This is a genomic window from Psychrobacillus soli, from assembly GCF_006861775.1.
GTDB lineage: Bacteria > Bacillota > Bacilli > Bacillales_A > Planococcaceae > Psychrobacillus > Psychrobacillus soli.
Genome location: NZ_VDGG01000012.1, coordinates 1 through 93,768 on the forward strand (window position 1 = coordinate 1; position 93,768 = coordinate 93,768).

The following is a 93,768-nucleotide window of genomic DNA, read 5'->3' on the forward strand; positions in this document are numbered from 1 at the left end:
AATACTAATCGATCGAGGACTTAACCAAATGTATTTATCTGTTGAAAATGTCTTTTATCCAGTTTTGAGTGAACAAGCACTCAATTAGTCTAGTGATGATGGCAAAGAGGTCACACCCGTTCCCATACCGAACACGGAAGTTAAGCTCTTTTGCGCCGATGGTAGTNGATGAGGTAGATAGGTTCGGGGTGGAAGCGTGGCGACACGTGCAGCTGACGAATACTAATCGATCGAGGACTTAACCAAATGTATTTATCTGTTGAAAATGTCGTTTATCCAGTTTTGAGTGAACAAGCACTCAATTAGTCTAGTGATGATGGCAAAGAGGTCACACCCGTTCCCATACCGAACACGGAAGTTAAGCTCTTTTGCGCCGATGGTAGTTGGGGGTTTCCCCCTGTGAGAGTAGGACGTCGCTGGGCACTAATAAAGAAGTCGTTATCGAGTAATCGGTAACGACTTCTTTTTTATTTGAAAAGACAATCTTCCTATTTATAAGTGAAATAAAAGTGAGGGAGTGACGAGTAAATGGAATAGAAGGCCAAATGCCTCTCCTCTTAAGTAATTAACAAATTAAAACCGACTTTAATAGGTGAAATTAGTCGATTTTATGGAGTAGCTTAGTAGTGATCTATTTCAAGTCTATAGCTAGTTTTCTAATCGGAATATCGACATCATGTAAAAGCTATAACACTTTGCTTATTTGATAACTTTCTAGTTAGAAAATAGTTCTCATAATGTTCTTCCGTTTTTCAAAGGTTAGTTATCTCATTCTGAAACTCAAACAATAACTAAAGTATGATTTAGCTAATAATCTTTTAAAAATATGTAGAAAAAGACTTGAAATATAAAAAAAAATTGTTATAATTATATTTGTACTTTAAATATATACATTGTTCCGAAGTAGCTCAGTGGTAGAGCAATCGGCTGTTAACCGATCGGTCGTAGGTTCGAGTCCTACCTTCGGAGCCATTTTTTTGTCTGTGCTTCCATAGCTCAGCAGGTAGAGTGCTTCCATGGTAAGGAAGAGGTCAGCGGTTCGAATCCGCTTGGAAGCTTACATTTTGAATATTAAATGTAAATAAACCTAAACAACTACTTGCCTAAGAGTAACAAATATGTTATTATAGTTCTTGTCCGATTCATACATAGTTACATGTTAATCGTGATATTTATAACCCAGGAGGATTAGCTCAGCTGGGAGAGCATCTGCCTTACAAGCAGAGGGTCGGCGGTTCGAGCCCGTCATCCTCCACCATTTATTTTTATACTTAGCTTTGGAGGGGTAGCGAAGTGGCTAAACGCGGCGGACTGTAAATCCGCTCCTTAGGGTTCGGCGGTTCGAATCCGTCCCCCTCCACCAGTTTATTGGGGTATAGCCAAGCGGTAAGGCAACGGATTTTGATTCCGTCATGCCCTGGTTCGAATCCAGGTACCCCAGCCACAAACTTTCAAAATTCAATTTTACGGGGCCTTAGCTCAGCTGGGAGAGCGCCTGCCTTGCACGCAGGAGGTCAGCGGTTCGATCCCGCTAGGCTCCATAAATCTTATATTTATAAAGTAAACCTTTCCATATTAATTGGAGAGGTTTTTTTGTGGTTTCCTAGAAAATAATGAAAATTTAGACATGTGAGTAACTTCCTACAAGAATTTCTATGTCCAGGCTCCAGCGCAGAGTTCGTCGTAAACAAAAGCGTTTGTAGTGGCTGGAGAGCTGATCTCCTAGACCTGTACAATGCGGGTCATGCAGCCATTGCGACACGATGTCGTGAACGAACTCAGATTGTTTTCCTCTAACACAGCACCTTGCGCTTTTGTTCATAAAAATAAAATTCCTCTTCTATCGTCAGGAGAATTTTGCTATTAATAATTTTCATAGTTTCTGAGATAAAAAACTTTCCAATGCACCCTTCTATCTATTATGATGAAATAAAAATAAAAAGTGAGGTGTTGAGTTTGGCTGAAACAATCGTTTATGGAGATGTGACATTACGACCGTTGAAAGAGTGTGATATTCCATTTTTGTGGGAGCTGTATAATCCGGTAATATTTGAATTTATGTTGAATAAAATAGAAAACAAAGAACAACTTAATAATTGGCTACAAACTGGCATTTATCAAATGGATACGGAAAAAACCGCACTTTCATTTGTAGTGGAGAATACCGAAACACATGAAATAATGGGCACGACCCGTATTTATGGGATGGATCAAACCAATCATGCTTGTGAAATCGGTTCCACTTTTTATGGTAAACAGTTTCAGCGAACACATGTGAATACAACATGTAAATACTTACTCTTAAAACACTGCTTTGAACAGTTAGGAATGATTCGTGTCCAGTTTAAGACAGATGAGTTGAATGTTACTTCGCAAAGGGCGATTGAACGAATAGGTGGTATAAAAGAAGGAGTTCTTCGTAATGAACGAATTCGCTCAAATGGAACGGTGAGAAATGCGGTTGTTTACTCGATCATTGAGAGTGAATGGCCGGAAGTGAAAAATCACCTCGTTCAGTTAATGAATAAATATTCATAAAAATGCTGAGTTGAGCCAACTCCCCTTTAGGATTTACAATAGATGTAAGAATAGAAGGGGGTATAGGATTATGAATAAGCTAAGCATTTCAATAATTGGTGTACCAATGGATCTTGGACAAAATAGACGTGGAGTCGATATGGGGCCAAGTGCTATCCGTTACGCTGGGGTTGTAGAACGTCTGCAGAATCTTGGTCATTCTGTAAAAGACGAGGGAGATATAGCCATTAGTCATACTCGTAAAGAACAATCTCCAAATACACATTTACGCAATTTGGAGGATGTGATAGAAGGAAATACAAATTTAGCGAACAAAGTGCATGAAGTACTATCTGAAGGAAAGTATCCCCTAGTACTTGGTGGTGATCATAGTATAGCAATCGGAACACTTGCGGGTCTTGCGGATCGCTATGAAAATTTAGGAGTTATTTGGTACGATGCGCATGCAGATTTAAATACAGCAGAAACTTCACCTTCTGGGAATATTCATGGAATGCCACTAGCAGCTAGTCTTGGCCTTGGCCATGAGGACTTAGTGAATATACGTTCTTACGCTCCAAAGATTAAACCTGAAAATGTGGTGATTATCGGTGCACGCTCTGTAGATCCAGGAGAACGCGAGTTAATTAAAGAAAAGGGTATTAAAGTTTTTTCCATGCATGAAATCGATAAGCACGGGATGACGGAAGTAATGAACCAAACAATTTCCTATTTCCATGAACGTAAAGTGGATGGCGTTCATTTATCGCTCGATTTAGATGGTTTAGATCCTCTTTATACGCCGGGTGTTGGTACACCGGTTCCTGGTGGGATCAGTTATCGTGAAAGCCATTTAGCGATGGAAATGCTGTATTCGTCCAATCTAATTACATCGGCTGAATTTGTAGAAGTAAATCCAATACTAGATGAAAAAAATAAGACAGCGGATGTTGCTGTTGGATTAATGGGCTCCCTATTTGGCGAAAGTCTAATATAATACGAATCGATTGGGAAGCAGGCGTATAGTCTGCTTTTCTTTTTTATTATCAACACAATGCATGGAATATTTGGTAAAATAAATATAATATAAAAAAATGAAACCTGTTTATACCTTAATCCGTATAGGTAAGACAGCCGCACGAGGCGGAGGGGAAAATCACGATGGATGCGTTAGTAAATAAACGAATAAAACAAGTGTTAAAAGGCGATAAAGACGCATTCGCGGAGATTGTCGACCTGTATCAGCATAGGCTATTTCAAGTGTGTTTTAGGATGCTAGGAAATCGCCATGAAGCGGAGGATATTGCACAAGAAGCATTTGTGCGAGCCTTTATCAACATACACACATTTGATCAAAAAAGAAAATTCTCTACTTGGCTATACCGTATTGCGACGAATTTATGTATCGATCGTATCAGGAAAAAGAAGCCGGATTATTATTTAGATGCAGAAGTAAAAGGTACAGAAGGACTTGATATGTACTCTCAAATCGCAGCAGAAGATGAACTACCGGAAGAAGAACTCATGAAGCTTGAGTTGCAAGATAGAATACAGTATGAGATTAGTCGTCTACCGGATAAATATCGATCGGCTATTGTATTAAAGTATATGGAAGAATTATCTTTACAAGAGATTAGTGAGATATTAGAATTACCACTTGGAACAGTTAAAACAAGAATTCACAGAGGCCGGGAAGCACTTAGAAAACAATTAAGTAGACAGCCTAACTTTTTATAGGAGGGAATCACGATGAATGCGTGTCCAGAGCGAATTGTTCACTATATGCATGAATATCTAGATGGTGAGATTAGCCGTGAACATGAGCTTGAACTAAAATCTCATTTGCAGTCATGCGTGGATTGTCAGGCGCATATGCATGAGTTAAGCGATGTTGTTGCTTTTGTAAAAGGGGCAGCTCATGTAGAGGCACCAACTAATTTTAGTAATGCCGTTATGGCGAGACTTCCAAAAGAAAAATCACATGCTGGTGTTAGTAGATGGTTGCGGCGTCATCCCATTCTCACTGCAGCAGCTTTATTCTTTTTATTTATGAGCAGTGCATTATTCACCAATTTCAACGAACAGCAACAGTTCTCTTTTACTAAGCAAGAAAATGTTGTAGTGGAAGGTGAAACGGTTATTATCCCCGAAGGACAAGTCGTAAAGGGGGATTTGGTTGTACGAAACGGTGATGTTCGAATTGATGGAGAGCTAGACGGCAATTTAACCGTCATTAACGGTTCGAAGTATATGGCTTCTACAGCGGTTATTACTGGTAAAACAGAAGAGATTAACGAGGTATTTGACTGGCTTTGGTTTCACATAAAAGATGGTGCAAAAGAAGTTGTGTCATTTTTTGGAAAAGAAGAAACAAAATAATGGGGAGTCTATCCAGCAAGTTGGATAGACTTTTTTGCTCGAAAATGTAGAGAATTGAGCAACTATGTTATACTTACATTGTATGGATTTGTGATGAAAAGTGGGGGATGCCACATGTCGTTTATGGAGCAATTTACAAATTTTATGCCAGTAAACGTTATTGTAAACATATTAGATGTTTTAGTTGTATGGTTTGTTATATATAAATTAATAACCTTGATAAAAGGAACGAAAGCAGTTCAATTATTAAAAGGAATATTCGTTATTATCATTGCTCGAGTAGTGACTGACTTTTTAGGTATGGATACGCTTGGTTGGTTGCTTGAAAATGTAATTAGTATTGGATTTTTTGCCATTATCGTTATATTCCAACCTGAAATAAGAAGAGCACTCGAACAAATTGGTAGGGGTAAGCTCTTTGCTAGAAGTTCATCGATGCAAGAAGAAGAAGAGAAGAATCGTTTAATAGAGGCTATGACCAAATCTGTAAGCTATATGGCGAAACGTCGAATTGGAGCATTGATCTCCATTGAAAGAGAAACGGGTTTAACGGAATACATTGAAACGGGAATTCAGTTAAATGCGCATCTTACTGCGGAGCTTATGATTAACATCTTTATACCAAATACACCTTTACATGATGGTGCGGTAATTGTACAAAAAAATAATATCGTATCCGCCGCTTGTTATTTGCCATTATCTGAAAGTCCTTTCATTTCCAAAGAGCTTGGAACACGGCACCGTGCAGCAATTGGTTTAAGTGAAGTAACGGATGCGATTACCATTGTTGTATCAGAAGAAACAGGTGCGGTAAGTTTAACGTCTAACGGAGATCTCCATCGAAATTTATCCATGGAAGAGTTTGAAAATCACTTGAAACGCCTTTGGTTTGGACCAACAGAGGAACAAGTAACTTCTTCTAAATGGTTGTGGAGGGGGAAACAGAATGGATAAAATGATGGGCAACCCATGGTTTTTACGAATAATTGCATTGGTACTCGCAATTTTACTATTCGTTTCAGTGAAGTCAGATTTGGAAAAAAATAATATGAATACAACAAGTACATCTGTGGAAGTTCTTAGAGATGTACCCGTCGAGGTATATTATGACGATGAGAATTCCGTTGTAACAGGGGTGCCAGAAACTGTTACGGTGAATATAGAAGGACCATCACAACAAGTTTTTTCCACGAAAGTGATGAAGGATTATAAAGTATTTATTGATTTGCGAGAGGTAACGTTTGGCAAACATACAGTAGAATTTTCTACTGAAAACTTTTCGGATAAATTAAAAGTGCGGATTGACCCTGTAAATGTAGATGTGGTGATTGAAGAACGGGTTTCCCAAGAATTTAGTGTGGATTTAGATATGAATGAAAGCTTGCTAGCAGAAAATTATATTGTCAAATCCTACGATATGGAACCGAAAAAAGTAATTGTCACAGGAGCAAAAAGCATTATAGATAGCATAGGCTATGTAAAAGCTACCATTGTCAGAGACGAAGGAATTAATAAATCGTTTGAACAAGAAGCAAGCATACGAGTGCTAGACGCAGATTTAAACAAATTAGATGTAACCGCTGAACCGAAAACCGTCCAAGTAAAAGTATATGTAGAAGAATATAGCAAGGAAGTTCCGGTCGTATTAGCTTCAAAAGGCGTACCTAAAGAAGGGGTAACGGTCAATGGACTTTCTACAGATGTCAAAAATATTAGACTATATGGCCCACGAACAGTAATAGATAAAATAGGGCAGTTACAAGTTGATGTAGACGTGAGTAAACTAGAAGTTACCAGTAGCTTTGATTTGAAGTTAGCAATTCCAGATGGTGTGACCAGATTGTCGCTCGATAAGATTAAAATAACAGCAGATGTCACACCAGCTCCAACACCTGATACAGAAGAAGGGCAAGAGGAAACTGTTTCAACGGTGGAAGAGAAATCATTTGAAAATGTTACGATTGCAGTGAAGGGGCTACCTTCACTGCTAGTCAGTAATTTTGAAACACCTACGGATGGCACCGTTTCTGTCGTAGCGAAGGGAACACCCGAGGCTTTGGAAAATGTTCAACTAAACAATGTTTCCGTTTACGTAGATGCCGAGAATGCAGAAATTGGGGAAGTAACGCTTCCTATTCAAGTTGACGGCCCATCTGATATAGAATGGGGAACGTCAGCATCCGAGGCAAAACTAACGATAAAAGAGGCTTAATACGTAGGACAACAGGTTTTTTAAGGAGAGAAGAAGAAATGGGAAAATATTTTGGTACAGATGGTGTTCGAGGAGTAGCAAATTCAGAATTAACACCAGAACTTGCTTTTAAATTAGGTCGTGTTGGAGGATATATTCTAACGAAAGAAGCAAAGGAACGAGCAAAGGTGTTAATCGGTCGCGATACTCGTATATCTGGTCATATGTTGGAAGGAGCACTTGTTGCTGGACTTCTTTCCGTTGGAGTGGAAGTAATGCGTTTAGGAGTCATTAGTACACCAGGTGTTGCTTTTTTAACTAGAGTAATGAGTGCGGACGCAGGGGTAATGATTTCTGCTTCCCATAATCCTGTGGCAGATAACGGGATTAAGTTTTTTGGACCAGATGGTTTCAAGCTTTCGGATGAACAGGAAGAGGAAATCGAGCAATTACTCGATGCAGAAGTGGATGAAATTCCACGTCCTACTGGAGCTGGCGTTGGATCCGTATCAGATTATTTTGAAGGCGGACAAAAATACATTCAATACTTGAAACAAACAATAGATGAAGAGTTTGTAGGTATTCACGTAGCATTAGATTGTGCAAACGGTGCAACTTCTTCCCTTGGAACACATGTATTTGCGGATTTAGATGCAGATTTGTCTACTATGGGGGTATCCCCAAATGGTTTGAATATCAATGAAGGTGTAGGTTCAACGCATCCAGAAGAATTAGCTAAGTTTGTTTTAGATAAAGGAGCGGACGTAGGTCTTGCATTTGATGGAGACGGAGACCGTTTAATCGCTGTTGATGAAAAAGGACAAATAGTTGACGGTGACCAAATCATGTATATATGTGCCAAATATTTAAATGCACATGGTCGTTTAAATAAAAGTACGGTCGTTTCCACTGTGATGAGTAATATGGGCTTCTATAAAGCATTAGAAACACATGGCATGACAAGTGTGAAAACAGCCGTTGGGGATCGCTATGTAGTAGAAGAAATGAAAAAGAACGGCTATAACCTTGGTGGGGAGCAGTCGGGACATATTGTATTCTTAGACTATAATACAACAGGTGACGGTCTATTAACTGGTTTACAACTAGTCAATATTATGAAAGTAACAGGGAAAAAACTTTCAGAACTTGCATCTGAGATGACAATCTTTCCTCAAAAACTGGTGAATGTACGCGTAACAGACAAGCATGCAGTGACAGAAAATGCGAAAGTAGCAGCAATCATTGAAACAGTAGAAGCAGAAATGGCTGGAAATGGCCGCGTTTTAGTAAGACCTTCCGGCACAGAGCCACTTGTACGTGTCATGGTAGAAGCAGCTACAGAAGCAGATTGCGAAAACTACGTAAACCGAATCGTGGAAATAGTAAAAGCAGAGATGGGCTTAGCAGAATAATTAATAACATAAAAATCCAGCCTTGTGCTGGATTTTTATGATTCAGAAACAAAAAGTTGGTTTTGGTTGCTCTTGCAGTTAATTTGATTGCTTAGACCATACTGTTAGTTGCTCTTAGACATTTTACACCAGATTTAATACATAGCTCCTACTTACTAAAAGTCGAGTAAAAAGTTCAATTTACCTTTTACATGTTTACTAAGTTAATTTAGTGGAATAGTAAGAGAGAACAAACAGATAAGGAGTGAGGATATGGCTAAAGTAGCAACAGTAATCACCAATATGTTTGAGGATGTAGAATACACAAGTCCAGCACAGGCATTAAATGATGCCGGACATGAGGTTTTTACGATTGAAAAAGAAGCAGGCAATGAAGTAACGGGTAAACAAGGCGAAACGAAAATTACAGTCGATTATGGTATTGATGATGTCAAACCGGAAGACTTTGATGCATTATTCATTCCTGGAGGATTTTCACCTGATATTTTACGAGCAGACGATCGATTCGTCGGTTTTGCGAAAGCTTTTATGGATGCAAAGAAACCAGTATTTGCAATATGTCACGGACCACAACTTCTAATTACAGCCAAAACATTAGAAGGGCGAGACGCTACCGGATATAAGTCCATTAAAGTCGATTTAGAAAATGCCGGAGCAACTTACCATGATGAAGAAGTATTCGTCTGTGCCAATCAACTGGTCACCAGTAGAACACCAGATGATTTGCCAGCGTTTAATAGAGAAATCGTCAAGTTATTAGAAAAATAACAGAAAATCACTGGAGCACCTTCAATAGAAGGTGTTCTTTTTCGTATTTAAAAGTTGATAAAGTATTTTTACAATTTTCTGTTATTCTATAAAGAGAATGAAATAATTACGATAGAGGGGAAATCGTCATGGATTACTTATACCACCCGTTTTCTGCTAAAAGACATACCGTGTTTGCAAAGAAAGGGATGGTTGCAACATCGCAGCCACTAGCAGCACAAGCTGGATTAGACATCTTAAAACAAGGGGGAAACGCTATTGATGCAGCAATTGCAACAGCTGCAGCCCTTACAGTTGTGGAACCCACTTCAAATGGTATAGGTGGAGATGCATTTGCTTTAGTTTGGACGAAAGATAAGTTGCACGGGTTGAATGCTTCAGGTCCTGCACCACAATCCATATCTGCACAAAAACTAAAAGAACAAGGATATGAAAAAATACCCATCTATGGGGTCGTACCCGTAACAGTTCCAGGGGTTCCTGCAGCATGGGCAGCCCTATCCGAACGCTTTGGCAAACTTTCGCTGAAAGAAGTGCTGCTACCTGCCATTAGTTATGCGGAAGAAGGCTACCCGTTAACACCAATCCTCGGGAAGTATTGGAAGCTAGCCTATGCAAAATTTAAAGATTCTTGTACAACGGAAGAATTTACTGCATGGTTTGAAACCTTTGCACCAAATGGAAAAGTACCTGAAATAGGGGAAATGTGGTCTTCCCCGGCTCATGCAAAAACACTTCTAGCAATTGGGGAAACGAAAGCTCGTGATTTTTATGAAGGAAAAATAGCAGGTCAAATCGATGCTTTTATGAAAAAACACGGAGGATATTTATCCAAAAGTGATTTATCTATATATAAGGCAGAATGGGTAGAGCCTATCTCTGTCAATTATCGAGGCTATGATGTCTGGGAAATCCCTCCGAATGGTCAAGGAATGGTAGCATTAATGGCACTAAATATATACAAAAATTTAAAGATGCCAATGTGGCAAAATGCAAATACATTCCATCAACAAATCGAATCGATGAAATTAGCATTTACAGATGGTAAAGCATTTATAACAGATCCAGGTACCATGTCTATTAGTGTAGAACACTTGTTATCAGAGGAATATGCTAAATTACGAGCTGCAGCTATTAAAGAAGAAGCAAGTAATCCACAACCGTATGATTTGCCAAAAGCGGGAACTGTCTATTTAGCGACAGCGGATGAAGAAGGCAATATGGTTTCGTACATTCAAAGCAACTACATGGGCTTTGGTTCTGGCATTGTCATTCCGAACACAGGCATTGCCTTACAAAATAGAGGACATGATTTTTCATTAGATGAAGCACATCCAAATGTGTTGCAACCTGGCAAAAGAACATTCCATACGATTATTCCAGGATTTTTAACGAAGGACGAAAAAGCAGTTGGACCATTTGGTGTGACGGGTGGGTATATGCAGCCGCAAGGACATCTCCAAGTTGTAACAAACACAGTAGATTATTTATTGAGTCCGCAAGCAACATTGGATATGCCGCGTTGGCAATGGATAAAAGGGAAAACTGTTCATGTCGAGCCTGAGTTCCCAAATTGTCTAGCACAAAGTTTAGAAAGAAAAGGACATCACATTCAAGTAACAGACTCAGGGAATTTTGGAAGGGGTCAAATTATTTGGAGAAACCCGGAGACAGGAGTTCTTCAGGGAGGTACGGAGTCACGTACAGATGGGACAATAGCAGTTTGGTAGAAGGGCCTCTTGAAGGGGCTCTTTTGTATGAATCTATTAACCTTTATCCTACTGAATTGACGTGCATATAATGAACGTATATAATGAAAAAGTTACTTTAAATGTAAATTTTGAAGTAACCGCGTAGAAATGGAGGGAAGTAAAACGCGTTAAAATGAGGAAAACAATTATAGCGCCAGAGCTGAAGAAATCGGACGAAATGTATCTTCAGCAGACGAGGTGGAGGTTATCGAAAATTCGGCGGATGCCTCCCGACCGTATTTGCCCGGTTGTTATTCTTTTTCAGAAACCATACGAGTGATTGTATGACAGAGGGGAAAAGAAGGCATTCTTAGCTTAATGAGCGACTGTGAAAAAACAGGACGTTTATTTTGACATGAATGTAAACGGAGGAATATGAATATGTGTGGAATTGTAGGATATATTGGAGAAGCAGATGTAAAGGAAATTTTGTTAAAAGGATTAGAAAAATTGGAGTACCGTGGATACGATTCAGCAGGAATAGCTGTACTCAATGACGAAGGCGTAGTCGTTTTCAAAGAAAAAGGTCGAATTGCGGATTTACGTGACGTAGTCGATGAAGACGTAGATGCAAGACTTGGCATTGGGCATACTCGCTGGGCAACGCATGGTGTACCAAACCAATTAAATGCGCACCCGCACCAAAGTACAACCAAACGTTTTACGCTTGTGCATAATGGTGTTATTGAAAACTATCACCTAATGAAAAAAGCGTATTTATCTAATGTAGAAATGGCTTCCGACACAGACACAGAAGTTATTGTACAGCTAATCGAAAAATTTTCACAAGACGGCTTATCGACAATAGATGCACTTAGAAAAACATTGCATCTAATCCACGGATCATATGCACTTGCACTTCTGGATAAAGAAGATGCAGAAACAATTTATGTAGCAAAAAACAAATCACCACTTCTTGTAGGGCTTGGAGACGGCTTTAATGTGGTTGCATCTGACGCGATGGCGATGCTACAAGTGACGGAGCAGTATGTAGAGCTTCATGACCAAGAAATTGTTATTGTGCATAAGGATTCAGTTGAAATTCAAAAACTAGATGGTTCGATTGTGGAGCGTCCTGCATATAAAGCGGAACTAGATATGAGCGATATCGAAAAAGGAACATATCCTCACTACATGCTGAAAGAAATGGATGAACAGCCAACTGTTATCCGTAAAATTATTCAAGCGTATCAAAATGAACAAGACGAGCTAACGATTGATCCAGCTATTTTAGAAGCACTTCATGATGCAGATCGTCTGTACATTATTGCTGCAGGAACGAGCTATCACGCTGGTCTTATTGGAAAACAATACTTTGAAAAAATTGCAGGTATTCCAGTAGAAGTGCATATTTCTAGTGAGTTCGGCTACAATATACCACTTCTTTCAGCGAAGCCATTGTTTTTATTCATCACACAATCAGGTGAAACAGCAGACAGCAGACAAGTACTTGTGAAAATTAAAGAAAAAGGGTATCCAACGATTACGATGACAAACGTACCAGGATCAACTCTTTCTCGTGAAGCAGATCATACACTTTTACTACATGCAGGCCCTGAAATCGCCGTAGCTTCTACGAAAGCATACGTTGCACAAGTTGCCGTGCTAATGGTGACAGCTGCTGTATATGCACAATCTCAAGAAAAGACATTAGATTTTGATGTTGTAAAAGAGTTAGGTATTGCTGCAAATGCCGTGCAAGCAATCGTCGATTCAAAAGATGAGATGGAAATAATTTCTAAAGAGTATTTAGAGTCGACAAGAAATGCATTCTTCATTGGGCGAAACATAGACTTCTACGTAAGTTTAGAAGGTGCTTTAAAACTAAAAGAAATTTCCTATATTCAAGCAGAAGGATTTGCAGGCGGGGAATTAAAACACGGCACAATTGCTCTAATCGAAGACGGAACACCAATTTTCGCTCTAGCAACCCAACAAGCAGTGAGCCTAAACATTCGTGGTAACGTAAAAGAAGTTGTAGCACGCGGTGCAAACCCATGCATTATTGCAATGGAAGGTTTTGAAGAAGAAGGAGACCGCTTTGTACTTCCAAAAGTACATGAGTTATTTTCACCTTTAGTATCGGTAGTACCTTTACAGTTGATTAGTTATTATGCTGCGTTGCATAGAGATTGTGATGTGGATAAACCGAGAAATTTAGCTAAGTCGGTTACGGTCGAGTAGTGGAATAGAAGCCGATTATTACTATTGTTCTCAAATAACTCAGTCGTGACTTGTATAACTTAGTCGTGACGTAAAAAACTGGTTAGATATCCTAACCAGTTTTTTATGTTGATATTAATAAAGAACGTAAACAATTCTTTATAACAATATTAGAATAACTACTTCCTCTCATAATTATTAACTGTTCAATTTATATTTTAAAGTTATTTGGTTAAAGAATAAATATCCAAGTAATTGCCAATGAATATTGTATATTGGAGGTAAAGATAATTATGATAATAAAAAGTGATGAAAAGATAATTTATTGTTACAACTGTCGAGCACTGACTCTATTTATACGCCGAGATATGCATAATAATAATAGTGGTGTAGAAAGTCATTGTAGTGAATGTTCAGATGTTTGGTTTGAATGGCAAAATCGGGCAGTGGAGAGAGAAAAAGAAAAGTGGATTGAGTATAACGAATTAACATTCTAATTGTAAATAACTTTAAAAAACGCTTAGAGAATATTTCTCTGAGCGTTTTTTCTTTCCATCTTAAAACTAAAGTTAGTAATAGGTAAACGTTTGAAGTTATCTCCAGCTTTTCCCCTACTCCGCACGGAACGTGACAGTTTCCCGTCATTCCGCGTTCCATCTAGCGATAGTATTATTAATTATAAGTTTCAAGTTCCTCTTATTGATTTGGGTTATTTGATTATTTCTAGCTCACATTTTTCTCGATATTTATTGATTTTTTTTAACATCGATTCAGTGATGCCCAAATTTTTTTGCTCGACAGGACAACTAGCAGCTATGATGTATACATAGGTATTTGACGTGACTTATTTGATCATCATTTCTTTTACCTCTGCCGAATTCAAAATACGTGCAGTAAAAGAGAATCTTATTGTTGAAGGTCCTTCTCATATCTTTACCGAGAATGATTTTTCATTTATAGTATTTTCTATTTGGTATTACGGTGGGATTTAAATCGCTTTTTTTATTCTCTAATAAGCAATCTGTAGTTTTTTAAAAAGACTTTACCATTCAAGTGAGACCGTTTTTTTCTTTTATTATAATTAACTTTTTGCGTTTGAATCCGTCAAAGGCTCAATATTAAGCTGATAATCAATCTTAATGTCCATCTTCTTGAATAGTTCAATCCATTTTTTTTCATCCATTGGTTTTGAAAATGGTTTTAATGTATGAATGCCTAGCTGTAATGGATCCACATTCAATTCTTGCATCTTTTTTACTAGTACTTGTGTTTGTTTTTCAAGATTGGATTGGATTTCTTTTTTCAAATCTTCTAAATCCTTTGGGTCAAATATTTGCTTTTCTCCCCGGTATTCTTCAATTCTTGAGTCTATATTCACTGTATAGGTCATTGTAGACAAGCTTTTATTGATATCCACTTTCGTTTTAGACCTAACATGACCTAGAACAACTTCTAATTCTGGGATCGGTAAAACTGATAAGTAGTGACCGTTGTTTAACAGCTGGAAGATGCGATCATCAAAAGTTGTTATTATTTCAACTAGTTTATCATTTTGAAACAGGGCTGTACCTTCATAGCTGATGGCGTCATTTTCTATTTTGAACACAGGTAAGAAAGGATCTGAATAAGGGGTATATAACAAATTTTTAAATTCATGCAGATTAACAATACTAATTTCGCCCTGATTCTTTTCCTCATAATGCTTCAGCATTCGGTAAAAAGAGTAATCAAGATTTTCTTGTTTGTCCAATTGATTTTCCAAGTATTCTTCAAAATTTCCTTTTACGATAATTAAATAGATTCTCAAAGAAATATCCGGATCATTCAATAACACATTAATAACGGACATAATCCCCTCTTTTCCGAGGTCTTCATTAATTATCAGCATTCGCATTTGCCCAGATTTCATTTCCTGGTAGAAGTTTAAATTAAAATCCATTAATCCCTCCTTTATTAAGCTTACTTCTTGCGTCATTACACTCTTTTTTTCTTTGCTTAGAGGAGGCAATATCGTACTGATTTTTATTTTACCTTCATCCCCTTTACTAAGTGATAAAAATGTGACTGGAGCAAGCTCTTCAATAATGTTATTTTCAGTAAAAGGGGCACATCCAGTTAACCATAATGCAATAAATATAATTGAAAATTTTTTAGCCATTTTCTTTCGGAGTCTCATGTTTATTAACCCCCTTTATCTTCATCGCTACGATCATAATAATTGGAACCACTAAATAACTTAAGCTTCCTGCTAAAATTTGAAGATTAAGTAATATAACCTGCTTTTCATCTGCCTTCCAAATCCATTCATTCACAAGAATCATTCCAATTAAAATAATGAATACACTGAATAAAAAGCCTACTCGACTGGGTGGTTTATCCACTTTCCCATTAGCTATTTTAGATGCTCCATAAAACAACAGAAGAAAAATTGAACCCGCAAAGACGATGTTAAATAACTCCAAAGAAAGCATGACCATATCAATACGTTCAATTACTGGATTTTGAAAATAACGGCCCATAGTGACAATTGGAAATGGACTTTTGCTTAAATAATTGGAACCGAAATAGAATAAGGACGCCATATATAAGGATACATATTCTATAACGGTTAGAGCATTCCCATAAGACAAATAACGAAATGTCTTATTATTTGTTTTAAACCACGGTCCCAAAAATACCAGAAATTCAGGCCCTGAAAAGGAAGATAAAATTAATAATATTCCTTTCCAGGAATCCCCACTTAATTCCATTGGAATAATCGGATACAAATCACTGAGTTGAGCTATTGGAGGAAAGAAGAAAAAAGCAAAGAATAAGAACATCCAAAATGTACAAAAAAATGAAATTACGACAAAACGAATAGTTTTTTCAACACCCTTCCATGCTACATACAAACAAGACAACAGTATAAAAAAGATAAGCCAATTTGAATCTGTAGCTGGAAACATAAATATTTGTACCATTTCCGAGAATCCTAACATAATCACGAAAAGTTTAAGCAGGATAAAGAACAACCCGATGAATGAGAGGAGACGCACAAGTTTTTTACCGAATAATTGGACAAATCCGTTGTAACCGTCGCTAGAAAACCGGGTTAAAAACCATTTGGATAAAAGAAGAATGTTTAGTTGAGACAATATGCCGACCGCTATAATCACCCAAATCATATATGAATGGATTAAAAACCTTGGCATAATCAAAAAGAAGTAAAGCATTTGGAGGCGATTCACCATCAACATGACATAGAACCCGTTATAGGTTTCATTCTTATTAAATAATTGAAGGGCTTCCATCAGTTCATCTCCTAGTTTGATATCTATTCTTCTTCAGTGGTTTAAGATGTTCTGGACGCTCCTTCATTTTGTCTAAAGGACCTCGAACGAATAGGTCAAGCCAATCTTTTCCGTAGAAAGGGGCAACAGGGGATAAATATGGCTGCTTGAGTGAAGACAAGCCATTAAGGTGGGCTAAAATGATAATCATTGCCAGAACAATCCCTACTATCCCAAGAAACGAAGAAAATACAAGAAGAATGAATTGAATCAATGAATTCGCCTTTGTCACAAGGTAATTAGGAACAAGAAAGGATCCGATAGTTGAAATCCCTATCATGACAATTAACACCTTACTTGCCAAACCAGCCTCAACTGCTGCTTGACCAATTACAATGCCCCCAATAACCCCAAGCGTTTGACCAGTCTTTGTTGGCATCCTTAAACTTGCTTCTTTTATAATTTCAATAAAAATCAACATGATAAACGCTTCCCAAAAAGGAGTGAACGGAAGCTTGCTCCTTGACTCCACCAAGACGAAAAGTGTTTGTAAAGGAATCATTTGATAGTGATGAGTTGTTAATGCCACGTAGAATGGGATCAATGTGATAGATAGAATAAAACTTACATATCGGATGATGCGCAAAAAACTGGCAACTACCCATCGATTAATATAATCCTCTGGTGATTGGAACAAATGAAAAATAGTAATTGGGGCAACTAGAGCAAAAGGTGTATTGTCTACCAGAATCGTAATTTTTCCTAATCCCAGAGAATAAGCAACAACATCAGGTCGGTCAGTTTGCTGAAACTGAGGAAAAATACTGTCTTGATTTTCCTCCATGAATGCCGCTACTTGAGAAGATTCAAAGAAGAGATCATAATTAATTTCCGTAATTTTCTTTTTGGCGGTTGAAACAAATTCTGGATTGGTCAGCCCTTCTATGTACAATAAGACCACATTTGTCTCACTTAAAGAACCAACGGTGAACTTCTCTGATTTCAGATCATGTGTTGGAAGACGTCTACGAATGAGCGTAATATTTTGTTCTAGCTGTTCACTGAAGCTGTCTTTTGCTCCTAAAAGGATGGTTTCAGTATCGGATGGTTCAATTGCACGTCCAAGTGGATTGTTTAAAGGGATGGCGAACCAAAGGTTTGATGAAGAGTCAAATAACAAGACTGATCCTTTAAACAGCTGCTTTTTTGCCTCATTAAAAGTGGAAATGGAGTTTATAGTTGACTGAACATTACATTCCTGAATGGATTGTTTGGAACAGTTAGATAAAGGTTTTACAATGCTTTCATTTAATCTTTCTTGGTCAATCAGGGTTCTTATGTAGATAAGATCAACATTTTGATTTTCAGAAATGTTGATCTCCACAAATTCCGCATCATCCATTTGAGCGAGGGCTTTTTTTAGAGTCTCTATTGATATTTCTGATTCTGTGTTTGATTGAGAAACAGGCTTATTTTCATTTGATTGTATTTTCCAAAACATGTACATCCCTCACCTCTATAAAAAAAGCATTTTTGGAAGAACGGTAAAATTACGTACTAATTCCATTGTTAGCTTTTTAAGTTTAAAATATACGAAACTAAATTAAAATGATGCAGAGGCACACCCTTACCTTCTTAACAGGAGGGATTATATGTTAAAAAGGATATTGATTATTAATGGAATAATTATAGTGGGAATAGCATCATTTATCCTTTAAATAAGCATTCAGAAGTTGATACTCCCGTTGCGAATAAGGATGAACCAGAACCCTTATTATCTACTAAAGAACGAGAATTACAATTTTCTACATTGAATACGGTAACTGAAAAAAATTATGAGAAATATGGGGATTTGGAATTTGCAGTAAGTTCGAACTCGGAGATAGAATTGAAGGTAAAAGTTAAAGAGAATAAAGAATATTTTAATTCAGTAAAAAAGGATATTGAGTCCATTGCAAAAAATGTAATTAAATCCGTTGTTGACATAGACATAAAGACGTATTTGGAAATATAAATACTGAGTATCAAAAATCCATTACCATTCAAACTTCAATAAAAGGTTCAGATAAAGATGCACATAGTTAGCAATGGAAATTGAAGAGACAGTGAATGAAATCCTACATTCTAAGGAACTAAATTCTGTATCTAATATTGACTCTTATGAAATTAAAGTATTGAATGCCAAAAGCAAATTAGTAAATTAGTCAATATATTGGCTAAACAATATTGGCACGCCTTGTAACAAAGCTTTTATACCGTCTATTTTATTTCCCTATAACGAAAGAATATTTTGATACTTGGTTATTTATTAATAGGGCAGAAAAAAACGGAATCAAAAGACTCCGTTTTTTTTCAATCTCATTATAAATCACCTCTGACATGTCTAATTTATTTAAATTGTCCCTTTTTATATGTCAATTCTTATATTACTATGTTGATTAACCGATATCCATAAGACTTAAAAATAATCAGAAAAATATAAGGGGGGATTCGATGCTAAATATTGCTGAGTTGAGCGCATTTATTCTGGTTGTCTTCGGATTATTTTTGATTCCAGGTCCTGCTGTCTTGTTAATGATCACTCGATCGGCACATGAGGGGACCAAAACAGGTATTATAACCGGTCTAGGCATTGCAACAGGTGATTTTATTCATGTGTTATTAGCAGCTGTTGGATTTTCAGCTATTCTTATGACTTCTACGGCTGCTTTTAATATTGTAAAAATCGTCGGAGCAGCGTATTTGTTATATATGGGTATTCGGGCATTATTGTCAAAAGCATCATCCATAAAAATGCCTGATGTTGTACAGGAGTCACTACTTAAAGTTTACAGGCAAGGAATATTGGTAGAAGCCTTGAATCCGAAAACAGCACTTTTCTTTTTAGCTTTATTTCCGCAATTTGTCAATGTAGAGAGCGGTACAATCGTAACGCAATTTTTAATTTTAGGTGTAATTTTTGTTGTATTAACTGTTATTTATACAACTATTTTAGCCGTCTTTACTGGAACAATTGGACAATTAATCAAGCGGGGGACTGGAATAAATAGGTGGGGGCAAAAAGTTTTAGGTCTGCTTTATATCGGTTTAGGCTTACAAGTATTATTCCTAGGTCCACAATCGTTTTTCTGAAGATTATAAGAACTTTTCCTAAAGGTTTCAGTAAATCATTTTAAAATAAAAAGGAGCACGCTATTATGTATATTCCAAAATATTTTCAAGTCACAAATATCAATGAAATTGTAGAATTTATTGAGGGTAACTCATTTGCTACAATAGTTACAACTAAAAAAGGGAAACCCATTGCTTCCCACCTTTGTACTTAAACTAACTCACCCTGTAGAACGTCAAGAATCAATTATTAAGCATCTAGAAAACACTTCTAATCAAGATAATCTACAAATTGCATCTCTAATGAAGAAAAACCTTGTAAGTAAAAGTATCTAACTTTGCTTTGTTTAGCTACCGGTGATAGAGATGGAAAATGATGTTTATCGGATAATTGCTGGTAAAGTCTAATCGGTTGTAGCATACAAGAAATGATTAATCAAAAAATTGAATAAAGCAGTAGTTCCCATTTTACGATCAAAAAGGAGAATAGCTATGGGGAGTGAAAAGGCAAAAAGTATATATATTATAACGGGTGTGCTTATTGCACTTGTAGCCATTTCTTTTGCAAGACTTTCTTACGGTGTGATTCTTCCTTTTATGAAGGATGGGCTCTCTATTTCTTACAAATCAGCAGGGGGTCTTGGCACGTTTACTTCATTAGGATATTTGATGACAATCATGATTGCAGGAAACTTAGCTACTAAATGGGGCGGAAAAAATACGATCCTTCTTGGATTATTTATAATATGTATAGGTTTTTTCAACTTATCAATAACAGTTACTTACTGGTACAGCTCTGTATTTATGTTTCTATTGGGGGTAGGGACTGCTTTTGTTTTTACTTCATTGATTGCAATATTGATTGAGTGGTTTCCACAAAAGAGGGGGTTTGTAATTGGATGTGTAAATAGTAGTGCGGGGATTGGGTTACTATTTGTCGGCATTCTTGTTCCGTTTCTTACGGATTTATATCCTGAAACCTCTTGGCGGCTTACTTGGAAACTATTTTGTATAATTGGTGTCTTTGTTTTCTTTTTAACTGTACTTTTTATAAAAAATCCGGCTATGAAGGAAACTTCTATTCAGCCAACTTCTACGGCAAATAAAATATATACAAATCGATGCGTAATCAAAGTAGGACTTATTTATGGAATTGTTGGAATGACATTTATTATTCAGTCCATTTTTATTATAAGTTTTATGTTGGATCCAGGGTTAGAACAGCAATTTGCAGGGCAAGTGATTTCTTTTAGCGGAATATTATCCATTTTTAGCTCACCGTTCTGAGGAGGAATTTCAGATCGAGTAGGCAGGCGGAATGCTTTAATTTTATTAATGGGTCTCAATTTTTTGTCTACCATTATTCCAGTCTTATTTCCAAATACAATTGGATTTACTGCAAATTTAGTGATTCAAGGGGCAGTTGCTGTAGGTCTAATGACTCTGGTTCAAGCACTAAGTACAGAACAGGTTTCATCTCAAGATATCCCCATTGCGTTTAGCTATGTTACTTTTTATTTTGCTACTGGACAATTTATTGGACCCACTCTAGCAGGGTGGATTATTGATTATGGTGGGTTTGAAAGTGCATTTTTTTTCTCAGCTATATGTATGTGTATTGGTTTTTATATAACTATGAAAATCTCAGCAGGAAGCACGTTACAACATTCAGAATCGCCTAAGGGATAAATAATAAATAATCTCTCTTTTATTCAGGGTTTTCCGTATAACCCGGGAATCACCCAGGAACAGTTAGTGGAGAGAATCAAAGTGGTCCGGTCCACGCAACTTGTGCCATCCAAAAATTAGAAAAAATGGCTTTATTGAGAAGAAAGAAGATCCGCACAACAAAAAAAGCAAAAAACTCTTTCCAACGGAGAAAGGTAAAAAGGTCTACCCTTTCTGAAAAAAGGCAGAAATCACGTTCAATCATCTGCAGCGAATCAGAAAAAATATCGAAAAAGACTGGGAGTTTGTAAAAAAGGAAACAAGAGAAACTACTAATCACCCTAAAGGAGCGGCCTAATTTTATGACGATAAAGAAATGTACCCTTGAAGATTCACTTGACCTCCAAGCAGTTAGTGTGGAAACATTTACCGAGACTTTTAAGGATCAGAATTCCGCTGAACATTTAAATGCCTATTTGGAAAGGGCATACAACTTGAACCAACTAGAAGAAGAATTGGCCAATCAGTCTTCGCAATTCTTTTTTGTTTATTTTAATCAGGAAGTCGCTGGATACCTGAAGATCAATACCGGTGATGCCCAATCGGAAGCAATGGGCGATGACTCACTTGAAGTTGAGCGAATTTATGTGAAGAAGAAATTCCAAAAACATGGTTTTGGGAAGCACCTGCTGAATAAAGCGGTGCAAATAGCGAAAGAACAGAAGAAAGAGAAAATCTGGCTAGGCGTATGGGAAGAAAATGAAAATGCGATTGCTTTCTATCAGAAAAAAGGGTTTTTCCAAACGGGCGCTCACTCTTTTTATATGGGCGATGATGAGCAAGTAGACTTGATCATGACCAAAACACTCAACTGAATTCGTTTGGAACGCTTGTCACAACAAAAAAAAGGCAGACCAATTGCGACTCATTTGCCGTTGCAGTTGCTGCAGGAAGAAGATGCATTCTATATAACGGGGCATATGGCTTATGGGAATCCCCAGTGGCGGACATTCGAAACCACCGAAGAAATATTGGTGATGTTTCAGGGACCACACACTTACATCTCTTCCTCCTGGTATGAACAGGAAAATGTCCCGACATGGAACTACCAAGCTGTCCATGTATAAAGGATCCCCGTATAGAAAACTCTCCTGTAAGGTCAGTACTGAGTAAGTAATTCTTCTCCAAGCTTTTAGAGGAAAGTTTGTTTGATCTACAGGCCCTGTCCTTTTTAGTGGATTTGGATAGGTTACTACCACCAAACCATTATAAAGGATTTTTTTATGGAGAAATTATATTGCGGAAAATTCAGATTTAAATCTAGTGTTGAATTATTTTAATGCGACGCTAGTGAGAAAATAAGTATTTAAAATAGTTCTTTCACCTCTCTAGTTTTTTGAAAGATGATTTTTTATTGAATGCTTATGTTAAAGTAACTATATATTGCGAAGGATTTCACTTAAACTAATAAACTTATTAATTGAGAATAGTTATCATTTATTGTATACTAGATATTAACAATACATATAACTGAGTAGGGAGAATATATAATGCAAATATATTGGACTAAAATAAATAAGATTATTGAAGAAACACCTGAGGTTAAAACGTACTTGCTCGACCGTCCGGAAGGCTTTACATGGGAAGAAGGCTCCCACACCCACTTCGCACTGAAAGGTTTTAATGCTGGAGATAAACCAAACCGCAGCCTGATTCGTCACATGTCGATTTCTACTCTACCGCAAGAAAATTCAATCGGAATCACAACACGCATCAGAGAGGTGTGCTCTGAGTTCAAAACGATTTTAAGAAATCTTGAAGTCGGCGATGAAGTTGCAATATTTAAAACTCATTCGAATGTGCCGCTAAAAAGGGAAGACAAAAATGTATACCTGTTGTCATCAGGTGTTGGCCTGGCTACTTTCAGGCCGCTTGTACTTGATTATTTCGAACGTGCTGACAACGTCAATCAAATTCATTCCTTGAACATTGATTCGTCAAAGGATTTTTTATTCACTCATATTTTTGAATCTGCACCTGACAAGAAGTTCACATCACAGTTCATCGATAATCGTAAAGACTATTATGAAGAAGTGAAAAACCTTGCTGCAGATAAGGATGGACTCTTCTATGTTGTCGGTAGCGACGAATTCCTCGTACAGAACATTGAAGTACTGCGTGAGCAGGGCATCAAGCCGGAGCAGATTATGCTCGATAAACATGAACAAAAACTGTCTGAGTTTTTATCATTTGAATTGTCCATTTAAACGAGGCAAAATAGCATGACCCCGTTTTGATCAATCTTTTTTCAAAACAGGGTCTTTTTATTTTACGTAAAATATTGGTTTTCGAGGTATTTTTAATCGAACTTTATTCCAACATAACATATATAGCTCATCACTAGTCTAAACGAAATAATCTTTTAACTGATGTAGTATTCTTCAAATAAAATAATTTATAAAGTATAATAGGTGTGTATGAATTAAAATAATTTCAAGGGGTTTAGATATGGTTTCAAACAAAGTGAATGCCCAACAATTGGCTTATGAATACATTCAAGAACGTATGCTGGATGGAACTTATCAAGGCGGAATGAAGCTCGTAGAAGAACGTCTTGCGGATGAGGTCGGTGTTAGTCGTACACCAATTCGTGAAGCGATTAAAAGACTAGAGCAAGAAGGTTTAATTAAAAATAAGCTTATCTATAGTCCCACTGCACAAGATTTGATATACCTATATGAGATGCGCATAGTTCTAGAAAGTTTTGCAGCAAAAAGAGCAGCGAAAAATATGACAACTGAAAAGATAATAGAACTTGAGAATACCATAAAGGAATCTCGTAATTTGCTTATGGAAGGACAATCCAAAAAAATATACAGTGCAAACCAACGCTTTCATGAATTAATTATAAATGAATGCCAAAATCCATTAATGGTTGAAAGATTAGAAAAAGCTCAGACAATTTTCTATTTGTTTAGTCTAAGGCTTGATATATATAATCGTCCACATTTAATAGATGAGCATGAAGAAATTTACAAAGCCATTAAGAATAAGAATGAAGAACTTGCGGGCGAACTAATGACCAAACATTTATATAAAGATATGAATTATACTCTGGAGACTATTGGTAGGAATGGACAGTATTAGAGTTTTAAGCGGTTTAAACTTTAAAAAACGTTTAAAAGTATGAATCACCGTAATAATAGCCAGATGTTATATGGAATTGCTATTTACGTTCAGAATAACCTTTTAAAATTCTATCCTTCCTAATGAATATTATAGTTTAATGTTTCGAGGTCTTTCCGAAATTTATCATTTGATACATCTAATGTATGCCCGTTACATTACTGTATCATTGTCCAGCCAAGTAATATTTGCAGTATTTTCTCGATAATTGCAATAAATAACTCACCACGAACAGCATAAGACGTTGTAGCACCTCCATCGCATATGCTTTTACGGCGTATTTTCCATCAGTCGATGTCTCTTCTGTGAAATATTCTTCTGTCAATAACCTTCTCATATCAAAGAATGCCCAATAAACTCCATACTCGACCAATGCAATAAATAACAAACTAAAATCCCTTTAACAATTTTCTGCAAAACCTCGTTTTTTTCTATTCACTTCTTTATATTCTAAAAGCAGTAGCCCCCTATAAGAAAGTTTTTTTAGTCATCTTCAAAACCACTTCCTAAATTCACTATAAATATCCAGTTTTCTTTAAATGTTTTGTTCAAGAAAATGGGATTTTCATGCAAAAAAGTACAGATCCATACTCTGGAAATGCGGCTTTTAATGGAATAACTAATTCTTGTTTCACAAATTTTAAAAACGTTTCTTATTACAACCAAGTTGATGAGGAAGAAACAGTGAATAATCATATATCCTCATCTACTTAATCTTTAATGTGTACAAATAACAAAAGAATGTAGTAAAATGAAGGATGTTGTTTTGCATACAGAAAAGATGATTTTGTATGCAGAATTATCTTTTTTAATAGTTCTAATTATTGCATAAGAAAGGAGAATAAGTATGACTCAGTACAATTTAGAAGAATTGAGGATGCTCAATCAGGTGCTACTTGCCCTTTTTATCGTAGCTGATTTTGCACTTTTACTCTTTTTTCATAATAGTCCATTCCCTTGGTTTGCCCTTTTAGGTTCTGGTATTGGTTTAGCCATCATTGTTCTTTGTTGGACAGGAAGAAAATACACCATTTTTATAGCTTCATTACTTGTTTTTTCAGCTCTTCATACGATTGTTTATAATTGGAGCTCTATTATGCATTAAAAGAAGAGTAATTTTTGCGCGTTTTTTATTTAATTAGCTAAATAGTAAATTATTAATATTATGGGAGGTTTTATTATGTCAGAACAAGAAAAGAAAAATTCCGTTTTAGACAAACGTTCGTCTAGACGTACATTTATCAAAAATTCTGGTTTGACAGTAGGTGGAGTTGTCTTAGGTGGAGCTTTAGGAAGTCTTCTAGTAAAAGATGATAAATCAACAACCACTACTGATACTCACAATCACGCAGCAACGCCTACCGCTAATCCAAATGTAGCTCTAATGTTCTTCACACCAAACCAATATCAAGTTACTCAAGCAGCGGTGGAACGTATTTTCCCAGAAGATGCAAATGGTCCTGGAGCCAAAGAACTGAACGCTGCTATATATATTGATCACCAATTGGCTAGTCCATGGGGTTCTAATGTAAAGGATTACCGTTTAGGTGCATTTTATAAAGCAGAAGAAAACCAAGGTCCACAAACGAAAATGCTTCGTAAAGATCTATTCCTAGCTGGTTTAGGTAGCTTAGACACTTATAGTAACGAACAGTTTGCAGCTAACTTTAAAGAGTTAGAAGCTACTCAACAAGATGAAGTTCTACAGGCTTTTAGTGAAGGTAAAGTTGCATTATATGGAAATGTTTCTTCTTCGCAATTTTTCGGTTTGCTACGTACATTAACTATTGAGGGTGTATATGCAGACCCAATGTATGGCGGTAACAATAAAATGCTTGGCTGGAGTATGCGTAAATATCCAGGTTCTCGTATACAATACGTGACTGAAATACAAGATGAGAAATTTATCGAACTGGAACCACAAAGTTTAAATTCTCATATGGGACATTAATAATAGAAGGGACTGACATATAAATGGTTACAAAATTACCTAAAGTACCTGTCGTAGTAGTAGGGATGGGATGGGCTGGTGGAATCGTCTCAGCTGAACTAACGAAAGCAGGAATAAATGTTGTTGGATTAGAACGGGGTAAAGACCGGACAACAGCTGATTATACAATGGGACATGATGAACTTCGTTACCAACATCGAACAGAGCTAATGCAAGACCTTTCGAAAGAAACGATTACATATCGTAATACAGTATCAGGTAAAGCTTTACCGATGCGTCACTATGGTACATTCATAGTAGGGGACGGAGTTGGTGGTGCAGGTAGTCACTGGAATGGACAAACTTATCGTTTCTTACCTTATGATTTCGAAATTCGTACGAAAACAATTGAGCGTTACGGAATCGAAAAAATTCCTGCTTGGATGGAAGGTCTTAACGACTGGGGTCTAACTTATGATGAAATGGAACCATATTACGATACATTCGAAAAAATGGCTGGTATTTCAGGTGAAACAGTAGAACTATGGGGGAAACGTACGAATCCATATCCAACGCCTCCATTAGTGAAAACACCATTAATGAAAGAATTTGAAAAAGCAGCAACAAGCTTGGGATACAAACCTTTCGTTATACCTGCAGCCAACCTTTCTGAAAGCTATACCAATCCAGATGGCATCTCTCGTGCGGCATGCCAATACTGTGCATATTGTGAAAACTTTGGATGTGAATATGGAGCTAAAGGGGACCCTGCTGTAACGGTAATTCCGGTTGCAAAACAAACAGGTAAGCTAGAGCTTCGTACACATTCTAATGTTGTAGAATTAACTAAAAATGGTGGTAAAGCAACCGGAGTTATTTATGTTGATATGTTAACCGGAGAAAAATTTGAGCAACCTGCAGATGTAGTTGTAGTTGCAAGTTATGTATTCAACAATGCTCGTTTACTTCTAAACTCTGGTATTGGTACTCCTTATGATCCAAAAACAGGTAAAGGGACAATCGGTAAAAACTACTGTTATCAAATAACTGCTGGAGGTTCTCAGCTATTCTTCGAGGACAGAGAGTTTAACCTATATGGTGGTGCAGGTGCATTAGGTATTGAGATTGCTGAATATATGGGGGACAACTTTGACCATTCTGAAGTAGACTTCATACATGGTGCTGGCGTTCGTTCAACACAATATGGTGACCGTCCAATTGCAGTAAACCGTGTACCTGCTGGAACACCAAGCTGGGGTGTAGAGTTTAAAGAAAAATCTATTAAATACGCTAACTCAAACTTCCCAGTTAAAACACAAGGTGCTTCTTTACCACATAAAGAAAATTACCTGGATCTTGACCCAGAATTTAAAGACGAATTTGGATATCCATTATTACGTATGACATATGAATATACAGATAATGACCGTGCGATGGGTAAATACATGTCAACTATCACGCGTAAAATTGCAGAAGAAATTGGTGCAGATATTATTGATACAAATGAAGAACAAGCTCCATTTAACGTAAACAAAGATTCCAACACACATAACACAGGTGGTGTTATTATGGGTGCTGACCCAGCAGCATCTGCTGTAAACACATACCTACAAATGTGGGAAGCTGAAAATGTATTTGTGGTAGGTGCATCTGCATTCCCACATAATAGTTGTTTCAATCCAACTGGCACACTTGGTGCACTTTCGTATCGTGCATCTGAAGGAATTCAAAAATACCTAAAAGAAGGCGGAATATTAGTTAAAGCATAATGACAACTAAGTATTCTATAAAAGAGCTCTTGACCCGCATTTAATTTGCGGTCAGGAGCTTTTCTAGCAAAATAACGTATAGGGCGAGGAGCTGCCTACTCTCAATTCCTCATTTGCCTGCTTTGACATTGAATTCAGAATTGTGCTACTACCTGCTTCCTAACACTTTGTTCAAGAATATGTAGATCGCAAATGACAGGCAAGCTGGATTTTTAAGGAGTCTTCGTTGTCGCTTAGATCCAGTTGCAGTAAATGCTCAATCTTCCGGAGGCGTTGGTACAGTGTATTGATGTGAATATGAAGTTTTTTGGCCGTTTTTGTAGCAGAGCGGTTTGTTTCGAAATAGGTGAGCAGGGTTTCTTCCAACTCTGTTTTCTGTTCGTTATCAGAAGTGAGAGGCAAAAAGACTTCATCGATAAATTGTGCGATTTCCTCAGGTTGTTGGTTTAAAAAGAGTCGGTTTAGCCCAATGTCTTCGTACCGAATGACATCTAATCGATTACGTGAAGCCAAGTAAGTAAGCATTTTGTTCGCCTCATCGTATAGTTTTTTAATCGATTGCAGGCTGTTATAAGTCGCACTGATGCCGGCACGAAAAGAAGGATTACCACTCACATCCCAATCATTCTTGATGGACTGAAACTTTTGCCGAATGGGCTCAGAATGATAGGGCTTTGCTAAGGGAGCAAGAAGGATGACCCGATTATGTAAGCCCTGGCATAGACTTTAATGCTTTCTCCAAGGCTTCTAGCAGCTCGGCTTGATGAATATTCGTACTCATAAAAATAAAAGATAATAAATCAAATCCAAGCTTTTCTTGATTTAAAATTGCAACATGATGATTAATATATCCTACATGTTCTAGATTTTGATTCGTGCGTGAGTAGCAGGCGGAGACAGATTAACACGTTTAGCAATTTCAGAATTGCTAATCTGTGCTCCATTTTGCAGAATATTTAAGATTTGTAGATCTAGATCATTAAGTATTTTATTAACGATAGTTTCCACTGATTTTCACTCCTTTATAGTTCTTCACATATTCTTAAGCTATAAATGTTGATTGATGTCCATAAAATCGTATAAAATAACCAAATAAAAGAGCTCCATGTGCAAATTAATGTTACAGTTAGTAAGAAAATTTTAAACATGAGTAGGAGAACAAACATGATTGAGGTAAAAACATCTACATTAAGTGATGGAGAATTCAATAGAGGAGTATTTGCTACATGTGACATTAAAAAAGGGCAACTTTTCCATGAAGCGCCTGTCATTGCATATCCAAATGACGAGCATCAATACATTGAGCAAACGCTACTCGGTGATTATGCTTTTGAATATGGAACAAATAAATCGGCTATCCTTCTTGGGTATGGAATGTTGTTTAATCATTCTTATGAACCCAATGCAAATTATGAGATCAACTTTAAAAATCACACATTTGATTTCTATGCATACACGGATATAAATGCAGGAGATGAAATTCTAATCAATTATAATGGCGAGGTTGATGACAAAGATCCACTGTGGTTTAATCAGGAATAAAAGGATTTTTAATAAAGTTGCACCGGTACACCCCGTTGGATATGATTATCTAACGGGGTTTTTTTATGTCTAAACGAATAAGAGCATTTAAGTTGATAAGTGGATTAATGAAGGTTGATATATAGGGATTAGCTCTCAATGACAATAAAGACGTTTAAGAGTTTATATTTTAGGGGTGAATGATATGGAAGATTTTGCAGCATATTTAGCGCGTATTGATGACCCGCAACACCGGGAGCGAACGGAAGAAGTTTTGGCATGGGTATCTGAGAAATTTCCAAGTTTAAATGAAGAAATTAAGTGGAATCAACCGATGTTTACCGATCATGGCACCTATATCATTGGCTTTAGCGTATCTAAAAATCATTTAGCGGTTGCCCCTGAACAAGCAGGGATGAATCATGTTGCTGAAGTTATTGTGAAGGCTGGTTATGATCATACTAAGGAGTTGGTACGTATTCCGTGGAATGGTTCAGTGGATTATTCATTACTTGAGAAAATGATTGAGTTTAATATTTTGGATAAGGCAGATTGTTCCACATTCTGGCGGTAATCAAGTATGTTTTGAATCCCTTCTATTGTTCATTTCCAGAAGGGGTTTTTTAGATTAAAATATACATCAACTAAAGGGTAGTTCGAGGATGAAAGAAACCCTACATATTAGTGCACAAAATGTCGGATGATTGAATTCACTTACTGGTATTCTATGGAGGATAAGGAGGTCATTGAGTTGGATTTGCTCCAAAATATGAATAGTGCCATTAACTTTATTGAGGAAAATCTTACGGATGATATAGACTTTACGGAAGTCGCTAGGCGTGCTTATTGTTCTGAATATCATTTTAAAAGGATGTTTTCCTTCCTTGCAGGAGCTACACTATCTGAGTATATCCGTCGAAGAAGGCTTACGCTTGCAGCATTTGAACTAAGAGATAACAACATTAGGGTCATTGATATAGCGATCAAGTACGGGTACAACTCACCAGATTCTTTTGCTAGAGCGTTTCAACAATTGCATGGTATCACACCATCAGAAGCTAGAAAGAATGGTCATTCATTAAAAGCTTATCCATCAATGTCCTTCCAATTATCTATAAAAGGAGGCAGTGAAATGAACTATCGAATGGAAGAAAAAGAAGCATTTCGCATTATAGGAATTAAAAAAAGGGTTCCCATTATTTTTAATGGCGTTAATCCAGAGATTGCTTCTATGTGGCAAAGCTTAGATATGAAAATGATTAATAAACTGAAAGAACTATCTAATATCGAGCCAGTAGGACTGTTGAGTGCATCTATAAATTTCTCTGAAGGCAGGATGGAGGAAAAGGGGGAACTTGACCATTACATTGGCGTAGCAACAACAAAAGAATGTCCAGATAATTTAACCATACTTGAAGTACCAGCTGCTACATGGGCCGTATTCGAAGCAGTTGGACCTTTTCCTGAAACACTACAAAATGTATGGGGGCGAATTTACTCAGAATGGTTTCCTTCCTCTCACTATGAACAAATAGAAGGTCCAGAAATCCTTTGGAATGAAAGTAAAGATGTAACTTCCCCAACATTTAAAAGTGAAATATGGATTCCCGTTTGGAAGAGATGAGTTATTAGTAATGATAGCTCTTATTTTTTTCTAAACTATAATATATACATGAACCTTTCCATTTTAATTGAAAAGGTTTTTTGTGTTTTCTTCTTCTTATTAATCAGTCTAAAGCCTTAGGTGAAAATCAAGTAATAGACTGATAAGTAAAATTTAGTTCAATTGTATAGTTACAAGAAAGAAGACTTAATAAATGAAAGGGAGGAGAATATTTTAGGGGAGTAGTAAGTTTTATAGTTTTTGTTTTACAAGTGTCTTATCTTGAAAACAGAGGTGACTTATGAATTTTAGAATAATCCGTAATGACATATTAAAAAGCAAAGCAATCAGCTTCACAACCATGGTATTTGTTGCTGTTTCGGCTATGCTTGTTTCGCTTGCAGCAATACTCGTCGTAAATCTTTCGGGTGCGATAGATACGCTTATGACACAAGCTAAAACTCCACATTTTATGCAGATGCATTCGGGAGAAATAGATACTGCACGGCTAACATCTTTTGCAGAGCAACATACAAATGTCGAAGAGTTTCAAGTGGTTGAATTTTTAGGCATAGACGGTGCGCAAATTATGTTAGGCGATCAATCACTTGCAAATAGTGTTCAGGACAATGGTCTTAGCGTACAAAGTGAAAAATTCGATTATCTACTTGATCTGAATGGGCATATCATCCATGTATCAGATGGTGAGATTTATGTGCCGGTAAGTTATAGGAAGAACAACGCGACAGAGGTCGGTGATAGGGCTGTCATAAGTGGGAAGGAATTTATCGTTGCGGGTTTTCTACGTGATTCAACGATGAATTCCACACTCTCCGCATCTAAGCGATTTCTTGTAAGCAGCAATGATTATGCGGACATGAAGAACCTAGGAAGTATGGAATATCTGATCGAGTTTAGATTAAAGGATTTCTCCGCGATCGGCGCATTTGAAACAGCTTATGCCACAGCAGGGCTTGAAGCGAACGGGCCGACAGTTACCTATACGCTTTTCAAATTGATGAATGCAATTTCCGATGGGATGATGATTGCGGTTATCCTTTTTGTAAGTGTACTTGTCGTTACTATCGCATTTATGTGCATACGTTTTACGCTACTTGCGAAAATCGAAGATGATTACCGTGAAATTGGTGTGATGAAAGCAATTGGGCTACGCCTTTCGGACATAAAGAAGATTTATCTTTCGAAATACATCACTATTGCCGCAACAGGCAGTATATTTGGGTATATTTTATCGCTTGTGTTCCAAGGCAGACTGCTAGAAAACATACGCCTATATATGGGGGAAAGTGAAAATGCTTCTTTTGCTTACTTTTTCGGCATAATCGGCATTCTCCTTGTATTTCTTGCAATTATTCTTTATGTTAACTTCATTTTGAGAAGCTTTCGGAAAATATCCACTGCAGAAGCAATACGCTTTGGTACTTCCCAGGAAAAGAGCGCTAGTGCAAAGTATTTTAGCTTGAGCAGAAATAGATTGTTTAACACGAATACTTTTCTAGGTGCCCAAGATGTTCTCGTAAGGAAAAAGCTTTATGCCACTAGCTTAATGGTGTTGGTTCTTTCGACATTTATCATTATTGTTCCGCAAAACTTATCCAACACGATTTCCTCCAATAGCTTTATCAGTTATATGGGAATCGGAAACTACGATATGCGCATGGACATTCAGCAGACTGACAATATCTCTGAAAAAGCGGATTATATTTTAAAGACGATGAACAGTGACAGTTCCGTTTCAAAGGCTGCTGTTTTTACAACGAAAACATTCAAAGCTAAGACAGAAGAAGGTACGGAGGAAAATATAAAAATTGAACTCGGCGATCATTCCATTTTCCCGATAAATTATTCTGAAGGTAGGGCACCGACTGAAGAAAATGAAATTGCACTTTCGACGTTGAATGCTGATGAGCTAAGCAAAAAAGTTGGCGATGTTATTACGTTAGTGATGGAAGGGAAGGAGAAAAATCTCTCAGTAAGCGGAATATATTCTGACATTACGAACGGTGGCAAAACCGCAAAGGCTGTTTTTAATGACCATACGGCAGATGTTATGTGGAGCATTATCTCCGTGGAGTTTTCAGATAAATCTATAGTAGAGGGAAAGGTCACGCAGTATGCGAACCTGTTTAATTTCGCGAAAGTTTCAGCTATTAATGAATTTGTGTCACAGACATTCGGTTCGACAATTAATTCCGTCGAAAAGGCATCCACTGCCTCAGTTGCCGTTGCGCTGATTATTACGGTACTGGTTACTCTATTGTTTATGAAAATGCTTGTTGTAAAGGATAGACATTCCATTGCAGTCATGAAATCGTTTGGTTTTACAAACGCGGATATTAGGGTGCAATATATTTCACGGTCCATAATCGTACTAATAGTAGGCATAGTTGTCGGTACGCTTTTGGCAAATACGCTTGGAGAAGTACTTGCTGGCGCGATGATCTCCTTGTTTGGAGCGTCGTCGTTTACATTTGTGGTCAATCCGCTTTCAGTATACCTGCTTAGTCCACTATTAATGGTTTGTGCAGTTCTTATTGCAACGATAATTGGTACATCAAATGCTGGAAAAATAAAAATATCCGAACATATAAAGGAGTAAAGTATGAACAAGATTATTATCGGTGATCATCTCGTAAAATCTTTCGGTGAGGGCGATGAAAAGCACAATGTTCTAAGCGAAGTGACGGTTGAAATAAAAGAGGGCGAGTTCGTTGCAGTTATGGGACCATCAGGCTCGGGAAAATCGACGCTAATGTTTGCGCTTAGTGGAATGGACAGTGTTGACGGTGGAAACGTCTTTTTCGATGGTAAGAATTTATCGGCGGTCGAAGAGAAGGAGCTTTCAGATATACGTAGAACCAAAATGGGATTTGTTTTTCAACAGCCGACGATGCTTAAAAACCTGAATATACTCGACAATATCATTTTTCCATCTATGCGTGACAACAGAAAAAACGTCGCGAATATTTTGGAAAAGGCAAGAGTGCTTATGAAAAGAGTAGGCATTGAGGAGCTTGAAAGTCGTGATATTACACAGGTTTCGGGAGGTCAGCTTCAGCGTGCAGGAATATGCCGCGCACTTATGAACAATCCTAAAATCATTTTCGGCGACGAGCCTACGGGGGCACTAAACTCAAAATCAGCACAGGAGATAATGGACATATTTTCCGAAATCAACGCAAGCGGTACTGCGATTATGCTTGTAACGCACGATGCGAAGGTTGCAGCACGGACGGAGCGAGTTATGTTTATGCGCGATGGAAAAATTGTGAGCGAGTTGAAGCTTCCGAAGTTTGTTGGGACGGATATTGACGCTAGGGTCGAAGAGGTTACGGCAAAAATGCGGGAAATAGGAATCTGAATGTTGGGTTTCCCAGAGCCAAAACGAGACATGTACTTTTGTATGTCGTCTCTTTTGATTACGGTATAATATCCATGAAGTGATTGAAAAGAAACGAACAACTTTGTCCTATAAAAAAATCAGGAGGAATAACTATGACCAAAATAGTCCAAAAAATCGTTCCACATTTATGGTATGACAAAGAGGCAAAAGAAGCAGCAGAATTTTACGCTTCTATTTTCCCGCATTCTCAAATTACAGATATCACAACACTGCGTGATACACCATCTGGTGACTGTGATCAAGTTTCTTTTGAAATTTGGGGACAAAAGTTCATGGCGATTGACGGTGGTCCATTTTTTAAGATCAATCCATCCATTTCCTTCATGGTTAATTTTGATCCGTCGAGAGAAAAAGATGCGGAAGAGAAAATAAGGGATGTTTGGGACAAGTTGTCCGAAGGTGGTTCAGTGTTAATGCCGTTTGGTCAATATCCATTTAGTGAAAAGTATGGTTGGATCCAAGACAAATATGGTCTGTCATGGCAGTTAATGCTGACTAACCCAGAAGGTGAAGAGCGACCTGCGATAGTGCCGTCCCTTTTGTTTGTCGGTGAAAAATGTGGTAAAACGGAAGAGGCGATTCATTTTTATACGTCCATTTTTAAGGACGCAAAGCAGGGCAGTCTCGTACGTTACCCTAAAGGCATGGAACCTGACAAAGAAGGGACTGTCATGTTTGCTGATATGATGCTGGAAAACGAGTGGTTTGTCGCAATGGACAGTGCGCATGAACATAAATTCAGTTTCAACGAAGCCATCTCATTTATGGTATACTGCGACACACAAGAAGAGATTGATTACTATTGGGAAAAGCTTTCTTTCGTTCCTAAATCGGAGCAATGTGGCTGGCTGAAAGATCCGTATGGCTTGTCTTGGCAAATCGTACCGAGCGTGATGGACGAAATGATGCAAAACGGTACAACGGAGCAGATTGACCATGTAATGCAAGTGCTTCTGAAAATGAAAAAACTAAATTTGGCCGAGTTACAGAAATCATACACGGAGAAATAAAATTTAGGTTACGACGAGAATGGCACTCGTTATAACAGTAGCAGTATGAACACGTACTGGATAAGGCAAATAGTGTGAGCTATTTGCGAATTTAGGTGGTAACACGAGTCTACTCGTCCTACTCGTTTTTACGATTAGGGCGTTTTTTGCCAAAAAAAGATAAGTAAAGCTTCATAGCCTCAAAAAACGAAAGAGCGTGTAGAAGATTTATCCTCATACACGCTCTTTTGATTATTGATGAGTCGGCTTTTTCATGAATAAAGACAACACAATATTAATCACAGCCAATACTAAACTGATAATAAAGACTAGTGATGACCCCGCAGCTGCCGCTTGTGGTAATTCATTTGCAGTTGTTGCTAAAAAGCTAGTCTGTTTTGCAGATAAAACAGATACCATTACCGCAATACCAATAGCTCCAGCTACTTGTTGAATAGTTTGCGTAATAGCAATCCCGTCAGGATAGTACCGTTTCGGAAGCGAATTTAATGTATTTGTTTGTACAGAAGCAAGTACTGCCCCGATACCTAACATCATAATAATATGAGTGACTACGATCAACCACGTAGCCGTATCTGTCTCAAATTGTGTATATAATACATAAGCAATGGCTACTAAAATAGTTCCTGGTGTAATAACTGCTTTTGGACCATATTTGTCAAATAAACGACCAATCGTTGGAGCTAATATACAGTTTAGTAAGCTTCCTGGTAGAAGGATAAGACCTGTTGTAAAAGCAGCCATTAATAAAGCCATTTGCATATACATTGGTAAAACGACAAGCATGGACAACATATTAAAGAACGTGATAAAACTCATAATGACGCCAAGTACGAAAAGTGGGGAATTGAATGCTCTTAAATTCAACATTGGATTCTCCATTTTCATTTGACGGATGGCAAAAATGATAATTGCTAACACTCCAATGATGATGGATCCAAGAACAGTTCCACTTGTCCAACCAGAAACACCACTTACACTAAATCCGTATACAATACCACCGAATCCAATTGTCGAAAGAATAACAGAAAGTGCATCAATCGAAACTTTACGGATTTCATTCACATTTCGTAAATATACAATACCGAAAAAAAGTGAAAACAGTAAGAAGGGGATTGTAGCCCAGAAAATCCAATGCCATGATAATGTATCTAAAATAAGTCCTGCAATTGTTGGACCTAGAGCTGGACCAGCTAACATAACTAAGCCCATAACCCCCATAGCAGCACCACGTTTATTAGGAGGGAAGATAGTAAAAATAACATTTTGCGTTAAAGGTAAATTAATTGCCAGTCCCGCTGCTTGAATGATACGTGCTACTAATAAAAGCTCAAAACCAGGTGCTAAAGCAGCTAAAATCGTACCGAAAATGGATAGCAATATAGAAGTCATAAACATTTGACGTGTGGTGAATTTTTGCATTAAAATACCTGTTACTGGAACTAAAATACCTAATGTTAAAAAGTATCCTGTCGCTAGCCACTGAATCGTTGTGGGATCGACACTGAATATATGACTTAATTCTGTAAAGGCAATATTTAATGCCGTTTCACTAAACAGTCCGACAAAGCCCGCCACTAAAAGAGCAGCCATAATCGGGCCAGTTTTGAGTTGTTGTTGATTGGGAATTGCATTGGTTTGTGTATTCACTTATTAAGACTCCTTCAATACATTTGGTAGTACATGCGAAATAACTTTCAGAGGTTCACTTGTGTTATCCGTTAAACAAAGCATTATCGCACCTTCGATAGAAGCCGTTATCATTAACGCAATGGAAGCAGCCGTATCTTTCGAAAAGCCATCTTCTACTAACTTTTTAATATAAATCTCTTGGATTTTTGCGTAAAGATTTGAACATGTATTACGAACTGGTTCACTTAGGGATGCCATTTCACTAACGATACTGCTAAATGTATAACCACTAATCGTACCTTCTCGTTCAAAGTTTGCTACTAATTTTTCAATCATTGCACATAGAGCTTCTTGCGTGGTTTGATATTGTTTGAAAATTACTTCGATGTCTGTAGTAATTGCTTGATCGATTGACTCAAGACAAGTGATGAGTAGTTCTTCTTTTCCATTTGGAAAGTGATGATAGAGCGCACCTTTTGTAATAGTGCATGCGTTTAAAATTTCACTTACTCCTACGCCCTTATATCCTTTCTGTTGAAAAAGATTTGTCGCGATGTAGATTATCTGCGATTTAGTGTCCATTTCCGTAGTACCACCTCTCCATACCAACCGGTCTGTTTTTAACTATAGCAAAAATAAATCATCTGATGTAAGTGTTATTTTTGCTCTCTAAAACACGAATTCACAACTTTGACACATTTAAAGTGAGATAAGATTCAAGATTCTGTCATAGTTAGCTATATAGGATAAAGAAGCTTAGGAGGGATTAGCTTTGATAGAATTTAAGACTACTGATTTATGCGACGACCATGCAGATTCTCTACAAATTTGCGATATGGAGTTCCGTTCTTTCGGGAACAAGACTAGTTTTTCGGGAAAAATAGAAACGGTAAATGTATTTGAGGATAACGTGCTAGTCGTTGAAGCACTGGAAAATGTACCGGAAGGCTCTGTCATTGTGGTGGATGGATGTGGTTCCAAAGGATGTGCACTACTTGGCGACCGTCTAGCGGGCATCGCCGAGTCAAGAAAGTTAGCAGGCATTATTATTAATGGCTATGTGAGAGATTCAGCTGAGCTTGCTAAAATGAATGTCGGCATTCTTGCATTAGGAACATATCCGCTAAAAAGTAAAAAAGCTGGTACTGGCGAACGTAATAGCGTCCTTCACTTCGGAGGAGTTGACTGGAAGCCAGGAGAATATGTGTATGCGGATGAGGACGGAGTAATTACTTCTAAACAGTCTCTGTTATAGGTTATATCATCTTGAATATTTAAAATGCGTTCCCCTTTTTCACACAGGGAACGCATTTTAGTATTCACATTTTAATAGCTACACGTTTAGTCAGTTGACGAATCATCCATAAAGTAATGACTATTAGAACGAAAATACCTATGCCAGACGCATATATGGGCAATTGCAACGATGCGAACATGTCATGGACTGGTAAGTCTAATACAATTCTTAAAAGGATATCCTGTGCATAGATAATTATAAAAGCGATGATAATACAGATTAAGCCAAATAGAACGCCAAATCGATAAAATCCAGAGCCGATCAACCAACCGACCAAATAATAGATAAAAATATTTAAAGCAAAGACGAAAATAGCTAATAGCCAATTACTTTGGAGATCTACAAAAGGCGTTAAAATAATGGATTGAATCATTTCTCCGATCAAACCATCTTCATTTACCGGAGCGTTCTTGCCGAGTGAGCTATCCTTTAGAATGGAAAGGTTTACTACATTGACTAAAAAGATTTGAATAACGGATACTAGACTAGCAATAATCGGAATGGTAATCGAGAGACCAACAGATGCTATAGCAGTACCTTTAAAATAATCTTTTCGTGTAACCCCATTACCCACATAGTAGGGGAGGAATCCGTAAGATGAAATAATGCCGATAACGAGCATGAAAATATTAGCTGCAATAAAAACTGCATCGAAATACTGGTTCATTTCAATTCCCTTAGTAATAGAAAGTATCGTTTTAATAATTTGAATAACGAGAAGGACACCTAAAAAACCAAGTGCCCAAAATAATTGAACCCAATATAGATCCGTGGCGACTTTTGGATAAATTGCTTTTTGTTTCATCTTAGTTTCCCTCCTCTGTTAAGTGGATAAATAAATCCTGTAGTGAAATAGGACCGACCTCAAGCCCGCTTTGTTGTGCATTTTTTCGTTCTCGCTCTGTCAGCTCCCCATAAATCATGACAGACTTTGTATTGCCTAGTTGTTGAACATTTAGTAGTTTCATGGAATGGACGAACTCATCGACTTCGCTTGCTGCCCCGGTAATGGACACTCCTTTTGATATAAGCGATTCATACTCTTCCTGCAAAACTAAACTTCCTTTATGCAAAATAAGCACTTCGTCAAAAAGATAATCCATTTCAGATACAAGATGTGTCGAGATAATCATTATTCTTGGATGATTTGCTTGATCTTCTAATAATTCTTGATAAAAAATTTCCCTTGTCGGTGCATCCATGCCTAAATATGCCTCATCGAATATCGTAATTGGTGCTCGACTAGCTAATCCGATAGTGACATTGAGAGCGGATTGCATTCCTTTTGAAAATTCTTTTACTTTTTTAGTTAGTGGCAGATTAAATTTTTGAATAAGATGCTGTGCATATTCCTTATCAAAATATGGACGGTATCTTTCCACCCCTTCGAGTATTTCTTTTACGTTATCTGACTCATCTTTATAATCCTTACTATATATAAAGGCTACTTGCTGCATTACATTTGGATTTTCAAATGGTGCTTCTTCATTAATCGTTAACGAACCGGACGTTTGCTCTCGAAACGAAGCTAGTATAGATAGAAGGGACGTTTTTCCCGCTCCATTTCTCCCTAAGAATCCATAAATTTTCTTGTCACTTAATCGAAACGATAATTTTTGTAATGCATGATGACCCCCATAGGTTAAACTTAAATCCGTTGCTTCTACAGTTAATGTCATGCTTGTTCACTTCCTTTTATTTTTTGGATGAACTCAACGATTTCGCGCTCAGAAATCCCTAATTTTTCGGCTTCGTGCACTAATCCAACAATATAATCATCTACAAATGCATCTTTCCGTTTTTGAATGAGCTTCTTTTTAGCCCCTTCTGCAACAAACATTCCAATCCCTCGCTTTTTAAAAAGAATTCCTTCCTCGACTAACTGATTGACACCTTTCGATACAGTGGCATGGTTGATCTTGTAGAAAGTTACTAGCTGATTCGTAGAAGGCGCCTGTTCTCCTTCTTTCAATTGATCGTTTACAATTTGATCTTCAATTTTTTCTCGAATTTGCATATAAATTGGTTTGTCATGATCAAGAAGTTTGCTCAATGGATTCACCACTTTTCTGTTTAGCTATTATACTCATATGGTTATATACTTATGTGTATAACCATAATACAATTTTATTTAGGTGTCAAGAAATGACTTTAAATATGAAACAGAACATACGTGTGGTATAATTTCACTATCATAAATAGTGCAAGGAGGAAATCACAAATGACTGAACGATGCGCATGGGTAGCTACAAAAGAGCCTTTGTATATGGAGTATCATGATAATGAATGGGGAGTACCTGTATATGATGATAGGCTTTTATTTGAAATGCTCTGTCTAGAAGGGGCACAAGCGGGCTTAAGTTGGTGGACGATTTTACAGAAAAGAGAAAATTACCGAAAAGCATTTGATCATTTTGAAGCAGAAAAAATTGTTCATTATACGGAAGAAAAGTTGCAGTCATTAAGAGAAGAAACTGGAATTGTGCGGAATAAGCTAAAAATTCAAAGCGTCGTAACGAATGCAAAGTCATTTTTGAGAATCCAAAAGGAATATGGTTCATTTTCAAATTATATATGGAGCTTTGTTGATAACAAACCGATCGTGAACCATTGGAAGACAGTAAAAGAAGTTCCTGTTTCAACTGAAATAAGTGATTACATGAGCAAACGATTGAAAAAAGATGGTTTTAAATTTGTAGGGGGTACTATTTGTTATTCGTATATGCAGGCGGTAGGGATGGTGAATGACCATACGTTGGAGTGTTTTTGTCACCCGTCTCATGTAAAAGTCAAAAAGTAAACAAAGTGCCAGAAACCACATAGGTTCCTGGCACTAAATTTCTAATCCCTGTTTCCAAAAAATAATTTTAATAATGGAGGTGTAACAAGTGTTGTAACAATAACTACAATAATCATCGCGGTGTAATATTCTGTAGGTAATAGACTACTCTCAAGCCCCATGGCAGCTAATATTAATGCCACTTCTCCTCTTGAAATCATCCCTGCGCCAATAAACAGAGCCCCACTAATATTTCTCTTTGTTGCAAACAAATTCATCAATAGCTATGATTGGAAGAGAAACTTATTATAAAACTGGAGTGGTATATATGTATCGTAAAGTAGAGGATTTTGTAGAAGATTGGACAGTATCAGCAGCAGGAACATTAAGTGTGTTTAAAGCGATCACAAATGATAAATTAGACCAAGCAATAGAAGAAGGGCATAGTACACTCGGTTGGCTTGCTTGGCATTTAGTAGGTGCAGCAGGAGCATTTGGTCATTTTGCAGGTTTACAGATTCCGGCACCTGGACGCGGTGAGCCAGTACCAACAGATGTATCTGAAATTGTACAAGCTTATGAGAAGGCGGCAGATGCATTTAAAGCTGAAGTAACAAAGTTTACGGATGATATGTTACTAGAAGAAGTGACTGGATTCGTTGGACCGACCGTGCGTGGTAAACTTTTACGTGGCTTAATCGACCATCAAACACATCACCGCGGGCAAATGACTGTATTACTACGTCAAGCTGGTTTAACTGTTCCTGGCATTATGGGACCGACAAAAGAGATGCAATAATAACCGAGGTATTCCTTGATAGTTGAAATCGCAGAAAAATTTATGGTAGAATTAAATTCACTATATGGAAATGGAGGTTTTCCTTTTGACAGCATCAATGAGACTAAGAATCCAGTTTTTGAATCGTTAAATTGAATACGTTCAAAAGCTCTGCTCGTGGGCAGGGTAAATGGGATTGGTCTGTCTATTTTAGGAAAACCTTTATTTTATGAATTAAAAAGAGGGGGACGAGTCTGCCCTCTTTTTTGCTGTCTTTAAACATAAAAATACGACAGTTATTTCCAGTTAAAATAGACCTACTCCATTTACTTTTAAGTAAAAACTATATATATAGAAAAGGTCGTGAATAAGATGAATTCAACTTATGATAATTGGAAAAGGAATATTATTATCTTTTTAAGTAGCCAGACAATATCGCTTTTTGGATCTTCCTTAGTCCAATATGCAATTATGTGGCATATTACGCTTACTACACAGTCGGGTATGATGATGACGCTGTTTATCCTTTGTGGTTTTATCCCCACTTTTATATTATCGCCAGTAGCTGGGGTATGGGCCGATCGTTATAATCGTAAGCTACTCATTATTGTATCGGATGGTTTGATTGCGACAGCAACACTTATTCTCGCTATTGTATTTTTGATGGGATATGACCCAATTTGGTTACTATTCGTTATGGCTGCAATTCGGGCAGTTGGAACGGGTATTCAAACACCTGCTGTTGGGGCTATTCTGCCTCAAATTGTTCCGGAAGACAAACTGACCAAAGTGAATGGAATAAATGGGAGTATCCAAGCAATCATTATGTTCGTGTCCCCAATGGTCAGTGCGGCGTTACTAACAATGGCTTCGCTTGAAGTGATTTTCTTTATCGATGTCGTCACTGCAGCAATAGCGATTATAACGTTATTGGCATTTTTGAAAATTGCGGTGCATGAAAAGGCATCTGAAAAACAAACAACGAGTTATTTCACTGATTTTAAAGAAGGGCTAGTATATATTAAACAGCATGCTTTTCTGAAGAAGTTCTTTCTATTTTTCGCTTTTTTCTTTGTATTGATGGCACCTGCTGCCTTTTTAACTCCACTCCAAGTGGCGCGTAGCTTCGGTGATGATGTATGGCGCTTAACGGCCATCGAGATTGCTTTTTCGATTGGAATGATGGTTGGTGGAGGGATTATTGCTTCCTGGGGAGGCTTTTCCAATAGGGTATACACGATGACATTCGCCAGTATATTAATGGGTATTTGTACGTTTGCTCTAGGGATTATTCCTGTATTTTGGATTTACTTAGCCTTTATGGGTATATTCGGAGTTGCGATGCCAATTTTCAATACACCAACGATGGTTTTAGTCCAAGAGAAAGTGGAAAGCAATTATCTTGGTAGGGTATTTGGCGTGTTTGGGATGATTTCTACATCCATGATGCCTATTGGAATGCTCATTTTTGGACCGATATCAGATGTTGTAAAAATCGAATGGTTACTCGTAGGAACTGGGATACTAATTTTAATAGTAGGTGTTTTCTTAGGTAGAAGTAAAGTGTTGCTAGAGGCGGGAAAACCGACAGTGAAGGAAGTTACTGAGTAGAATATCTATTGTGTTTGACCGCTTGATGCGTTAGCATTAGGCGGTCTCTTTTTTTATAACCAAGCTTTACTTAAAAGCTCTACACCATGCTCTATTTCATCATAAGAAAGATTACTAAAACCAAGTTTAATAATTGGTTCAGCAGTATTGTTGTTAATGAAGTAGAGCGAGGTAGGATACACTTTCACTCCGGATAAGGAAGCGCGCTCGATTAGCTCTTCTTCCGAATACTTCAAGTGTACTTTTACTAATATGTATAAACCAGATTGCTCGCCAATAATAGATACATGCTTTTCAAGTTGTTCTTTTAATGCTGATACTATGTGCCGCATTTTTCGTTTATACACAAGACGCATACGTTTAATATGGCGATTCCATTCTCCTTCTTCCATAAATTTAGCCATGGTGAGTTGGCTAAGAAGGGAAGAGGTACTCTCAAAGTGATGAAACTGCTGTTTATAACGTTTTAAAAGTGACGGTGGCAACACCATATAGCTTAATCGGATTCCTGGAAGAAAGGACTTAGAAAAGTTTCCTAGATAAATGACTCTTGTCGAATCAATGGAAGCGAGAGCTGGAAATGGTTGCTGTGTATAGCGAAACTCACTATCGTAATCGTCTTCGATAATATATCCATTTATCTTGTTCGCCCAATGGATAAGTATTTGTCGTTGTTGAATGGACATACTGACACCGATTGGACTGTGATGCGAAGGTGTTACATAGATGACTTGTGATTTCATCTGTTCTATTCTTGAAAAATCAGCTCCTGTTTCATAAACAGGTAAAGTTTCAAGTGTGAAGCGATGAAATTGAAAAGCTTCTCTAGCACCATCATAGCCAGGATCTTCGACGATAACGCTTGGGAAATCATCCTTTAGTATATGCCCAAGATGGATGAGCATTTGTTGAGTACTACTACCGATAATGATGGCATTTGCGTCCGTTTTCACCCCACGAGATTGGAGTAAGTATGTAGCAATTTGCTCACGTAGGCACACTTCACCAAAGGGGTCCCCATATAGAAAGCTTTCCTGTAACGTTAATGCTTGATTGGAGATTCTCCGCCAAATTTTTAAAGGGAAATTTGCCTTATCCACTGCCCCTGCTCGAAAGTCAATGTGGACAGGTGTTATTGACTCTGTTTGCTTTATATTAGGAGCGATTAGTGCTTCTTGGAATAAAATCGGCTCTATTTCATTTACAAAATAACCTCTTCTCCCTTCTCCGCGAATATAGCCTTCTGCTACAAGTAAATCATAAGCTGTTAATGTCGTATTGCGACTTACATGGAGGGATTCTGCAAGCTGTCTAATAGATGGTAATTGCTCATCAGGCAGTATGTCGCCTCGCTCGATAAGTATTTTAAGTTGCTCGTAGATTTGTTTATATTTGGTGGAGTCTTCGTTAAATGCAAAAATGATGTTCTTCATGAAAATCTCCTTTGACATGTTTGATTATTTATAATTGTACCTTTTTAAATGTCAGCTTGTATCATACTATTGACTTAGATTGTATAAGCTATTACAAATCAAGGGGGAGTCATTCATGTATATACCTAAGTATTATAAAATAACAGATTTTAATGAAATGAAAGAATTTGTTCAAAAAAACTCATTTGGAACGATTGTTACAACCAAAAAAGGTAAACCAATCGCTACTCATCTACCTCTGGGATTAAGTGAAAAAGATGGGGACAACTTTTTAACTGGGCATATGGCTTATGGCAACCCACAATGGAGAACATTCGAAACGAGTGAGGATGTTCTCGTTATGTTCCAAGGACCGCATGCTTACATTTCGTCTTCATGGTACGAGCATGAAAATGTTCCAACATGGAATTATCAGGCTGTTCATGTATATGGAACAGCTAGCATTTTGAATGAAGAAGAGTTAAAACAAGAACTAACAGCAATGCTACACAAATATGAAAAACATCGTGAAAATCCAGTATTATGGGAAAAACTTTCTCCGCAAGTTTTAGAAAAAGAACTAAAAGGCATCGTTGGTTTTAAAATTAAAATACAAGAAGTTCAAGCTGCCTATAAATTAAGTCAAAATCGTAATGAGAAGGACTATCTTAATATCGTTCATAAACTCCAGGAGGAAGAAGATGTAAGTTCTCAACAAATGGCAAAAGTGATGAAAGGGAGAGTGTAACGTCCTGTGTCGCAAAAAATTCAATACAGGATAGTATTAACCATTTTGCTATAGGAGTTTGTCTCCCTTGAATAGTTAACTTTCAATAGTCGAAATATTCAAATGTTTACCTCGTTTATATGGTAAAATGATTGAAGTAAATGATACGGGAAGTTAGTGAAAAAGGAGAGATGAAAATGGGATTTTTAGATGGTTTAATGGGAAATGCATCAGAGGTAGAACTGGATAAAGTCGAAAAAGAGTTAAAGGATTTACTAGTTTCTACTGAAAAAGTAGAACATGCGTATAAGCTTATTCGAGATTTATTTGTTTTCACAGATAAACGACTATTGCTCATCGACAAGCAAGGAATGACTGGTAAGAAAGTAGAATATCACTCCATTCCATACAAAAGTGTCGTCCATTTTTCGATTGAAACAGCGGGAACTTTAGACTTAGATGCTGAATTGAAAATTTGGTTATCTGGAAGTGCGATACCGATTCAAAAGAAATTCAACAAATCATTGAATATTTATAAAGTGCAAAGTGTATTAGCGGCATATGTTTTGAAATAAGTACGTAGGTAAAAAGACAAATAAGAAGGCTCGGCGTTCGCCCGTAAGAAGCGAACGCCAATGTACTAAATAGTAACGGTACAGTAAGCTTCAAACAAACACATGAATATCATGCTTCTCATACTTTTCAAGTACCGGCTGACTAATATTTGAGTCAGTAATGATGCCATCTACACTTTTCAAGTCTCCGATTTTAAGCATTGCCACAGAGTCAAATTTTGTATGATCTGCTACGACGAACACTTTTCTAGCATTCCGATACATTGCCATTTTTACCTCGTATTCGCCATCCCCATAATCAGTTAATCCTTTTTCTAAAGAAATTCCACTCACACTCATGAAAAAAGTATCGATATTAAACTTTTCGATATAAGAAACGCAAGAACCTCCTACGATACATAGCTCAGAATTCCTAATTTTCCCACTTGGTAAATACACATTAAAATTTGGATTTTCACATAAAATCGTTGCAATAATAATAGAGTTTGTAATGATCGACAAAGAGTGGAAGCTTTGTACAAGCTCCTTGGCGATTTCTGTATTCGTTGTACTGACATCTAATGCTACGAAGTTTCCTTCTTTTACAAATTGTACAGCGTGGCTAGCAATCAGTTTTTTCTCTTCGATATTGACAGCTTCTCGAATAGTGAAATTCGTTTCTTCTATAATAGTATGTTTTAAAATGGCACCCCCGTGGACTCGTTCGATTTCTCCTAACTGTTCTAAATGCTCCAAATCACGTCTAATTGTTTCCTGGGTCACATCTAGCAAACTACTTAAATACACTACTTTTACTGATTTCTTTTCATTTAAATAATTTAATATGTGTTGATAGCGCTCGTTTTTCAACATATAATCCCTCGATTCTTCTAAAGCAATTATCTATTACTATAAACAAATATCAAATAAATAAAAAGAATAAACAACAAATCAAATGATTATTTACACTATATTTACAATAAATCTTTAATTGTATTTACAATTGTTCTGTATTATTTGATTTGAGAGATGAAAACGAAGAAAAACAAAAGAATAAACAAATAAATTCAAAAGCAGGTGCGAGCAATTGTGAAGAAAATTTCATTGAAAAATATCACTAAGCAATATGATACCAATCAAGAAAAGATTCTAGAAAACTTTAATCTAGATATTTATGATAAGGAATTTATCGTCTTAGTTGGACCTTCAGGATGTGGGAAATCAACCACTTTACGAATGATTGCCGGATTAGAAAGCATCACTTCCGGAGAACTATCGATCAATGAGCAAGTGATGAATGATGTACCTTCTAAGGATCGCGGCATTGCAATGGTATTTCAAAACTACGCACTTTTCCCGCATTTAACGGTGTTTGATAATATTGCATTCGGTTTGAAAATTAGAAAAGAAGATAAAAAAGTCATAAAGGAAAGAGTAGAGGAGACGGCTGCGAAGCTAGGGCTCACAAATTATTTAAAACGAAAACCTAAAGATTTATCTGGAGGACAAAGACAGCGTGTTGCCTTAGGAAGAGCGATCGTGCGTAATACGAATATTTTCTTAATGGATGAGCCGCTATCAAATTTAGATGCAAAGCTTCGTATTCAAATGCGAGAGGAGATTATTCAACTACATAACCAATTAGGTACAACAACTGTTTACGTAACGCATGATCAAACGGAAGCAATGACGATGGCGTCTCGCATTGTTGTACTAAAAGATGGAGCAATTCAACAAGTTGGAACGCCACATGAAGTATATATGCATCCTGCCAATATGTTTGTAGCGAGTTTTATAGGTTCACCAACTATAAACTTTTTAACAGTTAAAGTAACTTCTCACGCATTAAAGATAGATGAGCAGAAAATTGTCGAAATGCCACTTGATAACAGTACGCCAAATGAAATTATTATTGGTGTTCGACCGGAGGATATCGAACTTGTGAGTGAACCAGATGCGATTAAATTGACTATTCATCGTGTAGAAATGATGGGAGCAGATAAATATGTGTACGGAGAAATAATGGGGCAAAAGTTGACAGTTCGTGTGCATAACGAATTGGATATTCAATCCAAGCAACATTTGCACATTAAACTAAACCCTCGAAAAGTACATCTGTTTGAAAAAGAAACAGGTAAGGCTATCGAAACGTTTGTTAAAGATACGGTGGTGGTATAACGGTGGACCGTTTAAAAGGTTATGGCAAAATACTTTTCTTTGTAGGGATTCCGTTAGTTCCATTACTTGCATTTTGGTTCATCCCGATGTTCGTATCTCTTTGGTTAAGTACAACTGACTGGGATTATATTAGCCCTGAGTTTAATCACGTTATGCTAGAAAACTATCAAACGATATTAACGAGCGGAAATTTCTATGCCGCATTAAAAAACACTGCATTCTTCAGTGTCATGACAGTGATCCCGACGATTATTTTCGGTCTTGTATTTGCAGCTTTACTGAAAAAAGTGATGAAAGGATCCACTCTATTTAAGTCATTGTTATTCTCGCCGTGGATTACACCAATGGTTGCGATGTCGATTGTGTGGACGTGGATTTTTCAGCCGGATGTTGGTTTATTGAACCAAATACTTGGTTGGTTTCATTTGCCTCAGCCCTCTTGGTTAACTGATTCGAATACGGCTATGTGGGCAATTATTATCGTCACTATTTGGAAGAATGCTGGATGGGCAATGCTTTTCTATGCAGATGCATTGTCTAAAATTCCGAATGAACTGTATGAAGTAGGGAAAATGGAAGGAACTTCATGGTGGCAAAATAGTAAGTATATAACCATTCCTTTAGTTTCGCCTACGACTTTATTTTTAGTTATTATTTCGCTTATTGACGCGATACAAGCTTACGATCAAATTCAAGTGATGACACAAGGTGGTCCAGCAGGTAGTACGAGAACGCTGTTGTACTTGTATTACCAAATGGCATTTGAGCAGTTTAATATGGGACAGGCTACAGCCTTATCCACCATTATCGTTATATTAACTGGTGTACTTGCTTTTTTACTGTTCTATACGTCGAAAAAATGGGTTCATTATTAAAGGGGGCGAAGGGTATGCAACAAACTTTTAATAGATCCAAATCGGTATTTCGGTATGCCTTCCTCATTGTTTTCAGCTTAATGATGGTATTTCCACTTATATGGATGATATTAAGTTCGTTAAAAACGACGGAAGAAATTTTTGCTGTACCTATTACGCTTTTCCCGGAAACGCTACAATGGGGTAATTTCTCTGGTGCATTAGAGATGGCACCTTTTTGGTTGTATATGTTCAATAGTGCGTTTACTTCGATTTGTATCGTTATTCTTCAAGTAGTTTTGTCTAGCATGATTGCTTATGCATTAACGCAGTTGAAGTTTAAAGGAAAGTCGTTATTATTCAACTCTATTCTCATCACATATATGCTGCCAGCAGCGGCTACGTATGTTCCGAGTTATATATTGCTCTCTAAAATGGGTTTACTAGATTCATTGACAGGAATTGTTGTTTCCAACGTCGCAAGTGTCTTTACGATTTTCTTACTGCGGCAAGCTTTTATGCAAGTGCCGAAAGAGATGATTGAGGCGGCTCGTTCAGAAGGTGCAAACGACTTTGCAGTTTTAACTAAAGTGATGATCCCAATGTGTAAATCAACTATTTTTATTGCTGGTTTAATAGGGTTTGTATCGATGTATAACAATTACTTATGGCCATCTTTAATCGTAAAAAGTGAGGATAAGTATTTAATCACTGTTGGGCTTAACCGATTTTTCACAAACGTAGGATCTTTCGCCGATACATGGCCTTTCATAATGGCAGCAAATGTTTTAACTGTCGTACCACTTTTACTATTATTTGTACTTCTAAACAAGTGGTTTATAAAAGGTATTAGTGATAGCGGCTTAAAAGGATAAAAAACAAAAAGGAGTGTTTCAAATGAAGAAGAATCTATTATTTGCTATTATCGTGTCGGCATTATTGATGATATTAGCAGCGTGTTCAAGTAAAAGCGAGGAAGGCAGTACAGGAACAGCAAGTGAATCATCTGGTCCAACTACCATTGAGTTTTGGTATGGTCTTGGTAGTGAAGCAGATCTAAAAATGAAAGAAATTATCGATGGGTTTAATAAATCCCAAGATGAAGTAATCGTGAAAGCAGTGCCTCAAGCAAGCTATTCGGAAACATATCAAAAGCTACAAGCAGCAATTGCAGCGAAGGATGCACCGGGTTTATTCATCACAGGGTCTAGTTCACTTGTAGATTTAGCGAGTAAATCAGCATTAGCACCGTTAAATAAGTATGCAAGTGAAGATAGCATTTACGATAAAGAAGATTTCTTAGATGTATTTATCGATGCTGCTTATATTGGTGACGAGTTATATGCATTACCAGCTTATGGGTCAACACAAGTGATGTATTTTAGAAAAGATATTTATGAACAAGCAGGGATGGATCCAAAAGAAGTATTTGCGTCTTGGGAAAACGTAGCAGAAGCATCTAAAAAGTTACAAGCACAAGGTGTAGTAGAGTATGGTCATTTACCGATGTGGGGTAGCGGAAACTTAATAGATATCGCTTTGAGTAATGGCGGAGAAATTATTAGTGAAGATGGAAAAGAAGTATTAATTGATAGCGATGCATGGGTGGATGCTTGGGAATTTATTCGTAAGCAAATTCACGAAGAAAAAACGATGAAAGTTAACTCTGGTGGACAGGGCTGGGAATATTGGTATAAAACAATCGACGAAGTATTGGCAGGTAAAGCAGCTGGATACACTGGTTCATCAGGAGATAAAGGTGATCTCGACTTTACGGTTATTGACTCCATCCCACAACCAGGTTTAAACGGTAATGCAGCAGCCCCTACCGTAGGTGCATTGTTTATGGCTGTTCCAGCGGTTAATAGCGATGAAGAAATTGCAGCGGCATATAAATTTATGAGCTATTTCTCGAGTAGCGAAGTGAATGTGGATTGGGCTGAACATATTGGGTATATTCCAGTTCGTGAATCTGCAATGGAAGTACCTGAATATGCAGCGTTTATCGAGGAAAACCCTTATGCAGGAATACCATATAAACAAGCATTGACTGGTTCACCAGATTTCGTAGATCCAACTGGCGGTAAAATTGTTGATGCAATCTCCATTGCAGCAGACAAAGTAGAACTTCAAAATGTTTCCGTAGAAGAAGCATTAAAAGAAGCGAAGAAAGTAGCGCAAGAAGCGTTAGATGAACTGAACTAAAAAATAGGGCAGGGTGAGTGCATGATACAAAATACGATCAAGCTGGAACTAATGGATGATACAAGCGAAAGAGTGATTCATAATACATTTACATTCGATGTTTCAGAGAATATACAATCTATCGGTCTACAACTATATCATCGAGAAAGTATTTGGGGCACTTATTTAGTATACGATCCGACCGGGCAATTACGCGCACAATATGTTACAGGTAAAACACCACAACCAATTGTTATTCATGAACAAATGGAAGGGACAAGTCCTTATACAACGGCCGGATCTATTTCAGTAGGTACATGGACAATCGAAGTAATTGCTACTGTTGCTAATAAGGAAAATATAGAAAAACCTTTTATAGAGGTGCAATTCGATACGGAAAGAACAGATCGATCGACAAATGAGTTGTATTGGAATGAAATGGCTGGTAATCCAGAGCGAATCGTACAGAACGAGGCTAGATGGTACAAAGGTGATTTTCATACGCATACCATTTATTCGGACGGTCAAATGACGAGAGAAGAAAATATGGCAAGTGCGAAAAACCAACAATTAGATTTCTTTGTTGCGACCGATCACAATATCGTGCCAACTTCTTGGGTAAATGATACATCAGTGCTGGTATTACCGGGGATAGAAGTAACTGCACCATTAGGGCATTTCAATATTTTGAATACAAATTGTTCCCCGTTCGAGGATTGTCATCTAGGGGATATGCTGACAGAACAAGGCATGAATAATATTATTGCTGGGCAATATGGAAACGCGCTAATTTCGATTAATCATCCATTTTTAACGGAATGGAAATGGCTGTTTAACGATACGCCATTAAATAAAGTAGATACGTTAGAAGTTTGGAATGATCCGACGTATGGATACAATCCACAGGCGACGGAATGGGCATTAATTGCTTGGGACATGCTGTTAAAAGACGGTCATCGTATTACCGGAATTGGTGGTTCAGATTCACATTTGAAACCTGAAGAACGCTATGAAGGTAGTGAAGAAGCTTCTCTTATCGGTGATCCTGGCACATTCGTATACTGTGAAGGGCTGTCTGTTACGAATCTTATAACAGCAGTGAAACAGGGACATGTTGTCGTTTCAAGAGGTGAAAAAATTAGCTGCCAACTGGAACAATTCATAGCTGGCGATCAATGTGATAGGTCGACAGGTGAAATAAAAGTAAGTATCGATACAAATGAAGCCATTGAAATAGAATGGGTTGTGGATGGTGAGGTTGTATCGAAAATAATGGATAATCACGCGAGCTATCTATTCAATTGGAGCGACGATGCTTACCATTATATTCGAGTGAATGTACGAAGAGCAGACGGTACACTTTATGGGTTTACAAATCCAATTTACTTTAACGATAAGAACCCATCCCTTCATACATGGGGACAACTTCTAGAGCTTATGAAGGAGCATGTGCATGATTAAAGGTATTTTGTTTGATAAAGATGGGACATTAATCGAGTTCAATAGCTTATGGATTGAGTCCACTTACGAATTTTTAGAAAGTATTACCCGAATTCATAACCAGGAAGAAAAATTAGAGGAACTTGCCTACAAAGTAGGATTAGAAGGCAAAACAGTTCGCGAAGACAGCGCGCTTGCTGGAAAAACATCAGTCGATTTAGCGGAAATTATTAGTGATATGTTAAAGGTAGATTGTGAAGAAATCTTAAAAGAATTGGATCGCTTTTACTATGAGAAGGTAAAAGAAAAACCTGAAAACATCAAACCTGTTTGTGATTTACAACAGCTATTTGCGCAGTTAAAATCAAACGGCTTAAAAATTGGTATTGTGACTGCTGATAACTATGATGTGACAAAATTTATTCTCGACATGCTTAAGCTAACGGAGCAAGTGGATTTTATTGCGACGGCTGATCTATATGATAAAAAACCAAATATAGAAGCACTGCAAGTGTTTTGTGACGAACAAAATTTGCAACTAGATGAAGTGATTCATATTGGAGATACATCGATTGACATGGAATTTTCCAAGCATTGTTGTTATGGAGTTGGTGTCCTCACAGGCATAGGCACGAAACCAGCATTATTAAAATATACTCCCTATGTGTTGAATAATGTTGCGGAATTAATTAATCAAGACGGAGAGTTATCACTTCCGGCTTGAATGAAAGCTGTTAAACCTAGCTAGGTTTAACAGCTTTTTATGTTCTTTTGTGTCACACAAAGTTAGAAGCGATTCAAAATAGTGGTGACTGAGTTGCTGTGCGTAAATCAAGGGACACTTATCTTTTTTGTCTATGGAATATGCTATAAACAATAGAAGATAAGGAGAGTCGTATAGTGAGGTTATGAAGCGTCGCAGGTCTCGACAGCAGGATGGTAACGATACATCCGTCTATGTTATGGGAGCGGTAAGGCAAAAACAAAAGTTGAACCAACATGAAAATAAAAAGGAAAAAGAAACTTACCAACAGATAGGTGTTGGAAAATATTTCCGTCAATCCAGTCGTTACATTTTGAATTATCGATTACTCGGCTATCAGTTTTTTCAGCCTTATTATGATAAAAGCTATGATGAAATTAACCTTCCACCGTCCTGATTTAATACACCAGAAAATATGATCCTCAATTATTTCAGCATTTTACGGGAAGCTGAAAACCTAACAAGCCAACTTACTGGAGGTTGCGGTACAGTCGGAGAGGCTAGGATCCAGGTTTTAACCTTATTCTTACAGTTGAAGGAGGGCGAAGGACAGACAAACGCCATAAGATTATCGAAAAAAGAGAGGTTGGTCGTGACGTCAGTCATGACCAGCCTCTCTCCGAAATCACTCGGTAATGATATAGCATCAAGTTTGTCCAAAGCCCTCCGAAAATGATGGAAACAGGTTTTGAACTTAAATGGCGCTTAAGCTTTTCTTATAATAATTTTTGTTCAGGTGATTTTATAAGCGTAGCTGTTTCTATTATTGGAATCTCTCCATTCATGCGTTCTCCTGATATTTCCTCAAGAATCGTGTGAAAGTTATACAAATGCTACTTCATGAGTCCCCTTTCTCCGAAGTTTTCCCCAACTTACTCACAAATTATTATTCTGGACTATTTATCCACTCAGTTGTCGAAAAAAATCACATAACTTATACACTGCTTATCCCCAATTCATGTATAACTATAGCGTAATGTTTATCCTCATCATTTAAGGGAAATTACTTGATAAGCAAATGCTAAAAGGAGAGGGTATGTTTTATGGATAAAACTGTTGCTGAAGTAATACTGGATCAATTGTCACTTTTAGGAGTCAAGCGTATTTACGGCGTCGTTGGAGATGCAATTATAGGGCTGTTGGATGCAATGGCCAAACAGGACAGGATTGAGTTTATTCCTGTGAAACATGAATCTGTCGCAGCATTCATGGCTTCTGCTGAGGCTAAGTTGACGGGGAAGCTTGCGGTATGCACAGCTACAATGGGACCAGGAGCAGCTAATCTACTAAATGGTCTTGGAGATGCTTATTCAGATAAAGCTCCTGTCCTAGCGATTACCGGTCAGGCACCACGCAATAAAATAGGCACAGATTATCAACAGTATGTGGATCAACAGGAACTTTTCAAGCCATTTGCTACTTACTCAGCAAATCTTGCAAGTGAGGATGCTATAGTGGATCTACTTCAAAAGGCTGCTCAAACATCGCTTCAGCAGCGTGCCGTCACACATCTGTCTATACCAAAAGATTTGTTCCAGGTAAAGACAGATGCGAAAGCTCGTGCACTGCCGACAGTAATAGAAGGAACAGCCTCTTTTCAAACGGAAGATTTAAAAGAAGTGGCGGCAGTGATGAAAACAGCAAAAAAACCAATTATTCTTGCCGGAGCAGGAGCGAAAAAGGCAGCTTCTTCTGTGGAAGAACTCGCTGAAACCTGGGGAGCGGGTATTCTCACCAGCTTGGGTGGCAAAGGACTGTTTCAAGAATCTACGTCATCTCTTCTTCAAGGAATTGGAGAAGGGGGAAATCCTCATGCAGCCGAAGTTTTTAAACAAGCTGATGTTGTCCTTCTTGTGGGAGTGACTTGGTGGCCAGAGGGGTACGTGCCTAATAATGCTCGAATTATTCAAATTGACACCCACTTCGCAACTGCCCATAAAGGAATTCCAACGGAGCTTGGGGTCAATGGTAAAGCAGAGCAAGTGGTCCCACTTTTGCTACAAAGTTTAGAAGGTCATCAAAAGAATGCTGCATGGAACACTCAAATAGAGGAAGCAAAAGTAAAATGGGCTGCCCAAAATGAGGAGGAAGGTCAGATTACTGGTTCGCCTATCCATCCATCTCGTATAGTTCGAGCAATTGAACGAACGGTCGCAGAAGATGCGGTACTTACATTGGATACAGGAGATATAACGGTATGGATGAACCGCAATTTTCGTCAAATTCAGCAGTCTGTTCTATTTTCAGGTTATTGGCGCTCGATGGGTTTCGGCCTTCCAGCGGCTATCGCGGCAAAGCTTGTGCAGCCTGAAAAACAAGTCATCGCCATAGTTGGAGATGGAGGGCTTCAGATGACGCTTGCCGATCTCTTAACTGCAACTCGCTATAACCTAGACATTACGGTTCTGGTTTTTAATAACGGGTCCCTACAAATGGAAAGTGACAAAATCCAAGCGGCCGGAGATAGGGAACTGGGAACGCAATTGACTAACCCAGATTTTGTACAAGTAGCTGAAGCATGTGGATGGACAGGATTCCGCGCCGATACGGATAGTGAATTAGAATCGATTCTCGAAGATGCTATCCGAACTACTGGTCCAGTATTAGTCGATATCTACACAGCACAGGCATTTTTTCCAGAAACAGAGTGATTATATACTTATAAAAAAAGGCAGAATGCTAAATACATTCTGCCTTTTACTATCTAAAAATTAAAGTAACTGCGAAGTAAATAAGAAATCCATTTGCAATGGGGATGATTGCGAATGTTTTCTAATAACCCTTTGACAATAGCAGGACTTAAACTTGGTTCTAGCACTTGCTGCTTTAGTAGGATAAGCGATTCTTTTTCAATAGACTCCTCCAACTCATCCGTTTTTTGTGTAATCATTTCCAGTAGTTGTTCTTTCGTTACCTCCCCTAAAGCAGGTTGTTCCATCGACTGAATAAAATCTTCTGATATAAATGCAATAGTCGCATGATTAGCAAGTAGATTTGTTTTTTCCACAAGTGATTCAGATAGCAATTTCAAATCGAGTGAAGCATTCGAAAACAGCATGAGCTTTGAATAATTACCCATCAATCCTTTAATACAATAAACTAGATCATATTTTGTTTTGTTGACTTCCTCCCCATATAAACGTTCAATCATGGATAAGGTAACCTTATCTAATAATCTATCGTATAAATGCATTTTTTCAATTAGTTCTTTATTATGAAGTGTTTGAGCTTGTTCTTTCATAAGAACTTTGGCAAAATCTGAATGTTGAAAGAAGGTTTGAAAAGACGTGTAGAAATATGTGAACAAAAGTTCTTCATTCTGCGCATTTTTGACCTTGTAGTCAATGTCTGAAATAAGTTGGGTCATAAAGTAGTCAATCAATGAAAAAATCAATTCATCTTTTGACTTGAAAGACAAGTAAAATGCCCCTTTAGATATACCACAATGATCGGTGATCTGTTGAACGGAAGTAGCTTCAAAACCTTGTTTCGCAAACAGTTCTAATGCTCTTTCCATTATTAGTTGTTTTTTACTCATACTTTTTATATCGCTCCTAGGGTATATTGTTGACAGTTGACCGATTAGTCATTATTATAAGTAACGGAGCTAGATAAGTCAATTTAGGGTAGGTGTAATAGTGAAAGGTTTAGTTAACTTTGTATTAAAGAATAAACTAGCAGTATGGTTACTTACGATTATTATAACAGCATCGGGTATTTATTCGGGTACACAAATGAAAACGGAGACGATTCCGGATATTTCGATTCCTTATTTAATGGTTATGGGAGTATATCCAGGGGCAACTCCTGAGCAAGTAATGGAAGATATATCGATGCCGTTAGAAAAAGCGGTGGAGAACTTAGAAGATGTGAAATCCGTTTATTCTAATTCATACTCGAATATGGCAAATGTTCAAGTAGAGTACGAGTATGGGATAGACATGGATGAAGCGAAGCGTGCTTTGCAATCTGCATTAGATACATTGGATTTACCAGAAGGAGCACAAGCGCCAACAATTACTGCGATTAGTATGAATATGATGCCTGTTGTGGCGTTAAGTGTAAGTAGTACTACAGAGGATATCGTTGACTTGACATCAACAGTAGAAGATTTATTACTTCCAAAAATAGAGAAAATTGATGGGGTTGCATCTGCTACTATTACAGGTCAACATATTGAAGAAGTTCAGCTTACGTATGACGAAGAAAAAATGACTGAACTCGGTATAACAGAAGATGATGTAAAACAAATGATTCAAGCGAGTGATTTAGCTGTTTCACTAGGTTTATATGAGTTTGAAGAAGGTGAACAAGCAGTTGCGGTAGATGGTAAGTTTATGACAGCCGATGAGTTAAAAGAAATGCTTATCCCTGTTACGCCAACAGCCGAAAATCAGTCTCCATTCGTAAAACTTAGCGACATTGCTACGATTGAAGTAGTAGGTAAAGTACAATCTGTTTCACGCACAAATGGTGAAAATGCGATTGCTATTCAAATAGTCAAAGGACAACAAGCAAACACAGTAGATGTAGTAAATGCTGTGAAGGAGTTAGTTGAAGAGGAAAAGGCAGCTATCGATGGAATTGTCATCGATATATCATTGGACCAAGGTGCGCCAATTGAAGCTTCCATTAGCACGATGATTGAAAAAGCGTTATTTGGTGGTTTGATTGCAGTATTGATCATTCTATTATTCCTACGTGATTTCAAATCTACTATTATTTCAATCGTTTCTATTCCAGTTTCGATTTTCATGGCCTTACTGCTATTAAACTGGATGGATATTACGTTAAATATGATGACGCTAGGTGCGATTACTGTTGCAATCGGTCGTGTAATCGATGACTCGATCGTCGTAGTAGAGAATATTTATCGTCGTCTGCATTTGAAGTCAGAAAAGTTAACAGGTCGAGCGCTTGTACGTGAAGCGACAATTGAAATGTTCAAACCAATTATGTCCTCTACATTAGTAACAGTAGCGGTATTCGCACCACTTATTTTCGTTGGTGGTATGGTTGGTGAGTTGTTTATGCCTTTCGCATTAACGATGACATTTGCACTTGTAGCATCATTACTTGTAGCAATTACAATAGTTCCTGCTTTATCTCATTTCTTATTTAAGAAAAAGTTATATGGTGAAAAAACAGAAAGTAGCCATAAAGAAGCAGGCAAAATGGCGAACAGCTACAAAGGTATTCTTAACTGGAGTTTAAATCATAAAATAATTACTTCTCTCATTGCGATTGTTCTATTAGCTGGTAGTGTGGCATTAACGCCATTAATCGGTTTTAGTTTCATGGGTAGTGAAGAAGAAAAAGTAATGTACTTAACGTATACGCCAGAAGCGGGCGAGTTGAAAGACGAAACTTTAGAAAACGTTGGGGTAGTGGAAGAAGAATTATTAAAACGTGGTGATATTGATATCGTCCAACTATCTATAACGGAGAGTAGCGATCAGATGGCAGCGATGATGGGTGGAGGAGGAGGCGGTGCATTAATGTACCTAATCTTTGACCCTGACATGAAAGACTTCCCCGGAGCGCGAACGGAGATTGAAGAGTATGTATTTAACATTGGCCAAACAGGCGAATGGAAGAGCCAAAACTTTACTTCTATGTCGATGTCTACAAACGAAGTTAGCTATACATTCTACAGTGAAGATTTAGATAAACTGAATGAAGCAGTAAAAATGGTAGAAGGCGTTATGAGTGAAAACAAAGGCTTAGAGGACGTTTCTTCTAGTGCAGAGGATGCATATGTAGAATATACGTTCAATGTAGAGCAAGACGAACTTCTGCAATATGGCTTAACAACTGGTCAAATTGTCATGATGTTGAATCCGAATAAAACACAAGATGTTTTAACGACGGTTGAAAAAGATGGAGACACATTACAAGTGATTGTTCAGCAAGAACAAGCTGCACAACCTAAATCTGTCGATGATATTTTAGCAACGGAAGTACCGACAGCACTTGGTACGACGATGAAACTTTCAGAGCTTGTAACGGTTGAGGAAGGTACGACATTAAATACACTTGCACGTAGTAAAGGGGAATATTACGCAACAGTTTCAGGTACGATTCTAGGAGCGGACATTTCCAAAGCTACATCAGAAGTTGATAAGGCAATTGATAAATTAGACTTGCCTAAAGGTGTTACAATCGGGGTTGCTGGTGCGGCTGCAGATATGACGGAAACGTTTACGCAACTGATTGTTGCAATGCTTGCGGCGATTGCAATCGTGTACTTTATCCTTGTTGTTACATTCCGTGAAGGTGTCGCACCGTTTGCGATTCTATTCTCGTTACCATTTGCAGTAATTGGGTCATTTGTTGGGTTATTAATGGCAGGTGAAACAATTTCTGTATCTGTTATGATGGGTCTATTAATGTTAATCGGTATCGTTGTAACGAATGCAATTGTTTTAGTGGACCGTATTGTGCATATGGAACGTGATGGTATGACAATGCGTGAAGCGATTTTAGAAGCAGGTGGCACACGTCTACGTCCAATCTTAATGACGGCGATTGCAACAATCGGCGCATTAGTTCCGTTAGCGCTTGGATCTGGCGGTGGAGGCGGTCTAATCTCCAAAGGATTAGGTATTACGGTAATTGGTGGTTTAGTAAGTTCCACTTTATTAACATTAATCATTGTACCAATCGTTTATGAAATACTATCGAAGCTATTTAAGAAAAGCCGTAAAGAAATAGAAGAGAACTAATGGAAAATCCCTACAAGATGATACGTTATCTTGTAGGGATTTTTTCTATCTAACTTGAGGTCATATTCTTACTTCTTTGCTGTATATTTTTTAATCGCTGGTAAAATTTCTGCCCCGATTAGCTCTATATTTTTCATTAATTTATCAAATGGCACACCACCAAAATCCGTTTGTGCGATATAACGCTGATGACCAAACAGCTCATGCTGATAGAGAATTTTTTCGATTATTTGCTGAGGACTACCGATATTCATCACATCGTGCGTATCAGTTCCTTGTGTAAAGTGCTGTTTCGGATAGCTTCTTCCGTTGATCAGCTCCATCCCCTTGTTTACATGCGGATACGCTTCCCTCAACGCCTGTTGGGTCGTTTCAGCCGCGTAGAAAAACCCTGCTGTTGCAACTGGAAGGGTAGCTGGATCAAACCCACTCTGCTCGGCAGCTTCCCGATATGCATCGATAGAAATTTTAAAGCTAGTAGCTGGTCCACCCAATGTAGCGAGCATCATCGGAACACCAGCATAACCAGCCTTAATCGCACTTGCGGGTGGGCCTCCAACCGCACGCCAAATTGGTAGCGAACCATTTTGGGGACGTGGAATAACGCTTGCATTTTTTAATGGAGCACGGAATTGACCGCTCCAATTGACGACTTCTTCTTCATTAATCTTCAATAATAGTTCGAATTTCTCTTCGAACAATTCTTCATAATCCCGCACATTATAGCCTAATAATTCGAAAAGTCCTACTCGTGAAGCACGACCAGCAATGATTTCGGCACGTCCCTTAGAAATTAAATCAATCGTAGCAAAATCCTCATATACCCGCACAGGATCCGATGTGCTAATAATGGTAGAGGAACTGGCGATTTTCAGTTTACTAGTTGCCTGCGCAATTGCTGCAAGCACAACAGAATGTGCTTGCGTTGTAAAATATTCTTGATGACTTTCCCCAACACTAAAAAAATCAATGCCTGCTTGCTCCGCTAGCTTCGCTAATTCAATGATTTCGTGAATACGCTGACTAGCAGAAACACGTTCTCCTGTATGCGGATTTGGTATATGATCACCTAGTGTATAAAGTCCGAATTCTAAACCCTTACTTTGATCAATACGATATTTTTCCATGTATTTTAGCTCCTCTTTGATGCTTAAATATGTGTACTTAGTATAAACTTCAACCTTACTTAATATAAGTACGCACTTAGAAGTGGTATAGTATACAAAAAGATACTACGGAGGAATGGAAGAATGGAAATGCAACCAGAATTATGTCGTGTGGAAGATGCTTTAAGTATATTAGTTGGTAAATGGAAACCGATTATATTACTAACCTTACTGAAAGGAGGTACTCTAAGATTTAGTGAGTTAAAACGAAGAGTGCCTGGAATCACGCAGAAAATGTTAACGAATCAGCTACGTGAACTAGAGGAAGAGGATATTATCGCACGGAAAGTATACCCACAAGTGCCACCTAAAGTAGAGTATTCAATTACGGAATATGGTAAGAGTTTAGAACCGATTTTAGTAGCTATGCATGAATGGGGAACATCGCATACATTGCATAAAATGCAAAAAGGGAACAGAACAATATGCGAAAAATGAAGAATCCGCTATAATGGGGGATTCTTTTTTGTGCTAAAAATATTCCTCGGGAAATAATTTTGTCTAAAATATAAGAATAATCTGTCAATTTAATTTGCAATATAGTTAATTTTATTAGAAAAAGAAGGGGCAAGGTTTTGAAACGTATTCATTACAGCTAGATTATTTTTAATCGTGTCGTTTTTTGCTGTTTTTGTGGTGAAATTGTACACTCATCATCTGGTGTTATTGTTCTAGCAGGTGGTTTCTGTGCATTAGGAAGTTTATTTATTGTTTTTATAAAGAAACATAACCCTAGAGAAGAGCTTACTTAAGGAATTTTGAAAACCTTGCCTGTCATATGAAAAGGTGTTTACGATCAAATCTGCTAAAATACATGTCGCGTTGGGATAGACAATTGCATCATAAATATTGTATACTATTAATTAGTTTCACTAACTAATTAAAAGAAGGTGTTTACATGGAATCGTATAAGGAACTTTTTAATGAATATATAAAAATGTACCGGCCATATATTAATCAATTGAATGCACTGCTAGTAGAATTTAATCTAACTACTGCCCAATGGTCTATTATGAATTTTGTTTTCAGAGAAGGAGCAAAGACCATTGGTGACATTTCCCTTTATCAAAACGTGGAAAAACCGACCACGACGAAACTGGTGCAAAAACTAATCGAGCTTGGTTATGTAGAAATTTACGCTGGAGATGATAAAAGAGTGAAATTTGTCCAATTATCGAATGAGGGACTGGCAGTGTATAGCAAAGTACGGAGAAAGATTGATCATTTTCAAAATAGCTTACTAGAAGGTATATCGGAGGATGACCGACTAATCGTGGTCCGAATTTTAAAAGGTATTTCCGATAAAATAGAAACTTATAAGGGGTGAGATGGATGGAAAAAGAAAAATTGTGGACGAAGGATTTTCTTTCAATATCAATTGTCAACTTCGTTATGATGTTGTCGATGTATTTGCTATTGGTGACGATGGCAACGTATACAACGGAGACATATGGTGCCTCAGCTAGTACTGCTGGATTAGTTGCTAGTATTTTTATCATCGGTTCATTAATAGGAAGATTATTTGGTGGTAAACAGATTGCGAAAATGGGCAGTAAGAAAATGCTGATAACCGGGATTATTATATTTAGTATTGTGACGATATTTTATTTTATCCCTACTAATATTTATGTCTTAGTGCTTATTCGCCTTTTACATGGGGTCGGAGTAGGTCTCGCTACTACTGCAACGGGAACAATCGTATCGCAGATTATACCATCCAGTAGAAGTGGTGAAGGAATTAGTTATTTCAGTTTAAGTGTGGTATTATCGACGGCTATTGGACCGCTGATCGGGCTTGCTTTCATCGGCTCTTTTGGTTATACGAGTATTTTTATATTTTCGTTAGTAATGGGGATTATTAGTTTAATCATTGCACTTCCTGTTAAGGCACCAAAAATAAAGCATGTGGCCAAAGATGAAAATACAGGATTTAAGTTCGCAAGCTTTTTCGAATCAAAAGCGATGCCGGTTTCCATTGCAATGTTTGTGATGGCTTTTGCTTATTCAAGTATCTTATCTTTTATTACCTCATATGCTGCTGAAATTGATTTGGTGAAAGCGGGAAGTTTCTATTTTCTCGTATATGCAGTCATTATCTTAATTTCCCGACCGTTTACAGGGAAACTATTGGATATTAGAGGCGGTAATAGCATTGCTTATCCAGGATTAGTGCTATTTGCAATTGGGATGTTATTACTTAGCCAGACACAAACTAGTTTCCTTTTCTTACTAGCAGCTGCGTTTATTGGATTAGGTTATGGTAATTTTCAATCTACTACGCAGGCACTCGCTATAAAAGTGACACCTCCTCATCGAATGGGGTTAGCAAACTCAACGTATTTTATCTTCCTAGATTTGGGTCTTGGATTAGGGCCTTTCTTATTAGGTTACTTAGTTCCCGTGCTTGGATATAGGGGGTTATATTTATTTTTAGTAGCATTCATTGTGATTGGAATCTTCATTTATTATGCGTTGCATGGTAGAAAAGATAAGGAAATCCTTCAATCATCAAAAAATCCTGTGTAAAAATCATACACAGGATTTTTTCAATGAAATTAATAGTTCTTAAGATTCCTTCGTATTTGCAGGGATCCTCACGCTGTTCAGTTGACGTTCCTGTTCTTGTTCTGCGATGATCTCGTTATCCTCCGCATTATCGCGTGTAACTTTTTGTGTAAGTATAGCCCCAACCGCTACTAAAATCATCACAGCTATATAATAACCCTTTTCATTAAGCTGTAAATTCTCTGCATTATAAAGTCCAATACTGAACATGAAAACACCCGCAAATAATGTGAAGTAAGCTAATACAGTAAATGCCATCGTATTGCGCCTTCTATGCTTCTTTTGATTCGTTTTAATCTCTCCTTTCTCGTTTATCCTTATTGTATGAAGAGAATGAAACGACAATTCGCTTATTGTTGAACATTACTTTGATAAAAGTGGATAAGCATGCATACAATTTAGAGGAGATGATAAGGTAAATTATAGGGAAGAGGGTCGTTAATACTGATTGAAAAAGCACTTCTTTTCATTATTATATTGAGAATTTTTTCGGGAAGTATTGATATAGCAGCTGCAATGTTGATGCTAAAATTTAATGATTTGGAAAAAGCTTTTTATATTAATACGTTACTAGCTTTAGTAGGGCCATGCATATTAATCATTACGACAGGAATCGCTCTATTTGGGCTAGCTGAAAAGATTTCCCTGACGAGAATGATCTGCCTTTTTAGCGGAATCATCCTTATACTTTTTAGTTTAAAGTCAGAATAAGGATCCATGCAGCTGAAATGGCTACACGATCCTCTTTGGTTTGATAGGTGGTATCTATAGAGTTGTTGCTAACTTTTCCAAATATGGGCCCGCTAATTCCATTCTAGATCCGTACCAGAACATTTCACCTTCTACTAATACGATTTTGGTGTTTGGTAAAAAAGCTTGAAATTCTGCTATATGTTTTTCTTTAAAAGGAAATGGCTCGGAAGCGAGAAAAAGTACATCAATGTTTGCAGATGCAAGATCTTCCGGTGTTACAGCGGGGTATCTCGAATTCTCTTTTGCAAAAGGATTTTGAAAACCAAGTGTATGTAATACATTATTAATATAAGTAGTTCCACCTACAACCATATAAGGCTTTCGCCAAATTACATAAGCAGCATTTCTACTCTGTACATATGGAGAAGGGAATGCTGCTTTAACATTATCAATAAGGTGCTCCGCTACTTGTACCTTATTTGTAAGAAGCCCGAGTGTATGTATAAATCGGTAAGCATCCTTAATCGACTGAACTTCTAAGACGAATACAGGTGCAATGTTTTCAAGTGCTTGTACGATTGCTGCTGTATTTTCTTCTTTTTCAGCTAGAATTAAATCTGGTTGTAGTTCACGTATCGTTTCTACATTTACTTCTTTCGTCCCTCCAACAATCGCCACGTTTTCGACAATTCCTGCAGGAAAAATACAAAATTTTGTCCGACCGACTATTTCATTTTCAAGACCAAGAGCAAAAAGCGTTTCTGTAATCGCTGGACAAATCGAGATGATGCGTTTTGGTGATTGAGAAATATTGATTTTTCTCCCGATATGGTCTGTTTTCAGTTGTGCCATGGAATTCCTCCTTCAATAATGTTTACATAAGCTTTCTACTATATCATTCGCTTTTAGAGGAACGTTCTCCTTTTTCTAAGTTACTTGAAAATCAACGCTATTAGCTAACAGCATCTTTTATATAGTATTTTCGTCTATCAATAGTGTGAAATATCAGAATCAGATAAGGGGATTAGTAAATGAAACAAGCAATCATTTTTGACATGGACGGGACGTTATTTCAAACTAATCTAATTTTAGAGCCAGCACTTCAAGCCACCTTTGATATATTACGTGAAAAAGGGCAATGGCAAGGAGAAACACCTATTGAAATGTATCGTCAAATAATGGGAGTTCCATTACCTGTCGTTTGGGAAACACTACTTCCAAACCATTCACAAGAAACACGAGGGGAAAGTAACATCATTTTTCAGGAGCAATTAATAGAAAAAATTCATCAAGGGCGAGGTGCTTTATATGATGGTACGGAACACATCTTACGTGAACTTTCTATAAACTATTCCTTATACATAGCAAGTAATGGACAAGTTGAATACTTACAAGCAATTGTTGCGAAATATCGTTTACATCGTTGGATTGAACATATTTACAGTATTCAAATGATTAACAGTGGAGATAAATCAGAACTAGTGAAGTTGGTAATAGCCGAAAATGGAATTACAAAAGGGGCAGTTGTAGGAGATCGTTATTCAGATATTAAGGCAGCAAAAGATAACGGTTTAGTAGCAATAGGATGTCGGTTTGATTTCTCGCAACCAGCGGAGCTTGCAAAAGCGGACATTACTATTCAAAATCTAATAGAATTAAGAGATATAGAAGTTGAGGCACTAGGCTAAAGGAGGGGTATCCCACGAGTCGGCAATTTACGACTTATGGGATAGCTTTTTTACGATGGATAATAGAGGATCATGCTTAATCGAGTTAATACTTCCCCTGAATTATGATAAGTATGCGGTCTGTCCGCCTTGAATCGGATCGAATCACCACTTCTTATTGTGTATTCATTGTTATTTACGCGTATAGTTAGTTCTCCTTCAAAAACAGTTACAAGCTCCTCAGTCCCATCCATATGCGGATCAGCACTTAAGAATCCACCTTTTTCGATTTCAACGGAATAAACTTCAAAACGTTTATCATCCTCAAAGGGAAAGTTGGGATAGACACGATATTTTCCATTATCTTCGGATAAGCTTTGTATATCACTTCGTAAAATAACTTTTGTATCTGTCTGCGGAGTATTTATAAGTGAAGTAAAAGAAATCTTTAACCCATTTGCTATTTTCCAAATGGTTGTTATCGTTGGTGTCGATTCTCCCCTTTCAATTTGACCTATCATCGTTTTACTTACTCCAGTTAACTCTGAGACCTTTTCAAGACTTAGTTTCTTTTTTTCTCTTAAAGCCTTTAAATTTCGGGCAATGATAAGATGTATTTCTTCCATCCAAACACTCCTGTTCTTGTTGCACTATATAACGTCTATAATGTACAATAAAGCGTAAAACGTTATATTGATCATATGGGACATTATAACATACGCGAGAGAAAGGGGTTCTTATATGTCGTTATTTTCACTGCTGTTATATGCTTTTGTTTCTAGTTTTACCCCAGGTCCAAATAATATTATGGCCATGTTATTTGCGAACAAGTATGGGTTTAAGAAAACATTTAGATTTTGCTTGGGGGTAGGTGTAGGCTTTTTTGTCATATTAATTCTAAGTGCTTATTTTAATCTGCTGCTTCATAGTGTAATTCCTAAAATAGAATTTTTAATGAAGCTTATAGGTGCAGCTTATATGTTGTATCTCGCGATAAAAATTGTTACTAGTAAAAATAATGGTAACGACACAGATGGAGGCAATAACAACAGTTTTTATGTAGGAGTGGTTTTGCAATTTATAAATCCAAAGGCAATATTATATGGTATAACCGCCATGTCAACTTTTGTTCTGCCATATAATAGTTCTCATTTTAGCTTACTTTTTTATTCATTATTGCTAGCCGCTATATCCATCCTGTCAACTAGTAGTTGGAGTATGTTTGGTTCCATTTTTAAAGAGTTTATTTCAAAGTATAAAAGTCAGTTTAATGTAGTGATGGCTTTGCTATTAGTTTATAGTGCTATTACTATTCTTATAGGATAAATCATCCACCTTTTTTAAAGGGTGGCTATTTGTTATTAGATCAGCAAAGGAATACTCTTAGGTTTTCTATTTGACCTTGTATCATTTAATATGATAATAATTGATTGGTCAATCAAATAAAAAAATAATCGCCGTATACCGATGAATTAGTAAGTCTTATACAAAATCAACTATGTAATGAAAGGAGAAAATATTGAAATTTTTAGAACAAGTATTTAATTGGATTTTTATAATTGGTGTGGTGTTACTAATAGGACGGATTGTTACGATGGTTTTTAGATTTTTAGATACACCGTTTATTACTTTTTTTACAGACTATAGTGGCATTTCGTTCATTATTTTAATAGTAGGTGTAATCGGAACGGAAGTGATGAAGCGTAATAAAAAAGCTGTTTAACTTAGGAGAAATCCTTGTTAAACAGCTTTTTTGATACATGCTTATTTGTGTTTTTATTACGGGTAATGCATGGATCAATTCGAGTTTGTACTATCAAATAGACACTTTTATCTATCAAAAAAGTCTTTAAGTCAAATTACTAGATTTCGAACTATTTATTGTGCTAGAATATTTTCTTGTGAGCCAGATGTATTGGTATCAATAGAAATTAAAACAACTTTGGAGGAACTAAGAAATGAATATACTAGTAGTAAAAGCAAATAACCGTCCAGCGACGGAAGCTATATCAAGCAAAATGTATGAAACTTTCATGGAAACAGTAAAAGACGCGAAAGATTTGAATGTAACAACTTTTGACGTGTTTGCAGAAGATATGCCATACTTTGGACAAGATTTGTTCAATGCATTTGGAAAAACACAAAACGGGGAAGAGTTATCTGATTTAGAGCAACGCCTACTAGCTGCTAAACAAAAAGCGATGGATGCTCTAACAGCTGCTGATGTAGTTGTTTTCGCTTTCCCATTATGGAACTTAACAATTCCAGCAAAATTACAAACATTCGTAGATTATACGTATCAAGCAGGATACGCATTTAAATACAGCCCAGAAGGCCAATTAATTAGCTTGATGCCGGAGAAAAAAGCAATTCTATTAAGTGCACGTGGAGGAATTTACTCTACACCTGAGTCGGCACCAATGGAAATGGCAGCTACTTATATGCGTAATGTATTTGGCGGTGTATTCGGAATGTCTATAGAAGAAGTAATCATCGAAGGACATAATGCAATGCCAGATAAAGCAGAACAAATCGTTGCAGAAGGACTTGAAAGAGTAACTGCGATTGCAAAATCGTTAACTACAGAAGCTGTTAACGCTTAATAAATAATTAATCCCTCTTTGTTCATGAAGCCAAAGAGGGATTTTTTATAGATAGAAATAAGTTGATTTTATTACGAGGAAAAGCAAAGTCAGCGGGATAACTGCAAAAATTACACATTAATTAACTACAGCTGGAGATGTTTTTCGAATGATCACCTCCCAGTTCATCCCAGTACCAACACCATAAGTTTCTGCAAAAGATTGTTGGTTGATGGCGATAGCAATATTATCTAAAGAATTTACATATAAAAGGGGTTCTCCGACATTAGTAGCTGCAAACGAGCGACCGTATAACAGTGCATTTTCATAAATTGTATGCCCATTTGTCGATATGGACACTTGGAATGACTCTCCGTAAACTGCGTCCAATTGTTTAAACTGTGTTCGGCTTATATTTGTCCAAAGGTTTCCAAATGGACGATCGATAATATCGACAATGCCAGCAAGTTCTTCATTTTCAAACGTTGAGTCTTTTAACGGAAATTCTATAATGGATGATAAAGGAAGAGATGGTCCAACGTCTTCGAATGGAATAAAGCCTGAAGCAAGACGAGCCCCCGTATAAGCATAAATATCACGACCGTGGAAAGTATGTGATTCACCAGAGTTTGGAAGTCTATTTACCGTTTCATCAATTTCACGTACTTCTTTAATACCGATAAATTTATTCACATGAGTTAATGTTCCATTATCTGGTGTTACGATATATTGTCCCTTCACTGTTTGGGCTACAACACTTTTTCGATCAGAACCTACTCCTGGATCCACAATGGATACAAACACTGTTTGCTCGGGCCAGTAATTAATCGTTTGTAATAATCGATAAGATGCTTCCCAAATATTATACTGTGGTATTTGATGAGTTAAGTCGAAAATAGGCAAGCCGCGTTGTACAGAGTTTGCAACCCCGTGCATTGCGCTTACAGCACCATCACTAATTCCAAAATCTGATTGTAAAACTAATAATCCTTCTGTCACGTTACACACTCTCCTATTGTATTATTTGTTTAAAGTTGTGAATGAAGATAAAAAAATCCCGTCCTCATCAATCGTATAGATTGAAAAGGACGAGATTACTACTCGTGTTACCACCTTTATTCGTCACTTATTCACATAAGCGACCTCATCAAGTACAGAATCCTATCAATATAGATTCTAGACTGTGGTATTGATAACGGGTACCAAATCCCGCTTACATCTCAAGCGCAAATCATTTGCGTGTTCAATGTAGAGCTCAGAGGCCATTGTTCAAACGAGGTATTTCTGCTTCTTTTCAGCTACCGAAGCTCTCTTGTAAAAAATCCTACCATTTTACTTTTTCTCTTCATCGCTTTTACTTATTATTTTGAATTTACACTCAATTCAGGGGATTGTCAAGCGTTTTTCGTTTGTTAACTATACAGTATATTAATGATTGTATTTAACAGTAGTAAGGGAAAGGGCTTACTATTTCTGACCACCCAAAATGGCAATCGGATTAAATACTTCGAAATGAATATGATCTTCTGCTACACCCCATTCATTCAAAGTTCTATTAACTGCCTCCAAGAAGGGAATAGGTCCACAAAAATAGAAGTGCGCGTCTTTCGATGGGATATTCGTTTGTAAAAAGTCCAAATCAACAAATCCTTGTTTGTCGAAGTCAGCGGCATGGAGATCCTCTTTTGTTGGCGTATTATAAAGAACGAGTGATTTCACGTTCGAATGATTTTTCGCTAATTGTTTTACATGTTCTTTAAAAGCATGTGTCTTATGATTATCGGTGGCATGGATAAATGTGACTTCCCTTTGTGCTTGATTTTCTACAATGGAATTTAGCATACTAACTAAAGGTGTAATTCCAATTCCACCACTAATAAGGACAACCTGGGCATCCACCTTTTCGAGAAAAAAGTCACCTGCTGGAGCAGAGAACTGAAGCGTATCCCCAACATCTATTTGATTTGCCAAGAAGTTAGAGACGATTCCTGCTGGCGCATTGTTATGGGCATCCTCCCGTTTAACGCTAATGCGGTAGTAATCCTTGCCGGGTGAATCCGAAAGACTATAATGTCGAATATGATTATATTTCTCGCCAGGTATTTCTGCCTTTAACGTTAAGTATTGCCCTGCCTCGTAAGTAGGGATAGGTTTACCATCTTGTGGCTTTAAATAGTAAGAATAAACGGTATCGCTTTCTACTTCTTTTCGATCAATAACAAAACGACGGAATCCTTCCCATCCGCCAGATTGATGTTCTACTTGATCATACAAGTTCTTTTCTATGTCAATAAAGGCATCTGCAATATAACCATATGCTTTTCCCCAAGCATCGATAATTTCATCTGTCGCAGCATCACCGAGGACAGCCTTTACCGCTTCCAGTAATGTTTCACCTACAACTGGATATTGCTCCGGTACAACTCCAATCGCCCGGTGCTTCTCTGTAACTCTTTGTATAACAGGTTTTATTGCTTCTAAATTAGTAATATGTTCACCCGCTGCATAAACAGCAAAACCTAGCGCTTCTTGTTGAATCCCTCTTTTTTGATTGGTTTGATTGAATAGGTTGTACAGATCTGGAGCTTTAGAAAATAATAACTCATAAAATTTCTTTCCGATTGCATTACTATGTTCTTTTAGAACAGGTGCCGTCGATTGAACGATTTCGATTGTTTTAGCATCTAACAATTGATAGTTCCCCCTCAAACTGTATATTACATAACAAAAATAGCATTCCCTAAAAAGAAGTAAACAAACATAATAAATACATGAAAAAAGACACAAGATTCCAATTGGATGCGGAACCTTGTGTCAAAAATGAAAGACTATTGTATTTCCATACGCAAATCCCCTGTTTTAGCTAATCCTCTAGCTTTAAGCAAATGATAAACAGTAAGAGAAATGATTGCTGGTAAAATGACACCTAATACAATATACATTAGTAGAACAATTACACCTTGGTTCGCAAGAATATTTAAAGGTGCAATAAAAGAGTTAAGACCAAGTCCTGCTAATGTATAAGGAACTTCAAAGTGAAACATTAATATCGCGATTGGCGCACAAATGACAGAAGATAGAAATGGTCCTATGACAAGAAGTGGGTTTTTAACGATATTTGGAACTTGTACTTTTGGCGTTAAAAATGATTGGGCAATATTTGCACCTAAATCATTTTGTTTGAAAGACATCGCGGTCCATCCAGCAAACTGAGCGGTACACCCGATAAGTGCAGCTGCACTCGAAACTGGATCAAGCTGCAAAGCAATTGCAATAGCTGCAGAAGATGCAGGAGACATAAGGAAAATACTCCAAACAAGTCCGATAACGATTGATCCCATAAGAGGAGAACCTGAAACAGAATTTGCAATGAAACTACTTAATTGTTCTAAAAGTGGGGTAGTAACCGCTGCTAATCCAACACCTGCTACTCCCCCCACTAATATAGCGGCAAATGGGATAGCGAGCATATCTAACTTTGTCTTACCAGCAATGCGTTTTCCGACCCACACTGCAATAACGGTAGCTACTACAGCACTAATCGGTTGTCCTGTAGTTAAAATCCATGCACCTTCTGCATTCATATGAAGGGCATTTGCACCAATCGTACTAGATGCCATTGCACTGAATATAACTAATGTATTTCCACCTAGTTGATAAGCGATTCCAGCACCAATTGCGGGTGCTAGCATTAGCTGCGCTGCCTTGCCGATTGTTGTAAATCCTTCCCAACCAGTAAAAGTTCCGAACGTTTCAATAAGAAGGCCAATACCTAATGTTACAAGTACTGCATTTGCAAGTCCTTGCGAGGCCTTATACATCCGTTCGATTATATATTGTTTTGTCGTCTGTTTCATTTCGAAATACCTCCTAGTATACTGCATTAAATATATTGCGAATTTTTAAAAAATAAAAAGCCCTCCGATAGGATGAGCATGTAACGACTAAAGTTTGATCCCAGTTTGTCTGAATAATGCACGATACTAGATACGCTTGTTATATATTCCCTTCTACTAGTAAATTGTTATAATATTAATATAATTATTTCAAGTAGTCAATACCTATTTTAGAATAAGACTAATAAGTAAAAAAGCCGGAGAATTTATGAAATATTCGGCTTTTTTGTTGTTGAAGGAAATATACAGCTAGTGACGAATTTATATACATAGAATGATCGAAGCGATGTATAAAACATTAATGCATCTAAAATAGTGAGGTGAAAATAGATCAATATTGAAAAAATAAAATTAGAAATAATGAAACTCAATGAATGCATTTATTTTGATAACAATGAATACCTTACAAAGAGCAATTGATTTTACAAAACTACAAGGGGGGACTTGAATGGATCTATCTATGATCAAACAATTAGCAAAGACTGACCGACCTACTATTATTGGCATTGATGGATTAAGTGGAGCAGGCAAAACCACGATAACGAAGAATATTACAAAAGAGCTTACTTCAGAAGGTCATAAGATAGTAGTCATCCATATCGATGATCTAATTGAAGAGCGGGCGAAAAGATATAACACGGGTCGTCCAGAGTGGCGTGAATACTACTGGCTGCAATGGGATGTGAAAGGAATAAAAGAAACACTTTTTGAAGCAGTTCATCAAAAGTTAAATGTTCTGCATTTAAAGTTTTACAATAAAGAAAATGATCAGTGCTATTTGAAATGCATAAATATAGAAAAATGCACGATCATTTTAATAGAAGGAATCTTTCTTCAGAGAAAAGAATGGAGATCGCTTTTTGATTATTTGATTTACTTGGATTGTCCAAAGAATGTTCGAAGCGAGAGAGTTTTACAAAGAGATGCGTACATAGGGGATATGAATGAACGATTAAAAAAATATGAGAGAAGATATTGGATGGGAGAGGATTACTATTTTAAAGAAGTAAATCCTATTCAAAAGGCGGATATTGTAATAAAAAGCGAAATTAGTTGAAAAAGTGTTTTTAGATTTATTAAACAAATTTTTGAGTAAAATTATAATCAAATATGAAATATGGAGCAACAGGTTCATTTACAATCCAAGATTGTGTATGAACTTGATGCTTTTTGTCGCAACTTTCGAAAGGCTGAAATGTATGACTATCTTTGTATAGGTTAATCTAAAAAACGAAGAGGAGATGACGCTAGTATGGAAAACAATCAAAAAAAGTATACGGTCGTCGGAACAGACATTGAAGAAGTAAAAAGACAAAATGCGAATTCTGGTATGACCTATAACGAACTAAAAGAGTGGTTTGCTAACCAAGCGAAAGATAAAGAGCCACATGTACAAACAGAGTTCGGAGAAGAAACAGATATAACAACATTTCCTAACAAAAACGAAAAAATATAATCTTTACAATTGACTGAGTATAATCCACATTGTTCTGACCATTCTAATATGGTCAAGGAGGTGAACAGCCATGGGAAACAATAATAACCGCAATAACAATCAAAAAAACCAAAACAATCCAAACAATGAGGTCGAGTTCGGTGAGGATTTTAACTTTGAAAATTTAAACAATCCACAACGTAACGAAAAAAATAAAAACGACAACCAAAATAACCGTAATAGCAATCGTAACAACCAAAACAATCAAAATAATATTAAATAATTTAAAATACAGTCCTTCCTAAATAAATATTAGGAAGGACTGTATTTCAGTTTAGAGTCTGATCCTTGGTGGTATAAAGAACTATCTATAGGAATATGGAGGTCATCTATATGGAGGGAATGGAAGGTATTCAACACTTAGATATAACAGATGCTTTCATGAATTATTTATTCCCTTTTTCTTTTCGTGAGAAGGAACGTTCAAAACTAATGGAACGCTTGAGAAATCAGCATTTTACTTTTTTCAAATTAGACAAATATGAGCTTCAAGACCTTTATTACGGGGAAGGCATTCAAATAAACCATGAAGAATTAGATCAGTTTTTTTTACCTTTTGTTGAAGATAAATTATTTCCACACTCTGTGAACGAAAGGGGTTTTCTTCGGTATTCAAAAAAAATAAAGAAATCTTTTACTTTAAAAGGGAAAACAAATGAATTCGACTTTATCATAAATAGTGTGGATATCATATTATGTCCTTTTGGTATTGGACTTATAACGGTTCGAACAGAAATGACTAAAGAGCAAGAAAGCTTAACGAATGTGTTAGACTTTATGAGTCATTTTCGCGTATTAGAGCCTAAACTGGAAGAAGAAAAAGGAACAAATATTCATCAGCAACATAAAACATTCACAACAACAAGTCAACTTATTTTAGATTATTTATGCCCTTTTTTAAAACCGTTTATAGTACAAAATAGAAAGATGGAAGGGTATTATGGAAGCTTACCGTTTTTTGAAGATGAGCGTATGCTTTCATCCGCTTTTTTAATAGCAGCTGGAGGTCAAGCTATCACGAATGATCAATTATTTCGAATGGGGCAATTGGATGGGAAAGATTCAGAGGGAAAGGAATTTATATCCAGTACTAATCCAGCCTATATTAAACGCTATTTAGAGAAGCGGGTACATGACAGATGGGCACCAAATACATATACGATTACTTCTGTGCATACACAAACGACTATTTCTATAAAAAGTAAAGAGATATTAAAGAAAGATATAGCCAAGTTTATGAGTATTCATTATTATAATTTATTGCTCCATTTTTACTATAAAATTATGTTATTGAGGCTGTCTTTTGAATATAGTGAGATGAGTTGGGCTAAAGACAAACAGTACGTGGAAGAGTTAATCGAACTTATATCTAAATTTGATTCGCGTTACTATTTTGAAGAAGTATCGGTTCGTTCGGAAGGAAAAGAGTTTACAAATATGTTGCGTGAAGTATTTTATTTAAAGCCACTTTTTGGAGAAGTAAAACGAACAGTAGATGATTTATATCGTGCGCAAGAAAAACAAACAGGTAAACGTCATAATATGCTGTTGTTTATTTTAACTGTATACACGGTCGTATCTGGAATTTATGGGATGAATTTAGTAATAGAGGACTGGAAAGAAGACTTTAATTGGTCTAACGTGTTCAACTATACCTTTTTTGAGTGGATTACCCTCGTTACTGCATTGTCAGGAATAGCATTATCTACAACTCTGCTTGTATCGACAAGTGGAAAAGGGATTTGGAATAAATATAGAAAATGGAGGCGGGATCATTTTAAGTAACTTCTATTTACTATTTCTGCCCATATACAGTATATTTATATGAGTATAAGACTTATATAAATAACGGACATTAAAGGGCGGGTAAAGAAGTGAACGAAGGAAATACATCGAAGTCTATTGTGTTACCCTTAATCATTTCCATTGTTGCGATTTCGTTTGCCGCAATTTTTGTGAAATGGTCAACGGCACCAGCAACTATTTTAAGTATGTATCGGATGATTTTGGCATGTCTATTATTAGTACCGGTTGTTTGGTTTAAAAGAAATGAGTTTCAAAAGATAGCTAAAAAAGAATGGTATTTACTTTTTTTTGCTGGTTTATTTTTAGCGCTCCATTTTGCACTTTGGTTTGGTTCATTGAAGTTGACGACGGTCGCAAGTTCGACGATTATCCTAGCATTGCAACCAATTGTTGCATTGATAGGGGGAGCATTTTTATATAAAGAAAGAACAACAACTGCCGCTTTGACAACGATGGGAATTGCTGTTGTAGGAGCTGTAATGGTCGGTTGGGGTGATTTCGGATTAAGTAAAAATGCAATTATTGGAGACATTCTTTCCTTTTTAAGTGTTATTGCCGTTGTCGGATACTTATTAATCGGACAAAATGCAGTGAAAAAAGTGTCTCACTGGATTTATAGTTTTTGTGTTTTTGGGTTCGCAGCGATTGCATTAATTGTCTATAACTTAGTAACAAATGTAGCAATGGGTGGATATGATGCGAAAGAATGGGGTATTTTTGTTTTACTTGCAATCGTACCAACGATTTCTCATGTGATTAATAATTGGTTGTTAAACTACGTAAATGCTACTACCATTTCCATGAGTATTCTAGGTGAGCCAGTTGGGGCAACGATACTTGCAGCTATCTTCTTAGGTGAACGTCTTGTTGGATGGCAAATTGTAGGTGGACTGCTAGTTTTGCTTGGTGTTTTCTTATTTTTAACACAGCAAATGAATCGTTACAAGAAAGTAAAATAATTTATTTTAGGGAACGGAAAAGGACTGCTCTCAATGGACATTGATAAATGTCTTTTGAGAGCAGTCCTCTTTTAATGCTTTGTTTTTTGGAGTATTAGAGACGAGGATTTGTTCTGTTGTCAATTTCTATAGCAAGCTGATTTAATTTTTGTTCTAAATCATTAATAATGATTAACTTGGCATCCAATTTTTCTTCGAAATCTAAAGATTTTCCTAATACTTCCTTTATTTGATGTTCTAATTGTACAAATGTTTCAGGGGTTGTAGTAGAAATACTTGTGGAAGAAAGTGAGTCATCATCTGTAACAGCTTGAATAATGGTTTTTTGGTTCAACTCTTTTTCATTTTGTTCTTTTACATTCAATAGTTCCTGTTGGAGCTCTTCTATAGTTATATCTTTCTGTTCTATTTCATTTATTAAATGCATTCTTTCTTTTTGGTATTGCGTATAGTCTTTGACGGTTGTATCTAATTTTTCTATTTGGGAGTATACTTGTTTATTTGCTTCTTCAACGAGATGAACAAGGTTATACTCTAGCTGCTCAATGGTCGGTTTATATTCCGCGATCTTTTGATGAAGAGAAGAGACTTGCTTGTCATATTTTTGCGTCCTATATTTATCGTTATTGAAACCGTCTTTTAATACTTTAATAACTTCCGTCAACTGTTTGTTCATTTGCCGTAAATCAGTGGCGGTTTTCTCCAGATGATTAATAGTAGTAAGTGATGTTTTTCTTTGCATATCATATAAATTTATACGATCCTTATAATCCTGCGTCTGTTTTTCCATTTCTACCTGTAATTTGTTCAACGCATCAGACAGTGCGTCTTTTTCGTTCGATAATTGAAAAATTTCTTGCTCTAGTTTTTCTATTAATACATAATCAGGCGTATCATCATATTTTTTAAGGCGATCGGTAGATTTAGCTAGTTCTGCTTTTAAGTAAATAATCGTTTGTTGAAGTTGTTTCGTATCATAACTTTGGATATCTTCACTATTCATGTCAGTACCTCCCATCACAAATGTTCCATAAGGAAGAAAAATTATAACTTTTCTTTTAATAGAGTGATCACTTCTTCAAATTCCTGTTGGTTATCTGCAGTGATACGGTCCAGTTCCTCCAAAATTTTCACTTGAGAAAGTCCACTGTTATCGTCCGCCACTTCTCCATTCTTTCGGTTAGTTTGGTTTATTAACAGATAAGCAATGAGCATATTCAATGTATTGCTTTCTAAAAAGATAAAACTATTGTCATTTTCTTTTTTTTCTTCTTTTAGCTCGTCCAGCTGTTCCTCCATTAATCGACGTATTAAATTCTTTAATAATATTTCTTGTTCATTTTCATTTGGGTTTCTCATTTTTCATCCCCCTGTTTAAGGATAGTTCCGTTCAAACTGATGGGATTAACCGCAGCGATTCCTTCTTCTATTTGGTCACTATATGTAAACCCCATAATACTGCCTCCATAAGATTTTTCAGAAGACCAAGTAATCTGGAAATTGGAAAACGAAAGGATTTCATTAGGTTCAATGGATGATTTACCTAAAGGTTTCAGCCAATATTCCTCTTTATTCGTTTTTTCATTTATGCGTTGCCATCCTCCAGGACCCTTTAATGATTGTTTAAAATCTTCATAAACGTACTTCCCGGAAAAAGAAAAAGGTGATTCTTTCGAAATTTTGATACATAGATACGGATTTGTAATCGACTTATTTCCTATATTCTTTACATGGTAAGACCCAAGGCATAAGCTTTCCTGTGTAGGATCATGGGATATATCCAATGAATAAGTAAAATAGCTTATTATATCCGATTGGCCAGGATTATTAAGCTCAACTACTAACTTTTTTATTTCATCTAAGTATGCTTTCGTTTCATGTTGTAGCTTTGCCATTTTTGCTTCTACATCAATCGTATCGTATTCCACTACTTTGCACCCCTTTTATAAAAAAATGAAGAGAGAAATATCCTCTCTTCATAATATGTTTGGTGCCTATCCATTATCACCATCGTCAACATTAAGGAAAAACAACTGGGCATTGTAGAGGACGAACTGGTGCAGGGCATTCAGTTGGTAAATCATCTCTTGGTTCACAGAACTCAGCTAAGAATTCTACCGTTACAGGGAATGTTGATTGGATGCTTTGGCAAGTTACTACGGAGATGGTTAGGGAATCAAATTCGATTGGGATTATTCCAGTTGCTGGAACTGTAACTGGATCATCACTAATATTAAAAGTACATACAAAACAGTCTAAATCTGTGTACGTAATTTCAACATCTGTTCCTTCAGGGGCACACATAGTGACAGTTTCACAACGAGAAATCCTTAGAGCTGGATTATCATTATATCCTGTTTGGCTAGTCAATACCGTTCCGTTTGCTAAAATCACGCAAATTGTAACAATAAAATTTTTACGAATATGAAGCTGTTGAAGTGTAACAGGGGTTCCATCAATGACAAATGGTCGATCATCCCGATCTAATATTTCAACCGGTCTTCTTGGGTGCGGAGTAACTTCACATTTAACTTTTGCACGTGTTAAATCAACCTCTGCACCTTCTGGTAATCCCGGAACAGCATTAAAGGTAATTGTGCTACCCGATAGTGTTACATCAAACGATTTTTCTTTCACAATCCAATCATATACCTTATCGACGTTTATACAAATTAGTTCTTGACCACCACTTAAATTTTTTGCTTGCATATTTGCGAAAACCTCCATTATTTTTTTGCTTACACAAGTATCATATGGAGTTAGTGCTCAAGCGTATAGGTAAAGTGCTTATGAGGGCATTATTTAAATTGATTGTTTTAGTGATTTATTGGTAAATGTATTTACATCTTAACCCTAGTGCTTGTACTTCTGCATACATCCCATCACTGAAGCAATTATTCCTGGGGAGTGGTATGGCCAGATTTGTAGCCCAAAACGGCTTTACGCCCAACCGTTAAAATTTGTCACGCAATGTAAACATCATTAATAGTATAGTCATATACCGCAAAGGGGTGAAAATAATGGAAGATTCTAAGCTATACTCCACTCAAGACATCGAAAACCTAAAACAGAAAATCGCCATTTATAGAGACACTTTAAATTCATTAAAAGCTGGAAATTCAGTAGAAGTTAAAGATGAAATAGAAAACATGCAAAAAGAGGAGTATGGGGAACGAGTGAAAAATATTACAGTTCAGATTGAATCTATTAATCAAACTGTAGAGGTGTTGAGTCAAGATATTTCAGTAATTATGGATTTATTAAAATCGGAAGACGTGAACGACCTTATTGAAAGTATAAACACGCTAGTCGATTTACACGATTCGATCAATATCTCCAATGAAAACGAGGAGAACGAGATTGAAAAAGAAATTAATCATACCGGGACATTAACTTCTCCGATTCCAACAGCGACTCTTCCACTATCTTACAAACAATTTAAGGATTTTTTCAATAATGCAAACGATATTCAAGAAATTACGGCTAGTCCAGACCCTGTAGTAAGCATAGATTTGGGGGACAATCAATCTAATGGTAGAAGAAGTTTCCCATCTATAGGCGTTAATACTACTCAGGTAAGTAATAGTCAGTTTAGAAATTTTCATACAAAACCAACGAACACTTTAAATAGAGTTGTAATGAAACAAGCAATTCCATTAAAAGTAAAAATAAATCCTTCTATTTCATTTTCATTGACACCAAATGATATCCGACTTGAAGAAAATCCAGCCGTTGGAGAATCTTCTAATATAGTGCGGAACGAGGCGATAGTGGAGGAGACAGAAGATACAGTTGAGATGAAAGTAGCAGATGCGGGTGAAGTGATAGTAGAAGACGCAGTCGAGATGGAGATAGAAGATACAGTTGAGATGAAAGTAGCAGATGCACCTGAAGTGAAAATAGAAGATATAGTTGAAATGAAAGTAGAAGATGTAGTTGAGATTATAGTAGAAGATACAGACGAGATGAAAGTAGCAGATGCGGTTGAAGTAATAGAAGATGATACAGGTGAGATCGTAAATGAAATAGTGGATGAATCAATTGTAAACGAACAACCAGAAAATAAAACAAAAAATAGAGACTTTTTATCATTCTTTAACTTCTTCTTAAAGAAAAATTAAAGTGAAAATGAACCAAGTGATTATTTCTGAGTTTCTTATAAAAGAAGTGATAGACCATGCACGTAACCAACTACCGTATGAATCGTGTGGGCTGCTTGCCGGTACTGATGGGAAAGTAAATTCATTTTGGGTATTAGAAAATGAACTGAAATCGGATAGGCGTTTTTTTGTCTCCAAGACAGAAGTGGCAAAAACGCTTGAGCAAATTGCAGAGCGAAAAGAAAATGTGATAGCTATCTATCACTCCCACCCTACTACTGCAGCGATACCTTCTAGTTATGATATGATAAACCACCCAGATTCTACTATTAAAATGCTAATTGTCTCTTTTAAGTCAGAACCTCCCGAAGCAAAATGCTACCACATTTTACACCGAACGTATTTAGAATGTCCTTTTTTAATAGAAACATAATATTAGCCCTACCTTTATTTGCTAGTTTTAATATACTACACCATAGCAATGGAGGTGAATTACATTGAAAAAGAATAAGGCAAGTATTCAATATATTAAAAAAGCCTCTACGAACACCACCCAAACCCCTACCCCTACTGTAATAAACACTTTAGCAGATGGAAAAAAAGTAGTGAAAAACACTAAGCGTGGAGGGTGTTGTGGAAGATAGAATGTACATCTACTAAATATAAGTTGAAAAAGGCATCATTCCCTTAAAAAATCGAGGGAATGATGCCTTTTATAAGCAATTATTTATTTTCAAAAATAGCTTCAATATCATCTAACATTAAGTTAGCAGCTAAAACTCCACCTGCTGTGTTCCAAATAGCGTCACTAACCTCGTGAACATTTCCGCTCTTCACTGCATTTAAATTATTCCAAAGTGGATCATTTGTCCATTCTTTTGCTGTGTCAAGGGCAGCTTGATCACCTTGTGGTGCATATGTGAAGTAGAATAGAACATCTCCGTCCATTTTAGGAATTACTTCTTTCCCTACTTCTATTGCCAGGTTGCCTAGTTTGGTATCCGCTTCGAATAACTCAGCTTGCGGTGCGGTACGATGGAATCCTAATTTATCGAAAATAACTCCGGAGAAGGAATCCGTATAGTAAATACGTGATTTTCCTGCCATGAAACGAACAATGGATATTTCTTGGTTGACTTTATCGCCAAGGCTTTGTTTTACTTTTTCTACATGTGCATCAAATTGACTTAATACTTCAGTTCCTTGTTCTTCAAGGTTCAAAGCTTTTGCATATAATGTGAAGTTATCTTCCCAGTCGCCTCTTAACGTCTCAGAAAAAACGGTTGGAGCAATAGCGCTTAATTGATCATAGACAGCTTCTTGACGTATTTTCGTACCAATGATTAAATCTGGTTTTAGAGCTGCAATTTTCTCTAGGTTTACTTCTGATTCAGTTCCGACAACTTCTACATCTTTCATTTTATCTGAAATATGCTCATACCATGGATCACCTAGCCAAGATTGTACAGCTCCTACAGGTGTTACTCCTAATGCAAGAAGTGCTTCCGTTCCCTCATTAGAAAGGATTACTACTTTTTCAGGTGTTTTATCAATAGTAGTCGACCCCATTGCGTGTTCAATAGTATAGCTTGTGTCTTCTGTTTGATTTCCAGTATCTTGTTCTGTGTCTGCTTTTTCTTCCGAATTTCCACAAGCAGCTAGTAATAAAATGCTCAGGATTGAAATAAGAGCAAATATGAATTTAAAAGATTTCATCTAAATAGTTCCCCCTAATTATGTTGTTAATGATAATCATTTTCAGTACAAGTTTTATAATAAGACCATCCTATGAACATGTCAATATGTAATTGAAAATGATTTTCAGACTCATTGACAGTGTATTTAACATCGAATAGACTAAAGTGTGTAAAATTCTTTACTAATAAGTTGTTGGAAGGGTTTTTGTTATGTTATTAAAAAATAATGGACAAAGGTTCATTGGATTGTTCATTGCCATTTTTTTATTACTACTATTAATGTGTGCAAGCATTGTTTACGGATATACGGATACAACGTGGGGAATGGTCTTGGATGCTTTTCAAAATAATAACGGTTCAAACGAACATATAATAATTGAAACCGTGAGATTGCCACGGTCATTAATCGCAGCCGCCGTTGGGAGCAGTTTAGCTATTTCTGGAGTTCTTATGCAAACTTTGACGAAAAACCCGCTTGCATCACCTGGAATCTTTGGTGTAAATGCAGGGGCAGGGTTCGCAGTAGTCCTAGCAGTCACTTTATTCTCTGTAGGAAATCTGCAAGCATTTACATGGATATCCTTTTTAGGGGCAACTGTCGCAGCGATCGCTGTATATACAATTGGTTCTACAGGTAGAGAAGGATTAACACCGATGAAATTAACATTAGCTGGTGCAGCAATTTCAGCTATGTTTGCTTCTTTTACACAAGGTTTTCTAGTTATTAATGAGGCGGCCTTCGAGCAAGTTTTGTTTTGGTTAGCGGGATCTGTAGAAGGACGGAAAATGGAGATTTTAACGAATGTCTTACCTTATTTATTGATTGGTTGGCTAGGATCGCTTATCATCTCTTCCAAGATGAACGTTTTATCAATGGGAGAAGATGTTGCAAAAGGATTAGGTTTGAATACAGGATTGTTAAAGATAATGGTCGCTATCATTGTCATACTGTTAGCAGGAGGATCAGTAGCAATTGCCGGTCCGATTGGTTTTATTGGCATTGTTATTCCGCACGTAACAAGATCTATCGTTGGGATTGATCATCGTTGGCTCATACCTTTTGCTGGTATTTTAGGGGGGATTCTATTACTTGCTGCTGATATAATGGCGAGGTATATTATTATGCCACAGGAAGTTCCCGTTGGTGTAATGACTGCTATTATTGGAACTCCATTCTTTATCTACATTGCAAGAAAGGGGTTTAATGCACGATGAGCCAATATAAAAATTTTAGAATGATGAAAGGAAAAGTATCCTTTCTTTTAGATAATAAAGCAACTATTGTATTAATAGTTTTGCTGATAGTAGCAGGAGCTATTTTTGTTTTAAGTACAGGAATGGGTGATATGAAGCTAAGCCCACTAGCTGTTCTAAAGGTGTTTTTTGGTGGAGGAACAGAAATGGAGACACTTGTCGTTCAGTCGTTTCGTTTACCAAGGATTATTGTTGCACTAGTAGTAGGAATGGCACTAGCGGTTGCAGGAGGGATACTCCAAGGAATCATTCGTAACCCCTTAGCATCACCCGATGTTCTAGGGCTTACAGGTGGAGCATCCGTTGCGGTAGTAAGTTTTTTAGCATTTTTTAGTGATCAGAATAATGCTTTGACAGTAAGTATTAAATGGATGCCTTTAGCTGCATTCGCTGGGGCAGGTTTTATTGCAATGCTTGTTTATTTCCTAGCATGGAAAAATGGAGTATCACCGATAAGGATTGTTTTAATTGGTATAGGTATTTCTGCTCTTATGCAAGCTTTAACAACTTTAATGATGATCATGGGTCCTATATATAGAGCGAGTCAGGCTAATATTTGGATTACAGGTACTGTATATGGATCAAGCTGGAGCAATGTAGCAATATTAGTGCCATGGACTATAATTTTTATTCTAATCGCCTTTTTTATGGTAAAGAATATTAATATTTTAGAACTTGGAGATGATATTGCGACTGGTGTAGGGGGCAATATTCAGCGTCACCGTTTTTTATTGTTATTGATTAGTACGGCACTTGTAGGAGGATCAGTAGCGTTTGCAGGTGGTATTGGATTTGTAGGTTTAATGGCTCCTCATATGGCAAGAAGATTAGTTGGTTCTTCGTTTGGAGCATTATTACCCGTGTCTGCATTCATCGGTGCTATATTAGTTATGCTAGCGGATCTAATCGGTAGAACAATGTTTTCTCCTTTAGAAATTCCAGCAGGCGTGTTTACTGCGGGAATAGGAGCACCCTATTTTATTTATTTATTGTTTAAAACGCGTAACGCATAGATGATTCATATAGAAATTTGGGAAAAGGAGTGAATGAAATGAAGACAGCGATTGAGACAAAAAACTTAACCCTTTCGTATGGCGATAGCATTATTATTAATGAATTAGATCTTCAAATTCCTAAAGGTGAAATTACCGTTTTTATTGGTGGGAATGGTTGCGGAAAATCCACACTTCTTCGTTCTATTGCTCGATTATTAAAACCAAAAAATGGAGCGGTTTTGTTAGAAGGAAATGCAATTGCCAAAATGTCTACAAAGGATGTTGCGAAACAAATGTCTATTCTTCCTCAATCGCCTATTGCACCAGAGGGACTTACAGTTCTTCAACTAGTAAAGCAGGGGAGATACCCTTATCAAACATGGTTAAAGCAATGGACAGAAAAAGATGAGGAAGAAGTAACAAAGGCATTGAAAGCTACTGCGATTGAAGATTTAAAAGATCGTCCTGTAGATTCACTATCGGGAGGGCAGCGTCAGAGAGCTTGGATTGCGATGACTTTAGCGCAAGATACAGACGTTATTCTTTTGGATGAGCCTACAACTTATTTGGATATGACGCATCAAATTGAAATTCTCGATTTACTTTTCGAATTAAATGAGAAAGAGCAAAGAACGATTGTAATGGTGTTGCATGATTTAAACTTAGCATGCCGCTATGCGGATAATATTGTTGCGATAAAAGATCGAAAAATATACGCACAAGGGAAACCGGAGCATATTATAAGTTGTCCTTTAGTGAAGAATGTATTTGGAATGGATTGTCAGATAACGGTAGATCCACTATTTGGAACTCCACTATGTATTCCATTTGGAAAAGGGCGATGTATTTTAAAGGAAGTAGTGTTGTAATTGGATTCTAAGCTGGATAAGCTCCGTAAGCTGCGTCTTACAACTGAAAAAATACATTCGCCACTTTCTATAGGAATTAGTGAAATTGTAGATGACCAATCAATAAGTAATTACTTAGATATCCTTAGTACTCATATAGGGGCTTCAAATGCTAAAGTTGCAGCATCATTATTTGTGAAGCGTTATTCATTTTTAACAGTTATTTATTTGTATGCAATGACGGCATGGAACGAAAAACTAAATATCTCTTATGAAAATGTATCGCTACAATCGGATGAAAGTGACAAACTTTGGTTGCCAAATTTCTACTTTCATCAATTAGAGTCGGAAACTTTACAAGCTGATAGAGACGAGTGGCGTGCAAATTGTATAGAATTACTATTTAAAGAGCATATTTCCCCAATACTAAATCTCCTTTCAAAAACAACGAAAGTGTCTAAACTAATTCTATGGGAAAATATAGCGGTTTACATATCCTGGTTGTATGAAACAGTATTAACGGACGAACCAATAGAGATAGTTGATCGTTCAAAGGAAGATTTTCAATTTATTATGAATCGAGCTCCTGGCCATTTGTTCGGAGATTATAATACAAACCCATTAAACAGATTTTATCGCGAAGCCCAAGGAAAAGAAGTTAGAAGAAGCACTTGTTGTTATTCGCATTTAACAAATAGCAACAAGTATTGTAAAACTTGTCCTCGTAAATGTAAATGATATTAGCTAAGAAAAACCGGGCATCTTTGGACCGGTTTTTCTTAATCTATGATAGGAAAGAAGAAAGCCGAAAATGTTTAAAAGAACCTCCTTTAGAATTCAATATCTAAAGGAGGTTGTATTTATGTTATGGTTATACAAAAAGGAGAACTTCTTATGCACAAATATACATACACACAGCCGCTTTCTCTCGAAACAACACCCATTACTTTTGTATATAATGAAGAGGGTATAGCAGTCTATAAATTTCAAAGGCATTACTCCAATGGGATAAAAAGATTTGTCGACAAAGCAATGGATTTTCGTTACTTTTTGCGCTATGACATATACAATCTTGAGGATCAGCCCATTTTCACATGCAAGAAAGTTTCAAAAAAAGGCAGAGTATATTATGAAGCTTTCGACTACTTGCAGCAGGAAAAATACATAGTTGCTTATGATAAATGGAAAGAATTAGTACCAGATTTAATGATTACAAATGGAAACTTCCAAATCGACATACTCAAGGAAATAGAAGACTGGTCTCGTTTTATATATAATGACAAAGAAATTGCTAGATGGAAAGCAGATGTAGAGGGTGAGTTTTTTATCCAGTTAGAAATAGAAGAAGATTCACCGATTCAAGATGCCGGATTTTTTATTGGTATATGCCAATGCGTATTGTTTATAGGGGGGTGACTTGACCACCTATTAACCGATATTATATACAATAGAGGTAAGGTTTTTTGGTATATTAGCTAATGTGGGCATTGTGAGGTGTTGCTGGTAATGGAAAGTAATGCGATTACTGCTTCGATGGAAAAAATTATAGTGGAGAATATCCAACAGCAGGATTTAAAAGAATTATTAATAGAGTTTGTTCAAAATGGCTCGAGAAAACATAAACCATTTGGAGAGTTATGCGTTTTTCATTATGAGCATTATGCGACGTCTTTTGACAAAGAAATAGTAGAAGTGGCCGCTGCTATTGAACTATTAGTACTTTCCTTCGATATATTAGACGACCTAGAAGATAAGGATACAGAAAATAAGCCGTGGATGCATAATCCTGTTTTATCGCTGAACGGGTCTACAGCATTGTTATTTTTGGCTATGCAAGCAATTAGAAAAACGCACTTCACCTATAAAGATAAAGCAATAGCTATTATCGAAAGACTAGCATTAAGAGCGATAAGTGGCCAACATAAAGATCTATTAAACGTATGCATGGAAGAGAATGACTATATCCAAATGATCGAAGAAAAATCAGGATCATTAGTATCTCTTGCTTGTTTAGTAGGGTGTGTTATTGCAAACGGCGATGCTCCAAAAGAAGTAAAGAATTATTCCAAGTGGTTAGGAGTGATAGGGCAAATCAATAACGATGTATCTGATTTGAAAGAATGGAATGACAAAAACGATATTCTCCATAAAAAATATTCACTTCCCATTATTTATTTACTAGATGTTGAGAAACATAGCGAGCACATAGTAACTAAATATTATCAGAGTGAGATGAGTAAAGCAGAATTTTTAAAGTATAAGCATGTTATCCAAAGAAAATTGGTAGATACAGATGCTTTAAAATATGCATTAGTTATTAAAACTCTATTTCAAAAAAAAGTGCAGGATCAATTTACTAAAATGGATTTTTCAAATGATCAATTGGAGTTTTTACAAAACTTTATGAAATGAGGATTGAAAAATGTTGAAAATGATTCAATACTTAAATTTAAATCCAGAAATACTTGAGCTTTTGAAAGGGAATAAAGTGAGTTTAGTAGGAATCCATGAGAACGAGGTTGAATCTATTTTAGACGCGTATTCGAAGGATGACACTAAGCCTAAAGTTTATTGGGATTAATAGTTAAATAAAATGAAAAAGATGGATGATAAATGAGACGTTTAGATAAAAAAATAATAATACCAATAATCACAGTACTTCTATTTATGGTGTATGTATCTTATATTACTATGCAGTCACCGCTTGTTGCCATTGGTGTGAAAAATGAAAATAATCAATGGATAGTAAATGAAGTTCACGACAATGGATGGGGATTTAACCAAGACATTGATCTTGGCTATATTTTATTAGAAGTAAACGGCGAGAGTCCGGATAAGAACAAACAGATTATAAAAGAACAAGTGATTAGAACAGCGAGCAGCTTTACTTTTTTAGATAAAAATGGCGAAGAGAAAAACTTTTCCGTTTCATTCAAATCGGAAAAAAAGCAGCTTTTCTCCCATTTATTCTTTCCAATTGCTTATACGCTTTTGACTGTATACGTAGCCATTTATATATATAGAAAACAAAAGGAAGAACCTTCTGCACTCACTTTGATCCAGTTTTTATTATGTATTGCTGTAGCCTATGGTAGCGCAGCAGCTTCAAGTCGAGGAGATATAGTAGGTCGAATAGTTAATGGGATAACTTTCGGAGGATGTCTGATTTTTTATATCCAATTTTTAAATGTTTTTTTGAAACGATTTAATATAACATTTATTAAACCAAAAAATCTACGAGTACTATACAGTCTCCCTGTAATAATATTTGTAGCAAACATTATTACGTTAGTAGTTTCGGAGTGGAAGAGTTATCGTTCTTTAATGGAGCTAGGGATATTTAGTTTCTTGCTAATTCTTATCATCATCCTATTAACTAAAAACTACTCTAAATATAAAAATAAACCTGGCAACCAAGCTGTTAAGTTACTTGTATTTATATTTATTTTAGCTTTTAGTCCGTTTGCATTGTTGTATGCAATTCCTGTTGTACTTTTTTCTAGATATATTATAAATGCCGAAATAGCCGTTATGTTTTTAGTACTTATACCAATTAGTTTTATCTATTTGCAATTAGCGGAAAAGTTATTCGACATTGACTACATATTAGATCGGTTCAAGTATTATATTGTACTAACTTTTCCTTTCTCGTCCATAGTGTGTGGAATAATAGTATTATTTTTAGGGGAAAACATAGCATCCGTTGAAATTATGATGCTTTTTATTGTGCTCTTTGCTGGAAGTATTATCTTTCTGTACGTGAAAGAATGGTTGGATTATAAAAACAGAAAATATATGTTTTCAACTAGAGGCGATTTACAAAAGAATATGTATACTTTTTTTCATAAAACAAAAGATGAAAACAAAGTTCAAGTTGTTGTGGATCGAATCTTAAAAGAGATGGAAAATACGTTGGATGTACAAAGTGCAACTTTTGTAGAGATTCAGCAACAGCAAACGACGAAGGATTGGCAAGTTCACTATACTTCACCGGAAACTTCTATGAATCTTACAGAATTAGAAGAAGTGGAATGGGAGTATGAATCTGTTGGAAAGATTTTCTCTTTTTCTAAAGGTTTTGCTGTAGTCATTGGTAGTGATATTGGCGTTAAAAAAGTTATATTATGTGATGAAAAAAAATCGGGAACGAAATTAAACATTGATGAGAAAACTTGGATTGAAATGATGGCTTACTTTGCAAGTGTAGTAGTGGAAAATATGAAACTAATTGAAGGATTAGTGGAACAAATTGATGCACTTAAATTGCAAGAAACAAATGAAAATCCGATGTGGCTATCGAGATTACTATTTGCACTTTCAGAAAAGGAACGAGCAAGTTTATCAAATGATTTGCATGATTCTATATTACAAGAGCAGTTGCAGTTGCTAAGAGAAATGGATAGTATACGGAAGATGGTTGACGATCAAGCGTTAACAGATAAATTGAACGGGATGAAAGAACAGATGTTAGATAATGTCCATCTTATAAGAGAAACATGTATGGAACTCCGACCACCTTTACTCAATGAGCAAGGATTAAAGGAATCCTTACATCAATTAATCCGTCAAACAAAACTGCGTTGTAACTTTCTACTTCATGTCTCGATTGGTGAGACAATTCATCTGAATAAGGAGAAGGAGCTTATATTTTATCGAGTTGTTCAAGAATTACTCAATAATGCCATGAAGCACTCAAAAGCAAAAGAAGTGCGTATAGACTTACATCAGGTCGATCAGTCAATAACATTAGTGTATGAAGATGACGGTATTGGATTTGATCTAAAGAATGAGGGGGATTCATTTAGTTCGATGGGGTTAGTTGGGATAAAAGAACGAATTAGAAGTATCAATGGATCCTTAGAGATAATTTCATCTAAAGATCAAGGGATGAAAGTCAGAATTGAAGTTGGAATGGAAGGTGATTTGAAGTGATTGAAGTGTTAATTGTTGATGATCATCCTTCTGTTAGCGAAGGCACAAAAGTACTTATTGATCAAGAGAAAGATATGAATGCAACTGTTATGACAAATAGTTTAGAAGTTATCGATCATTTACAACAGGCAACCTATCAAGTGTATTTAATTGATTTGTATATGCCTGATCTAAATGGTTTGGAACTGATGAAATTGATAAGGGAAACAGAGCCAGAATCTATTATTTTGATTTATACAGGGTTTGATATAGACCAACATTATAATTTGTTAATGGAAGCAAATGTTTCAGGGTTTTTAAGTAAAACGGCAACGGGGGAACAAATTATTACAGCCATTCGTTGTGCATTAAGAGAAGAGGTTGTCCTCCCTTTATCGTTACTTCGTCAACTAAGGAGAACGGAAGTACCAACCAGTGTATTGGAAGAAGAGACTCCTTTAGTGAATATTCGTCTAACAGAAAAGGAACAAGCTATTTTAAGAGAGATAGAAAATGGCTATACAAATAAAATAATAGCTAGGAATTTAACAATGAGTCAGCGAACGGTAGAACATCATTTAACGAAAATTTTTTCTAAGCTAGGTGTAGAATCGCGAATGGAAGCTGTCTCAAAAGCAAAAGAACATCAGTTGTTACCGATAGATCGAATGTAGCCTAAAAGATGATTCCGAAACAAAAGGAATCATCTTTTTTTGCAATCATATAAAATAGAGTGATAAATTCACATTAAACAATAGGTGAAAGGGTGACTAGTTATGAATGGAGCGGCCATGTTTAAAATGACATTATCGATGGCGATTTTCGGTTCTATTGGTTTTTTTACAGGAAAAACTGGTATTCCTGCAGTCGAACTAGTTTTTGTTCGATGTATTTGTGCTACGCTTTTTTTAGGTATATGTTGGCTCATCTCTGGACAATACAAAGTAGAAATCTGGAACAAGCGTGAAATCATACAAACGCTCGTCTGCGGTATCTTTTTAGTGTTAAATTGGGTGTTTTTATTTAAAGCGTTTGAAGAAATGTCGATTACAGTTGCTATATCTATTTATAATTTAGCACCTATTTTCGTGTTAATATTAGGAAGTTTGTTTTTAAAGGAAAGGATGACCTTTACATCTTTACTGGCAATTATTATTTGTTTTCTCGGGAGTATATTCATTATCGGCATACAAAACTTTTATTCATTAACACAATTTATTGGTTCTGGTTTTGTGTGGGCATTGTTATCCGCGCTGTGCTATGCGATGACAATGTTACTGGGGAAAGGGATTAATGGACTAAGTGCATACGCAATGACGTTTTTGCAGACAATGATTGGTATTGCACTCTTATTTCCGTTTATGAACTTTGATGTATTTCATGGTTTAAGCGGTTCGAATTGGCTTTACATATTAGGAACCGGCTTGATACATACGGGGTTTGTGTATTATTTATTTTTTGATAGTCTTCGCAAACTATCAACAGTGGTTATATCCGCTTTAGTTTTTGTTGATCCGGTTGTTGCTATTTTACTCGATACAATTATTTTAGATTTCCGTCCATCTATTTTACAATCTATTGGTATTTTGTTCATTTTTGGAGGCATTATTTACACATTGATCAAACCAGATATAAATCCTGAAATGGAAGTTTGAAAATGGACGAGAAAAGGAATAATGACTGTACAGGGTAAATAGAGGAGGACAATGAATGGGAAAGCTGACGCTAAAAGAACAAGTATTACTTGCCTATTATGTGTATAACTTTTTAGAGGAAAATGAACAAACGATGCTGGAATTGGAAAATGTCTTGCAGGATAGTCTACAAGAAAATTATGCAAAAGCGGTGAAAGAGCTAAAGCAGGAAGGCCTAGTTGACAATGCCAAAGAAGACGATAAAGAACGCATCACGAATGAAGGCGTGCTGTATATAGATAATATCCTTCATATTCAATCGGAATCAACAGATGGAAACAAATTAGCGTATGTGAAAGATAATCTTCTGATCTATGAGATAGCATTTTCGGAAGAAAAGTTGAAAGAATTCATTTACAAGCATGTTGCCATTGATCAAAATGCTAACGAATACTAAAAATTCTTTACACGTTTGACTAGGAGCTTATAGTCAAACGTTTTTTTATGTTTTAGTAAATTTAGAAGATCCATTGCATATGGATACCTTTCTCTAAACAGCATAGGTGTGTCACTTTTTATGTTAAGTGCAGTTTAGGGATACTGCGATGTAGTGAGTTGAATAAAGTGTTCGCTGGGATTTTCGCTGCAGTCGAACGCTTTCCGCCGGGTGAGCGATGAGCCATCCCCGCCGCTTAGGCGTCGTAGGGATGTCTCATTTGCTCACAGGGGAACAAAGGCTAAGAGCGCTACATCGTGTGGCAACGCCTTCGTGACCAACATCCTGTTGGCCTCGGCAGGAGTCGTCGCCTACAGCGAAAATCTATGGTAAAGATTAACTTATCAGTATCTAATATGAAAAATAAATGGTTGAACGAGACAATATTCCCTTTG

The 93,768-nt window shown here is 36.7% G+C and carries 89 protein-coding genes, 6 tRNA genes, 2 rRNA genes, 6 pseudogenes and 1 other annotated feature; of the genes and pseudogenes, 76 read left to right on the plus strand and 27 right to left on the minus strand.

Translation table 11 applies throughout. From position 1 onward, the window contains the following. Nucleotides 1-88 precede the first annotated feature (88 nt). The 18 genes from rrf (FG383_RS06955) to glmS all read left to right on the plus strand — a co-directional run bounded on the left by rrf (FG383_RS06955) (nt 89) and on the right by glmS (nt 13,202). Nucleotides 89-190: ribosomal RNA gene (gene rrf, locus FG383_RS06955) — 5S ribosomal RNA — on the plus strand. A gap of 116 nt (nt 191-306) precedes the next feature. After that, nucleotides 307-422 (plus strand): 5S ribosomal RNA (rrf, locus tag FG383_RS06960). Between the two features lie 475 nt (nt 423-897). After that, nucleotides 898-972, plus strand: a tRNA-Asn gene (locus tag FG383_RS06965). A gap of 13 nt (nt 973-985) precedes the next feature. Next, nucleotides 986-1,058 (plus strand) — tRNA-Thr (locus FG383_RS06970). Nucleotides 1,059-1,182: 124 nt separating this feature from the next. After that, a tRNA-Val gene (locus FG383_RS06975) sits at nt 1,183-1,258 on the plus strand. Nucleotides 1,259-1,279: 21 nt separating this feature from the next. After that, nucleotides 1,280-1,363, plus strand: a tRNA-Tyr gene (locus tag FG383_RS06980). A gap of 6 nt (nt 1,364-1,369) precedes the next feature. Then, nucleotides 1,370-1,444, plus strand: a tRNA-Gln gene (locus tag FG383_RS06985). 24 nt (nt 1,445-1,468) lie between these two features. After that, nucleotides 1,469-1,541: transfer RNA gene (locus tag FG383_RS06990), tRNA-Ala, on the plus strand. Between the two features lie 406 nt (nt 1,542-1,947). After that, nucleotides 1,948-2,538, plus strand: coding sequence for a GNAT family N-acetyltransferase (locus tag FG383_RS06995; RefSeq protein WP_246096899.1), 591 nt, complete (start codon nt 1,948-1,950; stop codon nt 2,536-2,538). 70 nt (nt 2,539-2,608) lie between these two features. Then, entirely contained in the window at nt 2,609-3,514 is a 906-nt protein-coding gene (gene rocF, locus FG383_RS07000) for an arginase (protein WP_142606331.1), read from the plus strand. Between the two features lie 164 nt (nt 3,515-3,678). Next, nucleotides 3,679-4,254: an RNA polymerase sigma factor SigW gene (gene sigW / locus FG383_RS07005; RefSeq protein WP_142606333.1), complete on the plus strand. Its 576-nt coding sequence runs from the start codon at nt 3,679-3,681 to the stop codon at nt 4,252-4,254. A 12-nt stretch (nt 4,255-4,266) separates the two neighbouring features. Beyond that, nucleotides 4,267-4,896 carry an anti-sigma factor family protein gene (locus FG383_RS07010; RefSeq protein WP_142606335.1) on the plus strand — a complete coding sequence of 210 codons (630 nt, stop codon included), beginning with the start codon at nt 4,267-4,269 and terminating at the stop codon, nt 4,894-4,896. Nucleotides 4,897-5,010: 114 nt separating this feature from the next. Beyond that, nucleotides 5,011-5,850, plus strand: a complete 840-nt coding sequence (gene cdaA, locus FG383_RS07015) for a diadenylate cyclase CdaA (protein ID WP_142606337.1) — start codon at nt 5,011-5,013, stop codon at nt 5,848-5,850. Beyond that, nucleotides 5,843-7,108, plus strand: coding sequence for a CdaR family protein (locus FG383_RS07020; protein WP_142606339.1), 1,266 nt, complete (start codon nt 5,843-5,845; stop codon nt 7,106-7,108). Before cdaA ends, FG383_RS07020 begins: the two co-directional genes overlap by 8 nt. A gap of 38 nt (nt 7,109-7,146) precedes the next feature. After that, nucleotides 7,147-8,499, plus strand: coding sequence for a phosphoglucosamine mutase (gene glmM, locus FG383_RS07025; protein ID WP_142606340.1), 1,353 nt, complete (start codon nt 7,147-7,149; stop codon nt 8,497-8,499). Nucleotides 8,500-8,751: 252 nt separating this feature from the next. Beyond that, nucleotides 8,752-9,267: a type 1 glutamine amidotransferase domain-containing protein gene (locus tag FG383_RS07030; RefSeq protein ID WP_142606342.1), complete on the plus strand. Its 516-nt coding sequence runs from the start codon at nt 8,752-8,754 to the stop codon at nt 9,265-9,267. A gap of 128 nt (nt 9,268-9,395) precedes the next feature. Continuing rightward, nucleotides 9,396-10,997, plus strand: a complete 1,602-nt coding sequence (locus tag FG383_RS07035) for a gamma-glutamyltransferase family protein (RefSeq protein ID WP_142606343.1) — start codon at nt 9,396-9,398, stop codon at nt 10,995-10,997. Between the two features lie 402 nt (nt 10,998-11,399). Further along, the gene (glmS, locus tag FG383_RS07040) at nt 11,400-13,202 is read left to right on the plus strand and encodes a glutamine--fructose-6-phosphate transaminase (isomerizing) (protein ID WP_142606345.1); all 1,803 of its coding nucleotides are present in this window, start codon (nt 11,400-11,402) and stop codon (nt 13,200-13,202) included. A gap of 1,060 nt (nt 13,203-14,262) precedes the next feature. On the opposite strand, the gene FG383_RS07050 is transcribed toward glmS, so the two are convergent. The 3 genes from FG383_RS07050 to FG383_RS07060 are packed head-to-tail and all read right to left on the minus strand — an operon-like array spanning nt 14,263 to nt 17,954. Then, nucleotides 14,263-15,339, minus strand: a complete 1,077-nt coding sequence (locus FG383_RS07050; RefSeq protein ID WP_246096893.1) for a Ger(x)C family spore germination protein — start codon at nt 15,337-15,339, stop codon at nt 14,263-14,265. After that, nucleotides 15,332-16,474, minus strand: a complete 1,143-nt coding sequence (locus tag FG383_RS07055) for a GerAB/ArcD/ProY family transporter (protein ID WP_185907870.1) — start codon at nt 16,472-16,474, stop codon at nt 15,332-15,334. The genes FG383_RS07050 and FG383_RS07055 overlap by 8 nt, the downstream gene beginning before the upstream one ends. A gap of 4 nt (nt 16,475-16,478) precedes the next feature. Beyond that, nucleotides 16,479-17,954, minus strand: a complete 1,476-nt coding sequence (locus FG383_RS07060; protein WP_142606353.1) for a spore germination protein — start codon at nt 17,952-17,954, stop codon at nt 16,479-16,481. A gap of 992 nt (nt 17,955-18,946) precedes the next feature. On the opposite strand from FG383_RS07060, the gene FG383_RS07065 reads away from it, so the two are divergent. From FG383_RS07065 to FG383_RS07105, 8 genes and pseudogenes are all read left to right on the plus strand, one after another. Beyond that, nucleotides 18,947-19,585 (plus strand): LysE family translocator, encoded by a 639-nt coding sequence (locus tag FG383_RS07065; protein ID WP_142606355.1) that lies wholly within the window; start codon nt 18,947-18,949, stop codon nt 19,583-19,585. Between the two features lie 65 nt (nt 19,586-19,650). After that, nucleotides 19,651-19,770, plus strand: a pseudogene (locus tag FG383_RS07070) (FMN-binding negative transcriptional regulator); the annotation flags it as partial. 286 nt (nt 19,771-20,056) lie between these two features. Continuing rightward, nucleotides 20,057-21,253, plus strand: a pseudogene (locus FG383_RS07080) (MFS transporter). Between the two features lie 39 nt (nt 21,254-21,292). Beyond that, nucleotides 21,293-21,568 (plus strand): annotated as a pseudogene (locus FG383_RS21255) (MarR family transcriptional regulator); the annotation flags it as partial. A gap of 26 nt (nt 21,569-21,594) precedes the next feature. Further along, a complete protein-coding gene (gene paiA / locus FG383_RS07090) occupies nt 21,595-22,107 on the plus strand; it encodes a spermidine/spermine N(1)-acetyltransferase (protein ID WP_142606363.1) in 513 nt (170 codons plus the stop codon). Continuing rightward, nucleotides 22,104-22,356 (plus strand): annotated as a pseudogene (locus FG383_RS07095) (FMN-binding negative transcriptional regulator); the annotation flags it as partial. The gene paiA and the pseudogene FG383_RS07095, both read left to right, overlap by 4 nt. A 426-nt stretch (nt 22,357-22,782) precedes the next feature. After that, nucleotides 22,783-23,499 (plus strand): ferredoxin reductase domain-containing protein, encoded by a 717-nt coding sequence (locus FG383_RS07100; RefSeq protein WP_142606365.1) that lies wholly within the window; start codon nt 22,783-22,785, stop codon nt 23,497-23,499. A gap of 241 nt (nt 23,500-23,740) precedes the next feature. Next, nucleotides 23,741-24,379 carry a GntR family transcriptional regulator gene (locus FG383_RS07105; RefSeq protein WP_142606367.1) on the plus strand — a complete coding sequence of 213 codons (639 nt, stop codon included), beginning with the start codon at nt 23,741-23,743 and terminating at the stop codon, nt 24,377-24,379. A 205-nt stretch (nt 24,380-24,584) separates the two neighbouring features. Here the strand turns inward: FG383_RS07105 and FG383_RS07110 are convergent, their stop codons facing one another. After that, complete coding sequence (locus FG383_RS07110) at nt 24,585-24,806, minus strand: DUF5412 family protein (RefSeq protein WP_425467635.1); 222 nt, start codon at nt 24,804-24,806, stop codon at nt 24,585-24,587. Between the two features lie 459 nt (nt 24,807-25,265). Between FG383_RS07110 and FG383_RS07115 the strand changes: the two genes are divergently transcribed. From FG383_RS07115 to FG383_RS07125, 3 genes are all read left to right on the plus strand, one after another. Next, nucleotides 25,266-25,523 (plus strand): hypothetical protein, encoded by a 258-nt coding sequence (locus FG383_RS07115; RefSeq protein ID WP_142606369.1) that lies wholly within the window; start codon nt 25,266-25,268, stop codon nt 25,521-25,523. 75 nt (nt 25,524-25,598) lie between these two features. Further along, nucleotides 25,599-26,369, plus strand: a complete 771-nt coding sequence (locus FG383_RS07120) for a gluconate 2-dehydrogenase subunit 3 family protein (RefSeq protein WP_142606371.1) — start codon at nt 25,599-25,601, stop codon at nt 26,367-26,369. A 23-nt stretch (nt 26,370-26,392) separates the two neighbouring features. After that, nucleotides 26,393-28,117: a GMC family oxidoreductase gene (locus FG383_RS07125; protein ID WP_142606373.1), complete on the plus strand. Its 1,725-nt coding sequence runs from the start codon at nt 26,393-26,395 to the stop codon at nt 28,115-28,117. A 171-nt stretch (nt 28,118-28,288) separates the two neighbouring features. On the opposite strand, the gene FG383_RS07130 is transcribed toward FG383_RS07125, so the two are convergent. Further along, complete coding sequence (locus FG383_RS07130; RefSeq protein WP_142606375.1) at nt 28,289-28,642, minus strand: PucR family transcriptional regulator; 354 nt, start codon at nt 28,640-28,642, stop codon at nt 28,289-28,291. 190 nt (nt 28,643-28,832) lie between these two features. Next, nucleotides 28,833-29,125 (minus strand): annotated as a pseudogene (locus tag FG383_RS07135) (Lrp/AsnC family transcriptional regulator); the annotation flags it as partial. 156 nt (nt 29,126-29,281) lie between these two features. Here FG383_RS07135 and FG383_RS07140 point away from each other — a divergent pair. The 6 genes from FG383_RS07140 to FG383_RS07165 all read left to right on the plus strand — a co-directional run bounded on the left by FG383_RS07140 (nt 29,282) and on the right by FG383_RS07165 (nt 35,675). Continuing rightward, a complete protein-coding gene (locus FG383_RS07140) occupies nt 29,282-29,659 on the plus strand; it encodes an SET domain-containing protein (RefSeq protein ID WP_142606376.1) in 378 nt (125 codons plus the stop codon). Between the two features lie 184 nt (nt 29,660-29,843). Further along, on the plus strand, nt 29,844-30,212 hold the full coding sequence (locus FG383_RS07145; RefSeq protein WP_142606378.1) for an iron chaperone: 369 nt from the start codon (nt 29,844-29,846) through the stop codon (nt 30,210-30,212). A 177-nt stretch (nt 30,213-30,389) separates the two neighbouring features. Then, nucleotides 30,390-31,262, plus strand: coding sequence for an AraC family transcriptional regulator (locus FG383_RS07150; protein ID WP_142606380.1), 873 nt, complete (start codon nt 30,390-30,392; stop codon nt 31,260-31,262). A gap of 280 nt (nt 31,263-31,542) precedes the next feature. Continuing rightward, nucleotides 31,543-33,861 (plus strand): ABC transporter permease, encoded by a 2,319-nt coding sequence (locus FG383_RS07155; RefSeq protein WP_142606382.1) that lies wholly within the window; start codon nt 31,543-31,545, stop codon nt 33,859-33,861. A 3-nt stretch (nt 33,862-33,864) separates the two neighbouring features. Further along, nucleotides 33,865-34,623: an ABC transporter ATP-binding protein gene (locus FG383_RS07160; protein ID WP_142606384.1), complete on the plus strand. Its 759-nt coding sequence runs from the start codon at nt 33,865-33,867 to the stop codon at nt 34,621-34,623. A 134-nt stretch (nt 34,624-34,757) separates the two neighbouring features. Next, nucleotides 34,758-35,675: a VOC family protein gene (locus FG383_RS07165; protein ID WP_142606386.1), complete on the plus strand. Its 918-nt coding sequence runs from the start codon at nt 34,758-34,760 to the stop codon at nt 35,673-35,675. 231 nt (nt 35,676-35,906) lie between these two features. Here the strand turns inward: FG383_RS07165 and FG383_RS07170 are convergent, their stop codons facing one another. Continuing rightward, nucleotides 35,907-37,268 (minus strand): DHA2 family efflux MFS transporter permease subunit, encoded by a 1,362-nt coding sequence (locus FG383_RS07170; RefSeq protein WP_142606497.1) that lies wholly within the window; start codon nt 37,266-37,268, stop codon nt 35,907-35,909. Between the two features lie 60 nt (nt 37,269-37,328). After that, entirely contained in the window at nt 37,329-37,889 is a 561-nt protein-coding gene (locus FG383_RS07175; protein WP_142606388.1) for a TetR/AcrR family transcriptional regulator, read from the minus strand. A 193-nt stretch (nt 37,890-38,082) separates the two neighbouring features. On the opposite strand from FG383_RS07175, the gene rraA reads away from it, so the two are divergent. Then, complete coding sequence (gene rraA, locus FG383_RS07180) at nt 38,083-38,562, plus strand: ribonuclease E activity regulator RraA (RefSeq protein ID WP_142606499.1); 480 nt, start codon at nt 38,083-38,085, stop codon at nt 38,560-38,562. Between the two features lie 64 nt (nt 38,563-38,626). Here rraA and FG383_RS07185 read toward each other — a convergent pair whose 3' ends face one another. Genes FG383_RS07185 through FG383_RS07195 form a run of 3 tightly spaced genes read right to left on the minus strand, consistent with a single transcriptional unit; the run spans nt 38,627 to nt 40,621 of the window. After that, complete coding sequence (locus FG383_RS07185; protein ID WP_142606390.1) at nt 38,627-39,409, minus strand: hypothetical protein; 783 nt, start codon at nt 39,407-39,409, stop codon at nt 38,627-38,629. Nucleotide 39,410: 1 nt separating this feature from the next. Next, nucleotides 39,411-40,283, minus strand: coding sequence for an ATP-binding cassette domain-containing protein (locus FG383_RS07190; RefSeq protein WP_142606392.1), 873 nt, complete (start codon nt 40,281-40,283; stop codon nt 39,411-39,413). Continuing rightward, complete coding sequence (locus FG383_RS07195) at nt 40,280-40,621, minus strand: GntR family transcriptional regulator (RefSeq protein WP_221887514.1); 342 nt, start codon at nt 40,619-40,621, stop codon at nt 40,280-40,282. The genes FG383_RS07190 and FG383_RS07195 overlap by 4 nt, the downstream gene beginning before the upstream one ends. Nucleotides 40,622-40,825: 204 nt before the next feature. Between FG383_RS07195 and FG383_RS07200 the strand changes: the two genes are divergently transcribed. Continuing rightward, complete coding sequence (locus FG383_RS07200; RefSeq protein ID WP_142606396.1) at nt 40,826-41,404, plus strand: DNA-3-methyladenine glycosylase I; 579 nt, start codon at nt 40,826-40,828, stop codon at nt 41,402-41,404. Between the two features lie 41 nt (nt 41,405-41,445). Here FG383_RS07200 and FG383_RS07205 read toward each other — a convergent pair. Next, nucleotides 41,446-41,637 (minus strand): annotated as a pseudogene (locus FG383_RS07205) (cation:proton antiporter domain-containing protein); the annotation flags it as partial. A gap of 74 nt (nt 41,638-41,711) precedes the next feature. Between FG383_RS07205 and FG383_RS07210 the strand changes: the two are divergent. Together FG383_RS07210 and FG383_RS07215 are read left to right on the plus strand one after the other, a co-directional pair. Next, entirely contained in the window at nt 41,712-42,182 is a 471-nt protein-coding gene (locus tag FG383_RS07210) for a DinB family protein (RefSeq protein ID WP_142606398.1), read from the plus strand. Nucleotides 42,183-42,533: 351 nt separating this feature from the next. Next, nucleotides 42,534-43,772 (plus strand): MFS transporter, encoded by a 1,239-nt coding sequence (locus FG383_RS07215; protein WP_142606400.1) that lies wholly within the window; start codon nt 42,534-42,536, stop codon nt 43,770-43,772. A 53-nt stretch (nt 43,773-43,825) separates the two neighbouring features. On the opposite strand, the gene pdxR is transcribed toward FG383_RS07215, so the two are convergent. Next, complete coding sequence (gene pdxR, locus FG383_RS07220) at nt 43,826-45,205, minus strand: MocR-like pyridoxine biosynthesis transcription factor PdxR (RefSeq protein ID WP_142606402.1); 1,380 nt, start codon at nt 45,203-45,205, stop codon at nt 43,826-43,828. A gap of 115 nt (nt 45,206-45,320) precedes the next feature. Here pdxR and FG383_RS07225 point away from each other — a divergent pair, with 115 nt between their 5' ends. Both FG383_RS07225 and FG383_RS07230 read left to right on the plus strand, forming a co-directional pair. Next, a complete protein-coding gene (locus FG383_RS07225; protein ID WP_142606404.1) occupies nt 45,321-45,932 on the plus strand; it encodes an FMN-binding negative transcriptional regulator in 612 nt (203 codons plus the stop codon). A gap of 176 nt (nt 45,933-46,108) precedes the next feature. Further along, the gene (locus FG383_RS07230; protein ID WP_142606406.1) at nt 46,109-46,486 is read left to right on the plus strand and encodes a PH domain-containing protein; all 378 of its coding nucleotides are present in this window, start codon (nt 46,109-46,111) and stop codon (nt 46,484-46,486) included. Nucleotides 46,487-46,576: 90 nt separating this feature from the next. Here FG383_RS07230 and FG383_RS07235 read toward each other — a convergent pair whose 3' ends face one another. Continuing rightward, on the minus strand, nt 46,577-47,338 hold the full coding sequence (locus tag FG383_RS07235; protein WP_142606408.1) for a DeoR/GlpR family DNA-binding transcription regulator: 762 nt from the start codon (nt 47,336-47,338) through the stop codon (nt 46,577-46,579). Nucleotides 47,339-47,554: 216 nt separating this feature from the next. Here FG383_RS07235 and FG383_RS07240 point away from each other — a divergent pair, with 216 nt between their 5' ends. The 8 genes from FG383_RS07240 to FG383_RS07275 all read left to right on the plus strand — a co-directional run bounded on the left by FG383_RS07240 (nt 47,555) and on the right by FG383_RS07275 (nt 56,535). Next, the gene (locus tag FG383_RS07240; protein WP_142606410.1) at nt 47,555-48,643 is read left to right on the plus strand and encodes an ABC transporter ATP-binding protein; all 1,089 of its coding nucleotides are present in this window, start codon (nt 47,555-47,557) and stop codon (nt 48,641-48,643) included. A gap of 2 nt (nt 48,644-48,645) precedes the next feature. Beyond that, on the plus strand, nt 48,646-49,518 hold the full coding sequence (locus tag FG383_RS07245; RefSeq protein ID WP_246096895.1) for a carbohydrate ABC transporter permease: 873 nt from the start codon (nt 48,646-48,648) through the stop codon (nt 49,516-49,518). Between the two features lie 14 nt (nt 49,519-49,532). Further along, entirely contained in the window at nt 49,533-50,372 is an 840-nt protein-coding gene (locus FG383_RS07250; RefSeq protein WP_142606412.1) for a carbohydrate ABC transporter permease, read from the plus strand. Between the two features lie 22 nt (nt 50,373-50,394). Beyond that, nucleotides 50,395-51,702: an ABC transporter substrate-binding protein gene (locus FG383_RS07255; protein ID WP_142606414.1), complete on the plus strand. Its 1,308-nt coding sequence runs from the start codon at nt 50,395-50,397 to the stop codon at nt 51,700-51,702. A 21-nt stretch (nt 51,703-51,723) separates the two neighbouring features. Then, entirely contained in the window at nt 51,724-53,142 is a 1,419-nt protein-coding gene (locus FG383_RS07260) for a CehA/McbA family metallohydrolase (RefSeq protein ID WP_142606416.1), read from the plus strand. Further along, the gene (locus tag FG383_RS07265; RefSeq protein WP_185907871.1) at nt 53,135-53,845 is read left to right on the plus strand and encodes an HAD family hydrolase; all 711 of its coding nucleotides are present in this window, start codon (nt 53,135-53,137) and stop codon (nt 53,843-53,845) included. The genes FG383_RS07260 and FG383_RS07265 overlap by 8 nt, the downstream gene beginning before the upstream one ends. Nucleotides 53,846-54,029: 184 nt before the next feature. Next, nucleotides 54,030-54,281, plus strand: a complete 252-nt coding sequence (locus FG383_RS07270) for a hypothetical protein (RefSeq protein WP_142606420.1) — start codon at nt 54,030-54,032, stop codon at nt 54,279-54,281. Between the two features lie 646 nt (nt 54,282-54,927). Beyond that, nucleotides 54,928-56,535 carry a thiamine pyrophosphate-binding protein gene (locus tag FG383_RS07275; protein ID WP_142606422.1) on the plus strand — a complete coding sequence of 536 codons (1,608 nt, stop codon included), beginning with the start codon at nt 54,928-54,930 and terminating at the stop codon, nt 56,533-56,535. Nucleotides 56,536-56,588: 53 nt separating this feature from the next. Here the strand turns inward: FG383_RS07275 and FG383_RS07280 are convergent, their stop codons facing one another. Then, on the minus strand, nt 56,589-57,422 hold the full coding sequence (locus FG383_RS07280) for a TetR/AcrR family transcriptional regulator (RefSeq protein WP_142606424.1): 834 nt from the start codon (nt 57,420-57,422) through the stop codon (nt 56,589-56,591). A 100-nt stretch (nt 57,423-57,522) separates the two neighbouring features. Between FG383_RS07280 and FG383_RS07285 the strand changes: the two genes are divergently transcribed. Beyond that, nucleotides 57,523-60,609, plus strand: coding sequence for an efflux RND transporter permease subunit (locus FG383_RS07285; RefSeq protein ID WP_142606426.1), 3,087 nt, complete (start codon nt 57,523-57,525; stop codon nt 60,607-60,609). 68 nt (nt 60,610-60,677) lie between these two features. Here FG383_RS07285 and FG383_RS07290 read toward each other — a convergent pair whose 3' ends face one another. After that, entirely contained in the window at nt 60,678-61,736 is a 1,059-nt protein-coding gene (locus FG383_RS07290) for an LLM class flavin-dependent oxidoreductase (RefSeq protein ID WP_142606427.1), read from the minus strand. Between the two features lie 123 nt (nt 61,737-61,859). On the opposite strand from FG383_RS07290, the gene FG383_RS07295 reads away from it, so the two are divergent. The 3 genes from FG383_RS07295 to FG383_RS07305 all read left to right on the plus strand — a co-directional run bounded on the left by FG383_RS07295 (nt 61,860) and on the right by FG383_RS07305 (nt 64,301). After that, on the plus strand, nt 61,860-62,213 hold the full coding sequence (locus tag FG383_RS07295; protein ID WP_142606429.1) for a winged helix-turn-helix transcriptional regulator: 354 nt from the start codon (nt 61,860-61,862) through the stop codon (nt 62,211-62,213). A gap of 460 nt (nt 62,214-62,673) precedes the next feature. After that, a complete protein-coding gene (locus FG383_RS07300; RefSeq protein WP_142606431.1) occupies nt 62,674-63,102 on the plus strand; it encodes a MarR family winged helix-turn-helix transcriptional regulator in 429 nt (142 codons plus the stop codon). 5 nt (nt 63,103-63,107) lie between these two features. Further along, nucleotides 63,108-64,301 (plus strand): MFS transporter, encoded by a 1,194-nt coding sequence (locus FG383_RS07305; protein WP_142606433.1) that lies wholly within the window; start codon nt 63,108-63,110, stop codon nt 64,299-64,301. Between the two features lie 39 nt (nt 64,302-64,340). Here FG383_RS07305 and FG383_RS07310 read toward each other — a convergent pair whose 3' ends face one another. Further along, nucleotides 64,341-64,598 (minus strand): YiaA/YiaB family inner membrane protein, encoded by a 258-nt coding sequence (locus tag FG383_RS07310; protein WP_142606434.1) that lies wholly within the window; start codon nt 64,596-64,598, stop codon nt 64,341-64,343. Between the two features lie 186 nt (nt 64,599-64,784). Between FG383_RS07310 and FG383_RS07315 the strand changes: the two genes are divergently transcribed. Beyond that, on the plus strand, nt 64,785-65,051 hold the full coding sequence (locus FG383_RS07315) for a YqhV family protein (RefSeq protein ID WP_142606503.1): 267 nt from the start codon (nt 64,785-64,787) through the stop codon (nt 65,049-65,051). 54 nt (nt 65,052-65,105) lie between these two features. On the opposite strand, the gene FG383_RS07320 is transcribed toward FG383_RS07315, so the two are convergent. Then, complete coding sequence (locus FG383_RS07320) at nt 65,106-65,885, minus strand: ABC transporter substrate-binding protein (protein WP_142606436.1); 780 nt, start codon at nt 65,883-65,885, stop codon at nt 65,106-65,108. A gap of 179 nt (nt 65,886-66,064) precedes the next feature. On the opposite strand from FG383_RS07320, the gene FG383_RS07325 reads away from it, so the two are divergent. Next, nucleotides 66,065-66,721 (plus strand): HAD hydrolase-like protein, encoded by a 657-nt coding sequence (locus FG383_RS07325; protein WP_142606438.1) that lies wholly within the window; start codon nt 66,065-66,067, stop codon nt 66,719-66,721. Between the two features lie 50 nt (nt 66,722-66,771). On the opposite strand, the gene FG383_RS07330 is transcribed toward FG383_RS07325, so the two are convergent. After that, on the minus strand, nt 66,772-67,326 hold the full coding sequence (locus tag FG383_RS07330; RefSeq protein WP_142606440.1) for a helix-turn-helix domain-containing protein: 555 nt from the start codon (nt 67,324-67,326) through the stop codon (nt 66,772-66,774). A 115-nt stretch (nt 67,327-67,441) separates the two neighbouring features. On the opposite strand from FG383_RS07330, the gene FG383_RS07335 reads away from it, so the two are divergent. From FG383_RS07335 to FG383_RS07345, 3 genes are all read left to right on the plus strand, one after another. After that, nucleotides 67,442-68,026 carry a LysE family transporter gene (locus FG383_RS07335; RefSeq protein ID WP_142606442.1) on the plus strand — a complete coding sequence of 195 codons (585 nt, stop codon included), beginning with the start codon at nt 67,442-67,444 and terminating at the stop codon, nt 68,024-68,026. A 193-nt stretch (nt 68,027-68,219) separates the two neighbouring features. Beyond that, nucleotides 68,220-68,423 carry a hypothetical protein gene (locus FG383_RS07340; protein ID WP_142606444.1) on the plus strand — a complete coding sequence of 68 codons (204 nt, stop codon included), beginning with the start codon at nt 68,220-68,222 and terminating at the stop codon, nt 68,421-68,423. A 235-nt stretch (nt 68,424-68,658) separates the two neighbouring features. Beyond that, on the plus strand, nt 68,659-69,303 hold the full coding sequence (locus FG383_RS07345) for an FMN-dependent NADH-azoreductase (protein ID WP_142606446.1): 645 nt from the start codon (nt 68,659-68,661) through the stop codon (nt 69,301-69,303). A 117-nt stretch (nt 69,304-69,420) separates the two neighbouring features. On the opposite strand, the gene FG383_RS07350 is transcribed toward FG383_RS07345, so the two are convergent. The 3 genes from FG383_RS07350 to FG383_RS07360 all read right to left on the minus strand — a co-directional run bounded on the left by FG383_RS07350 (nt 69,421) and on the right by FG383_RS07360 (nt 73,139). Beyond that, on the minus strand, nt 69,421-70,281 hold the full coding sequence (locus tag FG383_RS07350; protein WP_142606448.1) for an SAM hydrolase/SAM-dependent halogenase family protein: 861 nt from the start codon (nt 70,279-70,281) through the stop codon (nt 69,421-69,423). A gap of 82 nt (nt 70,282-70,363) precedes the next feature. Further along, nucleotides 70,364-70,640: a binding site (T-box leader), on the minus strand. 109 nt (nt 70,641-70,749) lie between these two features. Beyond that, nucleotides 70,750-71,973: an NO-inducible flavohemoprotein gene (gene hmpA, locus FG383_RS07355; RefSeq protein ID WP_142606449.1), complete on the minus strand. Its 1,224-nt coding sequence runs from the start codon at nt 71,971-71,973 to the stop codon at nt 70,750-70,752. A gap of 137 nt (nt 71,974-72,110) precedes the next feature. Continuing rightward, entirely contained in the window at nt 72,111-73,139 is a 1,029-nt protein-coding gene (locus FG383_RS07360; protein WP_142606451.1) for a PTS sugar transporter subunit IIC, read from the minus strand. Between the two features lie 487 nt (nt 73,140-73,626). Here FG383_RS07360 and FG383_RS07365 point away from each other — a divergent pair, with 487 nt between their 5' ends. The 5 genes from FG383_RS07365 (at nt 73,627) to FG383_RS07385 (ending at nt 77,438) form a co-directional block, all read left to right on the plus strand. Further along, nucleotides 73,627-74,235, plus strand: coding sequence for a kinase (locus FG383_RS07365; RefSeq protein WP_142606453.1), 609 nt, complete (start codon nt 73,627-73,629; stop codon nt 74,233-74,235). Nucleotides 74,236-74,430: 195 nt separating this feature from the next. Beyond that, nucleotides 74,431-74,634, plus strand: coding sequence for a hypothetical protein (locus tag FG383_RS07370; RefSeq protein ID WP_142606455.1), 204 nt, complete (start codon nt 74,431-74,433; stop codon nt 74,632-74,634). A 70-nt stretch (nt 74,635-74,704) separates the two neighbouring features. Continuing rightward, nucleotides 74,705-74,896, plus strand: coding sequence for a histidinol-phosphatase (locus FG383_RS07375; protein WP_142606457.1), 192 nt, complete (start codon nt 74,705-74,707; stop codon nt 74,894-74,896). A gap of 110 nt (nt 74,897-75,006) precedes the next feature. Next, nucleotides 75,007-76,458 (plus strand): hypothetical protein, encoded by a 1,452-nt coding sequence (locus FG383_RS07380; RefSeq protein WP_142606459.1) that lies wholly within the window; start codon nt 75,007-75,009, stop codon nt 76,456-76,458. Between the two features lie 89 nt (nt 76,459-76,547). After that, a complete protein-coding gene (locus tag FG383_RS07385; RefSeq protein WP_142606461.1) occupies nt 76,548-77,438 on the plus strand; it encodes a DMT family transporter in 891 nt (296 codons plus the stop codon). A gap of 94 nt (nt 77,439-77,532) precedes the next feature. Here the strand turns inward: FG383_RS07385 and FG383_RS07390 are convergent, their stop codons facing one another. The 4 genes from FG383_RS07390 to FG383_RS07405 form a co-directional block, all read right to left on the minus strand. Beyond that, on the minus strand, nt 77,533-78,441 hold the full coding sequence (locus FG383_RS07390; protein ID WP_142606463.1) for a coiled-coil domain-containing protein: 909 nt from the start codon (nt 78,439-78,441) through the stop codon (nt 77,533-77,535). Nucleotides 78,442-78,482: 41 nt separating this feature from the next. Continuing rightward, on the minus strand, nt 78,483-78,797 hold the full coding sequence (locus tag FG383_RS07395) for a hypothetical protein (protein ID WP_142606465.1): 315 nt from the start codon (nt 78,795-78,797) through the stop codon (nt 78,483-78,485). Beyond that, nucleotides 78,794-79,366 carry a hypothetical protein gene (locus FG383_RS07400; RefSeq protein WP_246096898.1) on the minus strand — a complete coding sequence of 191 codons (573 nt, stop codon included), beginning with the start codon at nt 79,364-79,366 and terminating at the stop codon, nt 78,794-78,796. Before FG383_RS07400 ends, FG383_RS07395 begins: the two co-directional genes overlap by 4 nt. Before the next feature lie 91 nt (nt 79,367-79,457). Next, a complete protein-coding gene (locus FG383_RS07405) occupies nt 79,458-80,147 on the minus strand; it encodes a BMQ_0737 family morphogenetic spore coat protein (protein ID WP_142606467.1) in 690 nt (229 codons plus the stop codon). Nucleotides 80,148-80,458: 311 nt separating this feature from the next. Here FG383_RS07405 and FG383_RS07410 point away from each other — a divergent pair, with 311 nt between their 5' ends. Together FG383_RS07410 and FG383_RS07415 are read left to right on the plus strand one after the other, a co-directional pair. After that, nucleotides 80,459-81,559, plus strand: a complete 1,101-nt coding sequence (locus tag FG383_RS07410; protein WP_142606469.1) for a hypothetical protein — start codon at nt 80,459-80,461, stop codon at nt 81,557-81,559. Nucleotides 81,560-81,566: 7 nt separating this feature from the next. After that, a complete protein-coding gene (locus FG383_RS07415; protein WP_246096902.1) occupies nt 81,567-81,971 on the plus strand; it encodes a M67 family metallopeptidase in 405 nt (134 codons plus the stop codon). Nucleotides 81,972-82,261: 290 nt separating this feature from the next. On the opposite strand, the gene FG383_RS07420 is transcribed toward FG383_RS07415, so the two are convergent. After that, on the minus strand, nt 82,262-83,254 hold the full coding sequence (locus tag FG383_RS07420; protein WP_142606473.1) for an ABC transporter substrate-binding protein: 993 nt from the start codon (nt 83,252-83,254) through the stop codon (nt 82,262-82,264). Between the two features lie 191 nt (nt 83,255-83,445). Here FG383_RS07420 and FG383_RS07425 point away from each other — a divergent pair, with 191 nt between their 5' ends. The 11 genes from FG383_RS07425 to FG383_RS07475 all read left to right on the plus strand — a co-directional run bounded on the left by FG383_RS07425 (nt 83,446) and on the right by FG383_RS07475 (nt 93,334). Next, nucleotides 83,446-84,450, plus strand: a complete 1,005-nt coding sequence (locus tag FG383_RS07425; RefSeq protein WP_142606475.1) for a FecCD family ABC transporter permease — start codon at nt 83,446-83,448, stop codon at nt 84,448-84,450. Beyond that, nucleotides 84,447-85,502: a FecCD family ABC transporter permease gene (locus tag FG383_RS07430; protein ID WP_142606477.1), complete on the plus strand. Its 1,056-nt coding sequence runs from the start codon at nt 84,447-84,449 to the stop codon at nt 85,500-85,502. Before FG383_RS07425 ends, FG383_RS07430 begins: the two co-directional genes overlap by 4 nt. Nucleotides 85,503-85,540: 38 nt before the next feature. Beyond that, the gene (locus FG383_RS07435) at nt 85,541-86,353 is read left to right on the plus strand and encodes an ABC transporter ATP-binding protein (protein ID WP_142606479.1); all 813 of its coding nucleotides are present in this window, start codon (nt 85,541-85,543) and stop codon (nt 86,351-86,353) included. Further along, nucleotides 86,354-87,070, plus strand: a complete 717-nt coding sequence (locus FG383_RS07440; protein WP_142606480.1) for an IucA/IucC family C-terminal-domain containing protein — start codon at nt 86,354-86,356, stop codon at nt 87,068-87,070. Nucleotides 87,071-87,199: 129 nt separating this feature from the next. Beyond that, nucleotides 87,200-87,748 carry a tubby C-terminal domain-like protein gene (locus FG383_RS07445; protein ID WP_142606482.1) on the plus strand — a complete coding sequence of 183 codons (549 nt, stop codon included), beginning with the start codon at nt 87,200-87,202 and terminating at the stop codon, nt 87,746-87,748. A gap of 90 nt (nt 87,749-87,838) precedes the next feature. Next, nucleotides 87,839-88,744: a polyprenyl synthetase family protein gene (locus FG383_RS07450; RefSeq protein WP_142606484.1), complete on the plus strand. Its 906-nt coding sequence runs from the start codon at nt 87,839-87,841 to the stop codon at nt 88,742-88,744. A gap of 10 nt (nt 88,745-88,754) precedes the next feature. Further along, complete coding sequence (gene comX / locus FG383_RS07455) at nt 88,755-88,913, plus strand: competence pheromone ComX (protein WP_142606486.1); 159 nt, start codon at nt 88,755-88,757, stop codon at nt 88,911-88,913. 32 nt (nt 88,914-88,945) lie between these two features. Further along, nucleotides 88,946-91,264, plus strand: a complete 2,319-nt coding sequence (locus FG383_RS07460; protein ID WP_142606488.1) for a sensor histidine kinase — start codon at nt 88,946-88,948, stop codon at nt 91,262-91,264. Then, nucleotides 91,261-91,917 carry a response regulator gene (locus FG383_RS07465; RefSeq protein WP_142606490.1) on the plus strand — a complete coding sequence of 219 codons (657 nt, stop codon included), beginning with the start codon at nt 91,261-91,263 and terminating at the stop codon, nt 91,915-91,917. Before FG383_RS07460 ends, FG383_RS07465 begins: the two co-directional genes overlap by 4 nt. Nucleotides 91,918-92,019: 102 nt before the next feature. Then, a complete protein-coding gene (locus FG383_RS07470; protein WP_142606492.1) occupies nt 92,020-92,898 on the plus strand; it encodes a DMT family transporter in 879 nt (292 codons plus the stop codon). Nucleotides 92,899-92,953: 55 nt separating this feature from the next. After that, nucleotides 92,954-93,334 carry a hypothetical protein gene (locus tag FG383_RS07475; RefSeq protein WP_142606494.1) on the plus strand — a complete coding sequence of 127 codons (381 nt, stop codon included), beginning with the start codon at nt 92,954-92,956 and terminating at the stop codon, nt 93,332-93,334. Nucleotides 93,335-93,768 lie beyond the last annotated feature (434 nt).

What these genes read in the sequence shown, in the direction of transcription:
- FG383_RS07370 (WP_142606455.1), top strand. Translation starts at nt 74,431, where the DNA reads ATGGAAAACAATCAAAAAAAGTATACGGTCGTCGGAACAGACATTGAA.
- FG383_RS07165 (WP_142606386.1), top strand. Translation starts at nt 34,758, where the DNA reads ATGACCAAAATAGTCCAAAAAATCGTTCCACATTTATGGTATGACAAA.
- FG383_RS07360 (WP_142606451.1), bottom strand. Translation starts at nt 73,139, where the DNA reads ATGAAACAGACGACAAAACAATATATAATCGAACGGATGTATAAGGCC.
- FG383_RS07425 (WP_142606475.1), top strand. Translation starts at nt 83,446, where the DNA reads ATGTTATTAAAAAATAATGGACAAAGGTTCATTGGATTGTTCATTGCC.
- FG383_RS07395 (WP_142606465.1), bottom strand. Translation starts at nt 78,797, where the DNA reads ATGAGAAACCCAAATGAAAATGAACAAGAAATATTATTAAAGAATTTA.
- FG383_RS07325 (WP_142606438.1), top strand. Translation starts at nt 66,065, where the DNA reads ATGAAACAAGCAATCATTTTTGACATGGACGGGACGTTATTTCAAACT.
- FG383_RS07190 (WP_142606392.1), bottom strand. Translation starts at nt 40,283, where the DNA reads ATGACATTAACTGTAGAAGCAACGGATTTAAGTTTAACCTATGGGGGT.
- FG383_RS07185 (WP_142606390.1), bottom strand. Translation starts at nt 39,409, where the DNA reads ATGAAACAAAAAGCAATTTATCCAAAAGTCGCCACGGATCTATATTGG.
- FG383_RS07460 (WP_142606488.1), top strand. Translation starts at nt 88,946, where the DNA reads ATGAGACGTTTAGATAAAAAAATAATAATACCAATAATCACAGTACTT.
- FG383_RS07375 (WP_142606457.1), top strand. Translation starts at nt 74,705, where the DNA reads ATGGGAAACAATAATAACCGCAATAACAATCAAAAAAACCAAAACAAT.
- FG383_RS07390 (WP_142606463.1), bottom strand. Translation starts at nt 78,441, where the DNA reads ATGAATAGTGAAGATATCCAAAGTTATGATACGAAACAACTTCAACAA.
- FG383_RS07365 (WP_142606453.1), top strand. Translation starts at nt 73,627, where the DNA reads ATGGATCTATCTATGATCAAACAATTAGCAAAGACTGACCGACCTACT.
- FG383_RS07300 (WP_142606431.1), top strand. Translation starts at nt 62,674, where the DNA reads ATGGAATCGTATAAGGAACTTTTTAATGAATATATAAAAATGTACCGG.
- FG383_RS07230 (WP_142606406.1), top strand. Translation starts at nt 46,109, where the DNA reads ATGGGATTTTTAGATGGTTTAATGGGAAATGCATCAGAGGTAGAACTG.
- FG383_RS07210 (WP_142606398.1), top strand. Translation starts at nt 41,712, where the DNA reads ATGTATCGTAAAGTAGAGGATTTTGTAGAAGATTGGACAGTATCAGCA.
- FG383_RS07415 (WP_246096902.1), top strand. Translation starts at nt 81,567, where the DNA reads ATGAACCAAGTGATTATTTCTGAGTTTCTTATAAAAGAAGTGATAGAC.
- FG383_RS07225 (WP_142606404.1), top strand. Translation starts at nt 45,321, where the DNA reads ATGTATATACCTAAGTATTATAAAATAACAGATTTTAATGAAATGAAA.
- FG383_RS07065 (WP_142606355.1), top strand. Translation starts at nt 18,947, where the DNA reads ATGCTAAATATTGCTGAGTTGAGCGCATTTATTCTGGTTGTCTTCGGA.
- FG383_RS07160 (WP_142606384.1), top strand. Translation starts at nt 33,865, where the DNA reads ATGAACAAGATTATTATCGGTGATCATCTCGTAAAATCTTTCGGTGAG.
- FG383_RS07055 (WP_185907870.1), bottom strand. Translation starts at nt 16,474, where the DNA reads ATGGAAGCCCTTCAATTATTTAATAAGAATGAAACCTATAACGGGTTC.
- FG383_RS07020 (WP_142606339.1), top strand. Translation starts at nt 5,843, where the DNA reads ATGGATAAAATGATGGGCAACCCATGGTTTTTACGAATAATTGCATTG.
- glmS (WP_142606345.1), top strand. Translation starts at nt 11,400, where the DNA reads ATGTGTGGAATTGTAGGATATATTGGAGAAGCAGATGTAAAGGAAATT.
- FG383_RS07010 (WP_142606335.1), top strand. Translation starts at nt 4,267, where the DNA reads ATGAATGCGTGTCCAGAGCGAATTGTTCACTATATGCATGAATATCTA.
- FG383_RS07170 (WP_142606497.1), bottom strand. Translation starts at nt 37,268, where the DNA reads ATGGCTGCTCTTTTAGTGGCGGGCTTTGTCGGACTGTTTAGTGAAACG.
- FG383_RS07335 (WP_142606442.1), top strand. Translation starts at nt 67,442, where the DNA reads ATGTCGTTATTTTCACTGCTGTTATATGCTTTTGTTTCTAGTTTTACC.
- FG383_RS07235 (WP_142606408.1), bottom strand. Translation starts at nt 47,338, where the DNA reads ATGTTGAAAAACGAGCGCTATCAACACATATTAAATTATTTAAATGAA.
- FG383_RS07260 (WP_142606416.1), top strand. Translation starts at nt 51,724, where the DNA reads ATGATACAAAATACGATCAAGCTGGAACTAATGGATGATACAAGCGAA.
- FG383_RS07255 (WP_142606414.1), top strand. Translation starts at nt 50,395, where the DNA reads ATGAAGAAGAATCTATTATTTGCTATTATCGTGTCGGCATTATTGATG.
- sigW (WP_142606333.1), top strand. Translation starts at nt 3,679, where the DNA reads ATGGATGCGTTAGTAAATAAACGAATAAAACAAGTGTTAAAAGGCGAT.
- FG383_RS07050 (WP_246096893.1), bottom strand. Translation starts at nt 15,339, where the DNA reads ATGGCTAAAAAATTTTCAATTATATTTATTGCATTATGGTTAACTGGA.
- FG383_RS07100 (WP_142606365.1), top strand. Translation starts at nt 22,783, where the DNA reads ATGCAAATATATTGGACTAAAATAAATAAGATTATTGAAGAAACACCT.
- FG383_RS07155 (WP_142606382.1), top strand. Translation starts at nt 31,543, where the DNA reads ATGAATTTTAGAATAATCCGTAATGACATATTAAAAAGCAAAGCAATC.
- FG383_RS07115 (WP_142606369.1), top strand. Translation starts at nt 25,266, where the DNA reads ATGACTCAGTACAATTTAGAAGAATTGAGGATGCTCAATCAGGTGCTA.
- FG383_RS07320 (WP_142606436.1), bottom strand. Translation starts at nt 65,885, where the DNA reads ATGGCACAACTGAAAACAGACCATATCGGGAGAAAAATCAATATTTCT.
- FG383_RS07140 (WP_142606376.1), top strand. Translation starts at nt 29,282, where the DNA reads ATGATTGAGGTAAAAACATCTACATTAAGTGATGGAGAATTCAATAGA.
- FG383_RS07310 (WP_142606434.1), bottom strand. Translation starts at nt 64,598, where the DNA reads ATGGCATTTACTGTATTAGCTTACTTCACATTATTTGCGGGTGTTTTC.
- FG383_RS07380 (WP_142606459.1), top strand. Translation starts at nt 75,007, where the DNA reads ATGGAGGGAATGGAAGGTATTCAACACTTAGATATAACAGATGCTTTC.
- FG383_RS07405 (WP_142606467.1), bottom strand. Translation starts at nt 80,147, where the DNA reads ATGCAAGCAAAAAATTTAAGTGGTGGTCAAGAACTAATTTGTATAAAC.
- comX (WP_142606486.1), top strand. Translation starts at nt 88,755, where the DNA reads ATGTTGAAAATGATTCAATACTTAAATTTAAATCCAGAAATACTTGAG.
- FG383_RS07305 (WP_142606433.1), top strand. Translation starts at nt 63,108, where the DNA reads ATGGAAAAAGAAAAATTGTGGACGAAGGATTTTCTTTCAATATCAATT.
- paiA (WP_142606363.1), top strand. Translation starts at nt 21,595, where the DNA reads ATGACGATAAAGAAATGTACCCTTGAAGATTCACTTGACCTCCAAGCA.
- FG383_RS07475 (WP_142606494.1), top strand. Translation starts at nt 92,954, where the DNA reads ATGGGAAAGCTGACGCTAAAAGAACAAGTATTACTTGCCTATTATGTG.
- cdaA (WP_142606337.1), top strand. Translation starts at nt 5,011, where the DNA reads ATGTCGTTTATGGAGCAATTTACAAATTTTATGCCAGTAAACGTTATT.
- FG383_RS07450 (WP_142606484.1), top strand. Translation starts at nt 87,839, where the DNA reads ATGGAAAGTAATGCGATTACTGCTTCGATGGAAAAAATTATAGTGGAG.
- FG383_RS07125 (WP_142606373.1), top strand. Translation starts at nt 26,393, where the DNA reads ATGGTTACAAAATTACCTAAAGTACCTGTCGTAGTAGTAGGGATGGGA.
- FG383_RS07280 (WP_142606424.1), bottom strand. Translation starts at nt 57,422, where the DNA reads ATGAGTAAAAAACAACTAATAATGGAAAGAGCATTAGAACTGTTTGCG.
- FG383_RS07200 (WP_142606396.1), top strand. Translation starts at nt 40,826, where the DNA reads ATGACTGAACGATGCGCATGGGTAGCTACAAAAGAGCCTTTGTATATG.
- FG383_RS07035 (WP_142606343.1), top strand. Translation starts at nt 9,396, where the DNA reads ATGGATTACTTATACCACCCGTTTTCTGCTAAAAGACATACCGTGTTT.
- FG383_RS07215 (WP_142606400.1), top strand. Translation starts at nt 42,534, where the DNA reads ATGAATTCAACTTATGATAATTGGAAAAGGAATATTATTATCTTTTTA.
- FG383_RS07410 (WP_142606469.1), top strand. Translation starts at nt 80,459, where the DNA reads ATGGAAGATTCTAAGCTATACTCCACTCAAGACATCGAAAACCTAAAA.
- FG383_RS07345 (WP_142606446.1), top strand. Translation starts at nt 68,659, where the DNA reads ATGAATATACTAGTAGTAAAAGCAAATAACCGTCCAGCGACGGAAGCT.
- FG383_RS07175 (WP_142606388.1), bottom strand. Translation starts at nt 37,889, where the DNA reads ATGGACACTAAATCGCAGATAATCTACATCGCGACAAATCTTTTTCAA.
- FG383_RS07120 (WP_142606371.1), top strand. Translation starts at nt 25,599, where the DNA reads ATGTCAGAACAAGAAAAGAAAAATTCCGTTTTAGACAAACGTTCGTCT.
- pdxR (WP_142606402.1), bottom strand. Translation starts at nt 45,205, where the DNA reads ATGAAGAACATCATTTTTGCATTTAACGAAGACTCCACCAAATATAAA.
- rocF (WP_142606331.1), top strand. Translation starts at nt 2,609, where the DNA reads ATGAATAAGCTAAGCATTTCAATAATTGGTGTACCAATGGATCTTGGA.
- FG383_RS07195 (WP_221887514.1), bottom strand. Translation starts at nt 40,621, where the DNA reads ATGCAAATTCGAGAAAAAATTGAAGATCAAATTGTAAACGATCAATTG.
- FG383_RS07145 (WP_142606378.1), top strand. Translation starts at nt 29,844, where the DNA reads ATGGAAGATTTTGCAGCATATTTAGCGCGTATTGATGACCCGCAACAC.
- FG383_RS07275 (WP_142606422.1), top strand. Translation starts at nt 54,928, where the DNA reads ATGGATAAAACTGTTGCTGAAGTAATACTGGATCAATTGTCACTTTTA.
- FG383_RS07295 (WP_142606429.1), top strand. Translation starts at nt 61,860, where the DNA reads ATGGAAATGCAACCAGAATTATGTCGTGTGGAAGATGCTTTAAGTATA.
- FG383_RS07430 (WP_142606477.1), top strand. Translation starts at nt 84,447, where the DNA reads ATGAGCCAATATAAAAATTTTAGAATGATGAAAGGAAAAGTATCCTTT.
- FG383_RS07445 (WP_142606482.1), top strand. Translation starts at nt 87,200, where the DNA reads ATGGTTATACAAAAAGGAGAACTTCTTATGCACAAATATACATACACA.
- FG383_RS07290 (WP_142606427.1), bottom strand. Translation starts at nt 61,736, where the DNA reads ATGGAAAAATATCGTATTGATCAAAGTAAGGGTTTAGAATTCGGACTT.
- FG383_RS07330 (WP_142606440.1), bottom strand. Translation starts at nt 67,326, where the DNA reads ATGGAAGAAATACATCTTATCATTGCCCGAAATTTAAAGGCTTTAAGA.
- FG383_RS07420 (WP_142606473.1), bottom strand. Translation starts at nt 83,254, where the DNA reads ATGAAATCTTTTAAATTCATATTTGCTCTTATTTCAATCCTGAGCATT.
- FG383_RS07435 (WP_142606479.1), top strand. Translation starts at nt 85,541, where the DNA reads ATGAAGACAGCGATTGAGACAAAAAACTTAACCCTTTCGTATGGCGAT.
- FG383_RS07470 (WP_142606492.1), top strand. Translation starts at nt 92,020, where the DNA reads ATGAATGGAGCGGCCATGTTTAAAATGACATTATCGATGGCGATTTTC.
- FG383_RS07265 (WP_185907871.1), top strand. Translation starts at nt 53,135, where the DNA reads ATGATTAAAGGTATTTTGTTTGATAAAGATGGGACATTAATCGAGTTC.
- glmM (WP_142606340.1), top strand. Translation starts at nt 7,147, where the DNA reads ATGGGAAAATATTTTGGTACAGATGGTGTTCGAGGAGTAGCAAATTCA.
- FG383_RS07250 (WP_142606412.1), top strand. Translation starts at nt 49,533, where the DNA reads ATGCAACAAACTTTTAATAGATCCAAATCGGTATTTCGGTATGCCTTC.
- FG383_RS07030 (WP_142606342.1), top strand. Translation starts at nt 8,752, where the DNA reads ATGGCTAAAGTAGCAACAGTAATCACCAATATGTTTGAGGATGTAGAA.
- FG383_RS07270 (WP_142606420.1), top strand. Translation starts at nt 54,030, where the DNA reads ATGAAGCGTCGCAGGTCTCGACAGCAGGATGGTAACGATACATCCGTC.
- FG383_RS07130 (WP_142606375.1), bottom strand. Translation starts at nt 28,642, where the DNA reads ATGCTTACTTACTTGGCTTCACGTAATCGATTAGATGTCATTCGGTAC.
- FG383_RS07060 (WP_142606353.1), bottom strand. Translation starts at nt 17,954, where the DNA reads ATGTTTTGGAAAATACAATCAAATGAAAATAAGCCTGTTTCTCAATCA.
- FG383_RS07105 (WP_142606367.1), top strand. Translation starts at nt 23,741, where the DNA reads ATGGTTTCAAACAAAGTGAATGCCCAACAATTGGCTTATGAATACATT.